Raw genomic sequence first — 106,302 nt, 5'->3', positions numbered from 1 at the left:
AGCGGCGGCAAGTCCAAGGCTCCGCTGCGGGTCCTCGAGAGCAGCGACAAGGTGGGCCGCTTCCTCGTCGGGACCGCGCGCAAGGGCGTGCCGGACGCGTCCTTCCGCTTCATGGAGCTCAACGGCGGCGTCGCGGTCGTCGTGCTGTCCGCCGGCAAGCCCGACACCGTCTTCCAGGTGGACGTCCACCAGGGCCGCATCCAGTCGGTCTACGTCATCCGCAACCCGGACAAGCTGCTCTCCCTGGCCGCTTCCCGCACCGGAGGCGGCGGCCACGGGGCGAACGCCGTGTGAACGCCGCGCGGCGGGTGCCCCCGCCGCGCCCACCGGGATCCAGGATTGGTCTTGACCAAGGGTTTGGGCCGCCTTATGGTCGCAGATAAGTGCAACAACCTTTAATAAACAAGGGCGCCAAAACGCCGCCGGATCACGGCGATTGCGGAGGACAGGGTGGGGACCACGCAGTTGGAGTCGGTGCCGGAACCGAAGTACTGGCACCTCAAGACCGTGCTCAGCGAGGCACTGGATTCCGAGTTCTCCGTGGGCGAGATCCTGCCCAACGAACGCGACCTGGCCGCCCGCTTCGGAGTCGCCAGGGCCACGCTCCGTCAGGCACTGGAGCAGCTCGAGCTGGAGGGCAGGCTGCAGCGCCGCCGCGGTGTCGGCACGACCGTCGCCCCGCCGCGCGTGGGCGTCGCGGTCGGCACGGAGCAGCACACCTGGCCGGGGGCCGCCGACGACGTCTGGCAGGCCGCCGACTGCGCACAGGCGGCCCCGCCCGCGGCCGTCGCCGCGGCGCTGGAGACCGCCCCGGACGAGGCCGTCCACACGGTGCGCCGCTCCCGCACGTCCCACGGCCAGACCGTCGCCGCGGAGCTGCTCTACGTCCCGGCGTCCTCGGTCCCGGACCTGTCGGGCATAGACGCGCCGTCCGGACCCGCACGCGCGCGTGCGGTGCTGCGCGAGCTCCAGCGGCTGGAGCTGGAGCGCCGGGACAGCTCCGTGGAGCTGGGCTCCGCGCGCGCGGACGACGCCAGGGAACTGGACCGCCTCCCCGGGGCGCCCGTCCTCGTCGTCACCACCCGTTTCCTCGCCGAGGGCCGCACCGCGGCACTCTCGGTGGCGACGTACCGCGCGGACACCTGCCGGCTCACCTTCGGCGACTCCGGCGGCGTGGAGATCCACCAGGCACCCGAGCGCCAGGCGTCCTGAACCTCTGACCCGCCCGCCGTGCCCCGGAGCCGCGCTCCGGGGCACGGCGCCGTGCGAGGCCCCTCAGCGCCGCGCCGTCACCGTGCCCTCCACCGCGAACAGCTGCTCCTCCACGTGGTCGAGAGCCAGCCGCAGGGCACCGGTCGCCACCGCGGCCTCCCCGAGGAGCGACAGCGTCACCTTCGGCGGGCGCAGGCAGTAGCGCGCCAGCTCGCGGCGCAGCGGGTCCAGCACGCCGTCCAGGCCGGACGCCCAGCCGCCGATGACGACGAGCTCCGGGTCGAGGGCCAGGACCAGGGCGGCCACATCGTGGACGAGCCGCTGGATGAAGCGCTCGACGGCCGCGCGGGCGCGCCGGTCACCCTCGCGGGCCTGCGCGAAGACCTCGGCGACGGCCTGCTCGTCGAGCGGGTGCAGCGGCTCGTCCGTGGTGGACAGCAGGGTCTCGGGCGTCACCTCGCGGCCCAGCAGGTGCAGCGCGCCGATCTCGCCGGCCGCCCCGCCGTACCCCCGGTGCAGCTGTCCGCCGATCAGCGAACCGGCCCCCGGGCTCAGTCCGGCCAGCACGAACACGATGTCGTCCGACTCGCCGGCCGCGCCCTTCCAGTGCTCCGCGACCGCCGCCGCGTTGGCGTCGTTCTCCACCAGCACCGGGCACTTGAAGGACCGGCTCAGCCGCTCGCCCAGGCGCAGCCCCGTCCACTCGGGGAGCGCCGCGCACAGCCGCACGGTGCCGTCGGCCTCGACGATCCCGGGCGAGGCGACCCCCACGGCCCGCAGCGAGCCGCGGGGGACCCCGGCCCGGCGCAGCAGCTCCGCCACCGTCGTGCGCGCCCGGTCCAGCCGCTCCTCGGCGGGCGCCGACTCGGCGACGTCCTTGCTCGCCGAGCCGATCACCCGGCCGTCGAGGTCGGCCAGCAGCGCGGCGACCCGGTGGGACCCGATGTCCAGACCCAGCAGATGCCCGGCCTCGGCCCGGAACCGGAAGCGCCGGGCCGGCCGCCCCTGCCGCCGTACGAGGCTCTCGTCGGCCGCCTTCTCGACGACGTAGCCCGCCTCGATGAGGCCCTCGACGACGCCCTCGACGGTCGGCCGGGACAGCCCGGTCAGCCGGGTGATCTCGGTCAGTGTGGCCGCGTCCGTGGCACGCAGCGCGTGCAGCACCACAGCGGAGTTGATCCTGCGCAGCAGCGAGGGATCCCCGCCGGTCAGCTGCCCCAAGGTCTCGTCCTCCCAGCTCGTGCGCGTGTTGGCCGGATGGTACTCGGCACGGCCGACCCCGGCGAGTGCCGGGCGGCCCGACCGCCTCGCCGGGTGCCGCCCGCGTCGGTCCCGATCGGTGCGGTCGACGCGCGGAGCAGGGGCACCGGTGCGTGCGTTTCCCGTACGGCTTCGGCCGGGCGCCGCTGCCGGAGCGTGGGATTCCGCCGCGGGGCGCGGACGGGGACTGGCGCGGCGGTGCCGTGGGCGGGGGCCGTGTCGCCGGCGGGGCGCGGAACGTGCGGCGCAGGGGCATCTGACACGCCGCCAATTGTCAGTGCCGGGCGAAATACTGGACGCATGGACATCGTGGAGTGCCTCGACCTCGTCGACGAGTTGTGGGACCGGGACGTGAGCGGTCCCGGCCACGGCATAGTCGAGTTAGCGGTGAGCGGCGGCGACCGCCCGGAGAGCGGCCTGACCGCGGACGACGTCTACGCCCTGGAAGGGGCCCTCACCGAGCGGGTGACCGCCCGGCGGGGAGATCCGCATCGCTGGGGGACCGCAACCCTCCGGGAGCGCATGAGCCGCGGGGAGGAGATACCCGAGACCTGGGCGCGCCTCGCCGCCCAGGCCGTGGAGCTGCGGGCCTGGAAGAGCCCCGCCGGCCGCTGGCTCGTCATCACCGTGGCCGACACGGACCCCGAGGCCGAGGTCCGGCTGCTCGCCGCCGCCACGGACGACGCCCCGCTCTGACGCCTCACGCGCCTCAGGTCTGCGCCGCCAGACGCAACCGCCCGAACTCCTGCGCCATCGTCGCCGCCGTCCAGTGCGCGTTCAGGCCGCTCGGGTTGGGCAGCACCCACACCCGCGAGTCCCCGATCAGCCGCTGCTGGGGCCCCACCCGGGCCTTGCGGTCGCCGAACGCCGCCCGGTAGGCGGTGACGCCGACCACCGCCAGCCACCGTGGCCGCAGCCGCGCCACCTTCAGGGCCAGCCGCCGTCCGCCCTCCCGGTACTCCTCGGCCGTCAACTCGTCGGCCCGCGCCGTCGCCCGCGGCACGACGTTCGTGATCCCCAGCCCGTACGACAGCAACTCCCGCTGCTCCGACGGCTTCAGCAGCCTCGGCGTGAACCCGGACCGGTGCAGCACCGGCCAGAACCGGTTGCCGGGGTGGGCGAAGTGGTGACCCGTCACGGCCGTCATCAGGCCCGGATTGATGCCGCAGAAGAGCACCTGAAGGCCGTCCGCGACCACGTCGGGGACGAGACGGCCGCGGGCCGCCTCCAGCTCCGCCTGGGTGAAGCGGGTCAGAGGATCGCCCCCGGCGTGTAATTCGCGGCCTCCGGGTGCCGCTTGACGAGCTCCTCGATCCGGCCGACGAGGACACCGACCTGGTCGGCCGCCGCGCCCGTGAAGGACAGCCGGTCGGCCATGAGGGCCGCCAACTGCTCGCGGTCGAGCGGCAGCCGCTCGTCGGCGGCCAGCTTGTCGAGCAGGTCGTTGCGCTCGGCACCCCGCTCGCGCATCGCGAGCGCCGTGGCGACGGCGTTCTCCTTGATCGCCTCGTGGGCGACCTCGCGGCCGACGCCCGAGCGCACCGCCCCCATCAGCACCTTCGTGGTGGCGAGGAACGGCAGGTAGCGGTCGAGCTCGCGGGCGATCACCGCGGGGAAGGCACCGAACTCGTCGAGCACCGTCAGGAACGTCTCCAGCAGGCCGTCCAGCGCGAAGAACGCGTCGGGCAGGGCCACCCGGCGCACCACCGAGCACGACACGTCGCCCTCGTTCCACTGGTCGCCCGCCAGCTCGCCGGTCATCGAGGCATAGCCGCGCAGGATCACCATCAGGCCGTTGACACGCTCGCAGGACCGCGTGTTCATCTTGTGCGGCATCGCGGAGGAGCCGACCTGGCCCGGCTTGAAGCCCTCGGTGACCAGCTCGTGCCCGGCCATCAGGCGGATGGTCTTCGCCAGCGACGACGGCGCCGCCGCCAGCTGCACCAGCGCGGTGACGACCTCGTAGTCCAGCGAGCGCGGGTAGACCTGGCCGACCGAGGTGAACGCCTGGGAGAAGCCGAGGTGGCGCGCGATCCGGTCCTCCAGCTCGGAGAGCTGGGCGGTGTTCCCGCCCAGCAGGTCCAGCATGTCCTGCGCCGTGCCCACCGGGCCCTTGATGCCGCGCAGCGGGTAACGGCCCAGCAGCTCCTCGACCCGCCCGTGGGCGACCAGCAGTTCGTCGGCGGCCGTCGCGAACCGCTTGCCGAGCGTCGTGGCCTGCGCGGCGACGTTGTGCGAGCGGCCGGCCATGACCAGCTCGGCGTACTCGCCGGCGAGCCTGCCCAGCCGTGCCAGCACCGCCACCGTGCGGTCGCGCATCAGCTCCAGCGAGAGCCGGATCTGCAGCTGCTCGACGTTCTCGGTGAGGTCGCGGGAGGTCATGCCCTTGTGCACGTGCTCGTGCCCGGCGAGGGCGTTGAACTCCTCGATCCGCGCCTTCACGTCGTGCCGCGTGACCTTCTCGCGCTCGGCGATGGAGGCCAGGTCGACGGTGTCGAGGACGCGCTCGTAGTCGGCGATCGCCTCCTCGGGCACCTCGACGCCGAGGTCCTTCTGGGCCCGCAGGACGGCGAGCCAGAGCTGCCGCTCCAGCTTCACCTTCTGCTCGGGCGACCAGAGCGTGGCGAGCTCGGTGGAGGCGTAGCGTCCGGCGAGGACGTTCGGGATGCGGGGCTTGGCGGGCGCAGGAGTCACGTGGACGGATTCTACTGGCGATTCGTGCAGGCCAGCGCCGCGGCCGCGTTGTCGGAAGCTACGAGACCCACGTCACCGCCCCCGGGAGTCCGCCGGCTCCGCGAGCACGTCCCGGTGGCATGGCCCGGGCGCGCACCGGCGGGCCGGGGTCCTGCGCGCACGATACGTGCCGGCTCCAGCAGGCCGGGGCGCTGCAGAAGGTACGCCCGGTACCTCGCCGGGACCTCGGCGCGAACGGCGTTCCGGGTGCCGGGACCTGCCCCGGCACCTGCTGTACGGCCTCAGCACCACCCACGACACCCGAAGCGCCGCGGCCCGACGCCGCTCACCCGGGTGGTCGGGGCCGGCCGTCACGTCGCGGGGCCCTGGTAGGGCAGCCGTTACGTCGCGGGGCCCTCGTAGGGCAGCAGTTCGGGCCGTTTCGGCGGGAGTCCGTCGCCCGAGGAGCGGCCCGTCAGCCGGCGGCCGATCCACGGCAGCAGGTGCCGCCGGGCGAAGCGGGCGTCCGCCGCCCGCCGGCTGGCCCATCCCGGAGGCGGGGTCATCGCCATCGGCGTGTGCCACTCGGCGTCCTCGGGGGCGTAGCCGAGCGCCTGCCAGACCGCCTCCGCGACCCTGCGGTGCCCCTCGCCCGTCAGGTGCAGCCGGTCGACGTCCCACAGGCGCGGGTCGCCGAGCGACGGCGCCCCGTAGAGGTCCACGACCACCGCGCCGTGGCGGGCGGCGAGCTCGTCGACGGTGGCGAACAGTTCCTCCATGCGCGGCCGGAAGCGCTCCAGGACAGGGCCGCGGCGGCCGGGGCTGCGCATCAGCACCAGTTGCTCGCAGGCCGGGGCCAGCCGCTCCACGGCCTCGGTCAGCAGGGCCTTCACGCGCCCCATGTCGCACTTGGGCCGCAGGGTGTCGTTGAGTCCGCCCACCAGCGTGATCACGTCGGGCCGCATGGCCGCCGCCACGTCGGCCTGCTCGTCGACGATCTGCCCGATCAGCTTGCCGCGCACGGCGAGGTTGGCGTAGCGGAAGCCGGGCGTGACCGCCGCCATCCGTCCGGCGAGGAGATCGGCCCAGCCCCGGTAGGAGCCGTCCGGCAGCAGGTCCGACATGCCCTCGGTGAAGGAGTCGCCGACCGCGACCAGGCTGGTGTGAGTGGGGTTCTTCTGCATGGCGACAGCGATGGTATCCCGGCTCCATACCCGCCGGTCGGTCGGCCCGACCACCCGCGCCCACGCCCGCCGCGCCTGCGCCGTGCCCGCGTCCGCCGTGCCCGTGCCCACTCTCGCCGTGCCCGTGCCCGTGCCCGCGCTCGCCGTGCCTGCGCCGTGCCCGCGTCCGCCGTGCCCGTGCCCGCTCTCGCCGTGCCTACGTCCGCGTCCGCCGCGCTCACGTCCGCCGCGCGAGCCCGCCGCTCTCATGCTCGCCGCGCTCACGACCGCCGTGCTGACGACCGCCGTGCCCGCGTCCGCCGCGCTCACGTCCGCCGTGCCCGCGCTCCCGGCCGCCGCGCCGCCGGCCGGGCGGCTCCCGTGCCGGGCCGGTCGGCCGGGGCGTCTCCGATCCGCCGCTCACGCCCGCCGGCCGAACAGCTCCCGCAGGACGTCCTCCATGGTCACCAGGCCGGCCAGCCGGCCGTCGTCGCCGAGGACGGCCGCCAGGTGCGTACGGCTGCCGCGCATGGCCGTGAGCACGTCGTCCAGGGGCGTGCCCGCGCGGACGCGCGCGATGGACCGCATGTCGTCCACGCGGAACGGCACGTCCCGCCCCGGGGCGTCCAGCGCGTCCTTGACGTGCAGATAGCCGACGATGCGGCGCCCCTCGTCCACCACCGGGAAGCGGGAGAAGCCCGACCGGGCCGACAGCCGTTCCAGCTCGTCCGGCGTGACGCCCACGCGCGCGTAGACGACGCCCTCCAGCGGGAGGACCACGTCGCGCACCGGGCGGCGGCCCAGCTCCAGGGCGTCGTGCAGCCGCTCGCGGGCGCGCTCGTCGATCAGGCCGGCCTCGCCGGAGTCCCGTACGATCCGGGCGAGCTCGGCGTCCGAGAAGGTCGCCGCGACCTCGTTCCTGGTCTCCACCCGCAACAGCTTCAGCAGCGCGTTCGCGAAGGCGTTGACGGCGAAGATCACCGGGCGCAGGGCGCGGGAGAGGCCGACCAGCGGCGGGCCGAGCAGCAGCGCGCTGCGCACCGGTTCGGCGAGGGCGACGTTCTTCGGCACCATCTCGCCGAGCAGCATGTGCAGATAGGTCGCGAGGGTCAGCGCGATCACGAAGGACACCACGTGCCCCGCGCTCTCGGGCACGCCCACGGCGTGGAAGACCGGCTCCAGCAGATGCGCGATGGCCGGCTCGGCGACCACACCGAGGACCAGGGTGCACAGGGTGATGCCGAGCTGTGCGGCCGCCAGCAGCGCGGACACGTGCTGAAGACCCCACAGGACGCTCCTGGCGCGCCGGTCACCCTCCTCCGCGTGCGGTTCGATCTGCGAACGGCGCACCGAGATCAGTGCGAACTCGGCCCCGACGAAGAAGGCGTTGACGACGAGGGTCGCAAGACCGATCAGCAACTGCACGGCGGTCATCGGGCATCCCCCCGCTCGTCCTGGGCGCCGGTTCCGCCGCCGCCGCCCTCGTCCTCGGCGCCGGTTCCGTCGTCGCCGCCCTCGTCGTCGAACGGCGCGCGCAGCGCGACCCGCGCCGCCCGGTGCCCGGACGCGTCCACGACCTCCAGCCGCCACCCGGCGACCTCCACGCGGTCGCCCACGGCGGGGATGCGGCCCAGCTCCGTGGCCACGAGGCCGGCCAGCGTCTCGTACGGCCCCTCGGGCGCCTTGAGCCCGACCCGCGCGAGCTGGTCCACGCGCGCGGAGCCGTCGGCCGAGTACAGCGCGTGGCCCTCCTCGTCGCTGCCCGCCGGAGCCAGGTCGGGCGTCTCGTGCGGGTCGTGCTCGTCCCGCACCTCGCCGACGACCTCCTCGACGATGTCCTCCAGCGTGGCCACACCCGCGGTGCCGCCGTACTCGTCGATGACGACGGCCATGGTGCGCTTGCCGGACAGCCGGTCCAGCAGCCGGTCGACCGTGAGGGTCTCCGGGACCAGCAGCGGCTCGCGCATCAGCTCGGAGACGGGGGTGCGGGCGCGGCGCCCGGCGGGCACCGCCAGGATGTCCTTGACGTGGGCGGTGCCCACGACCGAGTCGAGGCTGCCGCGGTACACCGGGAACCGGGAGAGCCCGGTCGCCCGGGTCGCGTTCGCCACGTCCTCGCAGGTCGCCTGGGCGTCGAGGGCGATGACCTGCACGCGGGGGGTCATCACGTTCTCCGCGGTGAGGTCGGCGAGGTTGAGCGTGCGGACGAACAGCTCGGCGGTGTCGGCCTCCAGGGCGCCCTCCCTGGCGGAGTGCCGGGCCAGCGCTGCCAGCTCCTTGGGGCCGCGCGCGGAGGCCAGTTCCTCGGCGGGTTCCAGGCCGAAGCGGCGCACCATGCGGTTCGCGGTGTTGTTGAGGTGCGAGATGAAGGGCCTGAAGGCCGCGCTGAACCAGCGCTGGGCGTTGCCCACCCGCTTGGCCACGGGCAGCGGCGAGGAGATCGCCCAGTTCTTGGGCACCAGCTCGCCGACGACCATCAGGAAGACGGTGGACAGCGCGGTGCCGAGCACCAGGGCCAGGGAGCTCGCCGCCGCCGGCGAGATGCCCACGGCCTCCAGCGGCCCCGCGATCAGCTTGGCGATGGACGGTTCGGCGAGCATGCCGACGACCAGATTGGTGACGGTGATGCCGAGCTGGGCGCCGGAGAGCTGGAAGGTCAGGTTCCGTACGGCCTTCAGGGCGCCGGAGGCGCCCCGCTCGCCGCGCTCGGCGGCCCGTTCGAGCTCGCCGCGCTCGACCGTGGTCAGCGAGAACTCGGCCGCGACGAAGGCGCCACAGGCGAGCGACAGCAGGATCGCCACCAGCAGCAGGAGCACTTCGGTCATCGGGTCACCTCCGTCCCATCGTCGGGCAGGGGCGGGGGGAACGCGCGGTGTCGTGCGGTGCGCGGACTACCGGGGGGTTCGCCCATGGGCGGACGCTCACACCTTTCATGCAGGACCGGGTGATCCTCGCGGGGAGGACCGGAGGGTCCTCCAATAGTAAAGGATGAGCAAAGTCGTTCAGCCGGTGAGTGGCTTCACCCAGCGCCGCCAGTGCTCCTCGGGCGCGTACCCCGCCGCGCGCCAGGCATGGTGCGCCGTCTCGTTGCGCACCAGCACCATCGCGTCCCCGCGCCGGCCGCCGAGCGCCACCAGCCGCTCCTCCGCGGCGGCCAGCAGCGCGGTGGCGATCCCCTGCCGCCTCCGCCGCGGGTGCACCGCCAGCCGGTACAGATGGCAGCGCCATCCGTCGAAACCGGCGATCACCGTGCCGACGAGCTCGCCGTGCTGCTCGGCGAGGATGAGCGCCTCCGGGTCCCGGTCGACCAGTCGCGCCACGCCGTCCCTGTCGTCGCTGATGCTGGTGCCCTCGGCGGCCGTCCTCCAGAAGGCGAGGACGGTGTCGAGGTCGGCGGGTGTCGCGGCGCGTATCCGGGGACCGGTCATGCGGGCATCCCACCACGCGGGCTCCTCGCGGGCCCGGAATTCCAGTATCCGGACGCCCCGGTCGTCAGCTCCCGCCCAGCTCCGCGACGACGGGGGCGAAGATCTCCATGTACGGCTCCAGGACCGTCAGGTACGAGAAGCCGTACCGTTCGCGCTGCGCCCGCACCTGGGCGACGATCTGCTCGACCGTGCCGGCCAGCAGGACGGGCAGCTCCAGCGCCTGTCCGACGGTCAGGCCGGGGACCCGCTCCACCAGCGGCCGGACCACGGCGGCGCGGTCGTCGGTCACGGCCACCAGCTGGATGAGCAGGTTGAGCTCGGCCGGTTCCGCACGGGCCCCGGCCAGCCGCCGGTAGCGCGCCACACTCTCCTCGAGCTCCATGGGCGCCACCGGGGTCAGCCGGCCGGTCGTGCTTCCCGGCACCAGACGCGCGCCCGTGAACGCGGCGATGTCGGCGTGCTCGGCGGTGAGTTCCACCATCCGGCGGCCGTTGGCGCCGATCAGCAGCGGCACGCGCGGCCGCTGCACCGGGCGCGGCCGGTGGTCGTCGGAGCCGAGCAGCCGCTCAAGCTCCTCGATCGTGTGCCGCAGATGCTCCACGCGCTCGCGCGGGGAGCCGAACGGCAGCCCGGCCGCCTCGTGTTCGGCCTGGACGTAGCCGGTGCCGAGGCCGAGCTCCAGCCGCCCGCCGGTCAGGGCGTCCGTGGTGGCCACCTCGCGGGCCAGCAGCGCGGGGTTGCAGAAGCCCGCGTTGAGCACGAAGGTGCCCAGCCGGGGCCGTTCGGTGACGGCGGCCGCGGCGACCAGCGCCGGGAACGGCGCGACCATGCCGAGGTGGTCGGGCACGTGGATGACGTCGTAGCCGAGCCGCTCGGCCCGGCGGCACTTGGCGCGCCACTCCGCGGCGGGCGCCGGAACGGTCAGGCTGACACCGAAGCGGAACGGACGCGGCATGAACTCTCCCCGGCTGCGGGCGACTTGATCACCTGTCTCGATTCCCTCACTCGTGCGCGATGGCCGCCAGCACGTTCATGCGGGACGCGCGCAACGCGGGCAGCAGCGCGGCCACGATGCCCACCACCGCCGAGCCGATCACCACGGCGACGATCGTGCTCCACGGGATCGCGAGCGCCTTCATGCCCTGCAGCGCCAGCACCTGCTGGGTGCACACGCCCCACACCAGCCCCAGTGCGAGCCCGAGCACCGCACCGAACACCGCGATCACCACGGACTCCAGGCGGATCATCCGGCGCAGCTGCCGCCGGGCGAGTCCGATGGCCCGCAGCAGCCCGATCTCGCGGGTCCGCTCCACGACCGAGAGCGCGAGCGTGTTGACGACACCGAGCACGGCGATGATGATCGCCAGTCCCAGCAGCGCGTAGACGAGGTACAGCAGCACGGCGATCTGGTCGTGCACCAGCTTCTTGTAGTCGGCCTGGTCGCGCACCTGCACCTGCGGATACGGCGTGAGCGTCCGCTCCAGGTTCGCGCGCAGCCGGTCGGCGCTCGTGCCGGCGGACCTGTCGACGTACAGGGCGGAGTCCTGGCCGCCCGGCACGTACTTCTCGACCGTGGAGATCCCGAAGAACAGGCCGCCCCGCATGCCGAAGCCGCCGCTGTTGTCCTGGTCGGTGAGGGCGCCGACCCGCATCCTGGTCCGCTGCCCGCCGGGGAACTCGACCGGAAGCGTGCTGCCGACCCGCACGTGGTGGTCCTTGGCGAAGCCCGCGTCCATGCCGAGGCTGCCGGGCGCCAGGGCGGCCGCCGTGTTCCCGGCCGCGTAGGTCACATGCGCGACGTCGTCCACGCCGTCGTCGTAACCCGCGGCGGTCGTCTCCACGCGCTTGCCGTCCGGCAGCCGTACGGCGACCGGCGCGAACCGCTGCCGTACGACGAGGCCGACGCCCTCGGTGCCGCGCACCGCGTCGGTGACGTCCTGCGAGAACGGCACGAAGTTGCTGTTCTGGACGACGAAGTCCGCGCCCAGCGTCTTGTCGATCTGCTGGTCGAAGGACCTGGACATGGAGGCGCTGGCCACCGACATGCCGCCGACCAGGGCGAGGCCGACCATCAGGGCGGCCGCGGTGGCTCCGGTGCGGCGCGGGTTGCGCAGGGCGTTGCGCTGGCTCATCCGGCCGATCGAGCCGAAGAGAGCCGGGAAGGCGCCGCCCAGCACCCGGATGACGGGCCGGACCAGGAGCGGTCCGGCGATGACGGTCGCGATCAGCGTGAGGACCACGCCCAGGCCCAGCAGCGAGGCGGCGGAGGCCGTCCTCGTCGCCGCGGCACAGCCGGCCAGGGCGGCCGCGCCGAGCACTCCGACGACCGAGCCGACGACCGCCCGCGCCCTGAGCGGCTTGCCGATCCCGGCGATCTCGGCGTCCGCGAGGGCGGCCATCGGCGAGACGCCCGCCGCGCGGCGCGCCGGGAGGTACGCCGCCACGAAGGTGACGCCCACCCCGACGGCGTAGGCCGCCACGGGGGTACCCCAGCCGACCACCATCTCGGTGGTCTTGAGGTTCATCCCGAACACGCTCATGAGCTTGATCAGCCCGGCGGCGAGCCCGATGCCGGCCGCCAGGCCCAGCGTCGAGCCGACCAGGCCGAGCAGGACCGCCTCGCTGAGCACCGAGCGCCGCACCTGCCGCCGGTCGGCGCCCAGGGCCCTGAGCAGGCCCAGCTCCCGGGTGCGCTGGGCGATCAGCATGGAGAAGGTGTTGACGATCAGGAAGACGCCGACCAGGACCGCGATGCCGGCGAATCCGAGCATCACGTACTTGATGACGTCGAGGAACCCGCCGAGGTCCGCGGCGGCCGACTTGGCCTGTTCGCCGGCCGTCCTGATGTCGTAGGAGCCGGTGCCGACCACGGCGGCGACGCGGCGCTTGAGCTGCGTGTCGCTCACGCCCCGCGCCGCGTTCACCTCGATGCTGGTGGCCCGGTCCGCCGAACCGAGCAGCTGGGTCGCCGCGGTCCTCGGGTCGAGGAAGACCAGGGCGGCGCCGGGGTTGGTCGTCCGGAAGGTGGCGATGCCCACGATCCGGACCCGGAAGGTGCCCGGCTGCGCGAGCACGGTGAGGGTGTCGCCGATCCGCACGTGCTTCTTGTCGGCGGTGTCGGCGTCCAGCAGGGCCTCGTCGCCGCTCGCCGGGGCCCGCCCCGAGGTCAGCCGCACGGGGCTGCGGTCCGTGACGTACCAGTCGGAGGCGATGGTGGGCCCGCCGGTGGTCGGCCCCACCGACTTGTTCCGGCTGTCGACGACCGTGACGTTCTGCACGCTCACGTCCGCGTGCACCGAAGCGGCCCCGTCGACCTTCGCCAGGCGCGGCGCGAGTGCGGCGGGCAGGGTCCGCGTCTGACCGGTGGGGACCTGTGACTTCAGGTCCTGCTTGGGCTCGACCGTCACGTCGGCGGACGTGGAGGCGAACAGCCGGTCGAAGGTGCGGGTGACCGTGTCGGAGAAGATCAGGCTGCCCGCGACGAACGCCACGGACAGGATGATCGCCAGCGCGGAGAGCAGCAGCCTGCCCTTGTGCGCGAGGAAGCTCCTGAGCGTCGCCTTGAGCACGGCCTCAGCCCTCCCCGGCCGCCGGGGCGCCGTCCTCGGACTGGCTCCGGATCACGTCGAAACGCTTCATGCGCTCCAGCACCGCCTCCGCCGTCGGGTGCTCCATCTCGTCGACGATCCGGCCGTCCCCGAGGAAGAGAACCAGGTCGGAGTGGGCGGCGGCGCCCGGGTCGTGGGTGACCATGACGACGGTCTGCCCCAGGTCGTCGACGGCCTCCCGCAGGAAGCCGAGCACCTCGAGGCCGGCCCGCGAGTCGAGGTTGCCGGTCGGCTCGTCCGCGAAGATCAGCTCGGGCCGGGAGGCCAGCGCCCGTGCGCAGGCCACGCGCTGCTGCTGGCCGCCGGAGAGCTGCGCGGGCCGGTGGCCCAGCCGGTCGCGCAGCCCCAGCGTGTCGATGACCTGGTCCAGCCACTTCTCGTCGGGCTTCTTGCCGGCGATGTCCATGGGCAGGGTGATGTTCTCGGCCGCGTTCAGTGTCGGGATGAGGTTGAACGACTGGAACATGAACCCGATGCGGTCCCGGCGCAGCCGGGTCAGCTCGCGCTCCTTCAGCCCCGTGATCTCGGTGTCGCCGAGCCACACCTGGCCTGCCGAGACGGTGTCGAGCCCCGCCAGGCAGTGCATCAGCGTGGACTTCCCGGAGCCCGAGGGCCCCATGACGGCGGTGAAGCGGCCGCGGGCGATGTCCACGTCCACCGAGTCGAGGGCGAGCACCGTCGTCTCGCCCGAGCCGTACGCCTTGGTCAGGCCGCGGGCGCGGGCCGCGATCCCGCCGGCCGGCGCCTGGCCCGGGACGTGCTCCGCAGCTGATGTGGACAAGGCTGCCTCCTCGCTCACCTGGACGTGCGACTCACTCGTCCGGCCGAGCCTAATGTGAGCCGGCCCACACCCGGAATCCACCGTGAGTGCAGGTCCGTCTCCACCCCAGGTCGTGCCCCTGATACCGGTGTAAGGGGCACGCTCCACCCGCGGGACGAGTGCCGGAGGAGCCGGCGGGCGTGCGTGGGAGGACGCCGGGCACTTGCCCGTGCTAGCACCTCGGCGCTAGCTTCTAGGTATGGCGAAGACCCAGTTGAACGTGCGGGTGGACGAGGGCACGGCCCGCGCCGCCCGCGAGCGTGCCCTGGCCCGCGGCATGAGCGTGAACCGCTACATAGAAGAGCTGGTCAGACAGGACACCGGCGAGGTGGGTCACACCTTCGTGGAGGCCGCCGCCGACTTCATGAAGCAGTACGAGACCGTGTTCGCGGAGGAGTTCGACGCGGAGCGGACGCCCGGGCGCGGTGAAGGCCGCCGCTGATCCCTTGAGCCGTCTCAGCATCGACCTCGCCTGGCTGCTCATGCTCGCCGAACAGAAGACCCCCGGGGACCCCCAGGTCACCGACTGGGGCGCCCTGGTCGCCGCCGTCGCACGCCACGAGGCGGAGATATTCGACGTCCCCGTCTACGACAGCCCCCACGCGCGCGCCGCCGCGCTGCTCCAGCTCCTCATCCACGTCCCTGCGCTCGAACGCTCCAACGCGCTGTTCGCCTCCGCCGTGGCCTACGCCTATCTGGTCGCCAGCGGCCTGAAGGTGGCCACCTCGCCCGTGCAGGTCCGCGAGCTGGCCCGGCTGGTCAAGAGCGGCGAGGCGACGGTGTACGACATCGCCGCCGAACTGCGCGGCTGGACCGTCTGATCACCTCCCGGCGGCAGGGTCCGCGGACTCCGGCCGCCGGGCCATGCCCAGCACGCAGTACGAGGTCGGCAGGACCGGCCCGGTCTCGGGCATCATCGTCCGCCGGTAGGGGCCGAGGTCGAACCCGGCCCGGCGCAGGGCGGCGATCGGGTCCCGGCCCAGGTGGCAGCCGCCGCTGAGCGGCGGCCACACGGTACGGTCCAGGGCGCGCTGCGTGAAGCGCATGAACCGGCCGCCGCCCCGGCCGTGTTCGAAGAACCGCACCGTCCCGCCCGGCCGCAGCACCCGCCGCACCTCCGCGAGCGCGCGCGGCACGTCCCGCACGCTGCACAGCACCAGCGACACCACCGCCGCGTCGTAGGCCTCGCTCTTGACGGGCAGGGCCTCGGCGGCGCCCGGCGCGACGTCGACCGGCACCTCGCTGCGCAGGGCGGCCTCGACGGCCAACTGCCGCAGCCGGCGCTCCGGTTCGATCGCCACGACCTCCGAGACGGTGCTCGGATAGTGCGCGAAGTTCAGGCCGTTGCCCGCGCCGATCTCGATCACCCGCCCGGACAGCCCGGACAGCAGCCGCTCCCGGACCGCGCCCATGCCCGTCCGGGTCTCGGCCCGCACGCTGACCCGGGCGTAACAGCGGGCGAACAAGGGGTGGTGCACGGGATCGCGCGCCACCTCGGTGGCGCCGGGGAACCGCAGCGGCATGGAGACCTCCCTGGCAGGACGTTCCTCACCGCGATTCTCCCCCGTACGGGCCCCGCGCATCCCCGCCGCCCCGGCGGGACGCGGCCCCGGCGCCCCCGCTTCCGCCCGCCTCCCGCTCTCACCCGCTCGGCTCGTCCGAATGGCAGATCAGCCGCTCATCGTCATGATTTCAATGCGGAGCGTGAGCACAAAACGGAAATAGTGTGCTCCTCGCGTGCGTGCGGACACGCCGCACCACGACTCACCACGCCGCATCACGACTCACCACGACCACCACGACTCACCACGGCTCACCACGACTCACACGAGGAACGACGAAGGGTGTCGACATGCCAGTGCCAGGCCGCTCGAGACAGCGTCCGTCCCGGTTCGCGCTCGGTGCCCTCGCCGCGTCGGCCGCGCTGCTGGCGGCCACCACCGGCCCGGCCACGGCCGCCGCCACCGAACCGCACGACGGCGGTGGCCCGGCCGGCATCAGCACGTTCTCCACGGGCTACCAGACACCCTGGGACATCACGTTCATGCCGGACGGCCGCTCCGCCCTGGTCACCCAGCGGCTCGACTACCAGGTCTTCCGGCTCGGCCTCGACGGCAGGAAGACGCGGGTCGGCGAGGTGCCGAACACCGTCCCCGAGCCCTACGACGACGGCCCCGGCGGCCTGCTCGGCGTCGCCCCCTCACCCACCTGGGACGGCAAGAAGGACAAGCAGGTCTTCTTCGTGCACACCACGAGGACCGAGACCCGCGTCGTCAGGATGGACTACGACGGCAAGTCCCTCAGCCACTACAAGGTGCTGATCAAGGGCATCAAGCGGATCGGCAACCACAACGGCGGGCAGATCCGCTTCGGCCCCGACGGCTACCTCTACGTCACCACCGGCGACGCCTACACGCCGCAGCTCGCGCAGGACCGCACGTCGCTCAACGGGAAGATCCTCCGGATCACCAAGACCGGCGCCGCCGCCCCCGGCAACCCGTTCGGCGACCGCATCTACAGCCTCGGCCACCGCAACCCCGAAGGGCTCGCCTGGGACCGCAACGGCAACCTGTGGGAGACCGAGATCGGCGACCAGACCTGGGACGAGCTCAACCTCATCAAGCCGGGCGCCGACTACGGCTGGCCCACCTGCGAGGGCGGCTGCGCCACCCCGGGCATGACCAACCCCAAGCTCGTCTTCTCCCCGAAGTGGGGCGTGCCCGCCCAGGTCGCCGTCGTACGCAACGTGCTGTACGTGTCGTCGCTGCGGGGCAAGCGGCTGTGGCGCATCCCGATCGACGGCGACGGCGAACGCCTCGGCACGGCGGTCGACTTCTACCCCGGCCGGTTCGGCCGCCTGCGCGCCCTCGCGGTGGTGCCCGGCACGGACGACCTGCTGATCGGCACCAGCGACGCCGGATACGGCAAGGACAAGATCCTGCGCCTGTCCATCAAGTGACCCCACGTCCATCGCCTCAGGAAAGGACACCCCACCCCATGAACGACGTCACCGAGCAGCTCAGGCCCGTCGAGCAGGTCCCCGCGCGGGAGCCGGACGGCGCCGGCTGGCAGACGCCCTCCTACGAGGTCGTCGACACCGCACTCGAGGTCACCGCCTACTCCCTCAGCTCCCGCTGAACCGGCGCCATGCTGCTGCTGGTACTCGGCACCGCCGCCGGCGGCGGCGTCCCGCAGTGGAACTGCGCGTGCGCCGGCTGCCGCGGCGCACGCGCGCACCCCGACCGGCGCCGCCGCCACGCCTCCCTCGCCGTGCGCGGTGACGACGGCCGCTGGTACCTCGTCAACGCCACCCCCGACATCGGCGACCAGATCGAGAGCCGGCCCGAACTCCACCCGGGCCCCGGCCACCGCCGGACCCCGGTCGCCGGGCTCGTCCTCACCGACGCGGAACTCGACCACACGCTGGGCATCGCCCGGCTGCGCGAGGCCGACGGCATCGAGGTGGTGGCGACGGCGCCGGTCCGCCGGGCGCTCCTGGACCGCCTGCGCCTCGGCGACGTACTGGCGCCGTACACCGGCGTGACCTGGCGCGAGCTGCCGCGGCACGGCGCCGGGCCGCTGGGCCCCGGCGCACCGGGCCTGCGCATCAGCGGCATCCCCGTGTCGGGCAAACGCCCGCGGTACGCCGCCGACGCCCCGGACGACGACAGCTGGGTCGTCGCCCTGCGGCTGTACGACCCCGCCTCCGGCACGACCGCGCTCTACGCCCCGGCGCTGGCCGCCTGGCCGGACCGCCTGCAGCAGGCCGCCGAGGAGGCCGACTGCGTCATCGTGGACGGCACCTTCTGGGACGAGGAGGAACCCCGCCGCACGGGCGTCTGCGAGCGCACCGCCACCGGCATGGGCCATCTGCCCGTCGAAGGTCCGCAGGGCACCGCCGAACGCCTCGCCCGCCTCTCGGCCCGCTGCCTCTACACGCACCTCAACAACACCAACCCCCTCGTCGACCCGGCGGCGCCCGAGCACAAGCGGCTCGCCCGGCTGGGCCTCGAGGTGGCCTCCGACGGGATGGTGATCGAGCTGTGAGCACGGCCGCTCCGCCGACGGATTCCGCACCGCTCGCCGAGCCCTGGAGCGCGGCCGGGTTCGAGGCACGACTGCGTGCGGTGGGGGAGGAGCGGTACCACGACCGCCACCCCTTCAACCTCCGTATGCACAGCGGCGATCTGAGCCGGGAGGAACTGCGCCGCTGGATCGTCAACCGCTTCCACTACCAGCGCGCCATCCCGGTCAAGGACGCCCTGATCACCGCCAAGCTGCACACCTCCGCGCTGCGCCGGACGTGGCTGCGGCGCATTCAGGACCACGACGGACTGCGGGAGGGCGAGGGCGGCATCGAACGGTGGCTGCGGCTCGGCGAGGCGGCCGGGGTGGACCGCGGGACGCTGCTCGGCGCCGCCACCGTGCTGCCCGGCGTACGGCTGGCGGTCGACGGATACGTCAACTTCTGCCGGCTGCGCCCGGCCCTCGAAGCCGTCGCCGCGTCCCTGACCGAGCTGTCCGCCCCGGACCTGATGCGCACCCGTATCGACGCCTTCGAACGCCACTACCGGTGGATCGACCCCGAGGGCCTCGCCTACTTCCGCACCCGGGTCTCCCAGGGGCGGCGCGACAGCCGTGAGGCGCTCGACCTGGTGCTCGACTGGGCCCGCACCCGGCAGGAGCAGGAACGGGCCGTGGCCGCCCTGCGGTTCAAGTGCGACGTCCTGTGGTCGCTGCTCGACGCCGTGGACCGGGCGGGGGAGGAGGTGTGACGGTGGCGGCGCCGACCGACTGGCGGCCCAGGCTCGCCCCCGCGACCGTCCTGCGGCACGACCGCGCACGCGACACGGACCTGCTGCTGGTTCCCGAGCGCGTGGTCGTCCTGCGGGGCGCCGCCGGCGCCGTGGTCGCCCTGTGCGACGGGAGGCGCAGCGTGCGCGACATCGTCGGCGAACTGGCCGACCGCTTCCCCGACTCCCCGGTGGCCACCGATGTCCCGCCCTTCCTCGAGGGGCTGCGCAAGGAGGGCTGGCTGCGATGACCACGGCCGATCCGCGGCCCCCGACCGTGCCCGCCCGGCCCTGGGCCCTGCTGGCCGAGCTCACCCATGCCTGCCCGCTCCACTGCGGCTACTGCTCCAACCCGCTGGAACTGACCCGGCGCACACGCGAACTGGGCACCGGGCAGTGGACGGACGTGATGCGCCAGGCCGGTGAGCTCGGCGTGGTCCACACCCATCTCTCGGGCGGCGAACCGCTGTTGCGGCGCGACCTGGACCTGATCGTCGCCGCCGCCGAGGCCGCCGGGATCTACACCCAACTGGTCACCAGCGGGGTGGGCCTGGACCGGGCCCGGCTCTCCGCGCTCGTCGCGGCCGGCCTGCGCAGCGTCCAGCTGTCCGTCCAGCACGCCGACCCGGACACCTCGGACCGGATCGCCGGGCGCCGGTCCTTCGCGGACAAGGAGCGGGCCGCGGCGCTCGTACGGGCCGCGGGTCTCCCGCTCGGCCTCAACGTCGTCCTGCACCGTGAGAACCTCGACGCGATCGACGCCGTCGTCGAACTGGGCCTGTCCTGGGGCGTGGACCGGATCGAACTGGCCAACGCGCAGTTCTACGGCTGGGGTCTGCTCAACCGTTCCGCGCTGCTGCCGACTCGTGACCAACTGGCCCGGGCGCAGGCCGTCGTCGAGCGCCTGCGCGAGCGGCTCGCACCGGACGGCCCCGATCTGATCTGGGTCGTCCCCGACTACTTCGACGGCGTGGCGAAGCCGTGCATGGGCGGCTGGGGGGCCGTCTCGCTCACCGTCGCCCCGGACGGCACCGTCCTGCCCTGCCCGGCCGCGGCCGGCCTGCCGGACCTGGACCCGCCGAACGTCCGCGACCACCCGCTGCCCTGGATCTGGGACCACTCCGAGGCTTTCACCCGCTACCGCGGAACCGGCTGGATGCCCGACCTCTGCCGCGGCTGCCCCCGCCGCGACGAGGACTTCGGCGGCTGCCGCTGCCAGTCCTACGCCCTCACGGGCGACCCCACCCGCACGGACCCGGCCTGCCGGCTGTCCCCGGACCACGCCCTGGTCCGGACCCTGACGGACGGGGCAGCGGGCGACAGACCCGCGATCGTACGGCGCGCACCGGCCCGGCCCCGGACGGCCGGGCAGGCCTCCTGACCGTCCCGGCCCGCGGGCCGGGACGGCACCCGCGCCCGAGCGGCCTCCCGGCGGCCGGCCGACCACCGGCCGCCCGCTCTAACGCGCGGGTCGATACACCCGGGGCGCCTCCCGCGCCCGGAACGCCTCCGCCTCCCACGTCCCGTCCAGCCGTGGCGCCAGCCAGCCCGGGGCCGCCGTGCGGAAGTCCGCGGGATCCAGGGCCGCCGCGCCCGCGGGCAGGGCCCCCAGCAGGGGCGCGCCGGTCACCTCCGGGAGGTCCTCCAGGTTGCAGCGCGAGGCCAGGTCGGGGGAGGCCGGCCAGCTGCCGATCACCATGCCGAGCAGGTCCAGCCCGCGGGCACGCACTTCCCGTGCCGTCAGCTCCGAGGTGTTCAGGGTGCCCAGGCCCGGCGACGTCACGACCAGCAGGGGGGCGCGCAGCAGCACGGCCGCGTCGGCCAGGGTGCCGCCCTCGGGGCCGAAGCGGACGAGCAGGCCGCCCGCTCCTTCCACCAGGACCAGGTCGTGCCCGGCGGCCAGTTCGGCGGCGGCCTCGGCGACGTCCTGCGGGCGCACCGGCGCCCTGCCGGCGCGCCGCGCCGCCGTCCCCGGCGCCAACGGCTCGGGGTAGCGGGCGAGTTCGGCCGTGGTGACGGGTCCCGCGAGCCGTGCGGCCTCGGCGGCGTCGCCGGGCTCGTCCGGCCCCACGCCCGTCTGCGCCGCCTTGAGCACGGCCACCGACCGGCCGGCCGCGAGGGCGGTGGCGGCGACCGCGGCGGTGGTGATCGTCTTGCCGACCTCCGTGCCGGTACCCGTGATCATCAGGATCGGCATGCTGCTCCTTCCCGCGCCGCCGCGCACACCGCGCGCGCGATCCCGGCCACGTCCGCGTCCCCGGTGACGTACGGCGGCATCGTGTAGACCAGGTCGCGGAAGGGCCGCAGCCACACCCCTTCGCGCACGGCCGCCCGCGTCGCGGCCTGCAGGGCGGCGTCGTCGAGGGAGCGCTCCAGCTGGACGACGCCGATGGCGCCGAGCACCCGTACGTCCCGCACGCCCGGCAGTTCCAGCGCCGGGCCCAGTCCCGAGCGCAGTCCCGCCTCGATCCGCTTGACCTCTCCCAGCCAGTCCTGGCCGAGCAGCAGTTCGATGGAGGCGCAGGCGACGGACGCGGCCAGCGGGTTGCCCATGAAGGTCGGGCCGTGGGCCAGGACGGGCACCTCGCCCCGCGCGATGCCGTCGGCCACCTCCGGCGTGCACAGCGTCGCCGCCATCGTCAGGTAGCCGCCGGTCAGCGCCTTGCCCACGCACATCACGTCCGGCGTCACGGCCGCGTGCCCGGCCGCGAACAACGCGCCCGTACGGCCGAACCCGGTCGCGATCTCGTCGAACACCAGCAGTACGTCATGCGCGTCGCACGCCTCGCGCAGCACCCGCAGATAGGCGGGGGAGTGGAACCGCATCCCGCCCGCGCCCTGCACCACCGGTTCGACGATCACCGCGGCCAGTTCGTCCGCGTGCCGCTCGATCGCCGAGCGCAGCCGCTGCGCGTACGACTCCTCGTAGGCGGCCGGCGGCGCGTCCACGAACACCTGCCGCGGCAGCACCCCGGCCCACAGCTCGTGCATGCCGCCCTCGGGATCGCACACCGACATCGGCTGCCAGGTGTCGCCGTGGTAGCCGCCGCGCCAGGTCAGCAGCCGCCGCTTGCCGGGGCGGCCCCGCGAGCGCCAGTACTGCAGGCACATCTTGACCGCGACCTCGACCGAGACCGAACCGGAGTCGGCGAGGAAGACGTGCTCCAGGCCGTCGGGCGACATGTCGACAAGGAGCTTCGCGAGCCGGACGGCGGGCTCGTGCGTGAGCCCGCCGAACATCACATGGCTCATCCGGCCCAGCTGCCCGCGGGCCGCCTCGTTGAGCACCGGGTGGTTGTAGCCGTGGATCGCCGACCACCAGGACGACATCCCGTCGACCAGCTCGCCCGAGCCGTCCGCCATCCGCAGCCGCACCCCGCTCGCCGATTCCACGACGAGCGGTTCGGCACGGCCGGGCATGGGGCCGTACGGATGCCACACGTGCCGCCGGTCCAGCTCCAGCAGCTCGGGGACGGTCAGGTCAGGCATTGGGCGCGAGATCCGTTCCGGCACCGCGGCGGCGGACGGCGACCAGGTCGCTGCGGACCCCGCCCGGCGCGGCCGCGGCGGCACCGGCCGTACCGCACACGCCGCCGCCCTCGTGCGAGCCGCACCCGGCCTCCTCGTGGGACCCGCAGCCGGCACCGGCGTGCGAGCCGCACCCGCCGCCCGCCGCCCGGTGCTCCGGCAGCGTCACCTCACCGGTGCCCTCCACCTCGAATCCGGCGTCCGCGATCATCTCCAGGTCGGCCCTGCCCGCCTGGCCCTCGCTGGTCAGGTAGTCGCCGAGGAAGATCGAGTTGGCCAGGTGCAGCGCGAGGGGCTGCATCGTGCGCAGGTGCACCTCACGGCCGCCCGCGATGCGCACCTCGACGTCCGGGCAGACGAACCGCACCATCGCCAGGATCCGCAGACAGCGCTGCGGGGTGAGGTGCCACTCCGTGGCCAGCGGGGTGCCCTCCATCGGGATCAGGAAGTTCACCGGCACCGAGTCCGGGTCGAGCTCGCGCAGCGAGAAGACGACGTCCACCAGGTCCTCGTCGCTCTCGCCCATGCCGGCGATCAGGCCCGAGCAGGCGGACAGCCCGGCCGCGTGCGCCTTGGACACCGTGTCCACCCGGTCGGCGTAGGTGTGCGTGGTGGTGATGTCCGCGTACGTCGACTCGGAAGTGTTCAGGTTGTGGTTGTAGGCGTCCGCGCCCGCCTCGCGCAGGCGCTCCGCCTGGCCGTCGGAGAGCAGGCCGAGGCAGGCGCACACCTCGACGCCCTCGTTCCCGTCCTTGATCGCCTTGATGGTGCCCGCGACCCGGTCGATGTCCCGGTCGGTCGGACCGCGCCCGGACGCCACCAGGCAGACCCGCTTGGCGCCCCCGGCCAGTCCCGCGGCGGCGGCCTGCGAGGCCTGTTCGGGCTTGAGCCAGGTGTACTTCAGGATGTCGGCCTGCGAGCCGAGGCGCTGCGAGCAGTACGAGCAGTCCTCGGGACACAGGCCCGACTTGAGGTTGACGAGATAGTTGAGTTTCACCCGTCGGCCGAACCAGTGCCGGCGCACCTTCCCGGCCGCGGCCACCACATCGAGCACGTCGTCGTCGGAAGTGGCGAGAACGGCCAGAGCTTCCTCGCGGGTCGGCAGCTCGCGCCGAAGCCCCTTGTCCACCAGCGTGTTCAGCAGGTCCATGAGAGCCGATCCTGTCCTACCGACCCGCTCCCGGCCAAGGAGGGAAGGGACAACGAAGCCACTTCGACGTGTGGGTATCGCCACATCATGGGGTGGCGAGCGTGCGGCTAGTGTCTGTCCACTGCCTACAAAAGTCCCGGAGGAGTCATGGCGTTCGGCTGGATCGACGAACAGGCGGAGCAGCGCCGCCGCGCCGGGCTCCTGCGCACCCTGCGGCCGCGTCCGGCCGGCTCCCCGCTGCTCGACCTCGCGAGCAACGACTACCTGGGACTCGCCCGCCATCCCGAGGTGACCGAGGGCGCGGCCCGGGCGGCGCGGACCTGGGGCGGCGGCTCGACCGGCTCCCGGCTCGTGACGGGCACCACCGAGCTCCACACCGAGCTGGAACGCGAGCTGGCGGACTTCTGCGGCTTCGAGGCGGCCCTGGTCTTCTCCTCCGGCTACGCCGCCAACCTCGCCGCGGTCGCCACGCTGGCCCCGCACGGCTCGCTGATCGTCTCCGACGCGGGCAACCACGCGTCGCTGATCGACGGCTGCCGGCTGGCCCGGGGCGCCAAGCAGGTGGTCGGGCACGCCGACCCGGAGGCGGTGCGCAAGGCGCTGCGGACGCACGAGGGCACGGCCGTCGTGGTGTCGGACACCGTCTTCTCGGTCGACGGCGACGCCGCCCCGCTGGCCGAACTGGCCGCCGCCTGCCGCGAGCGCGGCGCGGGACTGCTGGTCGACGACGCCCACGGTCTCGGCGTCCTGGGCGCGGGAGGCCGCGGTGCCGCCGACGCCGCGGGACTGGCGGGCGCCGGCGACCTCGTCGTCACGGTCACGCTGTCGAAGTCGCTCGGCAGCCAGGGCGGGGCCGTCCTCGGTCCCGCCAAGGTCATCGACCACCTCGTCAACGCGGCCCGTACGTTCATCTTCGACACGGGACTCGCGCCCGCCGCGGCCGGAGCGGCCCTCGAGGCCCTCCGGCTGCTGCGCCGCGAGCCGGCGCGGGCGGCGCGGGCCCGCACGGTCGCCGCCGAACTGCACGCACGGCTGACCGCCGCGGGCCACGAGGCGGTACGCCCGGACGCCGCGGTGGTCTCGGTGCGCGCGCCCTCCCCGGAACAGGCCGTGCGGTGGGCGGCCGACTGCCGTACGGCGGGTCTCGCCGTGGGCTGCTTCCGTCCTCCTTCCGTGCCCGACGGCGTCTCACGGCTGAGGCTGACCGCCCGTGCGGACCTGACCGGGGAAGAGATCGAACGCGCTGTCCTGGTGATCGGCGAGACGCGACCATGAGTCGGCGTGGCACGGCCGTGTGCCGCACGATCCGGGACTGATCAGGACAGGAGCGCGGCCGTGAAGTCCGTCCAGCTCCCGGGAGAGAAGAGCAGGGCGGGCCCGGCGGGGTCCTTGGAGTCGCGTACGGCGAGCAGCCCGGCGAGGGGACCGGAGCGCGGTCGAGCCGTCTCGACGCAGTTGTTGGCCCCGGTGCTGTAGCTGCTGCGCAGCCACCGCACGCCGTGCAGATCGGTACTGGTAGGTACGTTCCGAGGCAGTGCAGACATGGTGCCTCCTTACGCGCCGTCACCTATCGCGGCGATGTAATCAAATGAGTCCTCGGGTGAAAGGGCGTGGGACTGGAGGTCCTTGAAGGCCTCGCTGTAGGCCCCAAGGTCTTCTTTCCGTTCGAGGTAGAGGCTACTCGTCAAGTGGTCGAGAACAACTACGTCCAGATCAGAAGTGCTCGAAAATGAGAAGATTACGAAAGGCCCGGTGATGCCGACATGCGCACCGGCGGCGAACGGCAGCACCTGCAGCCGCACGTGAGGCAGGTGCGCCGTGTCCAGCAGGCGCCGCAGCTGACGCGCCATGACGCCGGGGCCGCCGACCTCGCGGTGCAGCACCGCCTCGTCCAGTACCGCGCTCAGCCGCAGCGGCGGATCCGAGTGCAGCACGTCCTGCCTGGCCAGCCGCACCTCGACCAGTGCGTCGAGCCGCTCGTCGTCCAGCCCGCCGACCGCCGCCCGGGTCACCGCACGCGCGTACTCGGGCGTCTGGAGCAGGCCGGGCACGACGGACGTCTCCAGCGTGCTCATCGCGTTCGCCTGGGACTCCAGACTGATGAAGTCGCGGTAGGTGGGCGGCAGCACCCCGCGATAGGCGTGCCACCAGTGATGCCGGCCGCCGCCCTCGTCGGAGCCCGCGAGCACCAGCAGCAACTCGCGGAGCTGACTGTCCGACACGGCGTAGACGTCGAGAAGTAACCGCACATCGGCCGGTTTCACCCCGCTGGCACCCGTTTCGATCCGGCTCACCTTCGACTGGTGCCAGCCCGCGAGCCGGGCCGCCTCACCGCTCGTGAGCCCCGCACCCGCGCGCAACGCACGCAGTTCGGCACCCAGCTTCCGGCGGCGCACCGCGGGACCGTGCTGCATGCGCTACTCCTTACTCCTTCCGGGCCGCCCGAATACGGTCTCCCGTCGCAGAGTTCACCGCATCGAGCGACAGATATATGCATATCTTGGTGGATCGCCACCCGCGACAGGCCCAGTAATGGCAGTCTGGCGACGAAGCACCAGTCCGGGACCGTACTCGAACCATCCGCTCCGTGTCGGACTCCGGCCCCGTGGGAAAGGGACGACCGCGCCATGGCAGACCATCTGGAAGCATCCGTCACTCTGCCGAGCCAACCCGCCTCGGTCTCGGCGGCCCGGGGCTACGTGGTCGAGACGCTGGCGGAGTGGGGGCTTCCGGCGAGCACCGACACTGCCGAGACCATCCGCCTGATCGTCTCCGAACTGGCCACCAACGCCGTACAGCACACCTTCGGGCAGTCACCCACCTTCACGGTGGGCCTCGAACTCCACCGTGACGAGGAACTGCGCATCGGCGTCACGGACTCCCACCCCCGCTTCCCCAAGCGGCTGCCCGCCGCGGTCCAGCAGGACAACGGCCGGGGCATGGTGATCATCCGCTGGCTGGCGGCCGAGTGCGGCGGAAGACTGCGGGTGCGGCCCACCAGGGAGGGCGGCAAGACGGTCTCCATCGAACTGCCCTGGACCGTCCCGGCGGAACCCGTGACGGCAGCGGGGCAGCAGGAGCCGTAGGGAAGCGGCTGGAGGAGGCATCTCCTGGCCCGGGGCTCGGTCCGAGTCACCCGCAGAGGGCCGCCGCCCCCGCGGTCGCACGAGGTGGACGGCGCGCCGGACGGTGTCGGGCGACGGCAAGCGCTGGGTGACGGCCGGGCTCAGCAGGAAGGCGATCAGCAGGAAGGCGATCAGCAGGAAGGCGATCAGCAGGAAGGCGAAGAGGATCTGCGCGCCGGCCCGGACGACGCGCGGCTCCTGCAGGGACCGGGTCGGGCCCCGCGGGGACGGTGGACGGTCAGGTCGCCGCCGCCCCCGCGGGAGAGTCAGCCGACCCGGCCGTACCAGACGCTCCTGGTCCAGATCTTCTGCAGTTTCACGACGTCCCCCGTCTTGGGGGCGTGCCAGATCTTCCCCTTCCCGGCGTAGATGCCCACGTGGTAGACGCTGTGGCCGGAGTGGAAGAACACGAGGTCTCCGGCCCTGCGGTGCTTCGCGGAGATGTGATGGGTCCTGTTGTACTGCTGGGCCGCCGTGCGGGGCAGCTTCTTGCCCGCCTTCTTGAAGGAGTACAGCGTGAGCCCGGAGCAGTCGAACCTGTGCGGTCCCGCGGCGCCCCACTTGTAGGGGGAGCCCTTCTTGGAAGCCGCGATGTGAAGTGCTTTCGTCGCCGGTGTGGCGGCCGCGGCGTCGGAGGCGACACCCGGGACCACGATGGAGCCGCCCACGGCGGCGATGGTGAGCGCCGAGGCCGTACCGGCCCGGGCCATCAGCGACGGGACACGATTGAGCGCAGTCATGCGCAACCCTTCGTCAGCCGCCTGTGAAGGATGACCTGTCGGATTCGGGCTGGCGAAGTTGCCCGGCCGCTGACGCGGCTTCACCCCGAGGGCTGCTCGGCCCGGCCATGGCGTGACCGTTCCGGCGACCCGTTGTGCTTGGGTCCTCCACTCCTGCCGATCCACTGCTGTCGACCGGTCATCCGGGCGGCGGCAGGACTCGGCGTCCGCACGGATCGCCCCGCCGCTGCGGCGGGGGCTTGTCGTCAGACAGGGATCTTCACCTACCGATGTCCGAAAATCCCAACGGAACCGGGGATTTGTGTTGTTACTCACCACTCACCCGTTCGGGTGGACACCCGCGCGTTCGAACGGGCGTTGAGGGGGCGGCCGAGTCCCGGACCAGCACCGGAACGCTCTATTCCGGCCTGGGTCCACCCGTGTTGTGCAACTCGGACCCCCGGAAAATCGCAGTCGTGTCTACGCCGAAAGGCGGTAGCCCGTTTGGTCCGTTTCCCGGCCGGTCCGGACGCCTCACCACCGGACCGCGTCCGGACCGGCCGCACCCGCGTCAACTGCCGGAGTGCGGCGGCACGGTGACCCGGGCCGTGCGCCGCTCGCCGTCCAGGACCCGGAGCGCGCGCCCCAGCGTGGGGACGTGCAGCTCGCTCTCGCCGCGCTGGTGCATCAGCGCCAGGGCGTCGCGCAGTGCGACCGCCTCGCCCACCAGCGCCTGAGCGGCCCGCAGTCCGCTGTAGGTGTCTTTCTGCCGCGCCGGGTTGACGCGGCCGAGCAGGTCGACCACGTCGAGGTAACGGTCGATCAACTCGCCCTCGGCGCGCGTGAGGGCGGGCAACGGTGGGAGTTCGGGTGGGAGCACCGGCCGCTCACCGCCCGGTCGGCGGGGCGAGGGTGGACCTGCGGCTGCTGATGATCCGGTCCACCAGCCCGTACTCCAGCGCCCCCCGGGCGTCCAGGACGTGGTCCCGCTCGATGTCGGCGCTCACCTGCTCAGGGCTGCGCCCGGTGTGCCGGACGAGCATCTCCTCGAGCCGTTCCCGCGTCCGCGTCAGCTCGTCGGCCTGGATGGCGAGGTCGCTGGCCTGGCCCTGCACCGGTTCGTACAGCGCCGGCTGATGGATCACCACGCGCGCGCCCGGCAGCGCGAGCCGCTTGCCCGGTGTGCCGGCCGCGAGCAGCACCGCCGCCGAGGAACCCGCCTGTCCCATGCAGATCGTCTCCACCTCGCAGCTGACGAACCGCATGGTGTCGTAGATCGCCGACATGGCCGTGAAGGAGCCGCCGGGGGAGTTGATGTACAGCGAGATGTCCCGGTCCGGGTCCTGGTACTCCAGATGCATGAACTGCGCCATCACGTCGTTCGCCGACGTGTCGTCGATCTGGGTGCCGAGGAAGACGATCCGCTCCTCCAGCAGCTTCGAGTACGGGTCCATCGTCTTCTGCCCGGCGCTCGTGCGCTCGGTGAACTCGGGCAGGACGTAGCGGGCGGACGGTCGGGTCATGGCATACCCCTCCTCGCGGCAGAGCTCTCTCGCTGAGCTGTCTCTCAGGAGCTGTCTCCGTAAAAAATGTACAGGACGTACGTGACGTTATGATGGGGGCACATCCTAGTGATCACCAGGAAGCCGCAGGTCAAGTTCCCTTTTTGCGCTTCGCTTAGAGCAGATCTCTCACAAACTCTCACATCGCCACATCGCGACTCAGGCCGCGCTCTCGTCGTCGAAGCCGAGAAGCACCGTCAGGTGATCGGATGCCGACCGGAGGTCCTCCGGACTCGGATGGACGTACACACGCTTCGTGAAGTCCGCACTGACATGGCCCGCCCACGCTGCGAGGACCGCGTCAGGCACCCCGTTGACCGAGAGGAATGTCAGACAGGAGTGGCGCGCGTCGTACAGCCGCACACGGCGCAGCTCCAGTCGGCCCATGATGGAGTACGACGCCTCCCGCAGATGCCGTGTCGTCAGGGGCTGCCCGAGGTGATCGACGAACATGTAGCCCGACGCCTGGTAGTAGCCGCCGAGTGACATCTGCTCGATCTCCTGAAGAGCCTTGAAGGCGAGCAGAGCCTGCCGGACGGGTTCCGGCAGCGGGAGTACCCGCTCACCGGCCTCCGTCTTGGTGTCCTTCTCGAGCACGCGCGCGTTGCCGATCATCGTGCGGGTGTTGCCGATGGTCAGCACCCCGTTGTCGAGGTCGATGTCCTCCCACCGTAGGCCGGCCACTTCGGCGGGACGCAGGCCCATGAGGCTGAGCATGAGCGGTCCGAACAGCCGCTCCCCGCGCAGGCCGACGAGGAAGTCCCTGACCTCTACGACGTTCCACGGTGCGACGCGCTTGTTGGTGCGCCGATCTTCCTTCCAGGCCCGCTTGGGGACCTGGACGTACTGCGCAACGTTGGCGTGGACGTACTTGCGGATCACGGCCCAGTTGAGGGCTTCCTTGAGCCGAGCAAGGACCCCCTGCGCTGTGCGCGGCCTGAGACCGGTACCCGGCGTCCCGCCCCGGCGCCGGGCGGCCACGACCAGCCAGGCCGCCATCGAGATCACCTGATCCTCGGTCAGCCTCTGCATCCTCACATGCCCGAGATACTCGTACGCGTGGCACAGGGCGTTCCGGTAGCCCTGGAGGGTGCTCTCCTCGAGGTCGTCTGCTTTGCGTTCCAGCCACGTGTCGAGCAGCTGACGCACGGTCATTTCGTTGGGCGGGACGAAGGTGCCGTTCGTCTGCTCGTTGATGATCCGGGCCAGTTCCTGCTGAGCCTCCTTCTGGGTCTTCTTGGTCACGGTCAGCTGCTTGCGCTTACCGGATTCGTCGCGGCCGATGTCGACCACGAAGCGGTACCGCACGGCACCGCTTCCGAGGACGACCTTCTTGATCTCGGGCATGGGCTCCTTCTTTCTTGGGTCAGCCATCACCCCCCAGGAGGCAGGCCTCGAGGTCCAGCATGGGGCGGACGCCGAGGCCGACGCACAGGCCTGACGGAGGTGCGCTCAGCGGTGTCTCGGACGGCAGTTGGGCAGGGGTTGTCTCCTGCGGCGGGGACCCGGCCGGAGGAGATGTGCTGGGCGAGGGCTCGCCGCGCGCCGGCGGCGGCGAGCCGAGCCCGCCCGGCGTTCTCGTTCGTGTCGCCTCATCGATCGGCATCAGCGGTGTGGTGCTCGACGCGCTGGCCGATCCGTCAGGTTCTGGGCTCGTACTGCTGCGTTGGCCGGATCGGCTCGCTGACGGGCTGTTGCGTGGCGGCGGTCCGGTCGGGCCGGGGGGAGCGCTGGCGGTCGGGCGAGCCGTCGGTGCGGAGGACGGCGGCCCGTCATCGCTGTCGTCCCCCCATGGACTGACGATGACCACGGCGACGGTTGTTGCGGTCATGGCCGCTGCCACCGTGGTGGTGACGAGCTGGCCGCGGTGACTGCGCCATCTGTCCCGCGCTGCCCTGCTGATGGCCAGCAGTGCGGCGACGCCTCCGCCCAGGAATAATCCGAGGTGCCGCTTCCGACGCACGGGCTGCGGGCCCATGGGGGGCGGCTCGTATCCACTCCCATTCGCGGCCTGAAGCGCAGCCGCTTCCGTTGGCGCGTCCCGAAGGGCGCGCAGTATCCATTCGCTGTTGTGCTCGGCACGCATGTCGCGCAGCTGCCGGTTGAGGTCCCCCCTCAGCCGCCGGAAGAGCAGCACAAACACGATGCAGTTAGCGCCGAACCCAGCCGCGAGAACGAACCAAATCATTCCCGTCCCCTGTGCACTGTCGGCTCGGACTCCGCACATGTCGGTGAAATATGCGGGCTACAAACAATGCGACAGGAGTTGACTGTTGTGATTCGAACAAACACTCATCGTGACTGAACTGTTACTACATGGCGTGAGGTGGCCGCTCCTCAAGTCCGTGCCGCTCGCGCGGCCCTGACGGGTCCTCGGCTCTGTCCAGCTCGCCGGCCTCGACGCGCTCGGCGAGGCGGCGCAGCGCCGGCGCACGGTCCGCGGGCGGCAGTTCCCTGATCATGTCCAGGATGATGCGCTGCCGCTCGGGCGTGAGGCTGCTCAGGGGGTCGGGCAGGGAGTCGCTGCGCTCGACGCTCTGGATCTCGATCTCGCGCAGGATCTCCGCGGCCTCCGGGCGGTGCTCGGCGAGACGGGCAGAGGAGACGCCGACGGTGTGGGCCATGTGAGCGAGTGTCTTGTCCGGCGCCTTGGCGGGGTCGGACGCACCGGGTTTCCCCTTCCATCCCTTTTCGATCTGACGCCAACGGAAGCCCTTGATGCGGACGGGTGTCCGGTCGGCGGCCTCTTCGGGGCTGAGACCGCGCGCCTGGCGGGCGAGACGGATGAGGTCTGCCTCGGGCGGCGGCTGGGGGGTGCCGTGCTCGGGCGAGCCCATGGCTACGTCCTCCTACTCTCGTCGACTTTCGTCAACTTCCGTCAACTCTCCCAGGTGTACGGGGCTGCGCCCAAGTCCAGAACCCCACCGCACAACTCCTTCACAAACGGCTTTCTACTTATCGCTACTTTGTCCTTGACTTGCTTCTACTTACCGCTACTCTGATGGCATGTCTCCACCCACCCAAGACCCGCAGAGACTCAAGCGCAGGCGGATCGAGGCCGGCCTGAACCAGGGGGAGCTCGCCGCTGCGGCAGGGATCCACCCCTCGCACATGTCGTGGCTGGAACGAGGGATGCGGGGCGCCTCGCCCCGAGTCCTCAAGCGCCTCGCCGAGGCGCTGGACTGCGAGATCGCCGACCTGATGCCGCCCCCGCCCGAGGCCGAGACCGGCAGCACGGCAGGTGCAGCCTGATGCCCGCCACGGTCCCCACCCTCGACGAGGTCCGCGCCTGGCCGGCCACGGTCAGCGTGCCGCAGGCCGCCACCGCGTTGGGCGTGTCCAAGAGCTACCTGCACGAGCTGATCAAGAGCGGCCAGTCGCCGGTCAAGACGCTGCCCCTCCAGGGGCGCCACCGCGTCATCACGGCGTCCCTCGTGCACCTGCTCGAAGCCGCCTGATGCGCGCTCGCCGCCGAGGCCTCCTCGGCTGGCAGTGCCCGACCTGCGAGCACCGCAACCCGAAGGGCCGGATGGAGTGCCGCAAGTGCCGGCGGCCCCGCCCGCTCGGCGCCTGAACTCCCCCCCGACACAGCGGCCAGTGGCCGCGCAGCAAACGGGGCCGTCCCGGACCTGCCCGTCCGACACGACCCCGCTCGAGACGTCACCTCACCACTACGAAATGAGGTTCACGTGAACCAGGCTACCCAGCCGTCCCGACTCGCCGCACCCACCGAGTCCAGAAGCCTGGACCGCGAACGCGAGGCCTACCGGCGCGCGGCCGAGCTGCTGGACCGGATCGTCGGCGAGCTCGCCACCCTGCCCCGGCAGGCCGCCGTGGTCGGCGACCTCACCGGCTTTTGCCTCCGCCTCAACTTCGGCACCAACGAGCCCAAGGGCGTACTGGAGTTCGCCGAGTTCGCCGACGTCCCGGCCACCCGCGACGAGAACCTGCACGGCGTCTGGATGGAAGCGCGCGCCAACCTGGAGGGCGTCCCCGTCTGCGCCGAGGTCCTCCTGTCCGTCGAGGCCGCAGCCGTCTTCGAGCAGCACAACCCGCCTCCCGCCCCCGGCCCGGACGACGCCACGCCGCCGGCGCCCGCGGCACCGCAGCCCATGCCGCTCGGCGCGAGCGTGACCGCCTACGTGCCCGCCGTCCCCCCAGTGCAGTCGGTGCACACGGAGCAGCTGGACAGCGAGGACACCGCCCGCTGCGTGCGCTGTGGCTGCACCGAGGACCAGGCCTGCGAGGGCGGCTGCTACTGGGTGTCCAACCAGCAGATGGCCGACCTGTGCAGCGCCTGCGCTACCCCCGAGGAGCTGCAGGTCATGGCGTACACCGCCGAGATCTCGGACGGTGGCGAGTGATCCAGGACCCGCGGCACGTCCCGCACAAGCTGCACTCCGCGATCGACATGGCCACTGACCTTCTGGACTTGCCGCTGGACGCACGGCAGCGCGAGGCCCTGGCCCTCGAGCTGACGGGCCCGGTACGTGCCCTGATCGCCGAGGCCCTCGGCGCCGCGGGCGACGAGACGCCGGTCCAGTACGCGGTGGCCGAACCGCCCCCGGAGCCCGAGGAGTTTGAGGAGTCGGAGTTCGCCGGATGCACTACGCGCGTCGGTCTCGACGTCGACCTCGACTCCCCGGCCGGCACCGTCGCCCAGAAGGCCCGTCGGCAGCCGGACGTCACGGCGGTCGTGATCCGCGACGCGCACACCCTCGCCGTCACCGTCGACCCGCAGTCCATCGATGCCTGGCGCTGGTGGCTCCACCAGTTCCGCATCAGCCCGGAGAAGGTGAAGGTGCACGGCACCGCCGCCGAGGCGGTCGGCAGCAAGGACGGCGCCACCGTCTTCCTCCGCGGCGAGCACGTGCCCGAGCTCCTCGAGGACCAGGCGGCCGCCCACCTCATGGGCGTCATCCCCGCACCCGCACAGGCCACGCCGTGAACGGCACCGCCAGCGCCGCCCAGTGGCTCGCCTGCAGCGGCATCGGGTGCGGCACCGGCGCCCTCTTCCTGGCCCTGATCAAGCTCGCCCTGGACGAGGAGCCCGTCGGCTCCGACCCCGCGGACCGCGTGCCCGCGTATCAGCCGCCGCCGGCCCTGCCCAGCCACGCGCCGCGCAGCCTGCGCTGGCACGCCGCCCCGCCTCGCGTCGACGAGACCCAGCCCATCCGCGTGCAGCACCACGCACGCCACGCCAAGAAGGCCGCCTGACCATGCAGTTGATCGAAGAGACCTACTTCGGCTGGACCCCCTACACGCACACCGACCTCTGCCCCAACCCCACGTGGGACGAGGTCCAGGTTCGCCGCGACGAGGGCGCCCGTCCCGTCGCCACCGGCGACCAGCCCCACGCCTGCGCCAACGGCATGTGCTCCCACGCCACCACGTTCGGGCGCGTGCAGCTGCGGCTGCTGTGCCGGGACTGCGGCACCGTTTGCACCATCACCGGCGAGGGCCTCACCGAGGTCTGCACCCACACGTCTCTCACCGGCTGGGGCCAGAGCCCGCGCCGTATCGGCGACGTGTGGCTGTGGCCCGGGCACCCCGTCGTCCCGGGCGGTGAGCCACACCAGTACCTCGTCACCCGCCAGGCCGCCACCGTCACCCCCGAGACGCTGTACGGGATCATCAGCCGGCACCGCGACGCCGACGGCACGCTCCGCTGGCTCGCCGGCGCCGTGCCCGACGAGAACGGCGCCCACCCGATCTCGACCCTCCGCTGGCGCCACGCCATCCGCGGCCTCGCCGCGCTCGAGGACGCCGCCGCGTGGGTCGCCGTTGCCGACATCCACGCCACGCGCGCGCTGGCGGTGACCGTCTGATGCCCGGACCGTCCCGTTCCCTGTCCCAGGCGGCCGACCTGGTCCGCCAGTTCAACCACGACACCATCACCACCGGCGGCGACTGGCAGTACCCGCCGCACGCCTACGACGCGATCGGATCCCTTGCCTACCTGGTGGGGATGCTGCCGCAGGCCATCGAGCAGACGATGCGACCCGTCGACCGCACCCACCAGGACAGCCGGGTCACCGTCGACGGCGGCCGTGACCCGCAGCAGGCCGTCATGCAACTCCGAGCTGCCGTGACCGACGCCGTCCACATCGCTCGTCTTCTATCGGCCGCCGTGGATCGCATGCACTCCGCGGCTTCCCCGCTCGGCCTCGACACCCGCGGCCTGGCCGAGTTCGACGAGGACGGTGAAGGCTGATGTCCCTCGGACACTTGCTGCTCGTCGCCTCGTTCACAGCCGCCGTCCTGCTCGTCGCTCTGGCCGCCCGGATTGCTGCGGGCGGTGAGGGCTGATGCCAACCCGTGCCCAGCGCCCGCGCCTGCCGGAAGTCAGCGAGGGCCAGCGCAAGGCTCGGCTGGCCTGGAACGGCGGCAAGACCGGCACCAGCCGCCCCGGCGTGAGCCTGTCCGTCTTCGACGTCTGCACCGTCGACGGCTGCGGTAGCCCGGTCAACGGCAGTCGCCCGCCGGCGGACGGCATGGTCCAGGTGGGCGGTGCCGCCGACGGCGCCGCAGAGCACTGGTACTGCGCCGGCCGCTGCGAGGCGATCGCCCGCGCACGCGCCGAGCTCCGTGCCATCCCGATGCGTCCGGGCGGTGGCCGGTGAAGGAGCCCGACTTCGATGTGATCGAGCGCGTACTGCGCAGCGCGCAGCCTGTACGTCCGCTGCTGGCCTACGAGTTGCGCGGCCCGCTCGTGCAGCTGCTGGCCTCCGGCACCACCGACCCGACGTGGCAGGCGCCCCCAGGCCTGCTCGCCGCGGCGATCGACACCGCCCTGGCCAAGGCCAGGCGTGAGGAGAAGGACATCCCCGCCGGCGCTGCTGCCGGGTCGGGGACGGCGTTCACTCCTCACGCCCTGGTGCTCGAGCTCGACGGCCTGGACTTCCGCGCCGTGTGCCGGTGCGGCTGTCCCATCGGCCGTACCCCGCAGGGCCGTTCGACCGACGGCCTGGTCGGTCTGTGGGAGCAGCACGCCGCCCAGGCCGATCCCGACGGCGCCTGGAAGCGCGCCATCACCACCCTTCCCGCATCTGTGATCGGAGCGTCATGACCGACACCACCCCGCCTCCGGCCTCTTCGCCGACGCCGCCGACCCCGGAGGAGATCGAGGCCGCTGCCCGCATCCTCGTGCGGGCCTGGGCGCCCGGCTATCTCCTGCCCGGCGACCACCCGAAGGAGATCGTCGCTGGCAACGCCGACGACTACGACGACTACGACGAGGACGACCCGGACGAGTACTGCGGCTGTGCCGGTACCGACGACGACGGTCAGTCGCTCGGCTGCAACTGCGGCTCCGGCTGCTGCTGCGACGAATGCAGCTACCAGGCGTACGCCCGCTACAAGCGCTGCTGGGTGAGAGGCTGCAGCAAGACGCCGACCTTCCAGGTCGTGCGCTTCGGCCTCGTCAACCAGCACGTGCAGGAGCCCACCAAGCGGGGAGCCGTCTGCCCCCACCCCGAGGGCGGAGACCATTGGTGCACGCCCGACACCGTGTATGTCGCGGCCGGTCCGTCCGTGCAGGAGTTCAGCCACCAGCCGGCCTGCAGCATCGCCCACGCCGTCCAGCTGCGTGACGCCAGCCGGGAGTTCCGCCCCAGCGCCAGCGACCTGTACCGCATCGAAGCCTGGACGTACTCGCCGCACGACCGTGAACTGCCCGCCCCGCTCCCGCGGTTGCGCGAGGAGACCCACAGCGCCCGAGACGCCGCCCGCCACGCCATCCAGAGGCACGCCTCCATCGGCGCCCCCGGCTACTGGCTCGACTCGGTGCGCCGACACCTCGCGCTCGCCGCGTGGAACGCCCGCCTCGAACTCGAGCAGCCGAGCCAGGACGACGATCCGTGGGACGACCAGCCGAGCGCGCCGCCGCAGGATGAGCCCACCGAGCCGGACGACCCCGAGTGAAGCGCAAGCCGCCGCCGTGCACGTGGCAGAAGCCGGCACCGCACTCGCTCACCTACGCCCGCCTGTACGTCAACGGCTGGTGGTGCGACCGGCACTCACCCCGCGCGCAGCGCGGCCTTCCGCCCCTCGAGCCGGGCTCGGGCTGGCCCATCCACCGCCAGCCCCCGCCGGACACCGACCAGAACGAGGCCGCTGGATTGCCAGCGCCGAGCACCGACAAGGACACGACGACATGAGTGCACCGGCCCAGTCCCGCATCCCCACGCCCGGCGACCTCGCCCGCCGCCAGACCGGCATCGCCAGCCCGACCGCCGAGCCCGCGCCGTCCCCGGCCGCTCCGGAGACACAGGCCCCGGAGCCGCAGGCGCCGCCCGCCGAGGAGGCGCGGCCGGTGTGCCACCGGCCGATGTACGAGCCGCGCCCCCTCACCGCCGAGGAAGCCATCGCCCCTGGCGTCCTGATGGACACCGAGTTCTTCCGGACCGTCTTCCGCTACTGCCTCACCCGCTCCGGCCTGCCCCCGCACGCCCGCCTGATCGCGCACGAGCTGCTGGCCCGCGCCAACGACAAGAACGGCCGGCTCGGCCCGAAGCAGCCCTTCCTCGACCAGCTCGCCCACGCCACCGGCCTGACCGAGGCACAGACCGGCGTCGCCCTGCAGGTCCTCTACACCCGCGGCTGGATCGCCTACCGGCCCGCCTGCCCCGACGATCGGCAGCCGCTGTACGACCTCGTCATCCCCGCCCTGGAACTCGAGCGGGCCCGCGGACGCCGCTACCTGCACCAGGAGCCCTGACCACACCAGACGGCTGGGTGGGCGATGACCACGCCTCGCCCACCCAGCGCCAAGACCAACCACCCGGCGGCCGCTTCCCCGGGGCGCCCCCACGCCCGCAGCCGCCACCCCGGGCCCCGCCTGTCTTCCCCCAGTGGGCGGGGCCCGGCCCCGACCACGACACCGAGAAAGAGACCGCCGTGACCACCGCCGCGCTCGCAGCCATACCGGCTGCACCGCACCCGCAGCCGCACACCGCGGCCGCCCGGGTGCGCCCGCGCGACGGCGGCCTCACCGTTCGCGTGCCCCTGCGCCTGGTCGTAGGCGCTCAGTACCCCGATGCGGCCCTGAGCGTCTACGTCAAGGTGGCAGCACTCGCCCTCCGCCCGGAGGGCTGCACCGCCCGCGTCGCCACCCTCGCCACCTACCTGGGCCTGTCCAAGTCAGCGGTCGAGCGAGGCCTTCGCCCACTCACCCAGCCGGACCCCATCGACGGCCTCACCGAGATCCCCACCGTGCGGCGCACCCAGCCCGGCGGCACCGGCGAATCCGCGCACCGCATGACCCGCCCCCTCACCGACGGCGAGCTGTGGGTGCGCATTCCGGTGCGCGCAGCCGAGGCCCTCACACCCCGCCTGCTGCGCCTGTACGCGCTCCTCGCCTACGCCACCGCCCGCCGCATCCCCGTCACGGTCTCCGAGCTCGGCGAGATGCTCCGCCACCACACCGGCCAGCGCGCCGGCGAGAGCCTCGGCGAGCGGCAGGCCCGCCGCCTCGTCGACCAGCTCGAGGAGACCGGCTGGCTGGCCGTGCACCGACGCGAAGGCGCCCGCGGCCGCCACGCCTACGAACCCCGCCGCCACCCCCTGCACCCCGTCCCCGCCCCGGCCACTGCTGTGCCTGAGGGCGCGGCCCTCGAGGACCGTCAGCCGGAACAACTCCCGCTGTGGCAGGGCGAGTCACCGGTCAATCATGACGGATCGGGTGCGGATCTTGATGACGGATCCCTCGCGTCAGAGGAAGACCACGTAATTGACGGACCCGTTGAGACGAAGGCAGTGGGGGTTTCCCGCCGTAGGCGACGTGACCGTAAGTGGGTCCCGGAGCCCGCGGGCAACGCGGCCGCGCCAGTGCCGGACACGTTCCGGCCGGGCACGTCTCGCGCTCCGCGCGGGAACCACCTCGCCCCCGCCATTCCGAGCAGCCCCTACGCCGGGCCGGAGCTGCGCTGGACCCAGCGCATCCACGACAGCCTGGCCCCCGCCCGCCACCTCCTCAACGAGCGGGTCAGCCGCTTCATGCTGCGCCGAGTGGCCCGCGAGATCGGCCGCCAGCTCGACAACGTCGCGCACAACCTGATGACACCCGAGCGGATGGCCGCCCGGATCACCGCCCGCTACCGCGACGCCCGCACCATCCGCGACGTCGGCGCCTGGCTCCTGCACGTGGCCATCGTCCCCCAGGGCTGCGGCCTGCCGCTGTGCGAGGACGGCCGCACCTGGCCCACCGGCGAACCCTGCGAGACCTGCGCGCAGAAACGGCAGATCACCAGCGAGCAGTGGCGGCATGCCCGCGCGTGGGATGAGCGGCTCGCCGAGGTGCGCGCTGAGCGCGTGCTGGAGAAGGCGACTTACCGGCAGCGGTCGGCGGCGATGGACGCCGAGGTCCTCGCGGTGGCCGCCGAGCACGGGCCGGCCGCCGCGCTCCACCGGTACGGCGTGCTCCGCGCGGGCCAGCTGCTGCGCGCCGCGTACGGCGCGCTCCCCGAACTCCCGGCCGCTGCGCCCCGGCCGGCGCCGACTGTCCCCGTCCCGCGCGCCATCAAAGAGGCGCCCATGCGCGACGACTACATGCCCGCCGCCTTCCGTGCCGCGATCGGCCGCCCGGCCCTGACCGGCGCGCTCACGATCGCTTGCCCCGCGCCGGGCTGCCTCGCCGATGAGGGCCAGCCCTGCACCACGCCGCGCGGCCGCCGCCGCACCACGCCCCACACCGCCCGCGCTGCTGTCGCCCAGCTGCGCGAAGAGGAGTCCTGATGCCGACCAGTCCGCACCCCACCCGAGGCGTCACCACCTGCAGCCGGTGCGGGGCGCCGATCCGCTGGGCCACCAGCATGTCCGGCGCGAACAAGGGCCGGCGCGTGCCGCTCAACGCGCTGCCCAGTCCCGCCGGCGGGCTCGCCGCGCACACCACCGGCCTCGGCGGCCTGGTCGTGCGCGAGCTCGACGCCGACCGGCCCGAGCCCGAGCTCCTTGAGTGGAAGGCCGTCGCCCACTGGGACTCCTGCACCGGCGGCAACGGCCAACAGGCTCCGCCTCCTCGGGCCCGGCCTGCTCGGCGCAGGCCCACCGTTCAGCCCCCGCTCTTCGGCCAGCAGCAGAGACGAGGCGCGCGATGACGGCGGATGGGGACTGGCGCGCTTCCGCGGCCTGCGGCGGCAGCCGCTCCTTCGCCGCGGCGAAGCCCACCGAGGCGAAAGAGATCTGCGGCGGCTGCCCCGTCCGCGTCGAGTGCCTGTACGACGCTCTCGAGGCAGATACGTCCAACGGCATCTGGGGCGGCCTCACCTACGGGGAACGCCGCGCGCTGCCGGCGCTCCCTTCAGGCCGTTCGGCCGCGCTCGACAAGCTGCGCCAGCTCCTTGCCCACACCGATACGGCCGCCGCCGAGACCGTCGCGCCGCCGGCAGCGGACAAGCCGCGGCGGGAGACACCCCAAGCGGTGCCGGCCATGTCCCGTACGGACACGGCGGCAGCGCCGTCGCCTGAGGACTCCGGCACCGAGCGGACGGGATCGGCTGCGGTGGCAGGACGTGAGGACGTCGCCGAGCTGCTGCGGCAGGGCGCCACCCAGCGGCAGATCACCAAGGAACTCGGTGTCTCCGCGCGGGTGGTGACCGCGACCCGGCGGGCGTACGGCATCCCGTACCCGAAGGGGCCCGGCTTCCGGTACACGCCCGAGCAGCGCGCGGAGAACGAGCGGCGCACCCTCGAGCTGCTGCGTGCCGGCGCGACGTTCAGCCAGATCATCGAGCAGGTCGGGATCAGTGCGCCGACCATCATCCGGATCCGCCGCGAGGCGGGCCTTGGGCCGTCCGGGCAGACGGGCGGTCACCCTTCCCGCTCGGTCGCCGATGTCCTCGCCGAGCATGTCGAACCGTACGGCGACGGGCACGCCCGCTGGAGCGGGCCGATGTCCGGCCGGATGCCCCAGCTGTATGCCGACGGCGGCCGCTGCAACGCCCGGCACGCGGTGTTCGAGCAGCACCACGGCCGCCCGCCCGTCGGCTACGTCCGCAGCGACTGCCGTGAGCAGGCATGCATCGCCGGCGCCCACCTCACCGACGACGTCCTACGCCGCGCTCAGCCGGAGGAGGGGCCCGTGACGGTCCAGGCCTTGAAGGACCTGCTCACCGAGATCGATCACCAGGGCGGCCCGCAGGCCGCCCGCGACAACCGTCTCCATCTCACCGACCAGGAGCCCGCCACGATGACCACCACCAGTAAACCCACCACGCCCGCCGCTCCGGCCCCCGCCTCCAGCCTGGCCCCTTCCATCGCCCAGAGCACGGCCGAGATCACCGCTGAGGCGCTGCCCATCGGCAGCCTCCTGAAGTGGGGCGACGAGCACCCCGACTCCGACGTCCAGGACCAGGCAGCCCGCGCTCGCGCCCTCCTCACCGCCCTGCGCAACCGGCACGCCGCCGACCAGGAACTCACCGCCATCACCACCGAGGCCGAACAGCTCGAGAAGCGCCTGGCCGAACTCCGGTCGCGTGAGGCGGAGCTGGCGCCGAAGAAGAAACGCAAGAGCAGCACGTACGTCCGCGACTACGACACCCGCGAAGTGCGGGCCTGGGCGGCCGCGAACGGCATCGACTGCCCCCGCGTCGGCCAGGTCCCCAAGCGCGTCCTCGACGCGTGGCGTGCGGCCACCAGCGCGCCAGACGGCCAGTCGTGACCCCGGCCGCCGAGTGTGCCGTGTGCCACCAGCCGATCCGGTCCGCCACCGCCCGCGCGCGGCGGATCGGGTCCCGCTGCTGGCGCAAGCTCCGCCCCGACCAGCGCGCCGCCATCCGCCGTGACCCCGTCCGTGTCCGCGTCATCCTCGCCCGGCCCGTGCCCGTAGGGGACCCCCAACTTCCCCTGGAAGTAGAGGAGATCAGCTCGTGATCGCCGACGTCATTGACACCCTGACTGTCCTCGGCTGGGCGTACCTCACCTGGCTCGTCATCCTGGCCGCCGTCGCCACCCTCGTCCTGTACGCGGTCATCGCCATCCTCGCCGCTGCCGTCCGCGGCCTGCGCAAGCTCGCCCGCTGGGCGCACCGCGGCAGGACCAGACCAGCCTGGGCGCGCGGCCGCGTGCAGGCCCGCCGCTTCACCCGCGCCCGCCGCGACTACGAGGAGGCGGCCTGAGATGCCCATCGCCCAGCACGACCAGCCCGCCTACAAGCTCGTCTGCAGCAACGACGACTGTGTCAGCGACGACACCATCGCCCTCGACGAGCACGGATCCATCCGGCTCTTCGAGTCCCAGGCCGCCGCCCGCTACTGGGCGCAGGACAACGGCTGGGACATCAGCGCGGCCACTGGCGTCCTCTGCCCAGCCGATGCAGCCGAGGCCCGCGAGCGGCGCGACCAGGCCGAGGAGATCGCCGCGGCACTCGGCGAGGGGTGGGGTGCACCGTGACCCGCCGCATGCACCGCCTCCTCTACGTCGCGTACAGCGCCCTGTTCACCTGGCTCGCTGTCTGTGCCGTCCAGGCCGCAATCCATCACGTTCCGTGGGCATGCGCCGTATTCGTCCTCGGCTCCGCCCTCGCGGTCGTCGCGTTCATGCGCGAGAGCGCCCTCGACGACGCGCTACGCCGCACACCCATACGAGCGGAGCGCGAGGCCCGCCCGCCAGCGGCCACGGACGCGAGCGACGACGTCGTGGCCGTCGCCCTCGCCGCCGCCTGCTGCGAGCAGTGGTGGGCATCCGCCGGTACCGACCACGACCCCACCTGCCCCAACCACCAGCACCGGAGCAATGCATGACGGGCGAGACGCAACAGGGAGCGGCCGCGCCTGACGTCAACTCTGGGCCAGGTTGGTACGAAGTGGTCTCCCCGCGGAATGCGACCACGTGCATCGTCCTGGTGAACAAGGACGGATCTCTGTACCTCCCCGAGGGGGAGGACGCGCTCAGCGAAACCGAGTTCACGTTCGCCGCGGCCCGCGGCCTGGCCCACCGGCTGGTGCGCGCCGACGAGGTGCAGGCGTGAACGATCGCCACTCCACCGGCCCACGCTGCGGCAACAACCCGAACTTCAAGCTCACGCCCGGTGATCAGCAGATCGTCGACGACTTCAAGGCGTACCTCGAACGGCGTGCAGCCAGACCGGCCGTGCGCTGCCGGCCGAACCCTTCCGCGACATCGACACCAAGGACTAACCGCATGACCGACACCCGATGGAACGGCGAGCCGTGCACGGCCCTCCGCCTCACCGCCATCGTCGCCGACATCGACGCCTTCCCTCAGTACTGGGCACGCCACCTCGTCGGCACCCGCCGCAACGTCGTCCGCGTCGAGTACGGCGGCGAGACGTTCTACCTCGACGACGAGGACGGCTCCGGCTGGAACAAGCTCACCCACGGCGGATCGCCGCACTGGGCACACAGCAACATCGTCATCGACCCGGACAGCGTCCAGCTCCGCGGCCACCGCGCCGACCCGGACAAGCCATGCCCGCACGAGAACTTCGACGCCTACGTCGAGGTCAACAGGGTCACCGCCAGCGATTCCGACGCCACAGTGATCGGCTACGCCGCAGACATCAAGGTCAACTGCCGCGAGTGCCGAGAGCCCTTCCGCTGGACCGGCGTCCCCGCTGGCTGCTCCCCACGGCAGCCCATGTGCAGCGTCGACGAAACCGAACTGCGCGCACCCCTCAGGCCCGCGTCAGCTGACCCGGACTTCGGCCTTGGTCTGCCCGGCTTCGCCGTGAACTACCGCAGCCCGAAAGAGGGCTGACCCCGGAGCACAGCGAAGGGGCGTGCGCAGCTTGTCTTGCCGGACCGGCGCACGCCCCCAGGTGGAGATCACCGTACCGCCCCACGCACGGCAGGAGCCACGATGAATCCCACCCCGATCACCGCACACGACCACCTGCAGACCGTCATCGATCACTGGCACCTGCTCGCCGACATGCTCGACACCCACGTCTCCGCGCCTTGGCCCCCGTCCGGCCGCATCACCGACTACCTCAACAGCCTCACCCTCGCCGACGCCAGGCAGCTGGCACGCCAGCCCGCGGGCATCCGCGAGCTCGAAGTCGGCGCCGGCAGCGCCCCGCTCAACCTCGACGCCCTCGATGCCATCCGCACCACCGAGCTCGCTCTCATTGGCACCGCCGATCACATCGCCACCGTCGCCCAGCGCTATCCCATCACCGTCGACAACGGCCGCGGCTGGAACGACGAGCTACACCTCAAGGCCGCACTCATCGCCACCCAGGACCAGACCGACCCGCGCCGCTGGTCCCTTACCAACACCGCCAGCCGTACGCCCGCCCACGCAGCCGTCTGGCTGCAGCAGCGCCTCACCGGGACGCCCGGCCCGTTCCGCCCGCTGACCACTGACCAGCGCACGCTCGTTGAGTCCGTCGCCCGCGAGGCTGGCGAGCGCGTCGCCCTCGCCCTCGCGATACTCCGTCGCTGCACCGATCTGCCGTACCCCTGCCCGCACTGCCACGCCCGCCGGCTCACCGTGCAGGGCGGCGACGGCCAGGCCCCCGCTGTCTCGTGCGGCAAATGCGGTCGTACCTGGATGGACACCCCCGCATGAGCGCAATTCCTGCCGTCGCGGCAGCCAAAGAATCGTGGCGATAGTAGGCGCTGACTACTTCGGCGGCGCCCGGCACACATCGTGCAGAGCGTCCGTTAACCTCGCGCTTTCACGAAGTGGGCTGTCCAGCTGGTGATCAAGACAGCAGAAAGTGCCTCTGACCAGCGAGAATGAGGATTGTCTAGGCCCTTGTTCCCGCCCCTGTCGGAGGCACTTTCCAGGTGAAGAAGCGTATCGGGTCGTACCCGCGTGTCCGCGCTGAGGGCGGCGGTCGCGGGGTGGTCTCGCAGGCCGGAGCCGTACTGCTGGTGGAGACGGTCCGCAAGTCCGGTCTGGATCAGGCGATATCGACGGCACTGGCGCCGTGGCGGAAGTCCCGCGCGGTGCACGATCCCGGCAAGACGGTGCTGGATCTCGCGCTCGCGGTCGCGGTCGGCGGCGACTGCCTCGCCGATGTCGCCATGTTGCGGGCCGAGCCCGGCGTGTTCGGGCCGGTGGCCTCAGATCCGACGGTCTCCCGGCTCATCGACACCCTCGCCGCCAGCGGGAACCGCGCTCTGACCGCGATCCGCCAGGCCCGCGCTCACGTCCGCGAACACGTCTGGCAACTGGCCGGCGACGCGGCGCCGGACGCCGACGGGCAGGTGACCGTGGACCTGGACGGAGTCCTGGTGATCTCCCACTCCGACAAGCAGGACGCGGCCGCCACCTGGAAGAAGACCTTCGGGCACCACCCGCTGATGGGGTTCGTCGACCACGGCACAGGTGGGTCCGGAGAGCCGGTGGCTGCTGTGCTGCGGCCCGGAAACGCAGGCAGCAACACCGCCGCCGACCACATCGCCACCACCCAACTGGCTCTGGCCCAGCTGCCGAAGACCTACCGGCGAGGCCGACGGACTCTGATTCGCGCCGATTCCGGAGGCGGCACCCACGAGTTCGTCGCCTGGCTCGCCCAGCGCGGCAGGTGGCTGTCGTACTCGGTCGGCATGACCATCACCGACGCCATCCACCAGGCCGTCCTGAAGGTTCCTCCCTCCGCCTGGACGCCGGCCGTCGAGACCGGCGGCGACATCCGTGACGGCGCCTGGGTCGCCGAGATCGCCGGTGACGTGCTGAACGGCTGGCCGAAGGGGATGCGGTTGATCGTCCGCAAGGAACGGCCGCACCCCGGCGCCCAGTTGCGGATCACCGACGCCGACGGCCTGCGGCTCACCTGCTTCGCCACCAACACGGCGGACGCCCCGATCGCCGCACTCGAACTGCGGCACCGCCAGCGGGCACGCGCCGAGGACCGCATCCGGGCAGCCCGCGCCACCGGCCTGCGTAACCTGCCCCTGCACGACACCGCGCAGAACCAGATCTGGCTGGAGATCGTCCAGATCGCCCTCGATCTCCTCGCATGGATGCCCATGCTCGCTCTGACTGGCGAAATCCGCAGGTGGGAGCCCCGGCGTCTCCGGATCCGTCTCTTCTCCGCCGCCGCCCAGATCGTCACCACCGCCCGCCGCCGGTACCTGAGGTTCACACGCCATTGGCCTTGGACCGACGTGATCACCGACGCCCTGGCACGACTTGACGCTCTCCCGAACCCTGGCTGACCAGCACGTTCCCGTCCCTGCGAGCAGCAGCACCCCGACCGGAGCCGTGGAACCCGGCGCCCACCCGACGCGACAGTCGGGCCATCAGCCTGACCACCACCAGCTCGAACAACCGAAACGGCCCGCCGAAGAAACCGACGGACCGTCACGAAAGATCGAGGTTAATGCGGCCCTTCCAGGCCGAACTCCTGACGGGCCAGCGGTAGGCGCCGGACAGGCTGCAAAGTGGGGCCAAAGGTCCCTGGCCCCACTGGAGTAGAAACATGCACCCTCGATACTTCGGTACTTGTCTTCTTGCGGTTTCAGAGGCGGCTATGAAGAGCGATCCTGTTGGTATCTCCACCTCCCGGATGATCGAATTGAGCCGGGAGGAATCCCTGGCGCTGCTGGCCGGTGTTCCCATGGGACGCGTCGGTTTCACCAGTCAGGCTCTGCCGGTGATCCGTCCGGTCAACCATCTCGTCGACGGCGACACGATCGTCATCCGCACTCACACCGGATCGGCGCTGATGCATCACACGTCCCTCGACGAGGTCATGGTCTACGAGGCCGACCACCTAGATCCTCTGACCCAGACGGGGTGGAGTGTGATGGTTACCGGCCGAGCCCGCCTGATCACCGAGCCGCTGCAGGCCGACCGGTATCGCGATCTACTCATCGCCTGGATCGACCGGGACCTGGATGAGATCATTGGTATCCAAACAGAGCTCGTCACCGGCTACCGCCTCAACCGCTGACCAGCCCTTCGGGCGCCCGCCGCGCGACAGGTGGCAAATATGGGCATCGAGATCGAGCTGTCCGACTTCCTTCGCGCCCGCTGGGGCGAGGAAGAACACGACAGCATGCTCTTCCATGAATTCACCTGCCCCGTCCCCAATCTGGGCGCCCCAACGTGTTCCTGTCCCTGTCCCGCCAAAATTCGCGAACGGATCGCTACTCAGCAGCGCATCCTGGCCCGGTGCGAGCAGCGCATCCGGCACGAGCAGGAAGAGGGTGTGTGCTGGCCACTGGAATCGGCCATCGCCTTCCAGACTATGAAAGCTCTCGCGTTGCCCTTCGAACTGCATCCTGCCTGGCAGGACAGCTGGTATCCCTGACCCCGCACTGATCGGAAGAGCGGCTGCGGAGAGCGCGTCCTTGACCGTGAAGCGGGTTGTGGCTGAGCGCCACAGTTGGCCACCCTGAGCATTGCGGTCGGCCACAGGCAGGAATCGTCTCCCACGACCGACTGAGCAGGCAATGCCCGTCAGGACAGCAGAGGACGGTACCCCTAGGCTGGCATGTGACGATCCGTACAGATCGCCCCTTGCGGCTCCTTCGGCCGATCACCAGACAGGGGTGAGAAATATGTTCAAACGCGACCCCGACAAAGCAGCCGCCCGCGCAGTCGCACGCGAGGCGCACCAGGCTGAGAAGGCAGCCTTGAAGGTGTGGCGGGACGCTCATCCTGCCGAGAAGGAACTGAATCAGGCGGCCTTTCTGCGTCTCTGGCCGTGCTCCCGTTACGGCATCACGAACCTGGGCCCGGTGCAAGGCGGCAGCGCCGAGTTCTTCAACGCAGGCGCGCACAAGGCATGGACCGCTACGCGACTCGCCGCTGGCGCCGTCACCATGGGCATGTCCGCGGCTGCCACGGGCCGGAAGAACAAGGGTGCAGCGGCGATCAACATCACATTCGGGAACGGATCCGTTCAGTCGTTCACCGTGAAGCCGGATAGCACATCGTTGAATGCAGCGAACAGGTATGTGGCCGCCTTCAATGTGCTCGCCGCACAGTTGGCGGCCGAAGGAAGCCAGAGCACCGACGCGGCCAACTGAGGCGCTTAGCTGCTCGGTTTCAGTAGTTGTGCCGGGCACGACTTGTCCCAAGAATCAAACACGCGCTCTAATTCAGTATGGCCAACCGCAGGGTCGACTACCTCACCGGCACCCAGGAGCGCATCCTCCGCTGCATCCGCGAAGCGATCACCGAGCGCGGTGAAGCGCCCACCGTGAAGGAGCTCGGCGAGCGGCTCGGCATGCGCAGCACGGCCACAGTGCACTGGCACCTGGCACGCATCGAAGCCCTCGGATACATCACTCGCCAGCCCCGCACCCCACGCGGGATCCGGCTCACATGACCTGCCCGCCCGCGGACCGCTTCCACCTCACACTCGCCGCCGCCGGCAATCCGGTCGCGCACGGCTGGTGGCCGCGCGAGGCGACTGTCCGCGGCAAGTTCACGTCGTGGGTCGGCAGCTGGGGCAAGACCGGGGCGCGCATCACCCTCGTCGACGAGCAGGACGGCACCGTACTCGCGAGCTGGTCGCACAACGCGTAACCAGGCCGCCGGGTCCGGCGTGCGTGGGCCCCTGCCGTATCCCGCCCGGCAGGGGCCCATCGCTGCTACTCCGTCGTGCCGCGTCCCTCGGCTGGCGGGCGGTCCTTGCCCGAGCCCTTGTAGCCGCGCAGCAGGTCCTGCACTGTACTCGGCTTGATGCCCAGACGCCTCGCGATCCCGCGGACTGACTCGCCCTCGGCCTGCATTCGGTGGGCCAGCTCGCCTCGCTCGGCGTTCCATCGGGCGCTGCGCTCCCGGGTCTGCGCTGTGATCTGAGCCTGGGCGCGCGATCGCGCCTCTGGGTCGGCGATGCGTTCCACCTCGTCAAGGGCGTCGAACACGCGCTGAACCTCCTCGTCTGCCATGCCCGCACCTTCCGTCCGGCGGGCTCATTTCCCCGAGGGCGTATGGTGACCGCACGACATGGGGTATGGTCACCATACAGTTCGGGGTGAACACCCGCGCTGTTCACAACAAAACCCCCGGCCCGGCGCTGGCACGCCTTATGGGCCGGGGGTGCCCACCTTCAAATCCACGAAGAGGCAGGCATGCCCGACCTTACGACCACGCCCCCTGGGCGGCCCACCCCGCCGCTCCCCGAACCCTCGTACGCCCGCGTCGTCGTCGAGCGGATCGCCGACCAGCTCGAGCAACCCGGCGACCACGCGCGCCTCCTGCAGGACGCCGGCCTCCGCCGCGCGTTCAACACGGCCGCCGCCGAGCAGCTGCACGCGCTGCCCACGGCCGTGGCCGGCGACACCGCCGACAAGGTCGCCGCGCTCCTGCCGGACCGCGGCGCGGCCACGACGCACGGCCAGTACGCCCGGCGGCTCCGCGAGCTCGCGAGGGCCGTGTGATGGCGCGCCGCATCAGCACTCGCATCCCGAACCAGGTAGCCGGCATGCCCAGCACGCCCGAGGCATGCGCGAGCGACCTGCGGACGAAGCAGGAACGCACCGCCGCGGCCGGCGCCGCGCGCGACCAGTTCGCGTTCACCGGTATCGCCGCCCGCGGCCACGACACCCGCGCCGCCGACGACCCCGACGACTGACCCCCGTCCGCCCGGCCCCGCCCATGCGCGGGGCCGCAGCACTCGCCCCGCCCGCAGACCCGTCACACCGGGAGTCACACCGTGACCACACCGCCCGCCGTCGGTAAGACCGCCTCCGTCAAGGTCGACCAGCAGCTGTACGACGACCTCGAGACGATGCTCGCCACGGGTATGAACGTGTCCGACGCCGTACGCTCCGCGCTGCACATCGTCGCTGGGACCTACCGCAAGGTGTGGGACGCCGGCGCTGTCCCGCAGGACCAGCGCCCGACGATCGAACGGTTCTGGATCACACGGTGTGACCCTGGTCAGTGGCCCGCACGCGGCACCGCCCAGATGACCGTGCCTACCGCCTACCGCCCCCGTCCGATCACCGATCAGACCGGTGCGACGGCCAGTCCCACACCACGTACCACCGCCGCGGAAGCCGGTCCCACACCACGTCCGACGAGCCTGCCCCCGTCGTACCGCACGCCCTCCATCGGTACGACCGGCCGCCCTCCCGCACGCACACCGGTACGACCGGAGGCGCCATGGCCGACCCCGCAGTGATCGCGCGACCGCAACTCGCCCCCACCCCCGGCGGCGACGAGCTGCGCGTCCGCGCCCGCCTCCGCGCCCTCAATGCCCGCCCCTTCGGCCACCAGGAACCCGCCATGCCCACGCCTGAGAAACGGCCCGTGACGCCGACCCGGATCATCCCCGCCGGTACGTCGCTGCCCGCGCGGCTGGCCGAGCCCGATGAGGCGCCGCCTATGGACACGCCACCTCCGCCGCCCCCGGCCGAGGCGCCACCGCCGCCCGCGCCCGTCGAGGTCCGGCACGTCCACGAGGTCGTCCTCCTCGCACCCGAGCCCGAGCCGGATGCCGCCCCGTGGCGGGGCCGCCTGTGGGACCGGCTCATCACCTGGCGCATGGTCGTGGCCGTCCTCGCCGCCCTGCTGCCCTGGGCCGGAGGCACTAGCCCGGTCGGCGCCTGGTCCACCACCCTCCACCAGGCCCGCACCGAGGCCGGTATCGGCGCCGCCTACGTCATCGCTGGCGTCGCCATCGCCGCGGCCTGGTACCTCGACCGGCACACCAAGCGCCTGGTGCCGCGCTTCCTCCTCGTCACCGTCCTCGTCGGCGCACTCGGCGTCCTCGACTGGTTCGACCCGATCACGCTGTTCACCGGAGTTCACCGATGACCACCACCCTTACCCTCGGCGGCCTCCTCGCCGCCCTGATCATCCTCACCGCGAACCTGCACCCCTGGTGGACCGGGAACCGCGAGATCAAGCAGCTCGCCTCGTTCGGGAAGGGCTTCGCCGCAGCAGCCTGCGCCGCGGCCTGCCCCGGCGGCATCCTCGGCTGGGCACACACCCACTCTGGCACCGTCGCCAACGCCACCGGCGGCCGCGCCAGCGCCGCGGCCGCCGGCACCAGCTCGGCCGCCAGCCTGACCAGCGGCCAGCTCGTCGGCCTCGGCGCGACCGGCGCCGTCATCGCCGTCCTGGTCGTGTTCCTCGTCGGCCTCTCCTACAAGGGCGCCGGCCGCAAGGACAAGCGCCGCATCCTCGGCGGCGCGTTCGTCGGCTCCGTCCTGCTGCTCACCGCGGGCGTGGCCGGCGCCCTGGTCTGGCTGCCCGGCGCCCTCAACGCAGCAGGCAACGGCGTGGTCTCCGCCGTGCAGGGAGCGGGGATCCTGTGAGCCGCCACCGCCGCGCTGCCGACCGCCTCGCCACCGGCTCCGCCGCCGTCCTGCGCCGCCTCATCGCCAGCGTGCAGGGGTGGATCGCCCGCGGCCGCCGCGAGGACCTCGACGGCTGGCGCGCCGCCCTCGGCTGCTGGCTCCGCATCGCCCTGCTCGGCCTCGGCCTCTACGTGCTCTGGCGCCTGATCCGCGCCGTACCCAACGTGCTGTGGCTCCTGAGCGTCGCCTGGTTGGCCGCGTCCTGGCGGGCGGGCAGGGCCGCCCTCGAGGACCGGCACGCTCCCGCCGGGCAGCCCTCGCGGGAGGCCTCCGCCGAGGCCGTGCGTCGCCTCCTGCTCGAGGTGATGGGGGACGCCTCCGCCGTGCCCCTGCGGACCGTCCTCGCGTACCTGCAGCAGCAGGGTCAGTGGGAGGGTCGGACGGTGGGGGACCTGCGCGCCCGTATCGAGGCCCTCGGCATCCCCGTCCACCCCAAGGTCAAGGCCCCCGGCGGCGGCCCCACGCGGGGCGTCCGCAAGACCGACCTCACCCCCGATCAGGCTCCGGCCGAGGAGACGTCTACCGAGCCGTCTACCGCCGCCTGACCTGCACGTCTACCACCGCGTCTACCCAGATCTACCCCGGTGTCTACCGGGCCATCTACCCCGGAGCGGGCCGCCCCGACTGCCAAGAAGAGCGCGGCCCGCCCCGGTTCTCCCACCCCATCGAAGAGACAGGAGAGCGCCATCATGGCACTCGGATTCAAGCAGCCCATCGACCCGGACGACGAGCGGCTGCAGGGCCACGAGACGACCTACCAGGCCTCGCGCGGCGGGCACTTCCCCGTCGAAGACAAGCCCGTCCCCGGCACCCCCCAGAACAGCGATGAGGACTGAGAGAATCACCTCATGAGCGAGCGTGTGAACGTCAAGGTGCTGCTGCTGTTCGGGGACCAGGCCGAGATCGTCGCCGACGTCCCGCCGGAGGAGCGGGCGGAGCCGGCGCGGTACCCGGCCCTCGAGATCGCCGAGGCGGTCGGTGTGCCCGTCGGCGAGCTCGCGGGCCTCCGGCTCACGGCCGCCGTCGGGGACGACGACCGGCTCTCGGACTGGCAGCGCGCCTGATCGCTGAGCGCCCGGCCCCGGCCCGTACAGGACCGGGGCCTTTCACCACCCCAAGGTGTTGCAATACTAGAAGTGAGTGCTGTAAAGTTAGACGTGTCAGGGCGGGGGTGAGAGCCCGCACCTGGCAGCCAGTTGAAAACTCCAGAGAGGAAAGCCAATGGCTGACCGTGACGACGAGATCATGAGGGCACTCGCCCACTCGATCGCCGTCTCGTACTCGCTCCTGATCGAGGTGTGTCAGGCACTCCCGGTGCCCGTCACCATCCCGACCGATCGGCACATCCCCGCGACCGACGCGGTCCCCGCAATCCGGCGGGTGGCCAAGCTGGCCCAGGACCAGCCGATGGGCGAGACCCAGATGGTGCAGCTGTACACCGGCTGCATCCACATCCTGGCGGCCATCGACCTCTACGTGCTCTGCGCCGCGAGGTACGAGGAGACCAGGGCCGAAGGGGTCGCCGTCAACCTGCTCCGCAGTGACAGCGAACTTGAGCCCCTCCTGCTCTGGCTCCTGGCCAACGCTGGCTGATCCACCCCACGCCCCCCGGTACCCAGCCGGGGGGCGCGCTCGTTCCACCCCTGAGGAGTGTTGCAAAACTAGAAGTGTGCGCTGTAAAGTTAGAGATGTCAGGGCGGGGGGTGAGAGCCCCGGACCTGACAGCCAGTTGAAAAATCCAGAGAGGAGAAGCCATGGCAGACCATGGCGACAAGGAGCGGTTCACCCTGCTGGGGGAGACCGTCATGGGGATGCTGGAGTACCTGCGGGAACTCCTCCTCAACCTCCCCATCCCGGTCGACATCCCCGACTTCCTCGGGGAGGACGGACCCAACCACGACGCGGTCATGGCGCTCGACAGGGCGCGTGACCTCATCGATGACGAGCCCGTCTCCGAGGACCGCAAGACCGCCTACGGACACCTCATCCTCGAATGGTTCACCGCCTACGAGATGCTCGTCCTACGGCGGATCGCCGGACCCGCTCCCTGGCGGCTCGACGCGGCACAGTTCGCAATCGCCCGGTTCACGATCATCGCCGAGATGATCGAGAACGGCGCAATCGACGAACACGACGAGTCGTAGCCGCACCCGCCCGCCCCGCGCAACCAGCCCAGGGCGGGCACTCCTCCCGGAATTCTCAACACCCAGCCCCGCCCGCTCTCACACAACAAGAAGGGGCCGACGCAGTCCCCGGTCACCCGGGGGTGAGAGAGCGTCGGCCCCACCAGTTGAAAACTCCGCAAAGGAGATCCACCACCCATGCTAGACCCGGCCCGCCTGATCACCCCCGAGATCGCCGACGCGTACAGCGTGAGCCTCCACACCGTCACCAAGACCTGGTCCCAGCACCCACACTGGCCCGCCCCCACAGGCAAGCGCGGCCGGTACAAGGAATACGCCGCCCAGGACATCGCCGCGTTCGTCCGCGACCACATCGAGCGCCCCACCGTCGAGCTCGAGGCCCGCCGCCTCTACACCGCCCCCGAGCTCGAGGCCGCCGGAATCGGCATCACCGCCGGCACCATCCGCGCCGACCTCACCCGTGGCCGCTGGCCCCAACCCGACGCCACCGACGGCGGCACCAACCACTGGTACGGCGCCACCGCCACCAAGGCCCTCGAGGGACGCCGCAGCTACCACAAGACGCAGACGGGATGACCGATGAGCACACGCAGACCCTGGAACCGCCCAGAGTTCACTGAAGCCCCACCGGAGGACTTCGACTTCGCCAGCGCCACTGACGAGGAGATGCGCGCCTACTGCCTGCAGCGCACCCGCGCCTTCCTCGCCCGAGCCGAGACCCTGGACTCCGCGATCAACAGCAGCAGGCAGCTCGAGTTCGCCGCCCACTACGCCATGATCGCCCAAGCCTTCCGGCCCGGCCCCCTACCGGAGTGACCACTCACGCAGCGTCGTCCGGCGGCTGCTCCTCGAGCTTCCCGTGTGAGTCCAGCGACCACCGCACGCCGTTGTCGTCCGTGAAGAACAGCATGGGACGGTTGTTGTGCACGGTCGCCGGCGTCAACCTCTGGGACTCCATCCGGACGGCCCTGCCTGGGCCCAGGAGGAACACGGGCAAGGCCAGCCGGTCTCCGTGGGCTGATGCGCCACGCACGTAGTGGTCGTAATGCGGCCACTCCCACGCATCCGTTGCGGTGTAAGAGTCACCGAACCGCACCTGTAACTGATGCAGAGGCGCGTCGCTTCCGTTCTGCACCGTAACGTCCCACCGATCATGGTCACCGTTGAGGCCGCCATACCCGTCAGGGGATCCACCCGCCTTGCTCTGCTCCATCGCCACCTGCCGGGCCTGCGACCACTTCCGGTCTTCCGCCGCAGCCCGCAACTCAGCGCGCTCGAGCGCCATGGTGGCCGACTGCTCGCCGATGAAATGACGCTGCTCGGTGATCTGATCGCGCTGGCTCTTCAGCGTCCACAGCGTCGCCGCGGCCGCGACGGCGGCAAAGCACGACCCCACCCAGGTCGCCAGGTCTCCCGCGTCCACGTCCGCGCTCTCAGCCGTAGTACTGGTCGGTGTACGCCGGCCCACCCGGCTCGTCCTCACAGCCCTGATCCCGGTCCGGGCTCCCACCGTGACTGATCACGAACGCGTACCCCTGAGGCAACGAGCACCCCTTGTCCGTCCACGAGTTCGCCATCGCCGTCCACACGATCAGCAACAGCAGGACGGAAACGATCTTCACTGTGCGGCTCGGTCTCCAGCCGCTCCTGGCTTCACTGGTGCCTGACATGAGCGCGATTGTGACCCGCGCGCCCTGTGCGCCGTGCGCCGAGTGTCAAATCTGTGACCAAGCTGGACGTTGACCCTATTCCATAGAACGTGCGATCGATTCACTCTTGATCATGACTACCTGGACGCTTCACACCGGCGACTCGCTCGCCCTCCTCGCCACCCTCACTACGCCCGTAGACGCTGTGATCTGCGATCCGCCCTACAACAGCGGCGGCCGCACCAACGCAGCCCGACGCTCCGACACCGCCCGCGGCAAGTACGTCAGCGGCGACGCCCGCCACACCCTCCCCGACTTCGACGGCGACAACCGAGACCAACGCGGCTACACCTACTGGCTCAGCCTCGTCCTCGCCGACACCTACCGCCTCGCGCGCCCCGGCGCGAGCAGCCTCGTCTTCACCGACTGGGCCCAACTCCCCGCCACCTCCGACGCCCTGCAAGCAGCCGGCTGGACCTGGCGCGGCATCATCCCCTGGCACAAGCCCATCAGCAGACCCGTCAAAGACGGCTTCCGCCGCGAATGCGAGTACGTACTGTGGGGCAGCCGCGGCGACCCCTACCGGCACGCCCCGACGATCTACCTGCCCGGCTTCCTCTCCGGCAGCCAGCCACGCGGCGCCAAGCGCCAGCACATCACCCAGAAGCCACTCACCGTCATGCGCCACCTCGTACAGATCGCCCCACCGGGGGGACTGGTCCTGGACCCCTTCACCGGCTCCGGCACGACCGGCGAGGCCGCCCTCATCGAGAGCCGATCCTTCCTCGGCATCGAGCAGTCACCGACGATTGCAGAGACAGCCCGCGCCCGCCTCGCCGCAACGCACGCTGCGTAGTTGCACTCCGCACGATCATGTCGCATCCTGGCCTCACGTCCGGCGTGCCCGGACACAACCCCGCAGACACACGGAAGCCCCGGCGCCCCGAGCACCGGGGCTTCCACGCGTCCACGGCCCGGCCACGAGACGCCACGCAGAAGACAGGTGGTGCCCGTGCCCCGCAACATCCGCAACGGGCGCCCCTACCGCCGCCTCACCACCGCACAGCGCGCCCTCGGACTGCCCTGCTGGTGGTGCGGGGAAGACATCCGTTACGACATCACCGGCCTCGCCGCACAGCGCCACCGAGACGCCTTCACCCTCGACCACGCCATCCCACTGTCCAAGGGCGGCGACCTCCTCGACCCCGCCAACGCCCGCAGCGCGCACCGCCGCTGCAACAGCGCCCGCGGCAACCGCACGACCACCAGCCAGCCCCAACGCACCTCACGGAGGTGGTGACTTGACCGTCATCGTCGGCCTCGTCCACCGCAAGCGCGTCCACCTGGCCGGCGACTCGGCAGGCGTCAGCGGCTACCAACTCACCATCCGCCGCGACCCCAAGGTCTTCACCAACGGCCCCTACGTCTTCGGCTTCACCACCTCATTCCGCATGGGCCAGCTCCTCCACCACGCCTTCAACGCACCGCACCCCGAGGGCGACCTCGCCAAGTTCATGGCCACCAAGTTCATCGACGCCGTACGGACCTGCCTGAAGGCCGGCGGCTTCGCCCGCAAGGACTCCGAGCAGGAAGAGGCCGGCACCTTCCTCGTCGGCACCCACGGCCGCCTCTTCGCCGTCCACAGCGACTACCAAGTAGGCGAGCCTGCCGACCAGTACGCCGCCGTCGGCTGCGGTGACGAGTTCGCCCTCGGCGCCCTCCACGCCACCGCACACCTCAACCTCAAGCCACGCGAGCGCCTCACCGCCGCCCTCCGCGCAGCCGACCACCACAGCGCCGGCGTCGCCGGACCGTACGCCTACGCCAAGGAACCCCGCTGAGAGGAGCCGGTCACTTGGCCGACGCCCCCGCCACCGTGACCGTCGATCTCGCCGGCGACCTCACGGTCATCCGCCCCGGCGACACCATCATCGCCGCCTGCCCACCCGCACCACGCCGCAGCAACTCGAGCGCACTTCCAAGCAGCTGCGGCAGCACCTGCCCGGCATCAAGGTCCTCCTCGTCACCGGCGTCGACGGCATCGAGGTCTACCGCCCGGACACACAACCGCCCAGCACCAGGCAGGGACCACAGTGAGCTACGAAGACGACCGCGCCCAGCTCGAGCAGCGCGTCCGCCACGCCCTACGCACCCAGCCCCCGCGCATCCTCACCTCGCGCAACTCAGCGTGGATGCACCGCAGCGGCCTGTGCCGATGGATCGGCTACGCCCTGCATGAGCCGCGCGAGTTCGTCTACAGCGCGCCTCGGCGCATCGCCTGCCGCCTCTTCGGATGGCACAACCCCACCTGCGTGGGACGCCCCGCACCGCACCCGAGGAGGTGGTGACCGTGAGCTACATGGTGCCCGGCCGCCCAGCCGTCGGAGGATGCCCGTGCGGCTGCTGCCCCGGTGGACCCGGCTGTTGCAGCGTAGAACGGTGCAACCTCAATTGCCCGGCCCGCCAGCACGCGTCATCCCCGAGCCCTCAGACGACGGCGACCGAGCCACACCTCACCCTCTTCAGCAGCTGCCTGCTATCCAAGTGGGGCTTCAACGACGGCAACGACCCGGACGTCTGGCTCGACTACTGCGAGACCCACGGCATCGACTACAACGCCCTGGACTTCCCACTCGCAGCTCTGGTCCGCAAGCACCTGCTCCCTGCCCTCGAGCAGACCGTGACCGTCTGTGACATCGAGACCAGCCACAACCCCATCAGGGTCGAGGCCATCGACGGCAAGGACATCATCGACCTCTGGCACCAGTCGATGGCCGCGACCGACGGGCTACTCACGCCCGACCACGTCGACGTACCGATGGCCGACGTCCTGCGCCTGGCCCTCGACGAGGCATGCCTGGCCGAGCCACCGCCCTTGAGCCCGCCGCTGCCTTTGGCCTGACGAGCCAGAGCAGCACACCGACGTCGTCCGACACCACCGGTGAGGCCATTCCGAGCATGATTGACGACCTGGCGACCTTCCTGCGCGCCTGCGTTGACGAGGCCGGGCTGCCCGACTGGCACGATCGCTCTTGCCAGACACTCAGCCCAGCGCCCCCCGGCGTGCCGTTCGAGACGCTGTCGTGCAACTGCGGCGTGCCCACTCGTGCAGAGGCGCACCTCAACGCGGTGCGGCAGCTCCTCGACGAGCACCACGACACGAACGATGGAGACTGTGCCGCCTGCGTGGACGGTCAGTGGGGCTACCCGACGCACGGTGGCAGCACCCCACAACGCTTCCCCTGCCGGACGCTGCGCCTGGTGGCCGCGCCCTACGCTGGCCGGCCCGGCTACCGCGAGGAGTGGCGGCCCTGACCCGGGAGGTGACGCAGCGTGCTGTACGTCGTCACCGGCCCGCCGGCCGCGGGCAAGTCCAGCTGGATCGAGGCGAGGGCTCGGGCCACCGACATCGTCATCGACCTGGACCGCATCACCCGCGCCCTCACCGGCCCTGGCGCACCCCAGTGGAACCACGACCCCATCGCCAGCAAGGTCGCGCTCCGCGCCCGCTACGCGGCCATTGACGAGGCGGTCAAGCACCTCGACACCGTCGACGTGTACCTAATCCACACCATGCCCAGCCCCACCTGGCAGGCCCGCTACCGGCGCCTCGGTGCCGAGGTCATCACCGTCGACCCGGGCGAGCAAGTCGTGCGCGAGCGCGTCCGAGCGATGCGCTCACCCGGCATGGACCGGGTCGTGACCCGCTGGTACCGCCACTACCGGGGCAGCAGTACGGGGCGGGTGCAGGTGCAGGCGTCCCGTGACTGGTGACCAAGCGTCAACGTCGGCCGCAGCATCACGCAGCGCGACTGATTGAGCGATCGCGAGCCGACGCGAGCGCCGGACCATGATCCATTAGGGGGCCGGCGGGGGAGAGTGGGTCGAGACTTCAGCGAAGGAGCGGGCGACCCAAAAGCCCTTGTCGCCCGATTCTCTCCCCGAGCCGGTCCATTCTCCGCTGGAGCGAGCTTCAGCGGAAAATGGACCATGATCAACTCCGGGCTATCGTCACTCTGCGTCATGATCGCAATCTGTCACTGTCCGTGATGGCTTGTCAGATCGGAGGCGATCATGGGCGAGTCCGGCGGCAAGCGCATCCGCGCGGGCGCCGTCGCGAAGGCGACGAAGGCAGAACTCGATGACCTCGGTGTATCTCCCGAGACGAACGCTTCGGCCGCCGCCGCCATGCGGCTCGCCAAGATCATGGACTCGTCGGCAGACCCCAAGGAGGTCGCGGCCGCCGCCCGCGAGCTGCGCCAGGCCATGCACGTAGTGCGAGCGATGGCGCCGCCGAAGGACAGGGGGGACATCGTCGATGAGCTCTCTGCTCGCCGCCCCCGCCACAGCGCGTAACAGCCCTGACCCGATCGGCTGCCAGAGCCCGCGGATCATCTCCACCCCGCACTACCGGCGCATCGAGACCGGCCGTTGGAGCGGCGTCGAGGACCAGGAGGCGCTGGCCTTCCGGTCCCCGGCCGGTCAGGAAGCCATCGAGCTGGCGGCGGACGCCGGGCTGCACCTGGACCCGTGGCAGCAACTCGGCCTGCATCACAGCCTCGCCGAGGACGACGAGGGCCGCTGGACCAGCTTCGAGGTCGTCCAGAACGTCACCAGGCAGAACGGCAAGGGCGGGTACCTCGAGGCCCGGCAGATGGCCGGGGTCATGCTGTTCGGCGACAAGCTCGTCGTCCACACCGCGCACGAGTTCAAGACGGCGCGTGAGTCCTTCCGCCGACTGGACACGATGATCGAGGGCTCGTACGCCCTCAGCCGCCGCGTGAAGCGCGTCATCCGCGCGCACGGCGAGGAGGGTTTCGAGTTCCATAACGGCGCCCGGATCCTGTTCCTGGCGCGAACGGGCAGCTCAGGACGTGGCTTCTCCGGGGACCTGGTCGTGATGGACGAGGCCATGTCGCTGCGAGCGGCGCCCATCGGTGCACTGCTGCCGATCATGTCGGCTCGCCGCAACCCGCAGCTCGTCTACACCTGCAGCGCCGGGATCGGTCAGGAGAGCGAGCAGTTGGCGGTGTTGCGGGCCCGGGCGCTGGCGGACTCGCCGCAGCCGGACGAGTCGCTGACGTACCTGGAGTGGTCGGCCGTACTGCATGCGCGGGAGTGCCCGCGGGATGAGGACGGGCGGATTGTGTGTGCCGAGCACGATGACCGGGCGGATGTACGGACGTGGCAGCGGGTGAACCCCGCGCTCGGGATCCGGATCCGTGTGCAGGCTGTGCGGCGAGAGCTGGCGACGATGCGTCCGGACCTTTTCGACCGTGAGCGGCTCGGAGTGGGTGACTACCCGGCGCAGGTTGAGGAGACCTGGCAGGTCATCGAGGAGGCCACGTGGCGTGCCCTGCGGGTGCGTCAGTCCCGCCTCGCGGACCCGGTGGCGTTCTCCATCGATACGACCCCGGAGCGGACCTGGTCGGCCATCAGCGTGGCCGGCGGGACCGAGGACGAGGGGCGGCACGTCGAGGTGGTGGACCACCGGCCTGGTACGGACTGGGTCGTTGAGCGCGCCGCTGAGCTGGACGAGAAGTGGTCACCGTGCGCGTGGGTGATCGACGAAGGCGGTCCGGCCGGATCCCTGGCCCCGCTGCTGCGGAAGAAGCTCGCTGAACGCGGCCGCGATCACTTGGTGGTGGCGCCGAAGGTCCGCGAACTCACGCAGGCCTGCGGTCAGTTCTACGACCGGACGCAGAACCAGAGCCTGCAGCACCTGGACCAGGCGCCGATGGCGACCGCGCTGAGTGGCGCGACCAAGCGGGATGTGGGCGACGCGTGGCTGTGGTCGCGGCGTAACGACGGCGTGGACGTGTCCCCACTGGTGGCCGGGACCTACGCGCTGTGGGGCTGGGAGCAGTACCACGACGTCGAGCCGGAAGGGGCGCCGAACCTGTGGTGAAGAAGGAACCGGCTGAGCCGGAGGCCCGTGGGGGCGGTCGTGGGCTGCTGGTGCTGGAGGTGGCGTTCGTCCTGGTGGCGGTCGCCGGGCTGGCGTTGTGGAGCGTCCCGGGGGCCCTGGTGGTGGCTGGCGTGCTGGGGGTTCTGGCCTGCGAGCGGGCGTCGTCGCGGGCTGAGAGGCGTGCTGCTGAGGGGCAGCGCGGTGGGGAAGCGGGCGGGGGTGAGGGGCAGTGAGTGGGCTGTTCGGGCTGTTCGACGGGCGGACGCAGCGGGGGCTGGAGAGTCCGGCGCAGCCGCTCACCTCCGCTGCGCTGACCGAGTTCCTCGGTGGGGTGCAGTCGGACGCCGGGATGCCGGTGTCGGAGACGACGGCGCTGCGTGCGTCGCCGGTGTGGCGGGCGGTGTCGCTGATCGCTGGCGTGTCGTCGGCGCTGCCGCTGCCGACGTACAAGGAGGGCACCCGGGAGAAGCAGCCGTTCGATCTGCTGCGCGACCCGCACCCGGACCTGACGCCGGTGGAGCTGTGGCGGTTCGCTTACCTGTACCGGGTGCTGTGGGGTAACTCCTACATTCAGAAGGTCCGCAACGGGGCCGGTCAGATCCGCGAGTTGTGGCCGGTCTCCTCGGACCGTGTGCGCGTCGACCGGGAGAAACCCAGCGAGGGCAACCCGTCGGGTAAGTGGTTCTACGTCACGGACGACTGGGGCGTCCTGCACATCCTGACGCCCCGCGACATCCTCCACATTCCCGGGCTCGGCTACGACGGCCTCACCGGCTGCTCGCCCGTACGGCTGGCCGCGCAGGGCATCGGCCTCGCGCAGGCCGCCGAGAAGAGCGCTGCCCGCCTCTTCGGCAACGGCAACATGGTCGGCGGCGTGCTGCAGACTGATCAGCGCCTGGAGCCGGACCAGGCCGAGCGGCTCAAGCAGCGGTGGAAAGCCAGGATGTCCGGAGTCCACAACAGCCACGAGATCGCCGTCCTGGACAGCGGCGCCTCCTACAAGAGCGTGGCGATGCCGAACACAGATGCCCAGTTCCTCGAGTCGCGGCAGTTCCAAGTCACCGAGATCGCCCGCATGTTCGGCGTGCCGCCGTTCCTGCTGATGTCCACTGAGAAGAGCACGTCGTGGGGCACCGGGCTTGAGCAGCAGGCGCAAGGCTGGGTGACCTTCGACCTCAACCCGACGTGGCTGACACCGACCGAGCAGCGGGTGACGAAGGAGCTGCTGCCGCCGTCGCTGTACGCGAACTACCAGATGGGCGGGCTGCTGCGGGGCGACAGCGCCGCCCGGGCGACGTACTACCGGGCGATGCGCGACGTCGGCGCGTACAGCGCCGACGACGTGCGGGCGCTCGAGGAGATGCCGCCGCTGCCGGCGGGCCAGGGCGGCGACGTCCACCTGCAGCCGATGTACATGGCCCCTCTGGGCTCCAACCCTCTCGCTCCGGACGGCAGTCAGCCTGCGGGGGCGGGCTCGAACAGGGCGCGGGCGGCCGCGCTGATGGCGGAGGCGCAGCGGCTGCTGCAGACCCCTGACGAGACTGAGGAAGGCTTCTGATGAGGACTCTGACGAGGACGACGACCGAGGAGCGCCGCCGCCTGCCTCTCTCGACGGCGGACGTGGTGATCCGGGCCATCGAGGGCGACACCGCGAATGAGCGGTTCCACGGGTACGCCGCGAAGTTCAACTCCCGCACGGCGATCGGGAATCCCCTGAAGTGGGGGTTCTACGAGGAGATCGCGCCGGGCGCGTTCACCAAGACCCTGCAGGAAGGCGACGCCCGGTTCCTCGTCGACCACGACTCCTACTACGTGGTGTCGCGGGTTACGGCCGGCACGCTGTCGCTGGCCGAGGACGCCGTGGGGCTGCCGGTCGACTCGGCCCTCGATACCGCTCTGTCGTACGTCAATGACCTGAAGGCCAACGTCCGCAACGGCAACATCACCGGCATGTCCTTCGGGTTCTACGTCCTGAAGGACCAGTGGTCGACCGAGACGGTGGAGACCTCCGACGGTCAGACCGTCGAGGTCGAGGTGCGGCGCATCCTCGAGGTCCGCCTGATCGAGGTGTCCGCGGTGACGTTCCCCGCGTACGAGGACACGGAGGCCGAGCTCGCCAGCGTCGCCTCGGCGCTCGTCCAGCGCGGTGACCGGGCCGCGATCGAGCAGCGGGCCCGGTTCCGTCCGGAGTTGCGGGACCTGCTGCAGCTGCTCGACGGTAAGACCGCGGCCGTCTCCTCGGCGGACGGGGCGGCACCGGAGGCCGGCCAGAGCGTCCGGCAGGACGTCCTCGAGGACCGCGGCGCGATGCCCGTGCACTCCACCGACACCTCGGACGCGGCGTGGGACGGTCCGGCCAACGTGAAGGATCTCCCCTCGGAGGAGTCCGCGCTGCGGATGGCGTACGCCTGGGTTGACCCCGATGGCGACCCGGACGCCAAGTCGTCGTACCGGTTCATCCACCACTTCGTGGACATGGACGGCAACGTGGGCGCCGCCTCGACGACCGCGTGCACCACCGGCATCGGCGTCCTCAACGGCGCCCGTGGCGGGACCACGATCCCCGACGAAGACCGCCAGGCGGTCTACAAGCACCTGGCCCGGCACCTGAAGGACGCCGGGTTGAAGGCCCCCGAACTGAAGGCAGTTGGCAGCGAGCCGGGTGAGTCCACTCGCGAGACCAGCACACCGGAGCCCGCCGCGGCCCCGGCCGCCACCGAGCCGGCAGAGACCACTCGGAGCGACCGAGATGCGCGCGCACTCCGTATGAGGGGCCTGGCAGCCCGCTACGGGCTGCCCACGTCCCGCTCGTAACCAAGTACTCACCCGAAGGCCCTGCACCGCTGGTGTGGGGGCCTTCGCCATGTCTGAAGGGAAACCGAGCATGAGCGTGCAGCTCACCCGGCTCATCGAAGAGCAGAACACCATCTGGCAGCGGATGCAGGACATCCAGTCCCTCGCCGAGCGGGAGAACCGGGACTGGACGGCAGAGGAGCGCGCCAACTGGGACGCCGCGGAAGCGCGGCTGACCGAGGTGTCCGGAGACATCGAGCGTCTCAACAAGATGGCCTCCCTCGACAAGATCGACCGCGACCAGGTCGTCACCACCACCGGCGAGCCCGGGGGCCGCAGGGGCGACGACTCCGAGGAGAAGGCCAAGCGCTACAGCGAGGCCTTCGGCCGCTACCTGCGCGGCGGCATGGACCGGCTCACCCCGGACCAGCGGAACCTGATGATGGACAACGAGGTCGACCTGCGCGCGATGGGCGGGAACATCGACACCGCGGGCGGCTTCGTAGTCCCGGACGAGTTCCGCAACATCATGACCGAGACGATGAAGGCCTTCGGCGGCCTGCTCGGTCTGGCCGAGGTCATCCCGACCGGCACCGGCGCCGACCTGAAGTGGCCGACCAACGACGACACGGACAACGAGGGCGAGATCCTCGGCGAGAACGAGGCGGCCGGCGAGCAGGACATCAACGTCGGCGGCCGGACGCTGAAGGCGTACATCTTCAGCTCCAAGCAGGTCAAGCTGTCGATGTCTCTCCTGCAGGACTCCGTGTTCCCGCTCGACTCCTGGGTGCCGAAGAAGCTCGGCGAGCGCATCGGCCGCCGCGCCGCCCGGGCCTGGACCACCGGCACCGGCGTCGACCAGCCCGAGGGCCTGACCACCGGCGCCGTGGTCGGCAAGCAGGGCGCGAACGGCCAGACCACCTCGCTCATCTACGACGACCTGATCGACCTCGAGCACAGCGTCGACAGCGCGTACCGGCCCAACGGCCGGTACCTGATGCACGACAACACGCTCAAGGTGATCCGCAAGCTGAAGGACAGCCAGCAGCGTCCCCTGTGGGTGCCGATCCCCGCGCCGGGCTTCCCGGCCACGATCAACGGGTTCGAGTACACCCTCGACAACTCGATGCCGACCCCGGCCGCGTCCGCCAAGACCATCGCGTTCGGCGACTTCCGCGCGGGCTACGTCATCCGCCAGGTCCAGCAGATCCAGACCCTGCGCCTGACGGAGCGATACGCGGAGAAGCTGCAGGTCGCGTTCCTCGGCTTCTCCCGCCTGGACGGCATGATTCAGGACTCGTCCGCGATCCGCCTGTACCAGCACTCGGCCGTCTGACCAACCCCGCCCACGGGCCCAGGACTTGACCCTGGGCCCGTCGGCATTCCCAGGAAGGAGCGCGTCGTGAAGGACGCGTACAACAACCTGCTCACGCTGAGCTCTCTCACCCCGGCGGCGTACACGGCGTCGACGAACGGCACCACCGTGGACCGGGCCGGGGACAACCTGTTCCAGGACGCCCTGGTCGCCATCCCGGTCGGAACCGTGACGGACGGCACGCACACCTTCGAGGTGCAGGAGTCCGACGACGACACCACCTGGTCGGCGGTCGCCGACGAGCACCTGCAGGGCACCGAGCCCGCCGTGACCTCGGCCACGGACCAGACCGTGTACGAGATCGGCTACAAGGGCTCCAAGCGCTATCTGCGGGTCGTCACGACGGTGACCGGTTCGCCGGCCACGGGTGGCGTGTACGGCGCACACGTCGTGCTCGCCAACCCGCGCGTGGCCCCGGTGGTGCGCAGCTGATGGCACGGATCCGAGTGCTGGAAGCGATCGCCGGGGCCGACTTCTCGTGGGCGCCCGGCGACGTGGTCGACGTGTCGGACGAGGAGGCGGCCGGCTGGGCGGACGGGCACCGCGCCGTCCTCGCCGACCACGAACCGGCGCAGCAGGTCGCCGGGGGCAGCCGCATCCCGCGGGTCATCGACGAGGACGGCCTGGAACTCGAGGTCCTCGACGCGGTGGAAGACATCGAGCCGCCGGACGGCCAAGAGGACGGCCTGTCCTGGTCTCGCTGGTCGGTCACGGTACGGCGGCCCGCCCCGGCCGCCAGCGGTGGCGGCGAGTCACCGGTGCCGGTGGATCCGGCTGACCTCGAGAACGAGGAACCCGCGAACGAGGACGGGCAAGCGCCGGCAGCGGCGTTCGACCCGCGCGAGCACACCAACAAGGAAGTCCTCGCCTACCTCGACACCGTCGGAGAACAGGAGGCCCTGCGCGTGCTGAACATCGAGGCATCCGAGGGCGAGAACCGTGCCGGCATCGCGAAGAACCGGGAGGCGGTCCTCGAAGCGGCGCGGGCCCGGGACGCCGCCGCGGGTGGCCAGCTGCAGGCGGAGAAGGCCGCGGACTTCTCCCGTGGTGGGGGCAGTGCCGAGACGCCCGAGACACGCGACTGGTAGGAGGTGAGCCGTGCCGTTCAATCTCGGTTCGACCGCGCGCCTGATCGCCCAGTGCCGTGACCCGGGCGGCACGGCCGCTACCGCTGGCACCGCCACCGTGACGGTCACCCTGCCGGACGGCACCACAGCCACTCCGGCGGCGGAGGAGACCGCAACGGTCGGCACCTATCAGGCTGACTACGTCACCACGGCGCCCGGTCGGCACACGGTGCGGTGGGTGTTCAGCAACCCGGCCCACGCCTACACAGACGTCTTCGACGTGTGGCCCGAGGCTCCACCACCGGTGCTGTCCCTGGCCGACGCGAAGAACCACATCAACAACAGTGGCTCGGACGAAGACGACGAGATCCGGTTCTGGATCAACGCCACTACGCGTGCGGTGGAGTTCTTCGCAGGCCCGATCGTCGTACGGGCCGTCACCGAGAAACACAACGTCAGGTGCGTGCACGAGCTGGCGCTGCGCCAGGTACCCGCGCTCGCGCTCACGAGCCTGGTCGCTGTCCTTGATGGCGCACCGTCCTACGACGCCGCCACGCTCGACCTGGACGGCGACACGGGCATCGTGCAACGCAAGGACGGTGGCCTGCTCTACGGGCCCCTGCGTGCGACCTACAGCGCGGGCCGCCCCATCGTCACGGAGAACATCACCGGCTGCGCGCGGGTCATCTTTCAGCACCTGTGGCGGACCCAGCGTTCCGGCCGCCGCGGCGGTCTCGCCGGTGGTGGCGACGACTACTCGGTGACCGAGCCGATTCCCGGCCTCGGCTTCGCCGTCCCGAACCGGGCCCTGGAGTTGCTGGGCCCGGACCGACTCCCCCCAGGAATGGCGTAAATGGCATCCCGAGTACCCGATGTGATCGAGGCGCTGGTCGCGCGTGGCAAGACGGACAGCGGCCTCAAGGCCATGGGAGTCGTCGTCACGGACGGCCCGGAAGTGACCGAGCAGGGCGCACAGGACTGGCTGATCGTCGGCTTCGACGGTGACCCCGAAGGTGACTTCCAGGCGGCACAGACCGTGGGCGGCTGGTCCGACCTCAGCACCGGCCGCGAAGAGACCTTCCAGGTGACGGTGGCAGCCATCGCCGGGCGTGGCGACACCGACGTGTCCAAGGCCCGCAAGCAGGCGTACGCGATCGGCGCGGTCGTCGAGGGCTGGCTCCGCGCCGAGCCGAGCATCGGACTGCGCTCACTCGAGGCCGGCATCGAGGCCACACGCCTCGTCCAGGACCAGACCGAGGACGGCGTCCAGGCAGTGCTGCTGCTGACAGTGGCCGGCCGCGCCTTCACGTAAGGAGAAACGAGATGGCTGCACTCTCGACGACCGTGGTGGGGCTGACCGGCGCAGCCGTGGCCTACACCGCGGCGGCCGGCGGCGGCGACACCTGCCAGACCGGGGCAGGCGTCCTGCTGCTGGTGAGAAACGACGACGCCTCCAGCCACACGGTGACCCTGGCGACCCCGGGCACCGTCAACGGCCTGGCGATCGCCGACCGCGCGGTGACCGTGGCGGCCGGCGCCGAGGAGGCGATCCCCGTCACCAACGACTACCGCGACCCGTCCACGGGCCTGGCCGCGATCACCTACGACGCGGTCACGTCGGTGACCGTGGCCGTCGTCCGGGTGCCGGTCTGATGGCCCGCGTGACGCTGACGCACCCCGATCTGCCGGACCAGCCGATCGAGGTCGACGAGGCATCGGTGCCGCACTACCGGGCGTCGGGCTGGCAGCTCGCCCAGGAGCGACCCCAGAAGACCACCAAGGCCAAGGCGGCGAGGCGCCGTCGGCAGACAGGAGATGAGAGCTGATGGCGACTCCGATCAACGCCAGCGTCCGCTACTACCGGCGCGGCACGACGAAGGTGCTGTGGGTACCGACGATCGCCAGCAAGGCCGCGCCGACCCGCGTGGAGCTCGACGCGGGTACGGCGCTCGAGGGCGAGACCGGGGCGATGGGCGGCTGGCAGACCACGTCGGCCACCGTCGGTACGCCGGCGCTCGGCTCGCGGTTCACGCCGGTCGTGGGCGGTGAGATCACCGCCGCCGACTCGTCGCTGACGTTCTGGGCGTCGAAGGACGGCGACGACGTCCGCACCCTGCTGAACAGGGAGGACGTCGGGTTCATCGTGTGGATGGACGAGGGCGATGTCGCCGGGCAGACCATGGACGTCTACCCGGTCACGGTCACTTCGCAGGCCAAGGTCCGCGAGCTGGACCAGGCGGCGCAGATCATGGCCCAGTTCGCGATCACCAGCGAGCCGGCCGAGAACGTCACCATCCCGGCCTGATCATGCCGGGCAGTGTGCAGATCCTCGGTACGGGCCAGCTGCTGGAGCTGTCGAGGCGGCTGCGTGCGGCGGGCGGGCCGCGGCTGCGGGCCAACACCGCCCGCCGTATCCGCCGGGCCGCCGAGCCGCTGCACCGTGACCTGCAGCAGGCGATCCGCACCGTGCAGCTGCCCGGCTCAGGCCGCAAGGTACGCGGCGGGCCCTCGCCCACCACGCGGCCGCTGCGGGCCACGCTGGCGGGCGCCGTGCGTATCAGCGTCCGCTCCGGGGCCAGCCCGGGCGCCCGGGTGTGGCTGGACAAGACGCGGCTGCCGGAGGACCTGCGGAACATGCCGTGGGTCATCGAGCAGGGCCGCGTCAGGCATCCGGTGTTCGGCAACCGCAAGCGGTGGACGACGCAGTGGGCGCGCCCCACGGGCTGGTGGTCCAAGACGATTCAGGACGGCACCCCGCGGATGCGGGCCGAAGTGGAACGGGTCCTCGGCGACGTCCGCCGAGACCTCCAGTGAGAAGGACACGGATGATCATCACCTACGTGCAGGACGACGGCACCGAGGAGCGGTACACCACCGACGACCTGTCGGCGCTCGAAGCGGCCGCCATCGAGGAGGCCATGGGCGACACCCCGTGGCGGTTCATCGAGGACCAGCTCCGCGGCCAGCGCCCCACGGCCATGCGTGCCGTCCTGTGGGTGTTCCGCCGGCGTACGGAACCGAAGCTGGAGTTCAGCGAGTTCGACGTGCCCGGGTGGAAGCGGCGCATGCGGTGCCGCATCGAGCGATTCGAGATCGACGACATCCTCGACAACCTCGTCCAGACCGCGCTCGCCAACAACGAGGACGCGTCCATCAACGCGATGCTGCCGCATCTCTACAGCCTCGCCCAGAACCGGGCCGACGTCGACGCCGCGCTCGACGCGCTGGGAAAAGGCCACCTGGCAGCGGGCCGGGAGGACTCCGCGGCCTGATCGAACAGTACGAACCGCTGTTCTTCCACCACCTGCACATGCAGCCCAGCGAATTCGACCGCCTGTCCCCGGACCGGTTCCTGCGCCTGGTCGCGTGGATCGACCGGCACGCGGCCACCAGATGACTAAGGGGGTGAGCCGTCGTGCCAGCGCGCCTCACCTTCACCCTCGCCGGACGCGACGAACTCAGCCGGGTCCTGAACAACACCGCCGACGCGAGCGACCGGCTCCGGCTGCGGATGGCCGGCATCACCGGAGACGCCGACGGCCGGCTGAGGGACCTGCAGGGCAACCTTCTGTCGACCGCCGATGCCCAGCGCCGTCTCGACGACCGGACGGGGCAGGTCCGCGGCCGATTCGACGAGATGTCGAAGGCGGGCGAGAAGCTCGGTGAGTCGCTGAGGGCCAACCTGATCAGCCTGGCCCCGGCCGCGATCCCCGCCTCAGCCGCCCTGGCCAACTCGGCGGGCGTACTGGCCGGTCAGCTCGGCGCCGTGGCCGTGGCAGCCGTCGCCTACGGCGTGGCGCTCAAGCCCCAGATCACGGCGATCAGTGACGCGGTCGACGCGCAGACCAAGTACGAGGACGCGGTCCGCACCAGCGGCGCCACATCGCAAGAGGCGATCAAGGCCCAGGTCGCCTATCAGCAGCAGCTGGACAAGATGCCGCCCGCGACCCGGCAGGCCGCGGTCGCGGTGGGGCTGCTGCGCGACAACTTCCAGCACTGGTCGGACTCCCTTGCGGGCGATGTGATGGGCCCGTTCAACAAGGGCGTCGCCATCGCCAACGACCTGTTGCCCAAGACCAGCGGCCTGGTCAAGGGCGCCTCAGCTCAGTTCGACCGGCTCGTCACCGAGCTTGGCGGAGCCATCGAGACACCCGGCTTCGACAAGGTCACCGGCAAGTTCACCGACTTCGCCGACACGACGATGGACCACGCGGTCGACGAGCTGAACATCTTCCTGGCCAAGCTCAACGCCGGCGAGTACGACAACTCCGGGTTCAGCACGTTCCTCGACTATGCGCGCGCCAACGGGCCCGCCGTATGGGAGACCCTGCAGAACCTGGGCGACGCTCTGCTGAACGTGCTGCAGGCCGGATCCGACGTGGGCGTCGGCATGCTCGACGTCGTCAACGTGCTGTCCGACATCGTGGCCGCGGTGCCGCCCGACGCGATCGCGACCATCCTGCAACTGGCCATCGCCATCAAGGCCGTGCGCCTGGCCGCGGTCGGTGCGGACGCGGCTAAGGCCGCCATGCTCGCGATCGCCACGCAGGTCGCGGCGATGAACACCGCGGCGGCCGCCGCGCCGACCCGGCTCGCTGGAGTGACGGCGGCGATCGGCGGCCTGTCCCGCGGGGCGAAACTGGCCGTCGCCGGCACCGGTCTCGGGCTGCTGCTCGTCGCGCTGACCGAGCTGTCCAGCCACAGCCAGAAACCGAAGCCGGACGTCGACAAACTGACCACGTCCCTCAAGAGCCTCGCCGAGACCGGCAAGGTGACCGGCGAGGCGGCACGAACTTTCGGCAAGGACCTGTCCGGGCTCGGAGACGCCTTCCAGAAGGCGATCGACCCCAAGGGCCTGGACCAGTTCCAGCAGTCGATCATCAGCTTCTTCGGCACGGACTCCACCCCGGTGAAGAACGCCAAGGAGGACATCGACGCCGTCGACAAGGCCCTCGCCAACCTCGTGTCCAGCGGGCAGGCCGACCTAGCGGCGGCCGCCCTGGACCACGTCATGAAGAAGCTCAAGGCACAGGGCTTCTCCGCGAAGGAGGTTGAGGGCCAGCTCGACGACTACCGGGACGCCCTCGCGGGCCAGGCCCTCGAGCAGCAGCTCGCCGCTGAGTCCATGGGGCTGTTCGGTACCCAGGCCCAGACCGTGCAGGCGCAGCTCGACGCGCAGAAGCAGAGCGCCGATGGGTTGAGGCAGTCGATCCAGGCGCTCAACGACGTGCAGCGGTCCGCCCTGGATGGGCAGATCGGGTTCGAGGCCGCCATCGACGCCGCGTCGAAGGCCGCCAAGGACAACGCCGGCGTCCTCGACATGCAGGGCGGCAAGCTGGTCACGAACACGGACAAGCAGCGGGCCGCAGCCCAGGCCCTCTCGGACCTGGCGGCCAAGACCGACTCGGCCACGGCCAGCGCACGCGAGTCCGGCGCCTCCTGGTCGGAGGTCTCTTCGATCTACCAGCGGGGCCGTGCCGCGTTCATCAAGTCCGCCGAGGCGATGGGCCTCACGCGCGCCCAGGCCAAGGCACTGGCCGACCAGATCCTGAAGACCCCCAACAAGACCGCCTACTTGAAGGGGAACTTGCAGGACCTGCAGGCCAAGCTGGCGACCGCCAGGAGGCAGCTGCGGTCGGTGCCGGACGCGCGCCGGGCGCAGGTGCGGGCGACCATCGCCGACCTGGAGCGGAAGATCCGCATCGCCAAGGACGCCCTGAACAACCTCGACGGCTACTCGGCGACGACGTGGATCTACACCAACTATGCGACCCCGCACCACATGGCCACCGGCGGCCTGCTGCACCGCGCGCACGGCGGGCCCATCCCCGGCTTCCCGGGCGGCGGCCACATCATGGGGCCCGGTACCGCGACGTCCGACAGCGTCCTGCTGTGGGGCTCCAACGGCGAGTACGTCGTCAAGGCGGCGAGTGTCCAGAAGTACGGGCTGAAGTTCATGGAAGCCCTGAACAACGGTGCTCTGCCCGTCGGCAGGGCGGCGCCTCGGGCCGGTCTGCCGGCGGTGCCCGACTCGGCCACGGTCTCGGCCGGAGGAAGCGACCGGCCGGCGGTCACGTACAACGTGTACCCGCGGGCGTCGGTGATCAGCGTGGAGGACCTGCAGCTGCTGCAGCGGCAGGAGGAGGCGCGCCAGCGTGTGGGGAGGCCCGAGTAGATGCCCCTGATCACAGCGGCGGTCACCACCCCGCCAGCGCCGACCACCCCGCCCATCGAGGTGCCGGAGATCGGCTTTGCGGTCATCACGTACATCGACCCGACCGGCACACGGTGGCCGATGACCGACCTGACCGCCGACTGGTACACCCTCGCCGAGGGCGTCTCCGGCCTCGGCGCGGCCCCGTACACGCTGACGTCGGATGCGCACCCGCGGGGCGGGGCGCGGCTGCGGTACGTGCAGCCGCAGCCCCGCACGATCGTGTGGCCGCTGCTGGTCAAGGGCGCCGACCACCAGCAGTTCACGAACAACTGGCGGGCCCTCGCCCAGGCGTTCACCAGGACGCTGCGCCAGCAGGCGGACGGCAGTTTCAGCCCGGGCACGCTTGAGGTGGCCCGCCCGGACGGCCGGGTGCGCACCATCGCCGTCTATTACTCCAGCGGCTGGGACGGCCGCGGGCAGACGGCGACCGGCATCACCTGGGACAGCGCGGTCCTCACGCTGTGGTGCGAAGACCCCTACTGGGTGGATGCCGAACCGGTCACCGTGCACCGGGAGACCGGGTCCCCGGTCGACTACCTCACCCCGTACCCAACGGTGTCGTCGTCGCAGGTGCTGGGCGCCACCACGGTCACCAACCCGGGCGACGTCGAGGTATGGCCGGAGTGGCGGATCACCGGGCCCGCCAGCTTGATCACGTTCACCCGGGATGACACCGGCGAGTCCTTCGCCCTGGACATGACGGCCACCGCGCACGGCGCGCTGCTGGCCGGGGAAACGGTGACGGTGTCCACCGACCCGCCCCGGGTGCGCTCCGGCACCGGCGAGAACCTCGTGGCCGGCCTCAACTTCCCTACGGCCGTGCTGTGGTCCCTGCCCCCGGGCCAGACGCCGGTCACCTTCCAGCTCGACGGCGCCGCAGCGGGCAGCGCCGTCGACCTCGTCTTCCACCCGAGGTACGAGACCGCATGACGATCCAACTGCTGGTCACCGACCGCAACCTCAACGTCCTCGGCGACCCGATCCCCAAGTGGACCAAGCTGTCCTGCGACCTGAACTTCAACAAGCCCGCCTCGGGTTCCATCACGCTGCCAGCGTGGCCGTCCACCGTGGAGCTCCTGCAACCCGGCAACCGCCTGGTCGTAGTACGGGACAACTCGATCTGGTGCGCAGGCCCGTTCGAGGAACCGCAGAACTACAAGTGGGACCTCGAACAGGACAACGGGCCAGGCACCGTCACCGCGGCGTTCAGCGACGACCTGGCGCGGGTGGCCGGCTACCTCACCTACCCCGACCCGACATCTGACTTCGAGGCGCAGACCACCACCAGCGACGAGGTGCGCAGCATCACCAGCACCAACGCTGAGACGATCATCCGCACGTTGGTGAACGAGAATTGCGGGCCCGGCGCCCTATCGTCCCGGCAGATCGAACAGCTCGTCCTCGACGACGTCGCCGGCGTCGGCAGCACCACCAGCATCTCCACGCGGTTTCAGGCGCTGCTGGACGCCTGCCGGACCGTGGCCGCGGGCGGCGGCGGCCTCGGCTTCCGCACCAGGCAGGACGCCGGGCAGATCAAATTCGGTGTGTACGCGCCGACGGACCGGACCGGCACCGCGCGGTTCTCCAAGGGCCTGGGCAACCTGCGCAGCGTCGGGTTCACCATGGGGGCTCCGCTGGCCACATCGGAGCTGGTGCAGGGAGGCAACGACCCCGCCGAGACCGCGACACCGGCGAACGTCCGCGTCTACGTCGAGGTCGCCTCCGGCGCGGCCGCCGACTGGTATCGGGTGGAGAAGCTCGTCGAGCAGACCGGCACCGCGGACGACTCCAACGGCGAGCTCACCCAGGCCGGCACGCTCGCCCTCGGCGACGACAACCCGCAGGCGAGCTTGTCGACGGTGACCGTCGACACCCCCGACCTGAAGGCCGGCCGGGACTACGGCCTCGGCGACCGGGTCACGATCGCCCTGCCGACGGGCCTGGAGATCGCGGACATCGTGCAGACGATCCGCCTCGAGGCGACCCCCGACGAGGGCGAGCTGGTCACCACCGTGATCGGCGACTCCGACAAGAGCACGACCACGGCCATGGTGCGCGTCGTGCGTGATCTGGCCCGCAGGCTCGGCCGACTGGAAGCGAGGTAACGCATGGCTCAGCAGTCCTGGCCCTACGCCGCCTACAACACGGGAGCGGTGACCGACGAAGAGTACGAGGCGCTGGCTGCCCGGTTCTCCGACGACGGCGTGTACGGCATCCCCTCGGATACACAGGTCGTCGCCGCTGGCACCGGCCTGTCCGTGGACGTCCGCGCGGACGTGCGCGCGAGCGTGCGCGGGCACGGCTGGTACTCGGGCACGACCACCGTGAACCTCCCCATCTCTGCCAACGCGAGCGGTTCGACGCGGGTGGACTGGGTGGTGCTGCGCCTGGACCGCTCGACCTGGACCGTGGCGGCGACGACCCGCGAGGGCACCCCGGGTGCGGGCGTCCCGGCGTTGGTGCAGGACGAGGACGACTACAGCACCGGCGTGTACGAGATTCCGCTCGCCCAGGTCACGGTCCTCACTGGCGCCTCCGCGGTGAGCGTGACCCGGGCGGAGCTGTACGTGGGCACCCGGCTGCGGCCGTGCACCTCTTCAATCCGCAATCCGATGCCCCGCACCGGCGAGATCAACTACGAGGTAGATACCGGGCGGCTGATCCTGTGGAACGGCAGCACCTGGCGCACCGTGGCGGACGACTCCGGCGGTGTCGTCACCGTCAACTCGAAGTTGTCGGCGTGGGACTTCACCGTGGACAGCGTCCTGGAGAAGCGCAATGGGTCCGTGCACCTGAGGCTGGGGAGCTTCCAGCGCAAGGCGGGCACCCTCAGCGGCACGGCCGAAAGCCGTCTGCCGGTGCTCATCCCGGCCGCCTACCGCCACGCAAGCCGTGATCAGTACGCCATCTGCTACACCACCGGCCTCCAGGTCAGCCGCGCGATCATCTACAACCGGGGCAGCAACTTGGCCGGGCAGGTGTGGCTCACCAACCACCCCGCCATCAGCACTGGGGACTTCGTCCTGCCCGCTTCCGGAATCAGCTGGGTGGTGGACTGACCATGGCACGCAGTACCTTCGGCGCGACCCTCGCCGACTACGTGGTCCAGCCCTCCGACGGACTGTGGGCCGTCGCCGCGGGCGCCACCGTGACCTTCTGGGACGCCCCCGACGCGGGCACCCAGTACACCGACCTCCTCAACGGCGCCGGTTCGCCCATCACCGAGGTGGTGGCGGACGAATACGGGGCCATCCCGGAGTTCCAGGGCCCGGACTCCGTGACGGGCATGTGGGCGGACGCGGGCGGCAGCAGCCGCGCATGGATCCAGGCCCGCGGCACCGGTGCCGGGGGCGGCAGCTCGGCCGCGTACACGTCGCTGGTGCGGGTGGTCGCCTCGGCGACCGCGCCCGCCGACGTGCGCGCCGCCGCCACCTACCTGTGCGATGGCACCGCGGACCAGGTGGAGATCTTGGCGGCCATTGCCGACGCGCAGAACGAGGGCGGCGGTCGCGTGCTGCTGTCTGGCGGAGACTTCAACACCACGGCCCCCATTGTGATCGCGGGCACGGCGAACGAGGACGACCCGCAGACGGTCATCCTGGAGGGCTGTGGCGAGTTCACGACGATCATTCGGCCGGCCGCTGACGTCAACGCCATCGAGATCACGAACTGGGCGCAGTGCCATCTGCGGGACCTGGGCATGGTGATCTCCGGGGCGGGGAAGGGGATCGTGGCGACCGCGGTCACCACCGCCGGTGAGACTCGCTCGTTCTGGGACAGTTCGTTCCGGAACCTGCGGATCAACGGGGAGTACACCCCTACCTACACCGGCTGGGCCATGGACCTGGCGATGCCCTTCCGGAGCGTCTTCGACAACATCGAGATCGAGGGCGTCCGCAACGGCATCCACATCAGCAACGACTCGGCCGTCCAGAACGCTGGGGACTGCACCTTCAACAGGATGTTCATCGAGCTGGTCGGCGACAACGGCGTGGCCATCCACGTGGAATCGATCACCGGCAACATGAACCAGAACGACTTCAGCATGATCGAGGCTGGCGCCAACGGCGTCGGGTGCACGGGCATCCTCCTCGACGGCGCCGCCGGCAGCGCCTCGCAGCGGTTCTGGGGCACCAACCTGGAGCAGTTCGCCACGCTCGTCAACGTCCAGTCGGGCGAGTCCAACGTCTTCGATCTGAACTACGTGACCTGCAAGACCGGCGCGGCCGGGAACAAGGCCTTCGTCTTCGGCACGGCCGCGTTCAACAACCGGGTGAGCGCGAAGTGGGTCAACGTCGCGTCCGGCGACAGCCTCAGCGTCATCGAGGACTCGAACACCGTCAGCGAGGCGCCGAACGTCTTCGAGGCCATCCGCGTGGAGGCCAACTCGGGCAGCACGGTCACCTACAGCAAGGTCGCTTCCACGGTGCTGCGGGACATCGTCGGCCTCGACACCGGCACCCTGCAGGCCGGGCTGCAGCGCTACCCGCGCACGGACACCTCTGGCCCGCTGTGGACCCCAGCCGATCATGGGCTTCTGTCGTGGACGCAGGACCCTGCCACCCTCGGTGCCGGCACCGACACCATGACGGCCGGGGTGCTGTACCTGCTGGCCGTCAAGGTGGCCGACCCCACCGTGGTCACCAACGTGCACATCGGCGTCGGCGAGGCCGGGTCCGGGCTGACGGCCGGGCAGAACCGTGTCGGGCTCTACGACTCGGCGGGGACGCTGCTGTCCGGGTCGGCAGACCAGAGCGCCACGTTCGCGTCGGCCGGGCACCACGCCATCGCCCTGTCTTCGGCGCAGACGCTGGATCCGGGCGTCTACTACGTGGCCGTGCTGGCCAACGGCAGCACGCCGCCGCAGCTGGTCCGCGGGCACTCGTACTCGTCGAGCACCCTCAACGCCGGCCTGACCGCGGCCACCGCCCGGTTCCTGTCGTCCGGGTCCGGGCAGACGGCGCTGCCCGCGTCGGTGGCGCTCGCCTCCGGCGACACGGACTACGTCGCCCGCTGGGCAGCTCTCAGCTGAGCCTCGGCCCACCACCCGTGCGCCCTGCACTTGGCGCCCCGCGCCACCCGGGCCGGGGCTTTCATCTTGGGAGGACCAATGTCTGTACCCGCTGACGCGACCTCTGTTGCCTACAGCGCCTCGTACTACAACGGCGATATCGAACACCCGGGCGTGCCGCACATCGAGATCAGCGTGGGGTACGGGACGCAGCTGCCGGACGCCTCCACGAACGGAGAACTGCGGGAGCTCCTGGACCAGGCGCTTGCGGCCGCCTTCTTGGCTTTCCGGGACACCGTGGAGGGCGCGTACCCCGGCACGCCAGGCGGTGTCTCGCGTTCCTACACCGGCCCCGTGACGGGAGACCCGTTCCCGCCCGCGACCTGACCTTCACCGGTCCCGCCCCTGGCCCCGCACCACCGGTGCGGGGCTTCGTCATGTCTGGAGATCGCATGGCCACACCCCTGACCGCCACCGAGATGCTCGCCGCGCTCAAGGCCGAGGGCCTCACCGTGCACGAGCACGACGGGTGGAGAACCCACAACCGCGACCGTGCCACGGGCAAGAGGTTCGGCCCCGTCCACGGTGTCCTCATTCACCACACCGCCGGGCACGGCGACAAGGAGCTCTGCTATCGGGGCCGCTCCGACCTGCCGGGCCCCCTCTGCCACGGCTGGCTCGGCAAGACCGCCGGCCTGTGGATGATCGGTCACGGCCGCGCCAACCACGCCGGCCTCGTCGACCCGGACGTCATCGCGGCCGTCATCGCTGAGCGGGCCCTGCCGCACGACGACCACGCCACCATGGACGGCAACGACCTCCTGTACGGGCTGGAGATCGAGAATCTCGGCAACGGCCACGACCCGTACCCGGACGACCAGTACCACCAGGCCGTGCTGTGGGCCGCCGCAATCTGCCGCAAGCACGGCTGGACAGAGAAGTCCGTGGCCGGGCACAAGGAAGTCCAGCCGGGCAAGATCGACCCCAGCTTCGACATGGACGACTTCCGGGCCGACGTCAGGAAGCAGCTCGCCAGCAAGCCGGGCGGCACGACCAAGACCAGCAAGCCGAGCACCCCACGCGTCGACCTGTCCCGTCTGATCACGGCAGCCAGGACCGACCCCGGCGCCCGCCAGGGCCACGTCACCTATCTGGCCGGCACCAACCTTGTCGAGGCCGCCCTGGTCAAGATCGGGTACCTCGGCACCACGTATGCGGGCGACGGATCCTTCGGATCGGTCACGGTACGCGCGTACCGGAAGTGGCAGCTGCACCTGTACCCGGGCGCGAGCACCAGGCCGGGCGGCGCCGCCGACGGCATCCCCGGCAGGGACTCTCTCACCAAGCTCGGCGCGAAGACCGGGCTGTTCACCGTCGTCGCCTGATGAGCGCGCCGCGCGGTACGCCGCCGTCGGACTGGCCGGGCCTCGAGATGGTGGACATGACCCGGCTCACCGACGAGATCTTCTACGGCTGGCTGGCGCACGAGACCAACCCCACGTTCTGGCACTGGTGCGCCGCCCTGGCCGACGTGCCCGCGGACCGCACGGTGACGGGCCCGTGGGTAGCCGCCGGCACCGGCGCGCACACCCTCGTGGCCCGCGAGCCGCTGCACCTCGAGCCGAGCCTGTTGTGGAAGTGCTGCGGCCTGCACGGCTTCGTCCGCGGCGGGGTGTGGATCCCCGCCTGACCTGCACACAGAAGGGGGCACCATGCCCGCCCTGTTCATATCCGTCATACGTACGGCCGTCCCGCTCGTCGCGGGCTGGCTCCTCACTCTGTTCGTCAAGGCCGGCATCACCATCAGCTCGCAGACGGTGACGTACGCGGTCACCTTCGCTCTGGTCATCGTCTATTACGCGCTGTTCCGGCTGCTCGAGATCCTCGGCACGAAGCTGCGCGGCAGCAAGCTGCAGACGTTGGCCGGCATGTTTCTCGGCTGGGCACGGCCTCCGGAGTATCCGAACATCGACGACGACCTGCCCCCGCTCACCGGCTACACCAGCAGTTCCTGACCCAGGCCAGCGATCGAGAGGAGGGCCGTTGGCTGCACAGCTGCTGGGTCTGTCACCCACCGATATCGGGGCCGCGGCCCTCGTCGGTGTCATCGTCCTCCTGGTCCTGCGCGGCCAGTTGGTTCCGCGCCGCCAGCTCGAGGACCTCCGCGCCGACAAGGACCGCCAGATCGATGACCTGCGCGCCGAACGGGACACCTGGCGCCAGGCCCACGCCGTCAGCGAGGAGGCCCGCCGCGAGTCGCAGGACCAGGCGGGCGAACTCCTGGAGCTGAGCCGGACTGCGGGCTACTTCTTTGCCGCTCTACCGCGAGCCGCGCGGGAGGTGAGCAGCCGTGCCGACGTGGATCAGGCGCCCACTGCGCCGCCACCGTGACGAGAACGAGGACCGTCCGATGACCGAGGGACAGCGCGAGGCGAACGCCGCATTGGGCCGGGCGAAGGACGCTCGGGCGAGGGTGCGGGCACAGGCCGGGCAGGTGCGCGCCGAGGCGGAGGGGTGGAGGGCTCGGCGCGAGCGGAACCACTTCGCCGAGCTGATCACGGAAACCGTGCTGGGGGGTGGGCGAAAGTGACACTTGCGCAGGTGGCGAATGCTGCTGTCTCGGGAATCGTCCCCGTCTGTGCGGCCGTGTTCATGGTGACCTACCACCGGCGGGCGCCCTGGCGGTCATCAGGCATGGGCTGGTACCTGATGGTGTTCGTCGCCACGATCGGCCTGCTCGGCTCCTACACCATCGTCATGACGGTGCTCGGCCCCCATGGGCTGGCTGCGTCCGCGATGCGCATTATCCGCGCGTGTCTGCTGCTGACCGTCGCAGGGCTCCTGCTGCAAGGAGCACGAGCCGTACGGCGCGCGCAAAGACGCTCCTGATAGCGAGGCGGCCAGCACCGGGCCCCCTCCCGCCCTCGGGCGGGAGGGGGCCCTTTCGTCATGGCCAGACGCAGTCACGCCGTGTGACGCCGTCTTGACGGCTGATCTCCCGCACGACCACGGTGTGATGCACCAACGTGCAACACCTCGCGGAGGAGACCGCCATGCGCCTGAAGTTCCTCGGCATCATCCCGAACACCCCCAACGTCGACAGCCCGACAATCTGGCTCGACGAGGACACTGGTGACCTGCTCATCCAGTCGTACAAGGCCACCGAGGAGGACGTGAAGGCATGCCAGGAGGTCGGCTCGATCCCCGGGCACTCCACCGAGGTGCCCGACCACGAGACGATCATCAGGTTGCCCGCAGTGATGCGTCAGTTCCTGCCCCGTGAAGAGGCCGACCGTGAGCTTTCCTGACCACCTCCGCGCCACCGAGCGCACAGCGTTCCACCTGGAGATGCGCGACAGCTACACCCCCACCGACCCGACGTACCTGGCCTGGAAGCGTGGCGAGGACGTCGACTTCCAGGCCGTGTTCCAGCCATGGGCGGACCTGGTGCGCGAGGCCACCAGCCGCGGCGTCATCGTGCGGCGCGCCCGCATCGTGTCCGAACCGGTCACCGACTACATCAAGTTCGAGCACGCCACCACGACCATGAACCTCGACGCCGGCGAAGAGGTGCGCTGGCTGCCCCGCCGCCAGGCCTCCGACATCGCCCTGCCCGGCAACGACTTCTGGATCCTCGACGGCCGGCTCGTACGGTTCGGGCACTTCTCCGGTGACGGCGACGTCCTCGGCGAGGAGTGGACGGAGGAGCCGGCAGTCGCCGGCCTGTGCGCCGCCGCGTTCGCCGCGGTCTGGGAGCGGGCCATCCCGCACGAGGACTACAAGGTCTAGCCGCCCGCATGCCCGCGTCACCGTCTTCCAGCGCCGAGGCCGCACGCCAGTCCCTCGCTGCCCGCCTGCGGGACCTGCGCCTGGACGCCGAGTTGACGGTGCGCGGGCTCGCCGAGCGCACTGGCTTCAGCCACTCCAAGGTGTCGCGGATCGAGAACACACGGACGAGGCCGGCCCCGGAGGACATCCGCGCGTGGGCGCGCGCGTGCGCTGCGCAGGAGCAGGCCGAGGAGCTGGTTGCCGCGCTGCGCGCGGTCGACGGCATGTGGGTGGAGTGGTCCCGCATGGAACGGGCCGGTCTGAAGGCCGCTCAGGAGTCGGTGCGGCCGCTGTACGAGCGCACGCACGCTCACCGCGTGTACGACGGTTGGCTCATCCCCGGACTGTTGCAGACCATGGCGTACACGCGGGCGATCCTGCACGCCACCCGTCGGCGTCGCGGGCTGATCGACGATGTGGACGCTGCGGTCGTCGAGCGGATGGACCGCCAGCACGTCCTGTACGAGGGGCCGAGGACGTTCGCGTTCGTGCTGGAGGAGTCCGTGCTCCGCAACGGGATCGGCGGCCGGGAGGTGATGCGTGAGCAGCTGCGGCACCTGCTCACGGCGGGTTTCCTGCCGCACGTCTCCCTGGGCATCGTGCCGATGCAGCCGGACCGTGCGGTGCAGCGGCCGGTCGAGGACTTCTGGATTTTCGACAGCTCGCAGGTGGCCGTTGAGCTGGTCTCCGGCTACCTGACCATCACCCAGCCCCGCGAAATCAGCATGTACGCCCGGGTGTTCCAGGAGCTGCACCAGCTCGCGGTGCACGGCGACAGCGCCCGGGCCCTCATTCACGAGGCGATCACCGCCCTCGGATGAATTGGTGCACCAACGTGCACCACGCTGGAACCCCACGTCGCGTCATCCGTACGGTCCGTAACAGAAAACCCCGGCGACCGCTGACACGGTCCCGGGAGCGGCCGACTGGATGGAGTCGACATGGCCGAGACTACGCAGACCGCGCCCCAGACGGAAACCCCCAGTTCATCCGCCCAGGGCAGCACGCGTTCGTGGGCGTACTGCGCGTGGCACAAGGCGTACAGCGACACGACCCGCCTCGTGCAGCTGGAGGACGCAGGTTCAGGGTTCGGTGTCCCCGGCCTCTTCGCGTGCGCGCCGTGCCGTGAGGTGCACGGCCTGGTCCCGCTCGCCGACCGGCCGTGAGCGTCGAGGCTGTCAGCCCGGAGTGCACGATGCAGATGCACCGGTTCTGTGCCGGGCCCAAGGTGATCCGCCGTAAGGGCGCCCCGTCGTGGGAGACGCCCGTCCTGACCCTGCGCTGCGGCTGTTCCTGCCACGGCCGCCGCCGATCAACCGCTGTGAAGACGGGAGTCGCCTTGTGAGGAAGGACCCTCTGCCGCGTGTGCCGAACGGCCACGGTTACTGCTGGGCGGAGCAGCCGCGTACACAGGCGCGGTGCACTCAGCCCGTCGGGCATCCGCCGCGGGAAGGCAATGGCGGGCACTGGAACCCCTACACGCGCAGCAGCTGGTAGGCCCCCGGTGCCGGCCCGGGCCGATGGGGCCGGTAGCGGGTGAAGCGGGCGGCCGTCCCCGCGTCCCCCGTCGGGGGCGGCCGCCTCAGCGGACCAGGTCGGCGAGCTGCACGCCGATGGCGTCGGCGATACGGATCAGCGTGTCCAGCTTCGGAGAGGAGTGGCCTTGCTCAATACGGCTGTAGGTGGCGACGTCGATGCCGGACCGGCCGCACACGTCCTGCTGGCTGAGGTTGTGGTGCTCGCGCACCCGGCGGATCCGTTCCCCGACCTGGCGCCGGCGGGCAAGGACCCGTTCGTCGGGTGGGGTGGGACGTGGCACCCGTCCACGCTCCCGACGTCATGATCAAAACGGATTAGGGTCGACCCTAATTTGTTTGATCATGGTCGGGCAGGTAGATATATGCATAGTGCAGCTTGCGCCCTTGATCGCCCGCCCCGTCGGAGTCCCGGAAGACTCCGGCGGGGCGGGTTTCTGCATGCCCCAGGACACGCTGCCCCGTCGTGCGGAACACCTCTGGTCCTCCGCACGACGGGGCAGCGTTCGAACGCCGGCGTCTCACGCATATCTCACAGATCTGGCGTGTGATGTACGCCGAACCTTGTCCGACCTGCGGTTTCCTGGATCTCACGGACCTCACGGACGCTGAGAACGCCACGTAAGCTAGGGGCATGGCCTACGAGATTCCGGTGACGCAAGCCAGGGCTGAGCTCGCCGATCTGATCAACCGGGTGGTCTACGGCAAGGAGCGCGTCGTCGTGACGCGCCACGGAAAGCCCCTCGTCGCCCTGGTTTCCGCCGCTGACCTGGAACGACTCGACGCGCTCGATCAGCCCGCCGACGAGCAGGTGATCAGCGCGGTCTCCCGGGTGCACGAGGCCGGTTCCGCTCCGCGCGAACGGCAGCGGTTCGGTATCGCGGCGGAGCACCGGGGGCCGGCTCCCTCGTAGGGGCACTCCTCGGTGAACGGCCCGACGGCGGACGCAGGCACCGTGTGTCCCCGTCCGCCGCGGCGGGTGCGCAGGGCCGGTTCGGGGTGGTTGAGCCTCAGCCCGCGGGCCCGGCGACCGCCGGCGTCGCCGGCGCGCCGTATACGGTCCGGTCCTCGATCGCGTCCCGGGCGGTGGCCTCGCCGCAGTGGGGCTGGATCTCGAAGGCACCCGCGTGCCGGGCCCGCTGATGCTCCGTCCGTGGCGCGGCGGCGGGCCCGGCCACGCCGAGCGGCAGGTCGCGGGGGTGCCGTGCGGCGGCCGGCCGGGCAAGGGCGGCCCACAGGGCGACGGCGCCACCGTGCGCGTCGCGCGCAGCGGCTGCCGCCACGCCGCGTCCGCGCGGGACGCGCCGAAGGAGGCCGGTCCGCCGGCCGGGGCGGCGTACCGCTGCCGCAGCGGCAGGGACCCGCTCATCCCCGCGATCACCGCCGCGGCGCTCGGCCAGGCCCACGAGGGCTGCGAGGAGCCGGCCGGCAGCAGCCCGCCCCCGCCCCCGCCGCCGGACGTCCTGGTGGCCTCGGTGCCCGGCGGGGTGCGCGCCGCCGAAGGTCCGTGACCGCGGACGGGCGGCCCGCGTTCCCGCGGCTGCTCGTCGTTCCCGCGGCTGGTCGTCCAGGCGTGGACGGAGACACTCCGCGACGGCGGCCTCGCGGCCGTGCCGCGCGAGGGCTGCGGCGCGGTGCCGCCGGACCCCGGCGCGGCTCGTCGAGGCGTGCCGGCGAACCGGGACGCCGCGGCCGGATGCGGCCCCGGACCACGTGGCGCGCACGCGATGACGGCCGCGGCGGTGGGCCCCCGCCCGGCAGGTCCCGTTCGCTCCCGCGCCGGGACAGGTCCCGCGCGACGGGCTCCGCGGGCTGAGGAGCGCACGGGAGCGGCGCGCCGGATCACAGCCCGGTTAACGTGGCCGAAACGCGCTCCAACTAGCCTCCGGTCCACGCCATCAGGGACGTCGCCCCGTGGCCGCGGCAACCGGGCCCCGCACGGTCCGGGCGAGGACTGTGAGGTGGGACGTGCAACTGACCCCGCACGAGCAAGAGAGGCTGCTGATCCACGTCGCGGCCGACGTCGCCGGCAAGCGCCGGGCCCGCGGGCTGCGGCTCAACCACCCCGAAGCGGTCGCGCTCATCACCTCGCACATCCTCGAAGGCGCCCGTGACGGCCGCACGGTGGCCGACCTCATGGCCTCCGGGCGCACGCTGCTCACCCGCGACGACGTCATGGAGGGCATCCCCGAGATGATCCACGACGTCCAGGTGGAGGCGACCTTCCCCGACGGCACCAAGCTCGTCACCGTCCACGACCCGATCGTCTGAGGTGCCGCGATGATTCCCGGCGAGATCCTGTTCGCGGACGAGCCCGTCGTCTGCAACGAGGGCCGCGAGGTCACCCGGCTGACCGTCCTCAACGCCGCCGACCGGCCGGTGCAGGTCGGTTCCCACTACCACTTCGCCGAGGCCAACCCCGGTCTTGACTTCGACCGCGCCGCCGCGCGCGGCAGACGGCTCAACGTCCCCGCCGGCACCGCCGTGCGCTTCGAACCCGGCATCCCCGTCGAGGTGGAACTCGTCCCGCTCACCGGCGCCCGGGTCGTGCCCGGACTGCGCGGGGAGACCCGAGGTGCCCTCGATGCCTGAGATCTCGCGCGCCGCCTACGCCGACCTGTTCGGACCCACCACCGGCGACCGGATCCGGCTCGCCGACACCGACCTGCTGATCGAGATCGAGGAGGACCGCTGCGGCGGGCCCGGACTCGCCGGCGACGAGGCGGTGTTCGGCGGCGGCAAGGTCATCCGCGAGTCCATGGGCCAGTCCCGTGTCACCCGCGCGGACGGCGCCCCGGACACCGTCGTCACCGGCGCGGTGATCGTCGACCACTGGGGGATCGTCAAGGCCGACGTAGGACTCCGCGACGGCCGGATCACCGGCATCGGCAAGGCAGGCAACCCCGACACCATGGACGGCGTCCACCCGGACCTCGTGATCGGCCCCGAGACGGAGGTCATCGCCGGCAACGGGCGGATCCTGACCGCCGGCGCCATCGACGCACACGTCCACTTCATCTGCCCGCAGATCGCCGACGAGGCGCTCTCCGCCGGCATCACGACGCTGGTGGGCGGCGGCACGGGGCCGGCCGAGGGATCGAAGGCGACCACGGTGACGCCCGGTCCGTGGCATCTGGCGCGGATGCTGGAGGCGATGGAGCACCACCCGCTCAACATCGGCCTGCTCGGCAAGGGCAACACCGTCTCCCACGAGGCGATGCTCTCGCAGATCCGCGGCGGCGCCCTGGGCCTGAAGCTGCACGAGGACTGGGGCTCGACCCCGGCCGTCATCGACGCCTCGCTGACCGTCGCCGAGCAGACCGGCATCCAGGTCGCCATCCACACGGACACGCTCAACGAGGCCGGTTTCGTGGGCGACACGCTCGCCGCGATCGCCGGGCGCGGCATCCACGCGTACCACACCGAGGGCGCGGGCGGCGGGCACGCCCCGGACATCATGACCGTCGTCTCCGAGCCGCACGTGCTGCCGAGCTCGACGAACCCGACGCGCCCGTTCACCGTCAACACCGCCGAGGAACACCTCGACATGCTGATGGTGTGCCACCACCTCAACGCGGCGGTGCCGGAGGACCTCGCCTTCGCCGAGTCGCGCATCCGGCCGTCCACCATCGGCGCGGAGGACATCCTGCACGACCTGGGCGCCATCTCGATCATCTCCTCCGACTCCCAGGCCATGGGGCGGGTCGGTGAGGTCGTGCTGCGCACCTGGCAGACGGCGCACGTGATGAAGCGGCGGCGGGGCGTGCTGCCGGGCGACGGACGGGCGGACAACCGGCGGGTGCGGCGCTACGTCGCGAAGTACACCATCAACCCCGCCCTGGCGCAGGGCCTCGCCCGGCAGATCGGGTCGGTGGAGACCGGCAAGCTCGCCGACCTCGTGCTGTGGGAACCGGCGTTCTTCGGCGTCAAGCCGCACCTCGTCATCAAGGGCGGGCAGATCGCCTACGCGCAGATGGGCGACGCCAACGCCTCCATCCCGACGCCGCAGCCGGTCCTGCCGCGGCCGATGTACGGGGCGATCGGACGGGCGCCCGCCGCCAACTCCGTCAACTTCGTCGCGCCGCTCGCGATCGAGGACGGGCTGCCGGAGCGGCTCCAGCTGGGCAAGCGGTTCGTCGCGATCGAGTCGACGCGCGGGGTGACCAAGGCGGACATGCGCGAGAACGACGCGCGGCCGCGGGTGCGGGTCGACCCCGACAGCTTCGCCGTGCACATCGACGGGGAGCTGGCGGAGGCCGAGCCGGCCGCCGAACTTCCCATGGCCCAGCGGTACTTCCTCTTCTGACGTGGCGTGACGCCGAGGTGATGTGATGTCGAGGGCTGCACTGCTGGTGCTGGCCGACGGGCGGTTTCCCGCCGGAGGGCACGCGCATTCCGGCGGGGCCGAGGAGGCGGTGAAGGCCGGGCGGATCACCGGGGGCGCGAGCCTGGAGGAGTTCTGCCGGGGGCGATTGCACACGGCCGGGCTGGTCGCCGCGTCCGTGGCGGCCGCCGGTGCACTCGGTGCGGACGTGGGTGAGCTGGACGCGGCCGCGGACGCGCGGACTCCCTCCCCTGCCCTGCGGGTCGCCGCCCGGCGGCTGGGGCGGCAGCTGACGCGGGCCGCGCGGGCGGCCTGGCCGTGCGGAGAACTCGACGCCCTGGCACGGCAGTTTCCCAAGGGGGCCCACCAGGCCGTGGTGCTGGGGGTGGTGGCCCGGGCCGCGGGGCTGGGTCCCTCGGACGCGGCCCACTGCGCGGCATACGAGTCCGTGAGCGGGCCGGCCGGGGCGGTGGTGCGGCTGCTGAGCCTTGATCCGTTCGACGCGACGGGGGTGCTGGCCCGGCTCGCGCCGGAAGTCGACCGGGTGGCGGATCGGGCGGTGGAGGCGGCGCGAGTCGTCGCCGAGAAGGGGGCCGATGCCCTGCCCGCGGCGTCGGCGCCGCTGCTGGAGATCGGCGCGCAGGCCCATGCCGGCTGGGCCGTGCGGTTGTTCGCCTCGTGAGCGGGACCGCCCTCGGGCCCCTGCCCTTCCCGTCCCCCCGGGGGGCTGCCGTCCCTGGAAAGTCCCGTCCTCACCGTGGCAACAAGCAAGGGAGCCGTTCCTCATGCACCTCGACCACTCGCACACCCACGGCGGGCCCTCCGCGCTCAGCGCCGACGCCCGCCGCCCCGACGGATCGCGGCGTGCCCTGCGGATCGGGCTCGGGGGGCCGGTCGGATCGGGGAAGACCGCGACCGTCGCCGCTCTCTGCCGGGCCCTGCGGGGGGAGTTGTCGCTCGCTGTCGTGACCAATGACATCTACACGCGCGAGGACGCCGACTTCCTGTTGCGGGAGGCGGTGCTGCCGCCGGAGCGCATCACGGCCGTGGAGACCGGGGCCTGTCCGCACACCGCGATCCGGGACGACATCTCCGCGAACCTGGAGGCCGTGGAGGATCTGGAGGACGAGGCCGGGCCGTTGGACCTGATCCTGGTCGAGTCCGGCGGGGACAATCTCACCGCGACCTTCTCCAAGGGGCTCGTCGACGCCCAGATCTTCGTGATCGACGTCGCGGGGGGCGACGACATCCCGCGCAAGGGCGGGCCCGGGGTGAGCACCGCCGATCTGCTCGTCGTCAACAAGACCGACCTCGCGCCGTACGTCGGGTCCGATCTCGACCGGATGGCCACCGACGCCAAGGCGCAGCGGGCCGAACTGCCCGTCGTCTTCCAGTCGTTGCGCGGCGGGGCCGGGGTGCGGGACGTCGCCGGCTGGGTGCGGGGGCGGCTCGCCGCGTGGACGGCCTGAGCGTGAGCGGGGTGCGGGCCACGGCCCGGATCGTGGCCCGTCCGGACGGCAGGGGCGGTACGGCGCTGCCGGTGCTGGAGGGGGCCGGGCCGCTGGCGCCGCGGCGGACGCGGGGGAGCGCCGAGGAGGCCCGGGTGGTGCTCGTCGGGGCGATGAGCGGGCCGCTCGGCGGCGACGAGTTCGCGGTGCGGGCGCGGGCGGAGCGCGGGGCGCGGCTGCGCGTCGGGTCGGCCGCGGCCACCATCGCGCTGCCCGGGCAGGCCAAGGGCGCGGCGCGTTACGACGTGCGGCTCCGGGTCGACGGCGGGGGTGAACTGAGCTGGCTGCCCGAGCAGTTGATCTGCGCACGGGGGAGTGATCTGCACGTCACCACCAGGGCCGAACTCGCCGCCGGGGCCCGGCTCGTGCTGCGCGAGGAGCAGGTGCTCGGGCGGGCCGGCGAGGAACCCGGGCGGCTGACCAGCCGTCTGACGGTGTGCGTCGAGGGACGGCCCGTGCTCGACCAGGAGCTGGCCTGCGGGCCCGGGGCGCCGGGCGGCTGGGACGGTCCCGCCGTGCTGGGCGGACATCGGGCGGTCGGGCAACTCGTGGTGGTACGGCCCGAGTTCGGGGAAAGACCGGTGACGGCGCGGGTACTGGGGGAGGGCGCGGCGGTCGTGCCGCTCGCCGGTCCGGCCGCGCTGGTCAGTGCCGTGGCCCGTGACGGGCTGCGGTTGCGGCGGGTGCTGGACGCAGCGCTGGCCGCGCTTCGGTGACGCTCCGCTGAGCGGGACGCCCTTCTCCGTTTATCGGAATGGCAAAGAACGTAAACGCCCCCTGTTCTCAGGCGGTTCACAGCCGACAGGATCGCCCTGACCACAACCTGACGCAGGGGGAGGCTCCCACTTTGAGGGGAATGAGACCGAACAGGCGGCTGACCGCGCTCGGTTCGGCCGGGGTGCTCGTCACCGCCACGCTCGTGGCCGGTGCCGTCGCGGCGCCCGGTGCCAGCGCCACCACGGACACCTGGGGCGGCCAGGGCCGCGAGGCCCGCGGCGCGGCCATCGCCGCCCGGCAGGCGGCCAGGACCGGCGTCGACTGGGCGGACTGCCCGGCCGGCTGGGGCCTGGCCAAGCCCATCCGGTGCGGCTGGGTCAGCGTGCCGGTGGACTACGCCGAGCCGTACGGCAAGCACATCAAGCTCGCCGTCGACCGGATCGCCAGCACCGGGACGAAGAACGAACGGCAGGGCTCGCTCGTCTACAACCCGGGCGGGCCGGGCGGCTCCGGCCTGCGTTTCCCGACCCGGGTCACCAGCAGGAACCCGGTCTGGGCGAACGTGGCCAAGGCGTACGACTTCGTGGGCTTCGACCCGCGCGGCGTCGGCCACTCCGCGCCCATCTCCTGTGTCGACCCGCAGGAGTTCGTGAAGGCGCCCAAGCCGGACCCGGTGCCGGACGGCGAGGCGGACAAACTGTCCCAGCGCAAGCTGGCCCGCGAGTACGCCGACGGCTGCGCCGAGCGCACCGGCACGGCGATGCTCTCGCAGATGACCACCCCCAACACCGTGCGCGACCTGGACGTGATCCGTGCCGCGCTCGGTGAGAAGAAGCTCAACTACCTGGGGGTCTCCTACGGCACCTACATCGGCGCCGTCTACGGCACCCTGTTCCCCGGCCATCTGCGCCGCATGATCGTGGACAGCGTGGTCAACCCGTCGCGGCAGAAGATCTGGTACCAGGCCAACCTGGACCAGGACGTCGCCTTCGAGGGCCGCTGGAAGGACTGGGAGGACTGGGTCGCCGCCCACGACGCCGCCTTCCACCTCGGCACCACGCGCGCCGCCGTCCAGGCGAGGTGGCTCCAGCTGCGCGCCACCGCCAAGAAGAACCCGATCGGCGGGGTCGTCGGCCCGGCCGAGCTCATCGGCTTCTTCCAGAACGCCCCGTACTACGACTCCGCGTGGGTGCCGGTCGCGAGGGTGTTCAGCGAGTACTTCGCCGGCGACACCCGGGCGCTGATCGGCGCGGCCGCCCCCGACATGTCCGACACCGCGGGCAACACCGCCGCGGAGAACGGCAACGCGGTCTACACGGCGGTGGAGTGCACGGACGCCAGGTGGCCCACCAGCTGGCACAGGTGGGACCGGGACAACACCGCGCTCGACGTGGAGCACCCGTTCATGACCTGGGCCAACGCCTGGCTGAACCTGCCGTGCGCCACCTGGCCGGTGCGGCAGCGCCACCCGGTGGAGGTCAGGACGCACAAGGGCCTGCCGCGGGTCCTGATCGTGCAGTCCACGCGGGACGCCGCCACCCCGTACGGCGGCGCCGTCGAGCTGCACCACCGCTTCAGGGGCTCCCGGCTGATCACCGAGAAGGACGCGGGCTCGCACGGTGTGACCGGCCTGGTCAACCCGTGCGTGAACCGTAAGGTGGACGCCTATCTGCTCAGCGGCCGGCTGGACGCCGCGGACGTGACCTGCGCCCCGCACGCCACGCCCGAGCCGTAACCGGCACCGCCACGACGTGAGGGGCGGCCGGAACCTCTCCGGCTGCCCCTCACGCACACCCGGCTCGCCTCAGCCCAGCGGCATCCGGGGGAACCGGCGCTCCTTCTCGGTGGCCCCGTCCGCCGCGGCCTGCTCCGCCTTGACGACGGCCGCGTACTGGTCGACGTACTCCTGCTCGGACAGGGACAGGATGGCGTACATGATCTCGTCGGTGACGGCCCGCAGGACCGCCTTCTCGTTCTCCATGCCGGCGTAGCGGGAGAAGTCCAGGGGCTTGCCGAAGCGGATGACCACCGGGTGGCTGTTCGGGATGACCTTGCCGGGCGGCTGGGCCTCGAAGGTGCCGATCATCGCGCAGGGGATCACCGGGACCTGCGCCCGGAGCGCCATCACCGCGACGCCGACCTTGCCCTTGTAGAGGCGGCCGTCGTGCGAGCGGGTGCCCTCCGGGTAGATGCCGAGCAACTCGCCCTTGCCCAGCACGCCGAGACCCTCGCGGATCGCGGCCTTGCCCGCCTCCTTGCCGGTGCGGTCGACCGGGATCTGCCCGGCGCTGCGGAAGAAGGCCGCGGTCAGCCGGCCCTTGACGCCGGATCCCGTGAAGTACTCCTTCTTCGCGAGGAAGGTGATGCGGCGCTTGAGCATCGCCGGCATCAGGAAGTGGTCGGAGAACGACAGGTGGTTGCCGGCGACGATGGCCGGACCCGTCGCCGGCACGTGTTCCAGGCCTTCGATGCGAGGCCGGAAGAACAGCTTCAGCAGAGGTCCCAACAACACGTATTTCAGCACGTAGTAGAACAATGGAGTCGCTCCTCACTCCGGCGGATCGCCTGGGCCGCCTCGTTCCAGCAGGTCAACCGGCGTGTCGTGGGGCTGCCAGTCTATGTGCAGGCGCAGTCCGCCGGAACACGGCGGACGCCGCGTCGCGTGCGTGGGGACAACTGCCGCCCCAGCCTCCAGTTACCGACCGGTAGTCAGCAACCCGATGCCGCATCATGGCGCGATCCCACGCAACCGCTGGCGGGCGCCCGGCTCTTGCGCCGGCGCGGCCCCGTCTGCTCGCTCACAGCCGGACGATGACCAGGGCGGTGTCGTCGGTGGCACCCCCCGGCGGCAGCAGCTCCAGGAGCACGGCGTCCGCGAGCCGCTCGGGGTCCTCGGCGCGGTGCCGGGCGAGCGCGTCGGCGAGGCGGCCCAGGCCGGTGTCGATGTCCTCGTGCCTGCGCTCGACGAGACCGTCGGTGTAGAGGACGAGGGTGGCGCCCGCGTCGTAGCGGGTGCCGGCCTGAGGTCTCGGGACCGGGTCGAAGCGGGCGTCGAGCGGCGGGTCGGTGGCCTGGTCGAGGAACTCGACGCGGCCGTCCGCGTGGACGAGGGCCGGCGGCGGGTGCCCGGCGCTGCTGTAGGTGATGGTCCGCTCGTCGAAGTCGATGAAGGTCGTGACGGCGGTGGCGGACTCGGCGCCGTCGACCACGTGCGCGTACTGCCCCAGGACGTTCAGCGCCTCGGCCGGGCCCCGGGCTACACGGGAGGCGGCGCTCAGCGCGCTGCGCAGCTGTCCCATCACCCCGGCGGCCGCCAGTCCGTGCCCCACCACGTCGCCCACCGCCACCCCTATCCGGTTGCCGCCCACCAGGTCGACCACGTCGTACCAGTCCCCGCAGACGTTGAGGGCGCCGACGGCGGGCCGGTAGCGGACGGCCGTGCCGTGGTGGCCGGCCTGCCGGCGGGCCGGCAGCATCGCCTCCTGCAGCGCGAGGGCGACCTCGCGCTCACGGGCGTGGGCCTGCCGCAGCCGCTCGTTGAGTTCCTGCAGTTCACGCGCGCGGGTGTACAGCTCGGCCTCGAGCACCCGGGCCCGGCTGCCGGACGGGCCGCCCCGGGCCCTGATCAGCTCGGTGACCTCCTCGACACGGTGCACCAGGAGCCCCACCCTGCCGTCCGGGGCGAGCACCGGGGCGTTGACCGGACTCCAGTACCGCTCCTCCCACTCCCCGGGACGGTCCGGGTCCTCGACGTCGTAGCGCTGCAGGGCCATGGCGTCGCGCTCGCCGGTCTCCAGCACCCGCTTCAGCGAGGCCGCCAGGTTGCGCATGCCGGACGCGGCCGGGTCGTTCGGGTTGTCCGGGAAGACGTCGAACAGATAGCGGCCCACCACCTGCTCGCGGGTGCGCCCCGCCATCCGCAGGAACTCCTCGTTGGCGTCCGCGTAGACCAGCCCGGGGGTCAGCAGCGCCACCATTCCCGGCAGGCACTGGAACACCGCCGCGTAGTGGATCGCCTCGTCGTCCATGGCCACCGCCTCCACCGCCGGTCCTACGACATTTTCCCGCGTTCTGTGAGGTTCGCGCCGCTCGTGCGTCAGTCCGGAGGAGCCTCCAGGGACTGCTCCGCCCAGATGACCTTGCCCTCGGGCACGAAGCGGGTGCCCCAGCGCCGGGAGAGCCGGGAGACCAGCAGCAGCCCGCGGCCGCCCTCGTCCGTGACGCGCGGATGGCGCAGGTGCGGTGCGGTGGCGCCGCCGTCGGAGACCTCGCAGATCAGGGACCCGTCCCGGATCAGGCGGAGCCGGATGGGAGCGGCGGCGTACCGGATGGCGTTGGTGACCAGCTCGCTGACCACCAGTTCCGTGGTGAAGGCCAGCTCCTCCAGGTCCCACTCGGCCAGCTGCCGGGCGGCCTCCTTGCGGGCGTCGGCGACCACGGCCGGGTCGGCGGGCAGGTCCCAGTCCGCGACCTGGTCGGCGCCCAGCAGCCGGGTGTGGGCCAGCAGCAGGGCCACGTCGTCCTGCGGACGGGCCGGGACCAGTGCGTCCACCACCGCCCGGCAGTGCAGGTCCAGCGCGGGCGACGGGGGCCTGCCCGGAGGCGGCCGTCCGGGCGAGGGGGGCCGCTCCAGGGCCCGCCGCAGCCGCTCACGGTCCGCGTCCACGGCCCAGTCGCCGTCCTCGCGGGCCAGCAGCCCGTCGGTGTGCAGGGCGAGCGTGCTGCCCTCGGCGAGGGCCAGCTCCACCGCCTCGAAGGGCGGGCCGCCGGCCCCGAGCGGTGAGCCCTGCGGCAGGTCGACGAAGGTGACGGTGCCGTCGGGCAGCACGACGGCGGGCGCGGGATGACCGGCGGCGGCCATCGTGCACTGTCCGTCGACGGGGTCGTAGACGACATAGACGCAGCCGGACCCGGCGACCTCGAGGCCGGCGCCCTCCGTCGCCTCGGCAGCGACGCCCTCCTCCCGGGCCGTGCGCGCCACCAGGTCGTCGAGGTGGGCGAGCACCTCCTCCGGCGGCAGGTCCAGCGCCGCGAGGGTGCGTACGGCGGTGCGCAGGCGGCCCATGGCCGCGGCGGCGCCGATGCCGTGGCCCGGTACCTCGCCCACCACCAGGGCGACGCGCGCGCCGGACAGCGGGATGAGGTCGTACCAGTCGCCGCCGAGGCCGGTCAGCTCGTCGGCGGGCCGGTAGCAGGCCGCCACCTCCACCGCGTTCTGCACGGGCAGCCGGCGGGGCAGCAGGCTGCGCTGCAGCACCAGCGCGGCCTCGCGCTCGCGGGTGTAGCGGCGGGCGTTGTCCAGGCAGACCGCCGCCCGTGACACGAGGTCCTCGGCCAGGCCGAGGTCGTCCGCGTCGAAGGGCTCCTGACGCCGCCGCCGGAAGAACGTCGTCACGCCCAGGGTGACGCCCCGCGCGCGGATCGGCACGATCATCACGGAGTGCAGCCCCAGCTCCAGGAAGGTCGCCGCCCGCCGGCCGGCCATGTCCGCGTCCCACTCCGTGGCGAGCGGGTCGAGCCGCTCCTCGAGCCAGGAGCTGCCGGTGCTCAGACAGCGGATCGGCGGCGACCCGGAGAGATAGCGCGCCACCTCGCCGACCCCGACCACGGCCTCCGGGACGCCCGGGTTGACCGACTGGTGCCCGGCGCGGCGCAGCGGCACCCGGTCCGAGGCGCTCAGCGGCCCCGGGGTCAGCTCCGCACCCCGCAGCACCGACTCCAGCAGGTCCACCGCGACGAAGTCGGCGCAGTCCGGCACGGCCACGTCGGCCAGCTCCTGCGCCGTCCGCACCACGTCCAGGGTGCGGCCGATGCGCTCGCCCGCCCGGTCCAGCAGGGCCAGCCGCTGCCGCGCGCGGTGGCGTTCGGTGACGTCGACGACCGTGTAGTACACGCCCATCGGGCGGCCCTGCTCGTCGTCGAGCCGCGCGAAGGACAGCATGTGCGCCGTCTCCCGGTGCGGCGCCGCCCGCACATGGCCCACCAGCTCGTAGCCGAAGACCGGCTCACCGGTGCTCAGCACCTGCCGCATCCGGTCCTCGATGCCCTCGGTGTCCAGGCCGGGCTGGATCTCCGCCATCCGCCGCCCGAGCCGCTGCCTGGCGGAGCCGCCGCCGAACTGCTCCAGCGCGGCGTTCGACCACACGCACCGCAGACCCGCGTCCACGATCGCGATGCCGACCGGTGAGCCCGTCACCATCTGCTCCAGCACCGGGCGGCTCATGTCCCAGCCCGGCGCCCCGGCCAGGTCGGAGACCAGGGCGAGCCAGCGGGCGGCGCCGCCCCCGGGGCCCGCGGCCGGGGTGACCCGCACCATGACCCTGAGCTCCTGCCCGCCCTTGCGCCGGGCGGTCAGCAGCCCCGCCCAGCCGTCGTCCTCGCGGCAGCGCTCGGCCAGCTCGGGCAGGCGGGCGGCGTCCTCCGCGGCCAGCAGCCCGGACACCCCGGTGCCCACCACCTCGGCGGGCGCGTAGCGCAGCAGCCGCTGGGCGTCACGCGTCCAGCTGAGCACCACGCCCCGCGCGTCGAGCAGCACGGGCACGGCGTCGGCCACGTCGAACGGCTGCCGGGCGACGTCCTGCTCCTCTTGAGTGCCCACGGCCGACCTCTCTGTCGCTGAGAGTGGTCTACCACCACTTGCCCCAATCTTCACCCTTCGGGCACCGCCTGGAGGCACCCGGGGCGGAGAAGGGCGGGGGGCGGCGCGGGGCCGCCCCCCGGGGGCGTCACGCGGCGAGCACGCGCTCCAGGGCTCCCAGCGCCGACTCCAGCTCCTGCGCCGTGATCGTCAGCGGTGGCGCCAGCCGGATCGTCGAGCCGTGGGTGTCCTTGACCAGGACCCCCTCGCGCATCAGCCGCTCGCCGATCTCGCGTCCGGTGCCGATGGCCGGGTCGATGTCGACGCCCGCCCACAGGCCCCGCGCACGGAAGCCGGCGACCCCCCGGCCGACGAGCGCGGCGAGACCGTCGCGCAGCACTCCGCCCAGCTCGGCGGCCCGGCGCTGGAACTCGCCCGTCTCCAGCAGCTCGACCACCGCCGTGCCGACCGCGGCGGCCAGCGGGTTGCCGCCGAACGTCGAGCCGTGCTCCCCCGGACGCAGCACGCCGAGCACGTCCCGGCGGGCGACCACCGCGGAGACCGGCACGATGCCGCCGCCGAGCGCCTTGCCCAGCAGCAGGACGTCCGGGACGACCCCCTCGTGCTCGACGGCGAGGGTGCGGCCCGTGCGGCCGAGCCCGGACTGGATCTCGTCCGCGATGAACAGGCAGCCCGTGCGGCGGGTCAGCTCGCGCACGCCGGTCAGATAGCCCTCGTCCGGGATGACGACGCCCGCCTCGCCCTGGACGGGCTCGATGAGCACGGCGGCCGTCGTCTCGTCGACCGCCGCCTCCAGGGCGGCCAGGTCGTTGTACGGCACGATCCGGAAGCCCGGGGTGAACGGGCCGAAGCCCGCCCGCGCCGTCTCGTCCGTGGAGAAGCTGACGATGGTCGTCGTGCGGCCGTGGAAGTTGTCCGCGGCGACCACGATCGTCGCCCGGTCGGCGGGGACGCCCTTGACCTCGTAGGCCCACTTGCGGGCCACCTTGATGCCGGACTCCACCGCCTCGGCGCCGGTGTTCATCGGCAGCACCATGTCCAGGCCGGTCAGCGCCGCCAGCCGCTCGGCGAACCCGGCCAGCCGGTCGTGGTGGAAGGCGCGCGAGGTCAGGGTCAGCCGGTCCAGCTGGCGGTGGGCCGCCTCGATCAGCTCCGGGTGCCGGTGGCCGAAGTTGAGGGCCGAGTAGCCGGCCAGCATGTCGAGGTAGCGGCGGCCCTCGACGTCCTCCACCCAGGTGCCCTCGGCACGGGCCACGACCACGGGCAGCGGGTGGTAGTTGTGCGCCAGGACCGGTTCCTCGGCGCGGATCAGGTCGGCGGACGAACGCGTGGTGACGGGAGCGGTCATGAACGGATCTCCTGGGTGCAGCACTTGATGCCGCCGCCTGCCTTGCGGAACTCGGACAGGTCGACGGGCACGGGGACATAGCCGCGGTCGGCGAGAGCGGAGGTGAGCGCCTCGGCCTGGGGCGCGATGAAGACGTTGCGGCCGTCGGACACGGAGTTCAGGCCGAAGGCCAGCGCGTCGTCGAGGGTGGCGAGCACGGCGTCCGGATACAGCCGCGCCAGCACCTCCCGGCTGCCCGGCGAGAACGCCTCCGGGTAGTAGGCGACGTTGTTGCCCTCGGCGGAGTCGTCCAGCACGAACAGCGCCGTGTCCAGGTGGTAGAAGCGCGGGTCCACCAGGGTCAGGCTGATCACCGGGTGGCCGAAGAACTCCTGCACCTCGCGGTGCGCCTCGCGGGTCGTGCGGAATCCGGTGCCGGCCAGGACGTAGCGCCCCGTCCAGACCAGGTCCCCCTCGCCCTCGCAGACGGACTCGGGCCGGTGGACGGCGAAGCCGGCCGACGTGAACCAGGTGTCGTAGTGGGTGGACTCCGGGCGCCGCTCGGGCGCGTGGAAGAGGGAGCCGAAGACGCGGCCGTCCACGACGACCGCCGAGTTCGCGGCGAAGACCATGTCCGGGAGACCGGGGGCGGGCTCCACGGAGTCGACCGTGTGGCCGTGGGACCGGTAGGCGCCGATCAGCGCCTGCCACTGGGCACGGGCCAGGTCGGCGTCGAGATGGGCGCCGGGATGCATCCAGGGGTTGATCGCGTACTGCACGGCGAAGTGTCTGGGTTCGCAGACGAGGAAGCGCCGCCGGCGCGGCACACGGGAGTCGGACACAGAGGGGTTCCTCCGCTTCCTGAGCGTCACTGAGGGTTGACACCACGGTAGGAAGTGACGGAGACGGGCGACAAGGAACGACAATTGCGTGTCCGCGCAGGAACGCTGCGTCTTTGGCCGGTCACACGCAGCGCTGCTGCGTACTCGGACGGCTATTCGGGCGCCGCCTCGGGAGCGGGCTGGGTGGCGCCCGCCTCGGGGCTCTCCGGCAGCAGATGGGAGAGCACCATCACGCTGATCGTCTTGCGGATGAACGGCTCCGTCCGGATGCGCTCCAGCACCTCCTCGAAGTGCTCCACGTCCCGCGCCCGCACGTGCAGCAGCGCGTCCGCCCCGCCGGTCACCGTCATCGCCGCCGTGATCTCCGGGTGGTTGCGCACCACCTCCGCGAGCCGCCGCGGCGGGGCCGCGCCCTCGCAGTACACCTCGACGTACGCCTCCGTGCGCCAGCCGAGCGCGGACGGCTCCACCGTGGCCGTGAACCCGGTGATCACACCCGTGTCGCGCAGCCGGTCCACGCGTCGTTTGACCGCCGTGGACGACAGCCCGACGGCCGCGCCGATCTCGGCGAAGCTGGTTCGGGCGTTGGCCATCAGCGCGGTGATGATCTTCCGGTCGAGCTCGTCGAACGGCGCGGGCCTGCTGTTCATGCCGGCACTGTATCCAGCGGATACGCGCACCTCCGGAACATGTCCAGACGTGCGGATTCCTCCTAGACTCCGGGGTCATGCTGCGCGCCCTCGCCGTCGACGACGAACGCCCCTCGCTGGAGGAACTGCTCTATCTGCTGAACGCGGACCCGCGCGTCGGCAGCGTGCGGGGCGCCGGCGACGCGACGGAGGCGCTGCGCCGCATCAACCGCGCGCTGCAGTCGGGACCGCGCGGGCCGGAGGCGATCGACGTCGTCTTCCTCGACATCCACATGCCCGGCCTCGACGGGCTCGACCTGGCGCGGCTGCTGACCGGGTTCGCGAAGCCGCCGCTGGTCGTGTTCGTCACCGCGCACGAGGACTTCGCCGTCCAGGCCTTCGACCTCAAGGCGGTCGACTACGTCCTCAAGCCCGTCCGCAAGGAACGGCTCGCCGAGGCCGTCCGCCGCGCCGCCGAACTCACCGGCGCCGGCCCGCGCATCCCCGTGCACGAGCCCGACCCCGACCACGTCCCCGTGGAACTCGGCGGCGTGACCCGCTTCGTCCCCGTCGACGACATCACCCACGTCGAGGCCCAGGGCGACTACGCCCGCCTGCACACCGGCAAGGGCAGCCACCTCGTACGCATCCCGCTGTCCACCCTGGAGGAGCGCTGGCGCTCCCGCGGCTTCGTGCGCATCCACCGCCGCCACCTCGTCGCCCTGCGCCACGTCGGCGAACTGCGCCTGGACGCGGGCACGGTGAGCGTCCTGGTCGGCGGCGAGGAGCTCCAGGTCAGCCGGCGCCACACCCGCGAGCTGCGCGACCTGCTGATGAGGAGGCCCTAGCGTGCCCGGCCAGGACCCCGCCGAGCGGCGCGTCGTCGTCACCGGCCCGCCCCGCCGCAACCGACGGGCCTTCGGCTACTACCGCCCGCGCACCGAGATCGACGAGCAGACCACCCTCGGCCACACCTACGTCCGCTCCCTCATGCGCACCCAGCTGCGCGCCGCGCTCGCCGTGTTCGCCTTCCTCGTGCTGCTGATCGGCCCGCTGCCGCTGGTGTTCGCCGCCATGCCGGACGCCCGCCGCCTGCAGTGGGCCGTCCTCGGCTTCTGCCTCTACGCCCCGCTGGTCCTGCTCGGCCTGTGGTACGTACGGCGCGCCGAGCGCAACGAACGGGACTTCGTGCGCCTCGTCGAAGACCGGTGAAGCGGGGGCCCGATGAACTCCGGTTACGCCGTCACCGCCGTCGCCCTCGTCGTCGTGGCCACGGTGCTCGTCGGCGCGTTCGGCCTGCGCGTCTCCCGCACCACCTCCGACTTCTACGTCGCCTCCCGCACCGTCGGCCCCCGCCTCAACGCGGCCGCCATCAGCGGCGAGTACCTCTCCGCCGCCTCCTTCCTGGGCATCGCGGGCCTGGTGCTGATCCAGGGCCCCGACATGCTCTGGTACCCGGTCGGCTACACCGCCGGCTACCTGGTCCTGCTGCTGTTCGTCGCCGCCCCGCTGCGCCGCTCCGGCGCCTACACGCTGCCCGACTTCGCCGAGGCCCGGCTCGCCTCCGCGCCGGTGCGGCGGCTGGCGGGGGCGTTCGTCGTGGGCGCCGGCTGGCTGTACCTGCTGCCCCAGCTCCAGGGCGCGGGGCTGACCCTGACGGTGCTCACCGGCGCGCCCCAGTCGCTCGGCGGGATCATCGTGGCCTTCGTGGTGGTCGCGACCGTCGCCGCCGGCGGCATGCGCAGCATCACCTTCGTGCAGGCCTTCCAGTACTGGCTCAAGCTCACCGCGTTGCTCGTGCCCGCCCTCTTCCTCGTCCTCGCCTGGCAGGGCGACGGCGCGCCCCGCCACCCCTTCCAGGAGCCGGCGGCCTTCCGCGAGCAGCGTGTGGTCCGCGTCGGCGACAGCGTCGACCTGACCCTGCGCGGCCCGCTGACCGTGACGGCGAGCGGCACGATCGACGGCCGGACCCATGACGGCGAGCGGGTGCGCCTCTCCGCCGGCCGCCACCACCTCGCGGCCGGCACCCGGCTGACCTTCGCCCGGGGCGCCCCCGTCCCGGCGGCGGACCGCGGCACCGGCGGAGGGATGTCCACCCCGCTGGAGTCGGGCCGCGAGCGGCGCCCGCTGTACGCCACCTACGGGCTGATCCTCGCCACCTTCCTCGGCACGATGGGCCTGCCGCACGTCGTCGTCCGCTTCTACACCAGCCCGCACGGCGTCGCCGCCCGCCGCACCACGGTGGCCGTACTCGGCCTGATCGGCGCCTTCTACCTGCTGCCGCCCGTGTACGGCGCCCTCGGCCGGCTCTACACCCCCGAACTCACCCTCACCGGCGACGCGGACGCCGCCGTGCTGCTGCTGCCCGGCCGGATGATCGGCGGTGTCGGCGGCGACCTGCTCGGCGCGCTGGTGGCGGGCGGGGCCTTCGCCGCGTTCCTGTCCACGGCCTCCGGGCTGACCCTGGCCGTCGCGGGCGTGCTCACCCAGGACGTGCTGCCGACGCGCGGCGTACGGCACTTCAGGCTCGGGACGGTGCTCTCCATGGCCGTGCCGCTCGCCGCCAGCGTCCTGGTGGGCGGGCTGCCGGTCGCCGACGCGGTCGGTCTCGCCTTCGCGGTGTCCGCCTCGTCCTTCTGCCCGCTGCTCGTCCTCGGCATCTGGTGGCGCAGGCTGACCCCGCCGGGCGCGGGCGCCGGGATGCTGATCGGCGGCGGCTCGGCGTTCGTGGCGGTCGCCGCCACCATGGCGGACCTGCCGGCCGCCGGGCCGCTGCACACCCTGCTCGCCTGGCCCGCCCTGTGGTCGGTGCCACTGGGCTTCCTGACGATGGTGCTGGTGTCCCTGGCCACGCCGGGGCGGGTGCCGGCCGGGACGGAGGCGATCCTGGCGCGGTTCCATCTGCCGGAGCAGCTGCGGGCGGAGGTGAAGGCATGAGCGGGTTCCTGGCCGGGCTGTGCGTGGCCGTCCTGCCGCTGCTGGCCGCGGGGTTCTGGCTCGGCCGGCGCACGGCCCGCCCGGAGAGCCTCGGCGGTCTGGGCACACCCGTCGAGCACGCCACCTTCGCGACCCTGCACACCGCGTCCCTCGCCGCGCCGCCGTTGCGGGCGGGCCTGACGGAGGAGACCGCGCGCAAGTCCGCCCGCAGGCTGCGCACCCTGCTCGGCACGGACGCGCTGTGCCTCACCGACCAGAAGGAGGTCCTGGTCTGGGACGGCGTCGGCGGCCACCACCGCACCGAGATCATGGAACGCCTCGCCGGGCCGCTGGACACCGGTCGCGGCGAGGCCTTCCGGCTCACCTGCGACACCCCGGACTGCCCGGTGCGCTGGGCGGTGGTCGCCCCGCTCACCGTCGACGACAGCGTGCACGGCGCCCTCGTCGCCTGCGCGCCCCGCGAGTCGGCCGTGCTCGTCCGGGCCGCCGGGGAGGTCGCCCGCTGGGTCTCCGTGCAGCTGGAACTGGCGGACCTGGACCAGTCCCGCACCCGGCTGATCGAGGCCGAGATCAAGGCCCTGCGCGCCCAGATCTCCCCGCACTTCATCTTCAACTCGCTCGCCGTCATCGCCTCGTTCGTGCGCACCGACCCCGAGCGCGCCCGCGAACTCCTGCTGGAGTTCGCCGACTTCACCCGCTACTCGTTCCGCAGGCACGGCGACTTCACCACCCTCGCCGACGAACTGCACGCCATCGACCACTACCTGTCGCTGGTCCGGGCACGCTTCGGCGACCGCCTGTCCGTCACCCTGCAGATCGCCCCCGAGGTGCTGCCGGTGACCCTGCCCTTCCTGTGCCTGCAGCCGCTCGTCGAGAACGCCGTCAAACACGGCCTGGAGCGCACCTCGCCGCCCGCGGGCAAGAGCCGTATCAGCATCACCGCGCAGGACGCGGGCGCCGAGGCCCTGGTCGTCATCGAGGACGACGGCGCCGGCATGGACCCCGGCCTGCTGCGCCGCATCCTGGCGGGCGAGGTCAGCCCCTCGGGCGGCATCGGACTGTCCAACGTCGACGACCGGCTCCGCCAGGTCTACGGCGACGACCACGGGCTCGTCATCGAGACCGCCGTGGGAGCCGGTATGAAGATCACCGCCCGGCTGCCGAAGTACCAGCCCGGCGTGCACCCCGCGGGGCGGGTCGCCCGGGACCTTCCCGTGGAGCTCTCCGGGGAGTGAGCCTCACGCGCTGCTGCGGGTGGCGACCATCCCGAGGGTGAGCAGGCCCAGCACGACCCAGCCGAACCACAGCCAGCCGTTGGAGCCGAGCGCCACTGTGTAGGCGGTCACCACGACGAGCCCGCCGACGGTGATCGCCCCCATCGTCTTCGTGGAACTGTCCGTGGAACCGGGCATCGCGACCCCCTCCTCAGGATGCGTTCCCCTCCATGGTGCCCCCGTTCTGCCTCCGGACGGTGCACACGACGAAATGAGTGCCCGACTTCCACGCTCCCGCGCTGGTCCAGGAGCCCGACGTGTACAGCGAGGGGTCGAAACCGTAGTCGCGCGGCGGCACGTCCCTGGCGCACGCCGCGTCCGACGCCGTGCGGGCCCGGGCGAGCGTGACGCCGCCGCCCAGCCGCGTGAAGCCGAGCACCTGCTCGTCGTGCGGGCCGGAGCAGGGCACCAGGCGGGCGTCCCGGTCGGTGCGGGTGCGCAGGCAGTCCCGGCGCTGCATGTTCGCCGTGTCGGTGAAGGCGGAGCCGGCCCCGCGGTGCGCGCCGAGCGGCCCGTACACCGGCCCGTGCGCGCCCAGCAGCAGACAGGCGGTGCGCCCGCCCGCGGACTCGAAACCGCCTTCGCTCGGCACGACGGCGAGGCTGCGCACGTCCGCCAGCCGGTCCTGGACCTCCCGCGTCCGCTCCTCGCACCGCGCCGGCCCCTGCCTGCGCGCCTCCTCCGCCGACGCGGCCGTCACGAAGGCCATCACCTGCCCGTCCGGCGGCCCGTCCGCGCAGGAGGCGACCCGGCGCAGCCGGGGCGTGCCCCGGAAACGGGCCGCGTCCGGCCAGTCCGCGAGCACGCAGTCCCCGTCCCTGAGCGGCTCGGCGAGCCCGACCGCGGTGCCGTACGGCAACGCCTTCCCACCGGCTCCCCCCGACCGCTGGTGCGCCGTGGCGTACCAGACTCCGCCCAGGGCGAGCACCAGGCCGAGACAGACGGCGAGGACGGCGCGCAGGGCGCGGGGCACTTCACGGCGGCGGTGCGAGGGGGGCGGTGCCGGTACGGCGGGCGGCGCGAAGCCGTCCGGGACGGGCCCGGACGGAGCGGGGCCGGACGTCGCCGCGGCCCACGGCGGCTGCGAGCCGAGGTCGGTCTGCGTACGGGCGTAGGAGCCGTCCTGCGGTGTCACGATCCGCGACAGCGCCGCCTCCGCCCCGGACGCGGACAGCCGCAGGCCCGGGTCCTTGGCGAGCAGCCCCCGCAGTACGGGACCCAGCGCGCCCGCGCGCACGGCCGGGCGCGGCTCCTCCATGACCACCGCGGTGACCTCGGCGAGGTTGGACGAGCGCTCGAAGGGGCCCCGGCCCTCCACGCCGTAGTACAGCGTGCAGCCCAGCGAGAACAGGTCGGCGGCCGGGGTGGGCGACCCGCCCGTGGCGCGCTCCGGCGCCAGATAGCCGGACGTGCCCACCAGCACGGACGCCATCGTGTACCGGGTCTCACCGGCGTCCGGCCGCACCGAGATGCCGTAGTCGGTGAGCAGCACACGGCCGTACGGCGCCCCCGAGCGGTCCGGCGCCAGCAGGATGTTCGCGGGCTTCACGTCCCGGTGCAGCACGCCCCGGTCGTGCCCGGCGGTCAGCGCGTCGAGCACGGCGAGGCCGAGGCGGGCGCACTCCGCGGGAGCCAGCGGGCCCCGCGTGGAGACCAGTTCCTTGAGGTCGACGGCGCCCGCGACGTACTCCATCACGATCCACGGCAGCCCGTCGTGCTCCAGCACGTCGTGCACCGTGACCACGTGCGGATGGCCGCGCAGCCCCGCGGCGTGCCGGGCCTCCGCGCGGGCGCGGGCGACCCGGGCCTCGCGCTCCTCGCCGCCCGGGTCCGCGTCCCGGAAGACGATCTCCTTCAGCGCGACCTCGCAGGCGAGCTCCTGGTCGTGGGCGAGCCAGACATGGCCCATCCCGCCGCTGCCCAGCCGCTGCAGCAGCAGATAGCGGCCGGCGATGACCCGGCCCACTCCCGACGTCGGTGATCCTGGATGCATCCGGTGACTCCCGGGGTGTACGGGGCGCTAGGCGATCGCGGCGGGGGCGCTCGTGGTGACCCGGCCACCGCGCGACGGCGCGCCGCTCGTCACACGGGTGCCGGGTGGCGGCGGCGGACTGCCGGTGACCGGGGCGCCGGACGGTGCCGGGCCGGCCGTGACCGGCGGCGGTGACCCGTGCGGTGCGCCGGACACCGCCGCGGAGGACGACGCCCCGGGCCCGCCGCCCGCCGGGCGGGAGGAGGACGACGCCGGCGGCGCCGTGGACGGCTCCGGGACCGAGGACGACGGGGGAGCGGCCGACCGGCCGGAGGCCCCGGCGGACGGGCTCCCCGTGGTCCTCCCGGACGGACTGGCCGAGACCGGGGTGGACGGCTTCCCGGGTGCCCCCTTGGACGGACTTCCCGAAGCACCTGCGGACGAGCCTCCCGAGCCGCCTTCGGACGAGCCCCCTGGCTTTCCCGCGGACGGGCTGCCGGGCGTCTGTCCGGACGGGCTCCCCGGCGCCTTGCCGGACGGGCTTCCCGTGCTGCCCCCGGACGTGCCTTTCGAGGCACCTGCGGACGGGCCTCCTGGGGTGCCGTTGGGCGAGCCCTCTGGCTTTCCCGCGGACGGGCTGCCGGGCGTCTGTCCGGACGGGCTCCCCGGCGCCTTGCCGGACGGGCTTCCCGTGCTGCCCCCGGACGTGCCTTTCGAGGCACCTGCGGACGGGCCTCCTTCGGTGCCGTTGGGCGAGCCCCCTGGCGTCCCCGCGGACGGGCCTCCCGTGCTGCCTCCGGGCCGGCCCCCCGGCGCATCCCCAGGCGTGCCCCCCGACACACTCCCGGTCACGCTCAGCGTCACGTACGCCCCGAAGCCCAGCGCCGTTCCGGGCGGTGGGTCGGACGCCGTGACCCGGGCGTCGTCGGGTGGCCGGTCCTTCCCGGCGTACCCGGGCGCCAGCCCCTCGGCGGTGAGCCGCCGGCCGGCGTCCGCGAACGTGCTCCCCACGAGGTCGGGCACCGCCCGCCGCCCGCTCGCGTCGAAGGTCCCGTCCCGCGCGCCCGCCGTGCCGACCGGCCGGTCGATGCCCCGGCCGGGATCGTGGACGTCGACCAGAGCCAGTCGCTCCATCCTCCGCGGCGCGGGCCGCACCGCGACGACGGAGGAACGCTCATATCCGCGCCACTTCTTGTTGCCGCCCGAGAACCTGACCGAAATCCGGTGCGTGTCACCCGCGAAGGGCCGCAACGGATTTCCGCAGGAGCACTTCACCGCCGGAATTCCCCGTTCGTCGACGAGAACGGCGATTCCGGACTGGAGCAAGGAGGTGAAGGGGGTGGCTTTTCCCTTCTTGTAGTCGTGGTTCACGACCAG

General features: G+C 71.9%; 137 protein-coding genes (2 of these 137 only partly in view). 103 read left to right on the top strand and 34 right to left on the bottom strand.

Going from position 1 to position 106,302, the window contains the following annotated elements:
• Positions 1-294, top strand: partial view of an RNA polymerase sigma-70 factor gene (locus ACJ9NR_RS06260; protein WP_412489309.1) — the 3' end only. It extends 627 nt beyond the left edge of the window; the window shows 294 of its 921 coding nt (coding positions 628-921); its start codon lies off the left edge, out of view; the stop codon is at positions 292-294.
• 156 nt (positions 295-450) lie between these two features.
• Positions 451-1,212 carry a GntR family transcriptional regulator gene (locus ACJ9NR_RS06255; RefSeq protein ID WP_412489310.1) on the top strand — a complete coding sequence of 254 codons (762 nt, stop codon included), beginning with the start codon at positions 451-453 and terminating at the stop codon, positions 1,210-1,212.
• A 63-nt stretch (positions 1,213-1,275) separates the two neighbouring features.
• On the opposite strand, the gene ACJ9NR_RS06250 is transcribed toward ACJ9NR_RS06255, so the two are convergent.
• Complete coding sequence (locus ACJ9NR_RS06250) at positions 1,276-2,433, bottom strand: ROK family protein (protein WP_412489311.1); 1,158 nt, start codon at positions 2,431-2,433, stop codon at positions 1,276-1,278.
• 339 nt (positions 2,434-2,772) lie between these two features.
• Here ACJ9NR_RS06250 and ACJ9NR_RS06245 point away from each other — a divergent pair, with 339 nt between their 5' ends.
• Positions 2,773-3,168: a hypothetical protein gene (locus ACJ9NR_RS06245; RefSeq protein WP_412489312.1), complete on the top strand. Its 396-nt coding sequence runs from the start codon at positions 2,773-2,775 to the stop codon at positions 3,166-3,168.
• 13 nt (positions 3,169-3,181) lie between these two features.
• Here ACJ9NR_RS06245 and mug read toward each other — a convergent pair whose 3' ends face one another.
• From mug to ACJ9NR_RS06200, 9 genes are all read right to left on the bottom strand, one after another.
• A complete protein-coding gene (gene mug, locus ACJ9NR_RS06240) occupies positions 3,182-3,670 on the bottom strand; it encodes a G/U mismatch-specific DNA glycosylase (protein ID WP_412489313.1) in 489 nt (162 codons plus the stop codon).
• 53 nt (positions 3,671-3,723) lie between these two features.
• Positions 3,724-5,166 (bottom strand): adenylosuccinate lyase, encoded by a 1,443-nt coding sequence (gene purB / locus ACJ9NR_RS06235; RefSeq protein WP_412489314.1) that lies wholly within the window; start codon positions 5,164-5,166, stop codon positions 3,724-3,726.
• 380 nt (positions 5,167-5,546) lie between these two features.
• Positions 5,547-6,329, bottom strand: a complete 783-nt coding sequence (locus tag ACJ9NR_RS06230; protein WP_412489315.1) for an SGNH/GDSL hydrolase family protein — start codon at positions 6,327-6,329, stop codon at positions 5,547-5,549.
• A gap of 399 nt (positions 6,330-6,728) precedes the next feature.
• Complete coding sequence (locus ACJ9NR_RS06225) at positions 6,729-7,742, bottom strand: hemolysin family protein (protein ID WP_412489316.1); 1,014 nt, start codon at positions 7,740-7,742, stop codon at positions 6,729-6,731.
• On the bottom strand, positions 7,739-9,133 hold the full coding sequence (locus ACJ9NR_RS06220; protein ID WP_412489317.1) for a hemolysin family protein: 1,395 nt from the start codon (positions 9,131-9,133) through the stop codon (positions 7,739-7,741). Before ACJ9NR_RS06220 ends, ACJ9NR_RS06225 begins: the two co-directional genes overlap by 4 nt.
• A 177-nt stretch (positions 9,134-9,310) precedes the next feature.
• A complete protein-coding gene (locus ACJ9NR_RS06215; RefSeq protein ID WP_412489318.1) occupies positions 9,311-9,736 on the bottom strand; it encodes a GNAT family N-acetyltransferase in 426 nt (141 codons plus the stop codon).
• A 64-nt stretch (positions 9,737-9,800) separates the two neighbouring features.
• Entirely contained in the window at positions 9,801-10,691 is an 891-nt protein-coding gene (locus ACJ9NR_RS06210; RefSeq protein ID WP_412489319.1) for an LLM class F420-dependent oxidoreductase, read from the bottom strand.
• Between the two features lie 46 nt (positions 10,692-10,737).
• Positions 10,738-13,305, bottom strand: coding sequence for an ABC transporter permease (locus tag ACJ9NR_RS06205; RefSeq protein WP_412489320.1), 2,568 nt, complete (start codon positions 13,303-13,305; stop codon positions 10,738-10,740).
• 4 nt (positions 13,306-13,309) lie between these two features.
• A complete protein-coding gene (locus ACJ9NR_RS06200; protein WP_412489321.1) occupies positions 13,310-14,125 on the bottom strand; it encodes an ABC transporter ATP-binding protein in 816 nt (271 codons plus the stop codon).
• A 238-nt stretch (positions 14,126-14,363) separates the two neighbouring features.
• Between ACJ9NR_RS06200 and ACJ9NR_RS06195 the strand changes: the two genes are divergently transcribed.
• Complete coding sequence (locus tag ACJ9NR_RS06195; RefSeq protein WP_412489322.1) at positions 14,364-14,606, top strand: toxin-antitoxin system HicB family antitoxin; 243 nt, start codon at positions 14,364-14,366, stop codon at positions 14,604-14,606.
• A 4-nt stretch (positions 14,607-14,610) separates the two neighbouring features.
• Entirely contained in the window at positions 14,611-14,985 is a 375-nt protein-coding gene (locus tag ACJ9NR_RS06190) for a fic family toxin-antitoxin system, toxin component (RefSeq protein ID WP_412489323.1), read from the top strand.
• On the opposite strand, the gene ACJ9NR_RS06185 is transcribed toward ACJ9NR_RS06190, so the two are convergent.
• Positions 14,986-15,687: a class I SAM-dependent methyltransferase gene (locus ACJ9NR_RS06185; RefSeq protein ID WP_412489324.1), complete on the bottom strand. Its 702-nt coding sequence runs from the start codon at positions 15,685-15,687 to the stop codon at positions 14,986-14,988.
• A 329-nt stretch (positions 15,688-16,016) separates the two neighbouring features.
• Between ACJ9NR_RS06185 and ACJ9NR_RS06180 the strand changes: the two genes are divergently transcribed.
• From ACJ9NR_RS06180 to pqqE, 6 genes are read left to right on the top strand one after another with little or no spacing between them, the layout of a single operon-like run.
• On the top strand, positions 16,017-17,123 hold the full coding sequence (locus tag ACJ9NR_RS06180) for a PQQ-dependent sugar dehydrogenase (protein WP_412489325.1): 1,107 nt from the start codon (positions 16,017-16,019) through the stop codon (positions 17,121-17,123).
• 38 nt (positions 17,124-17,161) lie between these two features.
• The gene (gene pqqA, locus ACJ9NR_RS06175) at positions 17,162-17,302 is read left to right on the top strand and encodes a pyrroloquinoline quinone precursor peptide PqqA (RefSeq protein WP_412489326.1); all 141 of its coding nucleotides are present in this window, start codon (positions 17,162-17,164) and stop codon (positions 17,300-17,302) included.
• A gap of 9 nt (positions 17,303-17,311) precedes the next feature.
• Positions 17,312-18,211 (top strand): pyrroloquinoline quinone biosynthesis protein PqqB, encoded by a 900-nt coding sequence (gene pqqB / locus ACJ9NR_RS06170; protein ID WP_412489327.1) that lies wholly within the window; start codon positions 17,312-17,314, stop codon positions 18,209-18,211.
• On the top strand, positions 18,208-18,939 hold the full coding sequence (gene pqqC / locus ACJ9NR_RS06165; protein WP_412489328.1) for a pyrroloquinoline-quinone synthase PqqC: 732 nt from the start codon (positions 18,208-18,210) through the stop codon (positions 18,937-18,939). Before pqqB ends, pqqC begins: the two co-directional genes overlap by 4 nt.
• A 2-nt stretch (positions 18,940-18,941) precedes the next feature.
• A complete protein-coding gene (gene pqqD, locus ACJ9NR_RS06160) occupies positions 18,942-19,208 on the top strand; it encodes a pyrroloquinoline quinone biosynthesis peptide chaperone PqqD (RefSeq protein WP_412489329.1) in 267 nt (88 codons plus the stop codon).
• Positions 19,205-20,338 carry a pyrroloquinoline quinone biosynthesis protein PqqE gene (gene pqqE / locus ACJ9NR_RS06155; protein WP_412489330.1) on the top strand — a complete coding sequence of 378 codons (1,134 nt, stop codon included), beginning with the start codon at positions 19,205-19,207 and terminating at the stop codon, positions 20,336-20,338. The genes pqqD and pqqE overlap by 4 nt, the downstream gene beginning before the upstream one ends.
• A gap of 78 nt (positions 20,339-20,416) precedes the next feature.
• On the opposite strand, the gene bioD is transcribed toward pqqE, so the two are convergent.
• Genes bioD through bioB form a run of 3 tightly spaced genes read right to left on the bottom strand, consistent with a single transcriptional unit; the run spans position 20,417 to position 23,635 of the window.
• Positions 20,417-21,154: a dethiobiotin synthase gene (gene bioD, locus ACJ9NR_RS06150; protein WP_412489331.1), complete on the bottom strand. Its 738-nt coding sequence runs from the start codon at positions 21,152-21,154 to the stop codon at positions 20,417-20,419.
• On the bottom strand, positions 21,142-22,446 hold the full coding sequence (locus ACJ9NR_RS06145; protein ID WP_412489332.1) for an adenosylmethionine--8-amino-7-oxononanoate transaminase: 1,305 nt from the start codon (positions 22,444-22,446) through the stop codon (positions 21,142-21,144). Before ACJ9NR_RS06145 ends, bioD begins: the two co-directional genes overlap by 13 nt.
• Positions 22,439-23,635 carry a biotin synthase BioB gene (gene bioB / locus ACJ9NR_RS06140; RefSeq protein WP_412489333.1) on the bottom strand — a complete coding sequence of 399 codons (1,197 nt, stop codon included), beginning with the start codon at positions 23,633-23,635 and terminating at the stop codon, positions 22,439-22,441. The genes ACJ9NR_RS06145 and bioB overlap by 8 nt, the downstream gene beginning before the upstream one ends.
• A 147-nt stretch (positions 23,636-23,782) precedes the next feature.
• Here bioB and ACJ9NR_RS06135 point away from each other — a divergent pair, with 147 nt between their 5' ends.
• Entirely contained in the window at positions 23,783-24,910 is a 1,128-nt protein-coding gene (locus ACJ9NR_RS06135; protein WP_412489334.1) for an 8-amino-7-oxononanoate synthase, read from the top strand.
• A gap of 41 nt (positions 24,911-24,951) precedes the next feature.
• On the opposite strand, the gene ACJ9NR_RS06130 is transcribed toward ACJ9NR_RS06135, so the two are convergent.
• Both ACJ9NR_RS06130 and ACJ9NR_RS06125 read right to left on the bottom strand, forming a co-directional pair.
• On the bottom strand, positions 24,952-25,179 hold the full coding sequence (locus ACJ9NR_RS06130) for a DUF397 domain-containing protein (RefSeq protein ID WP_412489335.1): 228 nt from the start codon (positions 25,177-25,179) through the stop codon (positions 24,952-24,954).
• Between the two features lie 9 nt (positions 25,180-25,188).
• The gene (locus ACJ9NR_RS06125) at positions 25,189-26,049 is read right to left on the bottom strand and encodes a helix-turn-helix domain-containing protein (protein ID WP_412489336.1); all 861 of its coding nucleotides are present in this window, start codon (positions 26,047-26,049) and stop codon (positions 25,189-25,191) included.
• Between the two features lie 213 nt (positions 26,050-26,262).
• On the opposite strand from ACJ9NR_RS06125, the gene ACJ9NR_RS06120 reads away from it, so the two are divergent.
• Entirely contained in the window at positions 26,263-26,721 is a 459-nt protein-coding gene (locus ACJ9NR_RS06120; RefSeq protein ID WP_412489337.1) for an ATP-binding protein, read from the top strand.
• A gap of 305 nt (positions 26,722-27,026) precedes the next feature.
• On the opposite strand, the gene ACJ9NR_RS06115 is transcribed toward ACJ9NR_RS06120, so the two are convergent.
• The 4 genes from ACJ9NR_RS06115 to ACJ9NR_RS06100 all read right to left on the bottom strand — a co-directional run bounded on the left by ACJ9NR_RS06115 (position 27,027) and on the right by ACJ9NR_RS06100 (position 30,388).
• On the bottom strand, positions 27,027-27,500 hold the full coding sequence (locus tag ACJ9NR_RS06115) for a C40 family peptidase (protein WP_412489338.1): 474 nt from the start codon (positions 27,498-27,500) through the stop codon (positions 27,027-27,029).
• Between the two features lie 550 nt (positions 27,501-28,050).
• A complete protein-coding gene (locus ACJ9NR_RS06110) occupies positions 28,051-28,359 on the bottom strand; it encodes a hypothetical protein (RefSeq protein WP_412489339.1) in 309 nt (102 codons plus the stop codon).
• A gap of 7 nt (positions 28,360-28,366) precedes the next feature.
• On the bottom strand, positions 28,367-29,002 hold the full coding sequence (locus ACJ9NR_RS06105) for an ATP-dependent Clp protease proteolytic subunit (RefSeq protein ID WP_412489340.1): 636 nt from the start codon (positions 29,000-29,002) through the stop codon (positions 28,367-28,369).
• Between the two features lie 198 nt (positions 29,003-29,200).
• Complete coding sequence (locus ACJ9NR_RS06100; protein ID WP_412489341.1) at positions 29,201-30,388, bottom strand: site-specific integrase; 1,188 nt, start codon at positions 30,386-30,388, stop codon at positions 29,201-29,203.
• A gap of 173 nt (positions 30,389-30,561) precedes the next feature.
• On the opposite strand from ACJ9NR_RS06100, the gene ACJ9NR_RS06095 reads away from it, so the two are divergent.
• The gene (locus ACJ9NR_RS06095; RefSeq protein WP_412489342.1) at positions 30,562-30,912 is read left to right on the top strand and encodes a hypothetical protein; all 351 of its coding nucleotides are present in this window, start codon (positions 30,562-30,564) and stop codon (positions 30,910-30,912) included.
• 441 nt (positions 30,913-31,353) lie between these two features.
• On the opposite strand, the gene ACJ9NR_RS06090 is transcribed toward ACJ9NR_RS06095, so the two are convergent.
• Entirely contained in the window at positions 31,354-31,878 is a 525-nt protein-coding gene (locus tag ACJ9NR_RS06090; protein ID WP_412489343.1) for a hypothetical protein, read from the bottom strand.
• A gap of 169 nt (positions 31,879-32,047) precedes the next feature.
• Here ACJ9NR_RS06090 and ACJ9NR_RS06085 point away from each other — a divergent pair, with 169 nt between their 5' ends.
• The 27 genes from ACJ9NR_RS06085 to ACJ9NR_RS05955 all read left to right on the top strand — a co-directional run bounded on the left by ACJ9NR_RS06085 (position 32,048) and on the right by ACJ9NR_RS05955 (position 48,487).
• Positions 32,048-32,293, top strand: a complete 246-nt coding sequence (locus ACJ9NR_RS06085) for a helix-turn-helix domain-containing protein (protein WP_412489344.1) — start codon at positions 32,048-32,050, stop codon at positions 32,291-32,293.
• Positions 32,293-32,499 (top strand): helix-turn-helix domain-containing protein, encoded by a 207-nt coding sequence (locus ACJ9NR_RS06080; RefSeq protein WP_412489345.1) that lies wholly within the window; start codon positions 32,293-32,295, stop codon positions 32,497-32,499. The genes ACJ9NR_RS06085 and ACJ9NR_RS06080 overlap by 1 nt, the downstream gene beginning before the upstream one ends.
• A gap of 231 nt (positions 32,500-32,730) precedes the next feature.
• Positions 32,731-33,405, top strand: coding sequence for a hypothetical protein (locus tag ACJ9NR_RS06075; protein WP_412489346.1), 675 nt, complete (start codon positions 32,731-32,733; stop codon positions 33,403-33,405).
• Entirely contained in the window at positions 33,402-33,989 is a 588-nt protein-coding gene (locus ACJ9NR_RS06070; protein WP_412489347.1) for a hypothetical protein, read from the top strand. The genes ACJ9NR_RS06075 and ACJ9NR_RS06070 overlap by 4 nt, the downstream gene beginning before the upstream one ends.
• Positions 33,986-34,258, top strand: coding sequence for a hypothetical protein (locus tag ACJ9NR_RS06065; protein WP_412489348.1), 273 nt, complete (start codon positions 33,986-33,988; stop codon positions 34,256-34,258). Before ACJ9NR_RS06070 ends, ACJ9NR_RS06065 begins: the two co-directional genes overlap by 4 nt.
• Positions 34,259-34,260: 2 nt before the next feature.
• Positions 34,261-34,869 (top strand): hypothetical protein, encoded by a 609-nt coding sequence (locus tag ACJ9NR_RS06060; RefSeq protein ID WP_412489349.1) that lies wholly within the window; start codon positions 34,261-34,263, stop codon positions 34,867-34,869.
• On the top strand, positions 34,869-35,255 hold the full coding sequence (locus ACJ9NR_RS06055; RefSeq protein WP_412489350.1) for a hypothetical protein: 387 nt from the start codon (positions 34,869-34,871) through the stop codon (positions 35,253-35,255). The genes ACJ9NR_RS06060 and ACJ9NR_RS06055 overlap by 1 nt, the downstream gene beginning before the upstream one ends.
• Before the next feature lie 94 nt (positions 35,256-35,349).
• Entirely contained in the window at positions 35,350-35,664 is a 315-nt protein-coding gene (locus ACJ9NR_RS06050) for a hypothetical protein (RefSeq protein ID WP_412489351.1), read from the top strand.
• Positions 35,665-35,681: 17 nt separating this feature from the next.
• Positions 35,682-36,110 (top strand): hypothetical protein, encoded by a 429-nt coding sequence (locus tag ACJ9NR_RS06045; protein WP_412489352.1) that lies wholly within the window; start codon positions 35,682-35,684, stop codon positions 36,108-36,110.
• A complete protein-coding gene (locus tag ACJ9NR_RS06040) occupies positions 36,107-36,964 on the top strand; it encodes a hypothetical protein (RefSeq protein ID WP_412489353.1) in 858 nt (285 codons plus the stop codon). Before ACJ9NR_RS06045 ends, ACJ9NR_RS06040 begins: the two co-directional genes overlap by 4 nt.
• A complete protein-coding gene (locus ACJ9NR_RS06035; protein ID WP_412489354.1) occupies positions 36,961-37,200 on the top strand; it encodes a hypothetical protein in 240 nt (79 codons plus the stop codon). The genes ACJ9NR_RS06040 and ACJ9NR_RS06035 overlap by 4 nt, the downstream gene beginning before the upstream one ends.
• The gene (locus tag ACJ9NR_RS06030; protein WP_412489355.1) at positions 37,197-37,760 is read left to right on the top strand and encodes a hypothetical protein; all 564 of its coding nucleotides are present in this window, start codon (positions 37,197-37,199) and stop codon (positions 37,758-37,760) included. The genes ACJ9NR_RS06035 and ACJ9NR_RS06030 overlap by 4 nt, the downstream gene beginning before the upstream one ends.
• A 179-nt stretch (positions 37,761-37,939) precedes the next feature.
• Positions 37,940-39,775: a zinc finger domain-containing protein gene (locus tag ACJ9NR_RS06025; RefSeq protein ID WP_412489356.1), complete on the top strand. Its 1,836-nt coding sequence runs from the start codon at positions 37,940-37,942 to the stop codon at positions 39,773-39,775.
• Complete coding sequence (locus ACJ9NR_RS06020) at positions 39,775-40,137, top strand: hypothetical protein (protein WP_412489357.1); 363 nt, start codon at positions 39,775-39,777, stop codon at positions 40,135-40,137. Before ACJ9NR_RS06025 ends, ACJ9NR_RS06020 begins: the two co-directional genes overlap by 1 nt.
• The gene (locus tag ACJ9NR_RS06015) at positions 40,134-41,699 is read left to right on the top strand and encodes a WhiB family transcriptional regulator (protein ID WP_412489358.1); all 1,566 of its coding nucleotides are present in this window, start codon (positions 40,134-40,136) and stop codon (positions 41,697-41,699) included. Before ACJ9NR_RS06020 ends, ACJ9NR_RS06015 begins: the two co-directional genes overlap by 4 nt.
• Before the next feature lie 208 nt (positions 41,700-41,907).
• A complete protein-coding gene (locus ACJ9NR_RS06010; RefSeq protein ID WP_412489359.1) occupies positions 41,908-42,156 on the top strand; it encodes a hypothetical protein in 249 nt (82 codons plus the stop codon).
• Between the two features lies 1 nt (position 42,157).
• A complete protein-coding gene (locus ACJ9NR_RS06005; protein ID WP_412489360.1) occupies positions 42,158-42,430 on the top strand; it encodes a hypothetical protein in 273 nt (90 codons plus the stop codon).
• The gene (locus ACJ9NR_RS06000; RefSeq protein ID WP_412489361.1) at positions 42,427-42,780 is read left to right on the top strand and encodes a hypothetical protein; all 354 of its coding nucleotides are present in this window, start codon (positions 42,427-42,429) and stop codon (positions 42,778-42,780) included. The genes ACJ9NR_RS06005 and ACJ9NR_RS06000 overlap by 4 nt, the downstream gene beginning before the upstream one ends.
• A 101-nt stretch (positions 42,781-42,881) precedes the next feature.
• Complete coding sequence (locus ACJ9NR_RS05995) at positions 42,882-43,007, top strand: hypothetical protein (protein WP_412489362.1); 126 nt, start codon at positions 42,882-42,884, stop codon at positions 43,005-43,007.
• Positions 43,008-43,180: 173 nt separating this feature from the next.
• A complete protein-coding gene (locus ACJ9NR_RS05990; RefSeq protein WP_412489363.1) occupies positions 43,181-43,756 on the top strand; it encodes a hypothetical protein in 576 nt (191 codons plus the stop codon).
• 102 nt (positions 43,757-43,858) lie between these two features.
• Positions 43,859-44,569 (top strand): zinc ribbon domain-containing protein, encoded by a 711-nt coding sequence (locus tag ACJ9NR_RS05985; RefSeq protein ID WP_412489364.1) that lies wholly within the window; start codon positions 43,859-43,861, stop codon positions 44,567-44,569.
• A 221-nt stretch (positions 44,570-44,790) separates the two neighbouring features.
• Positions 44,791-46,167, top strand: coding sequence for an IS1380 family transposase (locus tag ACJ9NR_RS05980; RefSeq protein WP_412487485.1), 1,377 nt, complete (start codon positions 44,791-44,793; stop codon positions 46,165-46,167).
• A gap of 314 nt (positions 46,168-46,481) precedes the next feature.
• Positions 46,482-46,904: a pyridoxamine 5'-phosphate oxidase family protein gene (locus ACJ9NR_RS05975; protein ID WP_412489365.1), complete on the top strand. Its 423-nt coding sequence runs from the start codon at positions 46,482-46,484 to the stop codon at positions 46,902-46,904.
• Positions 46,905-46,943: 39 nt separating this feature from the next.
• Entirely contained in the window at positions 46,944-47,264 is a 321-nt protein-coding gene (locus tag ACJ9NR_RS05970) for a DUF6221 family protein (protein WP_412489366.1), read from the top strand.
• 250 nt (positions 47,265-47,514) lie between these two features.
• On the top strand, positions 47,515-47,985 hold the full coding sequence (locus ACJ9NR_RS05965) for a hypothetical protein (protein ID WP_412489367.1): 471 nt from the start codon (positions 47,515-47,517) through the stop codon (positions 47,983-47,985).
• Between the two features lie 77 nt (positions 47,986-48,062).
• On the top strand, positions 48,063-48,287 hold the full coding sequence (locus tag ACJ9NR_RS05960; RefSeq protein ID WP_412489368.1) for a LexA family protein: 225 nt from the start codon (positions 48,063-48,065) through the stop codon (positions 48,285-48,287).
• Positions 48,284-48,487, top strand: a complete 204-nt coding sequence (locus ACJ9NR_RS05955) for a hypothetical protein (RefSeq protein ID WP_412489369.1) — start codon at positions 48,284-48,286, stop codon at positions 48,485-48,487. Before ACJ9NR_RS05960 ends, ACJ9NR_RS05955 begins: the two co-directional genes overlap by 4 nt.
• Before the next feature lie 65 nt (positions 48,488-48,552).
• Here ACJ9NR_RS05955 and ACJ9NR_RS05950 read toward each other — a convergent pair whose 3' ends face one another.
• On the bottom strand, positions 48,553-48,852 hold the full coding sequence (locus tag ACJ9NR_RS05950; RefSeq protein WP_412489370.1) for a helix-turn-helix domain-containing protein: 300 nt from the start codon (positions 48,850-48,852) through the stop codon (positions 48,553-48,555).
• A 183-nt stretch (positions 48,853-49,035) separates the two neighbouring features.
• Between ACJ9NR_RS05950 and ACJ9NR_RS05945 the strand changes: the two genes are divergently transcribed.
• From ACJ9NR_RS05945 to ACJ9NR_RS05890, 12 genes are all read left to right on the top strand, one after another.
• Complete coding sequence (locus ACJ9NR_RS05945) at positions 49,036-49,344, top strand: hypothetical protein (protein WP_412489371.1); 309 nt, start codon at positions 49,036-49,038, stop codon at positions 49,342-49,344.
• Positions 49,345-49,388: 44 nt separating this feature from the next.
• On the top strand, positions 49,389-49,538 hold the full coding sequence (locus tag ACJ9NR_RS05940) for a hypothetical protein (protein WP_412489372.1): 150 nt from the start codon (positions 49,389-49,391) through the stop codon (positions 49,536-49,538).
• Positions 49,539-49,619: 81 nt separating this feature from the next.
• Positions 49,620-50,090 (top strand): hypothetical protein, encoded by a 471-nt coding sequence (locus ACJ9NR_RS05935; protein WP_412489373.1) that lies wholly within the window; start codon positions 49,620-49,622, stop codon positions 50,088-50,090.
• Positions 50,072-50,725 carry a hypothetical protein gene (locus tag ACJ9NR_RS05930; protein ID WP_412489374.1) on the top strand — a complete coding sequence of 218 codons (654 nt, stop codon included), beginning with the start codon at positions 50,072-50,074 and terminating at the stop codon, positions 50,723-50,725. The genes ACJ9NR_RS05935 and ACJ9NR_RS05930 overlap by 19 nt, the downstream gene beginning before the upstream one ends.
• Entirely contained in the window at positions 50,722-51,228 is a 507-nt protein-coding gene (locus ACJ9NR_RS05925) for a hypothetical protein (RefSeq protein WP_412489375.1), read from the top strand. Before ACJ9NR_RS05930 ends, ACJ9NR_RS05925 begins: the two co-directional genes overlap by 4 nt.
• On the top strand, positions 51,225-51,815 hold the full coding sequence (locus ACJ9NR_RS05920) for a hypothetical protein (protein WP_412489376.1): 591 nt from the start codon (positions 51,225-51,227) through the stop codon (positions 51,813-51,815). The genes ACJ9NR_RS05925 and ACJ9NR_RS05920 overlap by 4 nt, the downstream gene beginning before the upstream one ends.
• Positions 51,816-51,959: 144 nt before the next feature.
• A complete protein-coding gene (locus tag ACJ9NR_RS05915; protein WP_412489377.1) occupies positions 51,960-52,106 on the top strand; it encodes a hypothetical protein in 147 nt (48 codons plus the stop codon).
• 12 nt (positions 52,107-52,118) lie between these two features.
• On the top strand, positions 52,119-52,334 hold the full coding sequence (locus tag ACJ9NR_RS05910; RefSeq protein WP_412489378.1) for a hypothetical protein: 216 nt from the start codon (positions 52,119-52,121) through the stop codon (positions 52,332-52,334).
• A 157-nt stretch (positions 52,335-52,491) separates the two neighbouring features.
• Entirely contained in the window at positions 52,492-52,863 is a 372-nt protein-coding gene (locus tag ACJ9NR_RS05905; protein ID WP_412489379.1) for a hypothetical protein, read from the top strand.
• 161 nt (positions 52,864-53,024) lie between these two features.
• Positions 53,025-53,414 (top strand): hypothetical protein, encoded by a 390-nt coding sequence (locus ACJ9NR_RS05900; RefSeq protein ID WP_412489380.1) that lies wholly within the window; start codon positions 53,025-53,027, stop codon positions 53,412-53,414.
• 177 nt (positions 53,415-53,591) lie between these two features.
• On the top strand, positions 53,592-53,990 hold the full coding sequence (locus ACJ9NR_RS05895) for a hypothetical protein (RefSeq protein ID WP_412489381.1): 399 nt from the start codon (positions 53,592-53,594) through the stop codon (positions 53,988-53,990).
• 3 nt (positions 53,991-53,993) lie between these two features.
• Positions 53,994-54,230: a hypothetical protein gene (locus ACJ9NR_RS05890; RefSeq protein ID WP_412489382.1), complete on the top strand. Its 237-nt coding sequence runs from the start codon at positions 53,994-53,996 to the stop codon at positions 54,228-54,230.
• A gap of 4 nt (positions 54,231-54,234) precedes the next feature.
• On the opposite strand, the gene ACJ9NR_RS05885 is transcribed toward ACJ9NR_RS05890, so the two are convergent.
• Positions 54,235-54,837 (bottom strand): hypothetical protein, encoded by a 603-nt coding sequence (locus ACJ9NR_RS05885; RefSeq protein ID WP_412489383.1) that lies wholly within the window; start codon positions 54,835-54,837, stop codon positions 54,235-54,237.
• A 10-nt stretch (positions 54,838-54,847) separates the two neighbouring features.
• On the bottom strand, positions 54,848-55,084 hold the full coding sequence (locus ACJ9NR_RS05880; protein WP_412489384.1) for a hypothetical protein: 237 nt from the start codon (positions 55,082-55,084) through the stop codon (positions 54,848-54,850).
• Positions 55,085-55,196: 112 nt separating this feature from the next.
• Here ACJ9NR_RS05880 and ACJ9NR_RS05875 point away from each other — a divergent pair, with 112 nt between their 5' ends.
• The 37 genes from ACJ9NR_RS05875 (at position 55,197) to ACJ9NR_RS05700 (ending at position 82,428) form a co-directional block, all read left to right on the top strand.
• Positions 55,197-55,919, top strand: coding sequence for a DNA-methyltransferase (locus ACJ9NR_RS05875; RefSeq protein ID WP_412489385.1), 723 nt, complete (start codon positions 55,197-55,199; stop codon positions 55,917-55,919).
• 156 nt (positions 55,920-56,075) lie between these two features.
• A complete protein-coding gene (locus ACJ9NR_RS05870) occupies positions 56,076-56,363 on the top strand; it encodes an HNH endonuclease (protein ID WP_412489386.1) in 288 nt (95 codons plus the stop codon).
• Between the two features lies 1 nt (position 56,364).
• Positions 56,365-56,904, top strand: coding sequence for a hypothetical protein (locus tag ACJ9NR_RS05865; protein WP_412489387.1), 540 nt, complete (start codon positions 56,365-56,367; stop codon positions 56,902-56,904).
• Between the two features lie 252 nt (positions 56,905-57,156).
• On the top strand, positions 57,157-57,411 hold the full coding sequence (locus ACJ9NR_RS05860; protein ID WP_412489388.1) for a hypothetical protein: 255 nt from the start codon (positions 57,157-57,159) through the stop codon (positions 57,409-57,411).
• Between the two features lie 2 nt (positions 57,412-57,413).
• A complete protein-coding gene (locus ACJ9NR_RS05855; RefSeq protein WP_412489389.1) occupies positions 57,414-57,965 on the top strand; it encodes a hypothetical protein in 552 nt (183 codons plus the stop codon).
• A 56-nt stretch (positions 57,966-58,021) separates the two neighbouring features.
• Complete coding sequence (locus ACJ9NR_RS05850; protein WP_412489390.1) at positions 58,022-58,378, top strand: DUF6221 family protein; 357 nt, start codon at positions 58,022-58,024, stop codon at positions 58,376-58,378.
• 18 nt (positions 58,379-58,396) lie between these two features.
• On the top strand, positions 58,397-58,837 hold the full coding sequence (locus ACJ9NR_RS05845) for an AAA family ATPase (RefSeq protein WP_412489391.1): 441 nt from the start codon (positions 58,397-58,399) through the stop codon (positions 58,835-58,837).
• 300 nt (positions 58,838-59,137) lie between these two features.
• Positions 59,138-59,419 (top strand): hypothetical protein, encoded by a 282-nt coding sequence (locus tag ACJ9NR_RS05840; RefSeq protein WP_412489392.1) that lies wholly within the window; start codon positions 59,138-59,140, stop codon positions 59,417-59,419.
• The gene (locus tag ACJ9NR_RS05835) at positions 59,382-60,971 is read left to right on the top strand and encodes a terminase (RefSeq protein ID WP_412489393.1); all 1,590 of its coding nucleotides are present in this window, start codon (positions 59,382-59,384) and stop codon (positions 60,969-60,971) included. Before ACJ9NR_RS05840 ends, ACJ9NR_RS05835 begins: the two co-directional genes overlap by 38 nt.
• Positions 60,972-61,200: 229 nt before the next feature.
• A complete protein-coding gene (locus tag ACJ9NR_RS05830; protein WP_412489394.1) occupies positions 61,201-62,529 on the top strand; it encodes a phage portal protein in 1,329 nt (442 codons plus the stop codon).
• Positions 62,529-63,785 (top strand): HK97 family phage prohead protease, encoded by a 1,257-nt coding sequence (locus tag ACJ9NR_RS05825; protein WP_412489395.1) that lies wholly within the window; start codon positions 62,529-62,531, stop codon positions 63,783-63,785. Before ACJ9NR_RS05830 ends, ACJ9NR_RS05825 begins: the two co-directional genes overlap by 1 nt.
• A gap of 70 nt (positions 63,786-63,855) precedes the next feature.
• On the top strand, positions 63,856-65,100 hold the full coding sequence (locus ACJ9NR_RS05820) for a phage major capsid protein (RefSeq protein WP_412489396.1): 1,245 nt from the start codon (positions 63,856-63,858) through the stop codon (positions 65,098-65,100).
• 66 nt (positions 65,101-65,166) lie between these two features.
• Positions 65,167-65,571, top strand: a complete 405-nt coding sequence (locus ACJ9NR_RS05815; RefSeq protein WP_412489397.1) for a hypothetical protein — start codon at positions 65,167-65,169, stop codon at positions 65,569-65,571.
• Positions 65,571-66,227 carry a hypothetical protein gene (locus ACJ9NR_RS05810; RefSeq protein ID WP_412489398.1) on the top strand — a complete coding sequence of 219 codons (657 nt, stop codon included), beginning with the start codon at positions 65,571-65,573 and terminating at the stop codon, positions 66,225-66,227. Before ACJ9NR_RS05815 ends, ACJ9NR_RS05810 begins: the two co-directional genes overlap by 1 nt.
• 10 nt (positions 66,228-66,237) lie before the next feature.
• On the top strand, positions 66,238-67,059 hold the full coding sequence (locus ACJ9NR_RS05805; RefSeq protein WP_412489399.1) for a hypothetical protein: 822 nt from the start codon (positions 66,238-66,240) through the stop codon (positions 67,057-67,059).
• Positions 67,060-67,518 carry a hypothetical protein gene (locus ACJ9NR_RS05800; protein WP_412489400.1) on the top strand — a complete coding sequence of 153 codons (459 nt, stop codon included), beginning with the start codon at positions 67,060-67,062 and terminating at the stop codon, positions 67,516-67,518.
• 11 nt (positions 67,519-67,529) lie between these two features.
• The gene (locus ACJ9NR_RS05795) at positions 67,530-67,859 is read left to right on the top strand and encodes a hypothetical protein (protein ID WP_412489401.1); all 330 of its coding nucleotides are present in this window, start codon (positions 67,530-67,532) and stop codon (positions 67,857-67,859) included.
• Positions 67,860-67,867: 8 nt separating this feature from the next.
• On the top strand, positions 67,868-68,032 hold the full coding sequence (locus ACJ9NR_RS05790; RefSeq protein WP_412489402.1) for a hypothetical protein: 165 nt from the start codon (positions 67,868-67,870) through the stop codon (positions 68,030-68,032).
• Positions 68,032-68,511 (top strand): phage tail tube protein, encoded by a 480-nt coding sequence (locus ACJ9NR_RS05785; protein WP_412489403.1) that lies wholly within the window; start codon positions 68,032-68,034, stop codon positions 68,509-68,511. Before ACJ9NR_RS05790 ends, ACJ9NR_RS05785 begins: the two co-directional genes overlap by 1 nt.
• Positions 68,512-68,513: 2 nt before the next feature.
• Positions 68,514-69,020 carry a hypothetical protein gene (locus ACJ9NR_RS05780; RefSeq protein WP_412489404.1) on the top strand — a complete coding sequence of 169 codons (507 nt, stop codon included), beginning with the start codon at positions 68,514-68,516 and terminating at the stop codon, positions 69,018-69,020.
• 11 nt (positions 69,021-69,031) lie between these two features.
• Positions 69,032-69,478, top strand: coding sequence for a hypothetical protein (locus tag ACJ9NR_RS05775; protein WP_412489405.1), 447 nt, complete (start codon positions 69,032-69,034; stop codon positions 69,476-69,478).
• Positions 69,479-69,621: 143 nt separating this feature from the next.
• Complete coding sequence (locus ACJ9NR_RS05770; RefSeq protein WP_412489406.1) at positions 69,622-72,381, top strand: PspA/IM30 family protein; 2,760 nt, start codon at positions 69,622-69,624, stop codon at positions 72,379-72,381.
• Complete coding sequence (locus tag ACJ9NR_RS05765; protein WP_412489407.1) at positions 72,382-73,353, top strand: phage tail family protein; 972 nt, start codon at positions 72,382-72,384, stop codon at positions 73,351-73,353.
• On the top strand, positions 73,350-74,528 hold the full coding sequence (locus tag ACJ9NR_RS05760; protein WP_412489408.1) for a siphovirus ReqiPepy6 Gp37-like family protein: 1,179 nt from the start codon (positions 73,350-73,352) through the stop codon (positions 74,526-74,528). Before ACJ9NR_RS05765 ends, ACJ9NR_RS05760 begins: the two co-directional genes overlap by 4 nt.
• 3 nt (positions 74,529-74,531) lie before the next feature.
• The gene (locus tag ACJ9NR_RS05755) at positions 74,532-75,482 is read left to right on the top strand and encodes a hypothetical protein (protein ID WP_412489409.1); all 951 of its coding nucleotides are present in this window, start codon (positions 74,532-74,534) and stop codon (positions 75,480-75,482) included.
• A 2-nt stretch (positions 75,483-75,484) separates the two neighbouring features.
• Positions 75,485-77,455: a hypothetical protein gene (locus tag ACJ9NR_RS05750; protein ID WP_412489410.1), complete on the top strand. Its 1,971-nt coding sequence runs from the start codon at positions 75,485-75,487 to the stop codon at positions 77,453-77,455.
• Positions 77,456-77,533: 78 nt separating this feature from the next.
• A complete protein-coding gene (locus tag ACJ9NR_RS05745; RefSeq protein ID WP_412489411.1) occupies positions 77,534-77,821 on the top strand; it encodes a hypothetical protein in 288 nt (95 codons plus the stop codon).
• 65 nt (positions 77,822-77,886) lie between these two features.
• Positions 77,887-78,819 carry an N-acetylmuramoyl-L-alanine amidase gene (locus tag ACJ9NR_RS05740; protein WP_412489412.1) on the top strand — a complete coding sequence of 311 codons (933 nt, stop codon included), beginning with the start codon at positions 77,887-77,889 and terminating at the stop codon, positions 78,817-78,819.
• On the top strand, positions 78,819-79,124 hold the full coding sequence (locus ACJ9NR_RS05735) for a hypothetical protein (protein ID WP_412489413.1): 306 nt from the start codon (positions 78,819-78,821) through the stop codon (positions 79,122-79,124). The genes ACJ9NR_RS05740 and ACJ9NR_RS05735 overlap by 1 nt, the downstream gene beginning before the upstream one ends.
• A gap of 22 nt (positions 79,125-79,146) precedes the next feature.
• The gene (locus tag ACJ9NR_RS05730; protein ID WP_412489414.1) at positions 79,147-79,449 is read left to right on the top strand and encodes a hypothetical protein; all 303 of its coding nucleotides are present in this window, start codon (positions 79,147-79,149) and stop codon (positions 79,447-79,449) included.
• A gap of 28 nt (positions 79,450-79,477) precedes the next feature.
• Entirely contained in the window at positions 79,478-79,825 is a 348-nt protein-coding gene (locus tag ACJ9NR_RS05725; RefSeq protein ID WP_412489415.1) for a hypothetical protein, read from the top strand.
• Positions 79,785-80,024 carry a DUF7620 family protein gene (locus ACJ9NR_RS41705; RefSeq protein ID WP_434056974.1) on the top strand — a complete coding sequence of 80 codons (240 nt, stop codon included), beginning with the start codon at positions 79,785-79,787 and terminating at the stop codon, positions 80,022-80,024. The genes ACJ9NR_RS05725 and ACJ9NR_RS41705 overlap by 41 nt, the downstream gene beginning before the upstream one ends.
• A gap of 11 nt (positions 80,025-80,035) precedes the next feature.
• Positions 80,036-80,323: a putative phage holin gene (locus tag ACJ9NR_RS05720; RefSeq protein ID WP_412489416.1), complete on the top strand. Its 288-nt coding sequence runs from the start codon at positions 80,036-80,038 to the stop codon at positions 80,321-80,323.
• Positions 80,324-80,487: 164 nt separating this feature from the next.
• A complete protein-coding gene (locus ACJ9NR_RS05715; RefSeq protein WP_412489417.1) occupies positions 80,488-80,742 on the top strand; it encodes a hypothetical protein in 255 nt (84 codons plus the stop codon).
• Positions 80,729-81,223, top strand: a complete 495-nt coding sequence (locus ACJ9NR_RS05710) for a DUF6879 family protein (RefSeq protein ID WP_412489418.1) — start codon at positions 80,729-80,731, stop codon at positions 81,221-81,223. Before ACJ9NR_RS05715 ends, ACJ9NR_RS05710 begins: the two co-directional genes overlap by 14 nt.
• A gap of 8 nt (positions 81,224-81,231) precedes the next feature.
• Complete coding sequence (locus ACJ9NR_RS05705) at positions 81,232-82,083, top strand: helix-turn-helix domain-containing protein (RefSeq protein ID WP_412489419.1); 852 nt, start codon at positions 81,232-81,234, stop codon at positions 82,081-82,083.
• A gap of 120 nt (positions 82,084-82,203) precedes the next feature.
• The gene (locus ACJ9NR_RS05700; protein ID WP_412489420.1) at positions 82,204-82,428 is read left to right on the top strand and encodes a hypothetical protein; all 225 of its coding nucleotides are present in this window, start codon (positions 82,204-82,206) and stop codon (positions 82,426-82,428) included.
• Positions 82,429-82,844: 416 nt separating this feature from the next.
• Here ACJ9NR_RS05700 and ACJ9NR_RS05695 read toward each other — a convergent pair whose 3' ends face one another.
• The gene (locus ACJ9NR_RS05695) at positions 82,845-83,081 is read right to left on the bottom strand and encodes a helix-turn-helix domain-containing protein (protein ID WP_412489421.1); all 237 of its coding nucleotides are present in this window, start codon (positions 83,079-83,081) and stop codon (positions 82,845-82,847) included.
• A 350-nt stretch (positions 83,082-83,431) separates the two neighbouring features.
• Between ACJ9NR_RS05695 and ACJ9NR_RS05690 the strand changes: the two genes are divergently transcribed.
• From ACJ9NR_RS05690 to ACJ9NR_RS05650, 9 genes are all read left to right on the top strand, one after another.
• A complete protein-coding gene (locus tag ACJ9NR_RS05690) occupies positions 83,432-83,710 on the top strand; it encodes a type II toxin-antitoxin system Phd/YefM family antitoxin (RefSeq protein ID WP_412489422.1) in 279 nt (92 codons plus the stop codon).
• 187 nt (positions 83,711-83,897) lie between these two features.
• On the top strand, positions 83,898-84,308 hold the full coding sequence (locus ACJ9NR_RS05685; RefSeq protein WP_412489423.1) for a hypothetical protein: 411 nt from the start codon (positions 83,898-83,900) through the stop codon (positions 84,306-84,308).
• A 457-nt stretch (positions 84,309-84,765) separates the two neighbouring features.
• Positions 84,766-85,068, top strand: coding sequence for an urease subunit gamma (locus ACJ9NR_RS05680; RefSeq protein WP_412489424.1), 303 nt, complete (start codon positions 84,766-84,768; stop codon positions 85,066-85,068).
• 9 nt (positions 85,069-85,077) lie between these two features.
• Positions 85,078-85,389: an urease subunit beta gene (locus tag ACJ9NR_RS05675; protein ID WP_412489425.1), complete on the top strand. Its 312-nt coding sequence runs from the start codon at positions 85,078-85,080 to the stop codon at positions 85,387-85,389.
• Entirely contained in the window at positions 85,382-87,103 is a 1,722-nt protein-coding gene (locus ACJ9NR_RS05670) for an urease subunit alpha (RefSeq protein ID WP_412489426.1), read from the top strand. Before ACJ9NR_RS05675 ends, ACJ9NR_RS05670 begins: the two co-directional genes overlap by 8 nt.
• A gap of 25 nt (positions 87,104-87,128) precedes the next feature.
• The gene (locus ACJ9NR_RS05665; RefSeq protein ID WP_412489427.1) at positions 87,129-87,803 is read left to right on the top strand and encodes an urease accessory protein UreF; all 675 of its coding nucleotides are present in this window, start codon (positions 87,129-87,131) and stop codon (positions 87,801-87,803) included.
• Positions 87,804-87,906: 103 nt separating this feature from the next.
• On the top strand, positions 87,907-88,590 hold the full coding sequence (gene ureG / locus ACJ9NR_RS05660) for an urease accessory protein UreG (protein ID WP_412489428.1): 684 nt from the start codon (positions 87,907-87,909) through the stop codon (positions 88,588-88,590).
• Positions 88,578-89,345, top strand: coding sequence for an urease accessory protein UreD (locus ACJ9NR_RS05655; protein ID WP_412489429.1), 768 nt, complete (start codon positions 88,578-88,580; stop codon positions 89,343-89,345). The genes ureG and ACJ9NR_RS05655 overlap by 13 nt, the downstream gene beginning before the upstream one ends.
• Before the next feature lie 131 nt (positions 89,346-89,476).
• Positions 89,477-91,081 (top strand): alpha/beta hydrolase, encoded by a 1,605-nt coding sequence (locus ACJ9NR_RS05650; RefSeq protein WP_412489430.1) that lies wholly within the window; start codon positions 89,477-89,479, stop codon positions 91,079-91,081.
• Positions 91,082-91,150: 69 nt separating this feature from the next.
• Here ACJ9NR_RS05650 and ACJ9NR_RS05645 read toward each other — a convergent pair whose 3' ends face one another.
• The 6 genes from ACJ9NR_RS05645 to ACJ9NR_RS05620 form a co-directional block, all read right to left on the bottom strand.
• Entirely contained in the window at positions 91,151-91,882 is a 732-nt protein-coding gene (locus ACJ9NR_RS05645; RefSeq protein ID WP_412489431.1) for a lysophospholipid acyltransferase family protein, read from the bottom strand.
• 262 nt (positions 91,883-92,144) lie between these two features.
• Positions 92,145-93,374: a PP2C family protein-serine/threonine phosphatase gene (locus ACJ9NR_RS05640; protein ID WP_412489432.1), complete on the bottom strand. Its 1,230-nt coding sequence runs from the start codon at positions 93,372-93,374 to the stop codon at positions 92,145-92,147.
• 68 nt (positions 93,375-93,442) lie between these two features.
• The gene (locus ACJ9NR_RS05635; RefSeq protein WP_412489433.1) at positions 93,443-95,944 is read right to left on the bottom strand and encodes a SpoIIE family protein phosphatase; all 2,502 of its coding nucleotides are present in this window, start codon (positions 95,942-95,944) and stop codon (positions 93,443-93,445) included.
• A gap of 127 nt (positions 95,945-96,071) precedes the next feature.
• Complete coding sequence (gene rocD, locus ACJ9NR_RS05630; RefSeq protein WP_412489434.1) at positions 96,072-97,292, bottom strand: ornithine--oxo-acid transaminase; 1,221 nt, start codon at positions 97,290-97,292, stop codon at positions 96,072-96,074.
• On the bottom strand, positions 97,289-98,113 hold the full coding sequence (gene ddaH / locus ACJ9NR_RS05625) for a dimethylargininase (RefSeq protein WP_412489435.1): 825 nt from the start codon (positions 98,111-98,113) through the stop codon (positions 97,289-97,291). The genes rocD and ddaH overlap by 4 nt, the downstream gene beginning before the upstream one ends.
• Positions 98,114-98,265: 152 nt before the next feature.
• Positions 98,266-98,763, bottom strand: coding sequence for an Lrp/AsnC family transcriptional regulator (locus ACJ9NR_RS05620; protein ID WP_412489436.1), 498 nt, complete (start codon positions 98,761-98,763; stop codon positions 98,266-98,268).
• A gap of 77 nt (positions 98,764-98,840) precedes the next feature.
• Between ACJ9NR_RS05620 and ACJ9NR_RS05615 the strand changes: the two genes are divergently transcribed.
• From ACJ9NR_RS05615 to ACJ9NR_RS05600, 4 genes are read left to right on the top strand one after another with little or no spacing between them, the layout of a single operon-like run.
• Positions 98,841-99,590, top strand: coding sequence for a LytR/AlgR family response regulator transcription factor (locus tag ACJ9NR_RS05615; RefSeq protein WP_412489437.1), 750 nt, complete (start codon positions 98,841-98,843; stop codon positions 99,588-99,590).
• A gap of 1 nt (position 99,591) precedes the next feature.
• The gene (locus ACJ9NR_RS05610) at positions 99,592-99,954 is read left to right on the top strand and encodes a hypothetical protein (protein WP_412489438.1); all 363 of its coding nucleotides are present in this window, start codon (positions 99,592-99,594) and stop codon (positions 99,952-99,954) included.
• 12 nt (positions 99,955-99,966) lie between these two features.
• Positions 99,967-101,679: a sodium/solute symporter gene (locus ACJ9NR_RS05605; protein WP_412489439.1), complete on the top strand. Its 1,713-nt coding sequence runs from the start codon at positions 99,967-99,969 to the stop codon at positions 101,677-101,679.
• Positions 101,676-102,914, top strand: a complete 1,239-nt coding sequence (locus ACJ9NR_RS05600; protein WP_412489440.1) for a sensor histidine kinase — start codon at positions 101,676-101,678, stop codon at positions 102,912-102,914. The genes ACJ9NR_RS05605 and ACJ9NR_RS05600 overlap by 4 nt, the downstream gene beginning before the upstream one ends.
• 3 nt (positions 102,915-102,917) lie before the next feature.
• Here ACJ9NR_RS05600 and ACJ9NR_RS05595 read toward each other — a convergent pair whose 3' ends face one another.
• The 3 genes in view from ACJ9NR_RS05595 to ACJ9NR_RS05585 are tightly spaced (at most 27 nt apart) and all read right to left on the bottom strand, a layout consistent with a single transcriptional unit that may run on beyond the window.
• Positions 102,918-103,091, bottom strand: coding sequence for a hypothetical protein (locus tag ACJ9NR_RS05595; protein ID WP_412489441.1), 174 nt, complete (start codon positions 103,089-103,091; stop codon positions 102,918-102,920).
• A gap of 13 nt (positions 103,092-103,104) precedes the next feature.
• Positions 103,105-104,946, bottom strand: coding sequence for a serine/threonine-protein kinase (locus tag ACJ9NR_RS05590; protein ID WP_412489442.1), 1,842 nt, complete (start codon positions 104,944-104,946; stop codon positions 103,105-103,107).
• 27 nt (positions 104,947-104,973) lie between these two features.
• Positions 104,974-106,302: the 3' portion of a DUF6777 domain-containing protein gene (locus ACJ9NR_RS05585; protein WP_412512766.1), read on the bottom strand. The gene runs 408 nt beyond the window's last position; the window shows 1,329 of its 1,737 coding nt (coding positions 409-1,737); the start codon falls outside the window, past its right edge; its stop codon occupies positions 104,974-104,976.

This window comes from Streptomyces sediminimaris, from assembly GCF_047049295.1.
Taxonomy (GTDB): Bacteria; Actinomycetota; Actinomycetes; order Streptomycetales; family Streptomycetaceae; genus Streptomyces; species Streptomyces sediminimaris.
This window is presented reverse-complemented; position numbering and strand designations above follow the sequence as displayed.

What these genes read in the sequence shown, in the direction of transcription:
- ACJ9NR_RS06245 (WP_412489312.1), top strand. Translation starts at nt 2,773, where the DNA reads ATGGACATCGTGGAGTGCCTCGACCTCGTCGACGAGTTGTGGGACCGG.
- ACJ9NR_RS06230 (WP_412489315.1), bottom strand. Translation starts at nt 6,329, where the DNA reads ATGCAGAAGAACCCCACTCACACCAGCCTGGTCGCGGTCGGCGACTCC.
- ACJ9NR_RS06225 (WP_412489316.1), bottom strand. Translation starts at nt 7,742, where the DNA reads ATGACCGCCGTGCAGTTGCTGATCGGTCTTGCGACCCTCGTCGTCAAC.
- ACJ9NR_RS06220 (WP_412489317.1), bottom strand. Translation starts at nt 9,133, where the DNA reads ATGACCGAAGTGCTCCTGCTGCTGGTGGCGATCCTGCTGTCGCTCGCC.
- ACJ9NR_RS06215 (WP_412489318.1), bottom strand. Translation starts at nt 9,736, where the DNA reads ATGACCGGTCCCCGGATACGCGCCGCGACACCCGCCGACCTCGACACC.
- ACJ9NR_RS06210 (WP_412489319.1), bottom strand. Translation starts at nt 10,691, where the DNA reads ATGCCGCGTCCGTTCCGCTTCGGTGTCAGCCTGACCGTTCCGGCGCCC.
- ACJ9NR_RS06195 (WP_412489322.1), top strand. Translation starts at nt 14,364, where the DNA reads ATGGCGAAGACCCAGTTGAACGTGCGGGTGGACGAGGGCACGGCCCGC.
- ACJ9NR_RS06185 (WP_412489324.1), bottom strand. Translation starts at nt 15,687, where the DNA reads ATGCCGCTGCGGTTCCCCGGCGCCACCGAGGTGGCGCGCGATCCCGTG.
- ACJ9NR_RS06180 (WP_412489325.1), top strand. Translation starts at nt 16,017, where the DNA reads ATGCCAGTGCCAGGCCGCTCGAGACAGCGTCCGTCCCGGTTCGCGCTC.
- pqqA (WP_412489326.1), top strand. Translation starts at nt 17,162, where the DNA reads ATGAACGACGTCACCGAGCAGCTCAGGCCCGTCGAGCAGGTCCCCGCG.
- pqqB (WP_412489327.1), top strand. Translation starts at nt 17,312, where the DNA reads ATGCTGCTGCTGGTACTCGGCACCGCCGCCGGCGGCGGCGTCCCGCAG.
- pqqE (WP_412489330.1), top strand. Translation starts at nt 19,205, where the DNA reads ATGACCACGGCCGATCCGCGGCCCCCGACCGTGCCCGCCCGGCCCTGG.
- bioD (WP_412489331.1), bottom strand. Translation starts at nt 21,154, where the DNA reads ATGCCGATCCTGATGATCACGGGTACCGGCACGGAGGTCGGCAAGACG.
- ACJ9NR_RS06145 (WP_412489332.1), bottom strand. Translation starts at nt 22,446, where the DNA reads ATGCCTGACCTGACCGTCCCCGAGCTGCTGGAGCTGGACCGGCGGCAC.
- bioB (WP_412489333.1), bottom strand. Translation starts at nt 23,635, where the DNA reads ATGGACCTGCTGAACACGCTGGTGGACAAGGGGCTTCGGCGCGAGCTG.
- ACJ9NR_RS06135 (WP_412489334.1), top strand. Translation starts at nt 23,783, where the DNA reads ATGGCGTTCGGCTGGATCGACGAACAGGCGGAGCAGCGCCGCCGCGCC.
- ACJ9NR_RS06130 (WP_412489335.1), bottom strand. Translation starts at nt 25,179, where the DNA reads ATGTCTGCACTGCCTCGGAACGTACCTACCAGTACCGATCTGCACGGC.
- ACJ9NR_RS06125 (WP_412489336.1), bottom strand. Translation starts at nt 26,049, where the DNA reads ATGCAGCACGGTCCCGCGGTGCGCCGCCGGAAGCTGGGTGCCGAACTG.
- ACJ9NR_RS06120 (WP_412489337.1), top strand. Translation starts at nt 26,263, where the DNA reads ATGGCAGACCATCTGGAAGCATCCGTCACTCTGCCGAGCCAACCCGCC.
- ACJ9NR_RS06115 (WP_412489338.1), bottom strand. Translation starts at nt 27,500, where the DNA reads ATGACTGCGCTCAATCGTGTCCCGTCGCTGATGGCCCGGGCCGGTACG.
- ACJ9NR_RS06105 (WP_412489340.1), bottom strand. Translation starts at nt 29,002, where the DNA reads ATGACCCGACCGTCCGCCCGCTACGTCCTGCCCGAGTTCACCGAGCGC.
- ACJ9NR_RS06100 (WP_412489341.1), bottom strand. Translation starts at nt 30,388, where the DNA reads ATGCCCGAGATCAAGAAGGTCGTCCTCGGAAGCGGTGCCGTGCGGTAC.
- ACJ9NR_RS06090 (WP_412489343.1), bottom strand. Translation starts at nt 31,878, where the DNA reads ATGGGCTCGCCCGAGCACGGCACCCCCCAGCCGCCGCCCGAGGCAGAC.
- ACJ9NR_RS06085 (WP_412489344.1), top strand. Translation starts at nt 32,048, where the DNA reads ATGTCTCCACCCACCCAAGACCCGCAGAGACTCAAGCGCAGGCGGATC.
- ACJ9NR_RS06080 (WP_412489345.1), top strand. Translation starts at nt 32,293, where the DNA reads ATGCCCGCCACGGTCCCCACCCTCGACGAGGTCCGCGCCTGGCCGGCC.
- ACJ9NR_RS06060 (WP_412489349.1), top strand. Translation starts at nt 34,261, where the DNA reads ATGCAGTTGATCGAAGAGACCTACTTCGGCTGGACCCCCTACACGCAC.
- ACJ9NR_RS06055 (WP_412489350.1), top strand. Translation starts at nt 34,869, where the DNA reads ATGCCCGGACCGTCCCGTTCCCTGTCCCAGGCGGCCGACCTGGTCCGC.
- ACJ9NR_RS06050 (WP_412489351.1), top strand. Translation starts at nt 35,350, where the DNA reads ATGCCAACCCGTGCCCAGCGCCCGCGCCTGCCGGAAGTCAGCGAGGGC.
- ACJ9NR_RS06040 (WP_412489353.1), top strand. Translation starts at nt 36,107, where the DNA reads ATGACCGACACCACCCCGCCTCCGGCCTCTTCGCCGACGCCGCCGACC.
- ACJ9NR_RS06030 (WP_412489355.1), top strand. Translation starts at nt 37,197, where the DNA reads ATGAGTGCACCGGCCCAGTCCCGCATCCCCACGCCCGGCGACCTCGCC.
- ACJ9NR_RS06020 (WP_412489357.1), top strand. Translation starts at nt 39,775, where the DNA reads ATGCCGACCAGTCCGCACCCCACCCGAGGCGTCACCACCTGCAGCCGG.
- ACJ9NR_RS06015 (WP_412489358.1), top strand. Translation starts at nt 40,134, where the DNA reads ATGACGGCGGATGGGGACTGGCGCGCTTCCGCGGCCTGCGGCGGCAGC.
- ACJ9NR_RS06005 (WP_412489360.1), top strand. Translation starts at nt 42,158, where the DNA reads ATGCCCATCGCCCAGCACGACCAGCCCGCCTACAAGCTCGTCTGCAGC.
- ACJ9NR_RS05990 (WP_412489363.1), top strand. Translation starts at nt 43,181, where the DNA reads ATGACCGACACCCGATGGAACGGCGAGCCGTGCACGGCCCTCCGCCTC.
- ACJ9NR_RS05985 (WP_412489364.1), top strand. Translation starts at nt 43,859, where the DNA reads ATGAATCCCACCCCGATCACCGCACACGACCACCTGCAGACCGTCATC.
- ACJ9NR_RS05975 (WP_412489365.1), top strand. Translation starts at nt 46,482, where the DNA reads ATGAAGAGCGATCCTGTTGGTATCTCCACCTCCCGGATGATCGAATTG.
- ACJ9NR_RS05970 (WP_412489366.1), top strand. Translation starts at nt 46,944, where the DNA reads ATGGGCATCGAGATCGAGCTGTCCGACTTCCTTCGCGCCCGCTGGGGC.
- ACJ9NR_RS05965 (WP_412489367.1), top strand. Translation starts at nt 47,515, where the DNA reads ATGTTCAAACGCGACCCCGACAAAGCAGCCGCCCGCGCAGTCGCACGC.
- ACJ9NR_RS05960 (WP_412489368.1), top strand. Translation starts at nt 48,063, where the DNA reads ATGGCCAACCGCAGGGTCGACTACCTCACCGGCACCCAGGAGCGCATC.
- ACJ9NR_RS05955 (WP_412489369.1), top strand. Translation starts at nt 48,284, where the DNA reads ATGACCTGCCCGCCCGCGGACCGCTTCCACCTCACACTCGCCGCCGCC.
- ACJ9NR_RS05950 (WP_412489370.1), bottom strand. Translation starts at nt 48,852, where the DNA reads ATGGCAGACGAGGAGGTTCAGCGCGTGTTCGACGCCCTTGACGAGGTG.
- ACJ9NR_RS05945 (WP_412489371.1), top strand. Translation starts at nt 49,036, where the DNA reads ATGCCCGACCTTACGACCACGCCCCCTGGGCGGCCCACCCCGCCGCTC.
- ACJ9NR_RS05940 (WP_412489372.1), top strand. Translation starts at nt 49,389, where the DNA reads ATGCCCAGCACGCCCGAGGCATGCGCGAGCGACCTGCGGACGAAGCAG.
- ACJ9NR_RS05930 (WP_412489374.1), top strand. Translation starts at nt 50,072, where the DNA reads ATGGCCGACCCCGCAGTGATCGCGCGACCGCAACTCGCCCCCACCCCC.
- ACJ9NR_RS05925 (WP_412489375.1), top strand. Translation starts at nt 50,722, where the DNA reads ATGACCACCACCCTTACCCTCGGCGGCCTCCTCGCCGCCCTGATCATC.
- ACJ9NR_RS05915 (WP_412489377.1), top strand. Translation starts at nt 51,960, where the DNA reads ATGGCACTCGGATTCAAGCAGCCCATCGACCCGGACGACGAGCGGCTG.
- ACJ9NR_RS05910 (WP_412489378.1), top strand. Translation starts at nt 52,119, where the DNA reads ATGAGCGAGCGTGTGAACGTCAAGGTGCTGCTGCTGTTCGGGGACCAG.
- ACJ9NR_RS05905 (WP_412489379.1), top strand. Translation starts at nt 52,492, where the DNA reads ATGGCTGACCGTGACGACGAGATCATGAGGGCACTCGCCCACTCGATC.
- ACJ9NR_RS05900 (WP_412489380.1), top strand. Translation starts at nt 53,025, where the DNA reads ATGGCAGACCATGGCGACAAGGAGCGGTTCACCCTGCTGGGGGAGACC.
- ACJ9NR_RS05895 (WP_412489381.1), top strand. Translation starts at nt 53,592, where the DNA reads ATGCTAGACCCGGCCCGCCTGATCACCCCCGAGATCGCCGACGCGTAC.
- ACJ9NR_RS05890 (WP_412489382.1), top strand. Translation starts at nt 53,994, where the DNA reads ATGAGCACACGCAGACCCTGGAACCGCCCAGAGTTCACTGAAGCCCCA.
- ACJ9NR_RS05880 (WP_412489384.1), bottom strand. Translation starts at nt 55,084, where the DNA reads ATGTCAGGCACCAGTGAAGCCAGGAGCGGCTGGAGACCGAGCCGCACA.
- ACJ9NR_RS05875 (WP_412489385.1), top strand. Translation starts at nt 55,197, where the DNA reads ATGACTACCTGGACGCTTCACACCGGCGACTCGCTCGCCCTCCTCGCC.
- ACJ9NR_RS05850 (WP_412489390.1), top strand. Translation starts at nt 58,022, where the DNA reads ATGATTGACGACCTGGCGACCTTCCTGCGCGCCTGCGTTGACGAGGCC.
- ACJ9NR_RS05840 (WP_412489392.1), top strand. Translation starts at nt 59,138, where the DNA reads ATGGGCGAGTCCGGCGGCAAGCGCATCCGCGCGGGCGCCGTCGCGAAG.
- ACJ9NR_RS05835 (WP_412489393.1), top strand. Translation starts at nt 59,382, where the DNA reads ATGAGCTCTCTGCTCGCCGCCCCCGCCACAGCGCGTAACAGCCCTGAC.
- ACJ9NR_RS05825 (WP_412489395.1), top strand. Translation starts at nt 62,529, where the DNA reads ATGAGGACTCTGACGAGGACGACGACCGAGGAGCGCCGCCGCCTGCCT.
- ACJ9NR_RS05820 (WP_412489396.1), top strand. Translation starts at nt 63,856, where the DNA reads ATGAGCGTGCAGCTCACCCGGCTCATCGAAGAGCAGAACACCATCTGG.
- ACJ9NR_RS05810 (WP_412489398.1), top strand. Translation starts at nt 65,571, where the DNA reads ATGGCACGGATCCGAGTGCTGGAAGCGATCGCCGGGGCCGACTTCTCG.
- ACJ9NR_RS05800 (WP_412489400.1), top strand. Translation starts at nt 67,060, where the DNA reads ATGGCATCCCGAGTACCCGATGTGATCGAGGCGCTGGTCGCGCGTGGC.
- ACJ9NR_RS05795 (WP_412489401.1), top strand. Translation starts at nt 67,530, where the DNA reads ATGGCTGCACTCTCGACGACCGTGGTGGGGCTGACCGGCGCAGCCGTG.
- ACJ9NR_RS05785 (WP_412489403.1), top strand. Translation starts at nt 68,032, where the DNA reads ATGGCGACTCCGATCAACGCCAGCGTCCGCTACTACCGGCGCGGCACG.
- ACJ9NR_RS05780 (WP_412489404.1), top strand. Translation starts at nt 68,514, where the DNA reads ATGCCGGGCAGTGTGCAGATCCTCGGTACGGGCCAGCTGCTGGAGCTG.
- ACJ9NR_RS05775 (WP_412489405.1), top strand. Translation starts at nt 69,032, where the DNA reads ATGATCATCACCTACGTGCAGGACGACGGCACCGAGGAGCGGTACACC.
- ACJ9NR_RS05765 (WP_412489407.1), top strand. Translation starts at nt 72,382, where the DNA reads ATGCCCCTGATCACAGCGGCGGTCACCACCCCGCCAGCGCCGACCACC.
- ACJ9NR_RS05760 (WP_412489408.1), top strand. Translation starts at nt 73,350, where the DNA reads ATGACGATCCAACTGCTGGTCACCGACCGCAACCTCAACGTCCTCGGC.
- ACJ9NR_RS05755 (WP_412489409.1), top strand. Translation starts at nt 74,532, where the DNA reads ATGGCTCAGCAGTCCTGGCCCTACGCCGCCTACAACACGGGAGCGGTG.
- ACJ9NR_RS05750 (WP_412489410.1), top strand. Translation starts at nt 75,485, where the DNA reads ATGGCACGCAGTACCTTCGGCGCGACCCTCGCCGACTACGTGGTCCAG.
- ACJ9NR_RS05745 (WP_412489411.1), top strand. Translation starts at nt 77,534, where the DNA reads ATGTCTGTACCCGCTGACGCGACCTCTGTTGCCTACAGCGCCTCGTAC.
- ACJ9NR_RS05740 (WP_412489412.1), top strand. Translation starts at nt 77,887, where the DNA reads ATGGCCACACCCCTGACCGCCACCGAGATGCTCGCCGCGCTCAAGGCC.
- ACJ9NR_RS05735 (WP_412489413.1), top strand. Translation starts at nt 78,819, where the DNA reads ATGAGCGCGCCGCGCGGTACGCCGCCGTCGGACTGGCCGGGCCTCGAG.
- ACJ9NR_RS05730 (WP_412489414.1), top strand. Translation starts at nt 79,147, where the DNA reads ATGCCCGCCCTGTTCATATCCGTCATACGTACGGCCGTCCCGCTCGTC.
- ACJ9NR_RS05715 (WP_412489417.1), top strand. Translation starts at nt 80,488, where the DNA reads ATGCGCCTGAAGTTCCTCGGCATCATCCCGAACACCCCCAACGTCGAC.
- ACJ9NR_RS05705 (WP_412489419.1), top strand. Translation starts at nt 81,232, where the DNA reads ATGCCCGCGTCACCGTCTTCCAGCGCCGAGGCCGCACGCCAGTCCCTC.
- ACJ9NR_RS05700 (WP_412489420.1), top strand. Translation starts at nt 82,204, where the DNA reads ATGGCCGAGACTACGCAGACCGCGCCCCAGACGGAAACCCCCAGTTCA.
- ACJ9NR_RS05690 (WP_412489422.1), top strand. Translation starts at nt 83,432, where the DNA reads ATGGCCTACGAGATTCCGGTGACGCAAGCCAGGGCTGAGCTCGCCGAT.
- ACJ9NR_RS05675 (WP_412489425.1), top strand. Translation starts at nt 85,078, where the DNA reads ATGATTCCCGGCGAGATCCTGTTCGCGGACGAGCCCGTCGTCTGCAAC.
- ACJ9NR_RS05670 (WP_412489426.1), top strand. Translation starts at nt 85,382, where the DNA reads ATGCCTGAGATCTCGCGCGCCGCCTACGCCGACCTGTTCGGACCCACC.
- ACJ9NR_RS05665 (WP_412489427.1), top strand. Translation starts at nt 87,129, where the DNA reads ATGTCGAGGGCTGCACTGCTGGTGCTGGCCGACGGGCGGTTTCCCGCC.
- ureG (WP_412489428.1), top strand. Translation starts at nt 87,907, where the DNA reads ATGCACCTCGACCACTCGCACACCCACGGCGGGCCCTCCGCGCTCAGC.
- ACJ9NR_RS05640 (WP_412489432.1), bottom strand. Translation starts at nt 93,374, where the DNA reads ATGGACGACGAGGCGATCCACTACGCGGCGGTGTTCCAGTGCCTGCCG.
- rocD (WP_412489434.1), bottom strand. Translation starts at nt 97,292, where the DNA reads ATGACCGCTCCCGTCACCACGCGTTCGTCCGCCGACCTGATCCGCGCC.
- ACJ9NR_RS05620 (WP_412489436.1), bottom strand. Translation starts at nt 98,763, where the DNA reads ATGAACAGCAGGCCCGCGCCGTTCGACGAGCTCGACCGGAAGATCATC.
- ACJ9NR_RS05615 (WP_412489437.1), top strand. Translation starts at nt 98,841, where the DNA reads ATGCTGCGCGCCCTCGCCGTCGACGACGAACGCCCCTCGCTGGAGGAA.
- ACJ9NR_RS05605 (WP_412489439.1), top strand. Translation starts at nt 99,967, where the DNA reads ATGAACTCCGGTTACGCCGTCACCGCCGTCGCCCTCGTCGTCGTGGCC.
- ACJ9NR_RS05600 (WP_412489440.1), top strand. Translation starts at nt 101,676, where the DNA reads ATGAGCGGGTTCCTGGCCGGGCTGTGCGTGGCCGTCCTGCCGCTGCTG.
- ACJ9NR_RS05595 (WP_412489441.1), bottom strand. Translation starts at nt 103,091, where the DNA reads ATGCCCGGTTCCACGGACAGTTCCACGAAGACGATGGGGGCGATCACC.
- ACJ9NR_RS05590 (WP_412489442.1), bottom strand. Translation starts at nt 104,946, where the DNA reads ATGCATCCAGGATCACCGACGTCGGGAGTGGGCCGGGTCATCGCCGGC.